Consider the following 111,197-nt stretch of genomic DNA (forward strand, 5'->3'; position numbering starts at 1 on the left):
CACGGTGCCGCTGTGCAACGTGGTGGCGGTATGGGCCCTGGCTCGCCACGGCGAGGCGCGCGTGTGGCGCGAACTGGTGCGCAACCCGCTGATCCTGGCCACCGCGGGCGGCCTGCTGACCAACCTGCTCGGGCTGCACCCGCCCGAAGTGCTGGCCATGACGCTGAACCGGCTTGGCTCGGCCTCGACCGCGCTGGGCCTGATGACGGTCGGCGCCGGCCTGCAGATGAGCGGCGCCACCGGCGCGGCCGGCCCGATGGCGTGGTGGAGCGGGGTCAAGCTGGTGGCGATGCCGTGTTTTGCATGGATGCTGGGGCGGCTGCTGCCACTGACCGAGCTGCAGGCGCAGATCGTGGTGCTGTACGCCTCGCTGCCGACCGCCTCGAGCACTTACATCCTGGCCGTGCGCATGGGCGGCAACGGGCCGATGGTGGCGGCCACCATCTCGATCATGACCGTGGCGGCCATCGTCACCACGCCGTTCTGGCTGGCGCTGGTCAGCTAGCCGGTCTAACCGGGCTAGCCGGCCTAGTCGGCCACGCAGGCCGGCGCGTCCGCGCCCACGCCCTGCGCCAGCGCCCAGTCGATATGCTCGCGCACCAGCGGGCTGGCCGCGGCCTGGCGCGCGCCGAGCGCGGCGCGGATGCGCGCGGCCAGCGCCGCGTCGCCGCGCTCGCAGGCGGCGCGCAGGCCGTTGCCGAGCCCCACCGCCAGGTTGCGCAGCCAGCGTTCGTGGCCGATGCGGCGGATCGGGCTGCCTTCGAGGCGCTGGTTGAATTCCGCCTCCGTCCAGCCGAACAGCGCGGCCATGTCGGGCGCGTCGAAGCCGTTGCGCACGTCGAAGTCGGGCAAGGCCGCGCGGTGCGCGAACTTGTTCCACGGGCAGGCCAGCTGGCAGTCGTCGCAGCCGTACACGCGGTTGCCCATGGGCGCGCGCAGCGGCTCGGGGATGGCGCCCTTGTGCTCGATGGTCAGGTAGGAAATGCAGCGGCGCGCGTCGAGCCGGTAGGGCTCCAGGATGGCCTGCGTGGGGCAGATGTCGATGCAGCGGCGGCAGTTGCCGCAATGGGCGTGCGCGGGCGGGTCGGCCGGGAAGGGCACGTCGACCAGGATCTCGCCGAGGAAGAACATCGAGCCGCCGTCGCGGTCGAGCAGCAGCGTATGCTTGCCGCGCCAGCCCAGGCCGCCCTGCGTGGCCAGCGCGACCTCCATCACCGGCGCCGAATCGGTGAACACGCGGTAGCCGAACGGGCCGATGGCGGCCTCGATGCGGCTGGCGAGCTGCTGCAGGCGGCTGCGCAATACCTTGTGATAGTCCCGCCCGCGCGCATAGAGCGAGACCACGGCGGTGGCGGGATCGTCGAGCCGGGCCAGCTCATGGGCGCGCCAGTCGCCGGGGCCGGCGGCCGGCAGGTAGGGCATGCGCGCCACGATCGCGCGCACGGTGCCGGGCACGAGTTCGGCGGGACGGGCGCGCCGCAGGCCGTGGTTCGCCATATAATCCATGTCGCCGTGGTAGCCCTGCGCCAGCCACGCCATCAACCCCGCTTCCGCCCGGCTCAGGTCCACTTCGGCGATGCTGACCGCGTCGAAGCCCAGTTCCGCGCCCCACGCCCGCACCGCGGGCACGAGCGCGGCCAGGCCGGCCGCGGCCGCGGCGGCTGGGGGGGGCAGGGCGGGCGGCGCGCCGGTGGCTCGGTCGATCATTCCCGAATTGTACGCAATGCCCCTGCTCGAAGAACGCACCCTGATCCTGCCCGACGAAGCCGCCACCGCGCGGCTGGGCGCGGCGCTGGCCGGCGCCGTGCGCGTGCTGCCCGCGCAGACCGTGCACGTGCAGCTCTCGGGCGATCTCGGCGCGGGCAAGACCACGCTGTCGCGCGCCATCCTGCGCGCGCTCGGCCACCCCGGCAAGGTGCGCAGCCCCACCTACACGCTGTGCGAGCCGTACCAGGTCGCGCGCGCCGACGGCTCGCCGCTGACCGTTTACCACTTCGACCTGTACCGCTTCGCCGATCCGGAAGAATGGGCCGACGCCGGTTTCCGCGACTGTTTTGCCGAACCCGCTTTCAACCTGGTCGAATGGCCCGAGAAAGCGGGCCGCCTGCTCGGGGAACCGGACCTTCACCTGTTGCTCCAATCGGACACGGGCGACGCCGACGATGCGCCCGAGCGCCGTACGGTCACGCTTCGTGCCTATACTCAGACTGGACTTACCCTGCTTTGCGCATGCTGATCAAGCGACTCGCCACCGACCGTCCCGATGAATTGCTGCTGGCCCGCCGCAAATGGCTGGCACAGTGCCTCAAGGCCGGCGCCGGCACCGTGGTGCTGACGCTGGCGGGACCGCAGATCGCCTTCGGCGCCGGCATCGTCGCCGTGCGGGTCTGGCCCGCCGAGGAATACACCCGCGTCACCATCGAGTCCGACGCGCCGCTGGCCGCGGTCCACCAGATGGTGCACGGCCCCGACCGCCTGGTGGTGGACATCGACGGCCTGGACCTGTCGCCCACGCTGCGCGAGCTGGTGGCCAAGATCACCTCCAACGACCCTTACATCCAGACCGTGCGCGTGGGCCAGAACCGGCCGCGCGTGGTGCGGCTGGTGTTCGACCTGAAGGAAGACGTCTCGCCGCAGGTGTTCACGCTGGCGCCGATCGGCAGCTACCGCAACCGCCTGGTGTTCGACCTCTACCCGGTCAACCCGCCCGACCCGCTGTGGAAACTGGTGCGCGACACCGAGGACAAGCAGCGCCGCTTTGCCGCGACGCAGCCGCCGGCCGGCGCCGACGGGGCCGACAGCATTGCCGGCGCGCCCGCCACCGGCGAGGAGGACGCGATCGGCGCGCTGGTGCGCAAGTTCGAGGACAAGGGCGCCAACCCGGTGCCGGCGCTGCCGCCGATGGCCGCGGTCCGGCCCCGGCCTTCCGCACCCCCGTCCGCGCCTGCCGCGCCGTCCGCGCCCGCGGTGCCGCCGCTGGCGCAGAACAATGCGCCGCCCGCGCTGCCCGCCAACAACCCGCCGGCCGACCGCCCCTTCAAGATGCGCCGCCTGCTGACGGTGGCCATCGATCCGGGCCACGGCGGCGAGGACCCGGGCGCCACCGGCGCGGCCGGCTCGCGCGAGAAGGACGTGGTGCTGCAGATCGCCCACCGCCTGCGCGCCAAGATCGATGCCCAGCCCAATATGCGCGCCATGATGACGCGCGACGCGGATTTCTTCGTGCCGCTCAACGTGCGCGTGCAGAAGGCGCGCCGCGTGCAGGCCGACCTGTTCGTGTCGATCCACGCCGATGCCTTCCTCTCGCCGGAAGCCAAGGGCGCCTCGGTGTTCGCGCTGTCCGAGCGCGGCGCGTCGAGCAGCGCCGCGCGCTGGATGGCCAACAAGGAAAACGCCTCCGACCTGATCGGCGGCGCCAACATGGGCAACAAGGACGCCCAGGTCGCGCGCGTGCTGCTGGACCTGTCCACCACCGCGCAGATCAACGACAGCCTGCAGGTGGGCAAGGCCGTGCTGGCGGAGATCGGCGGCGTCAACCGGCTGCACAAGGGCAGCGTGGAGCAGGCCGGCTTTGCCGTGCTGAAGGCGCCGGACATTCCCTCGATCCTGGTCGAGACCGCCTTCATCAGCAATCCCGAGGAAGAGCGCAAGCTCAACGACGATGCCCACCAGGAGCAGCTCGCCAACGCCATCCTGCGCGGCATCCGCAACTACTTCGCGCGCAATCCGCCGCTGTCGAAGAACCCGTCGGTGTAAGGCGGCGCCGCCGGAAAGCAGAACGGCCGGCAAGTGCCGGCCGTTCTGCATCGGGCGCGGCGCTTACGCGTGCGCGGTGGCCGTGCCGGGCAGCGCGTCGCGGTTGGCGTAGCGCGAGGCGAGCACCGAGCAGACGATCAGCTGCAACTGGTGGTAGACCATCAGCGGCAGCACCAGCAGGCCCAGCGCCGGGTGGCCGGCGAACAGGATCTTGGCCATCGGGATGCCGTTGGCCAGGCTCTTCTTTGAGCCGCAGAACACCGCGGTGATCTCGTCCTCCACCGAGAAGCCCAGGCGGCGCGCGGTGAAGGTGGTGGTGGCCAGGATCACCAGCAGCAGCACGGCGGCCAGCGCCATCACCGCGCCGATGGTCTCCCAGCTGTACTTGTGCCAGAGGCCGGCGGCGGTGGCGTCGCAGAACGAGGAATAGACGATCAGCACGATCACGCCGCGGTCGATCTTGTTGGTGACCTGCTTCTTCTTGGCCAGCCAGTTGCCGATCAGCGGGCGGGCCGCCTGGCCCAGCGCGAACGGCAGCAGCAGTTGCAGCGCCACGCCCATCAGCGCCTTGCCCAGCGGCATGGAGGCGCCGCTGGCGCTGATCACCAGGCCCATCAGCAGCGGCGTGGCGGCCATGCCGATCAGGCCGGAAATGGTGGCATTGAAGATGGCGCCGGGCACGTTGCCGCGCGCCATCGAGGTCATGGCCACCGACGACGACACCGTGGACGGCAGCGCGCACAGGTAGAACACACCCAGCAGCAGCTCGGCCGGCAGCACGTTGCGCAGGCCGAACATCAGCGCCAGGCCCACCACCGGGAACACGATATAGGTGAAGCTCTGCACGAAGGTGTGCAGGCGCCAGTGGCGCGCGCCGGCCACCAGCTTGTCGCGCGACAGCGCCGCGCCGTGCAGGAAGAACACCAGCGCCACGCCCAGGTTGGTGACGATGCCGAGGTGCAGCGGACCGTCGCCGGTGCCGAGCTGGGGCGCCAGCAGCGCGATGCCGATGGCGGAGAGCATGATCAGGACGAAGCCGTCGATCAAGTCGTAGATTTTCTTGAACGGTGAGAGGATGGCGGACATGACAGCGGTTGGATTAGGGTTTCGCCTAGTATTGGACGCTACACAAGCCTAGAATGCAAATTCATTTATCGCATTCATTCATCTTATAGACGCATGAATTACACCTTGCGCCAGTTGCGTGTCTTTCTCGCCGTGGTCGGGCACGGCAGCTTCAGCCGCGCCGCGGACGCCGTGGGGCTGACCCAGCCCGCCGTCAGCCGCGGCGTGGCGGAGCTGGAAGAGGCACTTGGCGTGCGCCTGCTCGACCGCACCACGCGCGAGGTGGTGGTCACCGAGGCGGGTCAGGCGCTGGCGCCGGCCATCGAGCGGCTGCTCGGCCAGCTCGACGACACGCTGGAGGAAACGCGCCAGCTGGGCGAGCGCTATCGCGGCCGCGTTGTGATTGCCAGTGCACCTACGATTTCGGCGCGGCTGATGCCGCTCTATGTCTCGGCCTGCGCGCGCCAGTACCCCGATATCCGCCTGAGCGTGCGCGACAACGTGCAGGCCGACGGGCTGGAGCAGATCCGCGCCGGGGCGGTGGATTTCGGCGTGCTGATCGATCCGCTGGCGCGCGAAGGGCTGACCATCGCGCCGCTGGCCACCGACCCGTTCTGCTTCGTGTGCCGGCGCGACCATCCTCTGGCCGGCGCGGAGTCGGTGCCGTGGAGCGCGCTGGACGGCATGCCGCTGGTGCTGCTGGATTTCGCCTCGGGCAGCCGGCCGCTGATCGACCGCATCTTCGCCAGCCACGGCGTGACGCCGAGCGTGGTGCAGGAGCTCGGACATTCGGCCAGCGTGTTCGGCATGGTCGAGGCCGGCATCGGCGCCTCGGTGCTGCCGTCGTTCTCGCTGCCGCTGCCGGCCGCCTCGCCGCTGGTGTGGCGCCCGCTCACGCCGCGCGAGGAGCGGCGCATCGTCATGGTGTGCCGCGAGGACCGCTCGCTGTCGCCGTCGGCGGCTGCGGTCTGGCAGATGGTGCAGAGCTTGCCGCTGCCGGCCGAGCCGGCCATGCCGTAGGCCCGGCGGACCACCGCGCGACCGGACCTTCAGGCGCGCGTCGCCGTCACCATCACCGCCTCCAGCGCGAAGCTGCCGTCGGCCTGCACCAGATAGTGGTCACGGACTTCCGCCGGCGCCAGTTGCCACAGGTGGCGGATGGCGGCCACCGCCACTTCCGGCGTGCGCATGCGCTGCACCCAGGTGGCGAACTCCAGCTCGATGCGCCAGACCGGCGACACGCGTGCCGCGAAGCCGGCCGCCGCCAGCATCGCCAGCCACGCGCGGCCGGTGTAGTCGCGGATATGGGACGGATCGCGCAGCAACTCCACCGACTGCAGCCAGGTGTCGAGCAGCGGGTCCTCGGCGCCCGCGATATCGATCAGCACCACCTTGCCGCCGGGCTTGAGCACGCGGTGCATTTCCGCCAGCGCGGCCGGCACGTTGCGCCAGTGGTGGGCGCTCATGCGCGAGATCACGGCGTCGAAGCCGGCATCCCCGAACGGCAGCACTTCCGCGGCGCCCTGGCGCGTGACGATATTGCCGAGGCCCTTGTCGCGCGCGGCGGCGTCCACCACCGCCAGCATCTCGGCCGACAGATCGTAAGCCGTCACTTCGGCCGCGACCCTGGCCGCGGCGAAGCTGGCGTGGCCGGCGCCGCAGCCCAGGTCGAGCACGCGCGCCGACGGGATGCCGGACAGTTCCCGGGCGAGCTGCTCGAGGTCGGCGCCCTGGGCGTGGACCGCGCTGGTGAGGTAGGCGCTGGCCGTCGCGCCGAACTGGGCGGCGACGAGTTCTTGTTGTTGCATGTGGCTCTCCTGGCGGCGCTGGCCGCCGGTGGGTTCTGGTGATGGGGATCGCTCCGGCGGGGGACTTGCCCGCCCGCTGGCTTCGACGTACTGTAGCAGCCTGTTTTCCCGGTACAAGTCACCGTTTTATCCTGGTATAAAACGCACCAGTTTTCGCCACGGAACCGGCCGGGAGCCATCGCCTGATTGCCCGCAGCCACATGACCGACACCGCCACGCTCGCCGAACCCGCCACCCCCGACGACATTCTCCATGACGCCCCCAGTGAGCGCGGGCTAACCCGGGAAGCCGTGCTCGGCCGTTTCCTGCGCGCGCACCGCGAACGGCTCGCGCCGGCCGAGGTCGGCCTTGCGCCGGGCCGCCGGCGGCGCACGCCGGGGCTGCGCCGCGAGGAGCTGGCGCAACTGGCGGGTCTGAGCGCGACCTGGGTGACATGGCTGGAGCAGGGCCGTCCGGTGGCGCTGTCCGCGCGCGCGCTGGCCGGACTGGCGGGCGCCTTGCGGCTGTCGCGCGCCGAGCGCGCCTACCTGTTCGAGCTGGCGGGCCGGCGCGACCCGATGCAGGCGCAGGACACCCATGTGCCGGCCACCGTGATGGCGAGCGTGGAGGCCATCGCCGGGCCGGCCTACCTGCTGGACCGGCAATGGAACGCGCTGGCGTGGAATGCCGCCGCGGCCGACCTGTTCGTGGGATGGCTGGACGGCGCCAGCGGCGAGCGCAACCTGCTGCGCAGCATGTTCCTGTCGCCCGGCCTGCAGGCGCTGGTGGAAGACTGGCCGCACCGGGCGGCGCGGCTGGTGGCGGAGTTCCGCGCCCACAGCATCCGCCATGCCGAGGACCCGCCCACGCGCGCGCTGGTGGAGGGTTTGCTGGCCGAGAGCCCGGCCTTCCGCGCCGACTGGCTGTCGCAGGACGTGGAGGAGCGCCAGGGCGGCCGGCGCGGCTTTCGCCATCCGCGGCGCGGGCTGCTGCATTTCGAGCAGCTCACGCTGGTGCCGGCGGCCGCGCCGGGGCTGACGCTGGTGATGCTGATGCCGGCGCAAGCCGCGGCGCAGCGCGCCGGCTGACCCGGGCTTACTTGGGCTGCATGCGGATGGCGCCGTCGAGCCGGATCACCTCGCCGTTGAGCATGGTGTTGCCGATGATGGCGGCGACCATCTTGGCGTATTCGGCCGGGCGCCCCAGGCGCGGCGGGAACGGCACCATCCTGCCGAGCGCGTCCTGCACTTCCTGCGGCATGCCCAGCAGCATCGGCGTCTCGAAGATGCCCGGCGCGATGGTCATGCAGCGCACGCCGTCGCGCGACAGGTCGCGCGCGATGGCCAGGGTCATGGCCACCACGCCGCCCTTGGAGGCGGCGTAGGCGGCCTGGCCGATCTGGCCGTCGAAGGCCGCCACCGAGGCGGTGTTGACGATCACGCCGCGCTCGCCTTCGGCGTCGGGCGTGTTCTGCACCATGGCCGCGGCGGCCAGCCGGATCATGTTGAAGGTGCCGATCAGGTTGACGCGGATGGTCTTGTCGAAGGCGTCGAGCGGGTGCGGGCCGTTCTTGCCGACCGTCTTGCCGGCGGTGGCGATGCCGGCGCAGTTGACCAGCCCGGCCAGGCGGCCGAGCGCGGTGGCCGCGGCCACCACGGCCTGGCCGTCGGTCTCGCTGGCGACGTCGCAGCGCACGAAGCGCCCGCCCAGCTCGGCGGCCAGCGCCGCGCCGGCGGTCTCGTTGAGGTCGGCGATCACCACCTTGCCGCCGGCGGCGGCCAGCATGCGGGCACTGCCTTCGCCCAGGCCCGACGCGCCGCCGGTAACGATGAATACGTTGTCGCGGATTTCCATCTTTGTCTCTCTCCTTTGATTTTCGGGGTGCTTGTTTCGGGATGCTCGTTGCGGAATGCGGGGATGCCGGAGCGGCGATGCCGTTGGATCGGCATGTTGGCATAACGTTTACGTAAACGTCAATCAGCGTCAATCAGCGCCAATCAACGTCAATCGGTGCCGGCGGCTCCGCCCCGGCGCCAGAACGAAAAAAAGCGGCCCGAAGGCCGCCTCTTTGCGCGCACCGCGCGGCGTTGCCGCCGCCGCTGCTTATTTCAGCGCGCCGAACACGCGTGCCGTGATGTCTTCCACGCTGCCCACGCCCGCGATCTTGCGGTACTGGGGCGGCGCGACCTTGGCGGCGGCGTCGCCCTCGGCGGCCCACTTCGAGTAGTAGTCCACCAGCGGGCGGGTCTGCTGGGAGTAGACGTCCAGGCGCTTCTTGACGGTCTCTTCCTTGTCGTCCTCGCGCTGGATCAGCGGCTCGCCGGTGACGTCGTCGAGGCCTTCGGTCTTGGGCGGGTTGTACTTGACGTGGTAGGTGCGGCCCGACGCCACGTGCACGCGGCGCCCGCTCATGCGCTCGATGATGGCGTCGAACGGCACGTCGATTTCCAGCACGAAATCGATCGCCACGCCCGCTTCCTTCATGGCCTCGGCCTGCGGGATGGTGCGCGGGAAGCCGTCGAACAGGTAGCCGCCCTTGCAGTCGGCCGCCTGCAGGCGATCCTTGACCAGGCCGATGATGATGTCGTCCGACACCAGGCCGCCTGCGTCCATCACCTTCTTGGCCTCCACGCCGAGCGGCGTGCCCGCCTTCACCGCGGCGCGCAGCATGTCGCCGGTGGAGATTTGCGGGATGCCGAACTTCTCGCAGATGAACTGGGCTTGCGTGCCTTTGCCGGCGCCGGGCGCGCCCAACAGGATCAAACGCATTTACGGGTCCTCAGAGTTTTGAATCTGGTAAGGCGGGGGATGGAAGGAGGGTAACGCCGAAACTTGACGCGAGGCTTACCGCGCCGCGGGGGCGGCGCGCCTCGGATCGGAGTCTGGTCTGTTGACGGCCGGTACGCTGCGGATCGCTGCGGATGGCAGCGGCTCGGATACCGGACGGGCTCACTCTTTTCATCTCCCCACCGAGCCTTGGCCGGGTGCCTGGGCGCCCGGCGGCTCTGTATCGTCAAGCATTATGCCATGAGGCGGCGTGAAATCGGCTTGCCGGCGCGGTGACAACTGTCATGACAGTTGTGCTCGCGATGTGCCTGCGGCCGCGCCGGCTGCCGCGCGCGCGCCGGAAAACGGGCGCCCGCGGGACGCCCGCGAGGACGCCTGCGTGGCGTCAGCGTCAGGGGCCTTCCTGCGCCATGCCCTGCGCCCACAGCGCGCGCACGCGTTCCAGGTCGGCCTGCGTATCGACGCCCGGCGCGGGCGCGGCGGCGGTCTGCAGCACGCCGATGCGCTCGCCGTGCCACATCGCGCGCAGTTGCTCGAGCGCCTCGGCCTGTTCCAGCGGCGCCGCCGCCAGCGTGGGGAAGCGCCGCAGGAACGCGGCGCGGTAGGCGTACAGGCCGATATGGCGCAGCACCGGCATGTCCGGCAGCGCGGCCTGCGCGGTGGCCGCGGGCCGGGCGGGCACGCCGGCCCAGGCGTCGCGCGCCCACGGGATCGGCGCGCGCGAGAAATACAGCGCGCGGCCGGCCGCGTCGCACACCACCTTCACCACGTTGGGATTGAAGACTTCGCCGATCTCGCCGATCGGGTGGGCGGCGGTGGCGATGGCGCAGTCGGCGTGGCGCGCCAGGTGCAGCGCCACTTCGTCGATCAGGCCCGGCTCGATCAGCGGCTCGTCGCCTTGCACGTTGACCACGATGGCGTCGTCCGCCAGGCCCAGCAGCGCGGCCACTTCGGCCAGGCGGTCGGTGCCGGAAGGGTGGTCGGCGCGCGTGAGCACCGCTTCGATGCCGTGCGCGGCGCACGCCGCGGCCACTTCGGGCGCGTCGGTGGCCACCACGGTGCGCTGCGCCGAACTGGCGCGGGCGCGCTCGGCCACGCGCACGATCATGGGCTTGCCGCCGATATCGGCCAGCGGCTTGTTGGGCAGCCGGGTCGAGGCCAGGCGCGCCGGGATGACGACAGTGAAGGCGGGCAGGGACATGGGCGGGCTCGGTATGTTCGGTGTGCGCTGGTTCGCTCAGTCCGGCGAGACCAGGCGGCCCGGCACGGTCTGGCGGGCCTCGTCGGCCAGCATCACGGGGATGCCGTCGCGGATCGGGTAGGCCAGCTTGTCGACGTGGCAGATCAGTTCCTGGGCGGCGCGGTCATGTTCCAGCTTGCTCTTGCACAGCGGGCAGACCAGGATTTCAAGCAGCCGGTTGTCCATCTCGGGTTTCCTTGGTGTGGCCGGCGGCAGCCGCGGCACCCGCCGCGCCGGGCGCGGACAGGGCATGCGCGGCGACGGCGCGGCGAATCTTGTCGATCAGGCCCGCGTCGATCACGGGCAGGGTGGGAACGACCCAGATCCGCGGATCGAGCGGGTCGCTCAGGCGCTCGCATTTTACGGCATCCTTCTCGGTGATCAGGATGGCGTCGGCGGCGCGCGCGACGGGATCGTCGGCGAACGGGTCTTCGGCGAAGTCGTAGTGGTCCGGCAGCGGCATGGTGTCGGGCTGCAGGCCGGCGCCGCGCAGGCTGGCGAAGAAGCGCTCGGGGTTGCCGATGCCGGCCGCGGCCAGCACGCGCTGGCCGGCGAACGCGGACAGCGGCCTGGCCATGGTCGGGTCGGCCAGTTGCCAGGCGTCCTGCAGTTCCAGGCGCATGCCGTAGACATCCGGCTGCGCGGGGCTGGCGCTGAAGCCCGGATCGTTGATGAGGGTGGCGTCGCGGCGGCGCGAAAGCGGCTCGCGCAGCGGGCCGGCGGGCAGCAGGAAGCCGTTGCCGCCCATGCGCGCGTCGAACATCACGATCTCGAAATCGCGCTGGAGCTTGTAGTGCTGCAGGCCATCGTCGAGCAGCAGCACGTTGACGCCGGGGTGCGACACCAGCATGGTCTGCGCGCACAGCGCGCGGTCGGGGTAGACCCACACCGGCACGTCGGCGGCACGCGCGATCAGCAGCGGCTCGTCGCCCACGTCGCAGGCCTCGGAGGTCGGCTTGACCCGGCGCGGATGCCTGAGCTTGACGCCGTAGCCGCGCGAGACCACGCCCGGGCGCAGGCCGGCCTCGGCCAGCGCATGGGCCAGCGCGATCACGGCCGGGGTCTTGCCGGTGCCGCCCACGGTCACGTTGCCCACCACCACCACCGGCATCGGCAGGCGGGTGGATTTGTACCAGCCGCGCCGGTAGGCCAGGCGGCGCCAGCCGCTGACCAGGCCGAAGATCCACGACAGCGGCAGCATCAGCCAGGCAAACCAGCCGCGGCGCTGCCACTGGGCGGTCACGAAGTCGGCGAGGGCGTGGCGGGGAGCGGGCATGGGCGTCGGGAGAGGAGTCTGGGGAGGCGTCGGAGATGCGTCGGCAATGCGTCGGAAGTGCGTCGGAAGTGCGTCGGGAAAGAGGCGGACGGTGGCGAAGGATACGGGACCGCGCCAGGGACGGCGCGCGGCGTGCGGGACGGCGAGGGCGGCCGGCCGGTGCGGGCCGGGGCGCGCCGCGCCTCATCCGGGCATTATGGGCACCTTCCGGCGCCCGCGGCAAGCCGGGGTCGACCGGAGTGCGAGCGCGGCCGCCGAGCTGGCTCAGCGCGCCTGCGAACTTTGCGTGGCGAAGGTCAGGCGCGGCAGGCCGGCCACGCGCGCGGCTTCCATCACGTTGATCACCGACTGGTGGCTGGCTTGCGCGTCGGCGTTGACGATCAGCACCGGCGGCTGGCCTTCGCCGTTGCCGGCCACCTCGCGCAGGCGCGCGGCCAGGCTGGCCACGTCCTGCTGCTCCATGACCTGCTTGTTGATGGCGTAGACGCCCTTGGCCGAGACCGACACCACGATCTCGCCGGGGCGCTGCCGGGCTTTCTCGGCGTCCGCGGTGGGCAGCTGGATCTGCAGTTCGGTGTAGCGCGAATACGTGGTCGTGATCATCAGGAAGATCAGGATCACGAGCAGGACATCGATCAGCGGGATCAGGTTGATCTCCGGCTCTTCGCGCCGCTGGCGGGAACGGAAGCGCATGGCGGGTCAGGCGCGGCGCTGCGGCAGGATGGCGTCCAGGAACGCCGTGGCGCGGAATTCCAGCTCGGCCACGTAGTCGTCCACGCGGCGGCGGAAATAGCGCCAGAAGATCAGTGCCGGAATCGCGATGATCAGGCCGAAGGCGGTGTTGTAGAGCGCCACCGAGATGCCGTGCGCGAGCTGCTCGGGGCTGGCGCCGGCGCCGCCCTGGCTGCCGAAGATCTCGATCATGCCGATCACGGTGCCCAGCAGGCCCATCAGCGGCGCCACCGAGGCGATGGTGCCCAGCGCATTGAGATAGCGTTCCAGCTCGTGCGCCACCACGCGGCCCGCTTCTTCCACCACTTCCTTGGCGGCGTCGCGCGAGGTATGGGGCTGCAGCACGACATGGCGCAGGCCGGCCGCCAGCACGCGGCCCAGCGGGGAATTCTGCTCCAGGGTGCTCACCACCTCGGGCGTGGCGCGGCGCTGGTGCGCCACCGTCAGCGCTTCCTCGTACAGCTTGGGCGGCAGCACTTTGCTGCGCTTGAGGCTGAGGAACCGTTCGACGATCAGTGCCAGGGCGATGACCGAGGCGATCAGCAAGGGCCAGATCGGCCAGCCGGCCGCTTGAATGATGGAAAACACGTGGAACCCCGAAATTCGACGGCTTGTCTGCCGGCCAGCCGCCGCAGCCGTACGCGCGCTGGCTCTGTGTGAAAAATCAGGCGCCACTCTAACCCGCGGCACGGCGGCGCGGCAAGACGCCATGGCCCGGTGTGTCGGCGGCGCATCGCCGCGCGGCGGGGGATGTCCACACCGGACAGGGACAGCACTGTGGATGGATTGTGGACAGCTATCTGACAAGCCGGTCAACTTATTGATTCGAAAGGAAAAATAATAGGCAGCCTAAAAAACGGGCAGCGCGGTTGTGACGCGGGCTCCGCCCCGGCCGCCGGAAATTGCCGGCCGCCGGGTTTCGGGCTGTCCACATAAAGGCAGGACAGTATTGTGGAGCGGTTGTGGACAGTTGCCTGACAACAAGGCTAAGTCGTTGATTCGACAACGGCTTTCCGGTGCTGCTCAAAAAGTGTGCAACGAGAGCCCGGGCGCACTTGGGCCGCTCCCGAATGGGAGGAATCGGAAAAAATTCCTCTATGTCGACCGCTTTCCACATTCGTCCGGGACAGTCTTGTGGACGGGTTGTGGACAACCATCTGAGAAACGCGCCAAGTCATTGATTGCAAAGACCTCATCCTGGGGTGCGTAAAAAATGGGCAGCCTGCCGGCGAGCCGGTTTTCGCCGGTGGACGCGGGCGGGGCGGGCGTTGTGATGCCACGAGCGCTTTTAGTGACTCTTTCATCTCTTTTAACGTTTACCCACAGCAGGCCGGCGGCGGGCCGCCAAACTATCCACAGGCAGCGGCCTTCCAGCGAGGTTGTCCAGAGTTCCTGTGGATAACTTTGTGAACAAGCCGGGGGCGCAGCCGGTAAGTCGTTGACGCATAAGGGGTTTGCTTACATTGCTTAAAAAATAAGACGGCAGAAACCACATAAGAATCAAAGGCTTGTGTCAAGTCATGCGGCTTTGCGGGTCGACGGGCCTCCCCACGCCAAGAGGCTTGACAGAGCGGTTATGCTGTGGACATGTCAATTCCACGCCGCATGCCCGGCTGTGCCCATGCCCGAATCGCTGAACTTTTCGCGTGAATCCCAGCCTATGGCGCCCGCGGGCGGCCGCGAAGCCATTCCTGTCGGCGAGCTCAACCACGCCATTTCCCAGGTGCTCGAACGCAATTTCCCGCTGACCTGGGTAAGGGGAGAAATCTCCAATTTCACCCGCGCCGCCAGCGGCCACTGGTACTTTTCGCTCAAGGACGCGCGCGCGCAGATCCGCTGCGTGATGTTCCGCGGGCGCAACCAGCATGTCGGCTTCGTGCCGCGCGAGGGCGAGGCGGTGGAGGTGCGCGCGCTGGTGTCGATGTACGAGGCGCGCGGCGAGCTGCAGCTTGGCGTGGAAGCCATGCGCCGCGCGGGCCTGGGCAATCTCTACGAAGCCTTCCTGCGCCTGAAGGAAAAACTCGCCCAGGCCGGCCTGTTCGCGCCCGAGCGCAAGCGCCCGGTGCCGGCCCATCCGCGCGCCATCGGCGTGGTGACGTCGCTGCAGGCCGCCGCGCTGCGCGACGTGCTCAGCACGCTGCGCCGGCGCGCGCCGCACGTGCCGGTGGTGGTCTATCCGGTGCCGGTGCAGGGCGCGGGCGCCGCCGAGAAGATCGCCGCGATGATCGATACGGCCAGCGCGCGCAACGAATGCGACGTGCTGATCCTGTGCCGCGGCGGCGGCAGCATCGAAGACCTGTGGTCGTTCAACGAGGAATGCGTGGCGCAGGCCATCGCGCGCTGCGCGGTGCCGCTGGTGTCCGGCGTGGGCCACGAAACCGATTTCACCATCGCCGATTTCGTCGCCGACGTGCGCGCGCCCACGCCCACCGGCGCCGCCGAGCTGGTCAGCCCGGACCGCGCCCACATGCTGGCGCAGGCCCTGCGCGCGCGCACCGCGCTCGCCCAGTGCATGCAGCGCCAGCTCGACCGCCGCGCCCAGGGCCTGGACTGGCTGGCGCGCCGCCTGCGCAGCCCGCAGGCGCAATTGCAGGAGCGCCGCCTGCAGGTCGACAACCTGATGCGGCACCTGCGCAGCGCCCTGCGCGACACCGTGGCGGCGCGCCGCCACCGCCAGCAGGTGCTGGCCATGCGCTGGGCCGCCGGCCGCCCCGACCTGGCCGCAGCCCAGGCCGAGCTGCGGCGCGCGGCGCTGCGCCTGGGCGACGCCGCGCGCCGCCAGCACGAGCGCGCCGGGCAGCGCTGGCAGCGCGCCGCCGGCGCGCTCGAACTGCTGGCGCCGCAGCGCACGCTGGAACGCGGCTATGCCGTGCTGCTCGACCAGCGCGGCCACGCGCTGCGCTCGCCGGCCGAGCTGCGCGCCGGCAGCACCATCGAGGTCCACCTGGCCGAAGGCGTGGCCGACGCCGGCATCGCCAGCGTCCAGCCGCGGCTGGCCGAACTGTAGGCTCGGGCGGGCCGCCGGGGCACGCTGCCGAAGCGTCGGCGGTCCACCGACAGCGAACGCATATCGATGAACCTAATATGTTCGAGGGGGCTTTGTTTCCCGCGTTTGCGCGGGTCTGGCAAGTCCCCTACAATCGACATCTCCCGTCCTTCAACCCCACAGAGACAAAACAATGGAACATACTCTCCCCCCGCTGCCCTACGCGCATGATGCGCTCGCTCCGCACATCTCCAAGGAGACCCTGGAGTTCCATCACGACAAGCATCACCAGACCTACGTCACCAACCTGAACAACCTGATCAAGGGCACCGAGTTCGAGAACTCGACCCTCGAGGAAATCGTCAAGAAGTCCTCCGGCGGCATCTTCAACAACGCCGCCCAGGTGTGGAACCACACCTTCTACTGGGACTCGCTCAAGCCCAACGGCGGCGGCCAGCCGACCGGCGCGCTGGCAGATGCCATCAACGCCAAGTGGGGCTCGTTCGACAAGTTCAAGGAAGAATTCACCAAGACCGCGGTCGGCACCTTCGGTTCGGGCTGGGCCTGGCTGGTCAAGAAGGCCGACGGCTCGCTGGACCTGGTCTCCACCTCCAACGCCGCCACCCCGCTGACCACCGACGCCAAGCCGCTGCTGACCTGCGACGTGTGGGAGCACGCCTATTACATCGACTACCGCAATGCCCGTCCGAAGTATGTCGAGGCATTCTGGAACGTCGTGAACTGGGACTTCGCCGGCAAGAATTTCGCAGGCTGAGCGTTGCGGCGCGACAGTCCGGTCCGGCAACATCCGGGCCGGCGCAAGCGCCCCGAAGTTTGCAGAAGAGCCCTCCGTCGCGAGGGCTTTTTCATTCCGGCCGACCCGCGCCGCGCGATGGACGGCGCGGGGCCGGCCGGGCCCCGGTCTTCGCCGCGGGCGCCTTGCCCGCCGCGCGCGGCCGCACCGAGGTGCCGGGCAGCCCCATCAGCGAATCCTCCCGGCCGCGGCTCGTCTCCAGCACGAAGTCGATGAAGCGCCGCACCCGCACCGGAATATGCGTGCGGCGGGGGTAATACATGTACAAGCCGACGTTGTTGCTGCCGTAGCCGGGAAGAATGGCGACGAGCCGCCCGGCATCGAGGTCGTCCTGCACCATGTAGGCTGTCAGTTGCCCGATGCCGATGCCGGCCCGCACGGCCTGGATCTCGGTCTCCACGTCGGTGAACGTGGCCACCGCAGGCACTTCCATGTAGACGAGGTCGCCGTCGATGGTCAGTTCCCATGGCACCAGGCGGCCCGTGGCCGGACGCCGGAAGCCGGTGCACTGGTGCCGCAGCAATGCGTCGGGCGTGTCCGGCGCTCCATGCCGCGCGAGGTAGTCGGGCGAGGCACAGACGATCAGTGGCAGGTCGCACAGCCGGCGCGCCACCAGGTTTGGCCCCGGGCTTGTGCCGGCCCGGAAGCCGACGTCGATCTTCGCCTCGACGAGGTCGGTAAACATGTCGCTCAGCACCACGTCGAAGGTAATGCCGGGGTATTGCTCGCGGAACCCGCGGATCAGCGGCACCACCACGCGGGAGCCGACCGAGTGCGGCGCCGTCACGCGCACGACGCCGTCGTTGTCGCTGCGGCTGCTGCGCACTTGTTCCAGGGCCTCATCCAGTTGCCGCATGCCGGGGTCCGCCAGCTCGAACAGCCGGGCGCCTTCGGTGGTCAGGCTCAGCTTGCGCGTGGTGCGGTGGAACAGCCGCACGCCCAGGTGCTCCTCCAGCGTGCGCACCGCCTTGCTGACCGCCTGCGGCGTGACCTCCGCCTCCACCGCCGCCCGCGCGAAACTCTTTGCGCGCACCACCCCGAGGAACAGCGTCAGCACCCTGGCCTTGTCCATGCTCTGCCAACCCTCGGTTGCGAATGAAGCAGGAATGGTACGCCTGGTCCGGCGCTTCAGGTGCCTGCCGCCGCGCTCGATCCCTGTTTGCTTGCGGACCTGACGCCATGAACTAGCGAAGCAGGAAGGCAGGCGGCGAGTGCGGGCGAAGCGCGGCGGCGTCAGGCGGCGGCAAAGTCCGTGGAGGCCGAGAGCGCGCGCCAGGTCTCCGTTTCGCGCGTCACGAACTCGTGCTTCTGGGCAATGGCGCGCAGCGTGTCGGTGCCCAGCGGCAGGCGCAGCGGCGGCGTTTGCGCGCGCGCCAGTTCCACCATCGCCTGCGCCAGCTTTTCCGGGTCTCCCGGCTGCTGGCGATTCAAGGTGGCCGCAACGGCGCGCACCGCGCCGGACGTCGGCGCATAGTCGCCGATGACGTTGGGAGACACGGCCAGCGACGACTGGTCGAGGAAATCGGTGCGGAAGTAGCCTGGCTCGACCACCGTGACATGGATGCCCAGCGGCGCGAGTTCGCCGTGCAGCGCTTCGGTCAGGCCCTCGACGGCGAACTTGGTCGAGGAATAGACGCCAAAGCCCACCGCCGAGCGGTAGCCGCCGATCGACGAGATGTTGATGACATGGCCGGCGCGGCGCGCGCGCATGGAGGGCAGCACGGCCCGGGTCACGTTAAGCACGCCGAAGACGTTGGTCTCGTACAGCCGGCGGGTCTCGGCGAGCGTGGCTTCCTCGACCGCGCCCAGCAGGCCGAAACCCGCGTTGTTGACGAGCACGTCGATGCGGCCGAAGCGCGCCAGCGCGGCCTGCACCGCGGCCGCCGCTTCCTCTTCGCTGGTCACGTCGAGGCGCACTGGGAACAGCGCCGGTCCTTCGCCCAGGGCTGCGGCGATGGCGTCGACGTTGCGGCCGGCGGCCACCACGGCGTCGCCTTCGGCCAGCGCTGCCTTGGCGATCAGCGCGCCGATGCCGCGCGAGGCGCCGGTAATCAGCCATACGCGCTTGAAATCCTGGGTCGGGGTGAGGGGGGAAGTCATGGTCTGCTCCTTGAACACGGGTCGGTGAGAGGCTTGCGTGGCGGCTTTGCCGGATCTGCCGTGCGTCGCCGTCGGGACCAATGTAGAAGCCGCGCCCTCTGCGCACTAGGGTGATGAATGGCGTTTCAATGGAAACCCATGGTTGATAATTCACGCGGTGCCGCGGTCGCGCCGCGCACGGTCGGCCGGGGCGTGAGTTCGACGATGACCGGCGCGGCATCGGGCCGGTCGATCTTCTCCACCGGTAGCCGCGCGGCCTGTTCGCCCACCTAGCGGACGTCGATCTTGGCGGCCAGATTCTTCAGCGCGAGGCGCCTGCGTTCGGGCCGGGCCCTCACGGCGTGAGCACCACCCGTTCGGCGGCGCCTTGCAGCACGGCGCGGTAGGCATCCTTCGCGCGCGCGAGCGCATAGGTGTGCGCGGGCAGCACCGGGAACGGCCTGAGCGCGCCCGTTTCGAACAGCGGCGCGAGCTTGTCGAGGATGCGCGCGCAGGCTTCGCTGTCCAGCGCCAGCGTATCGACGCCGACGAAGGTGTGCTGCCCGCGGTAGAAGGCGAAGATATCGAACGGCACCGGCTTCTCGACGGTGGAGATGAAGATCTGCGCCGCCCCGATCGCCATGGCCCGGTTGGCCTGCTCGAAATACGGGCTGCCCACGGTGTTGTAGACCACGTCGGCGCCGTGGCCGGCGGTTTCCTCGCGCACCACGGCGGCGATGTCCTCGCCGCTGGCATCGATCACGCGCACCGCGCCGCTGGCGTGTCCCCGGTAAGCGCTGCCGCGGCGCTCCGCGGCAAAGACGCGCGCGCCCAGCGCGGTGGCGATCTGGATGGCGGCCTGGCCGACCTTGCCGTTGCCGCCGCATACCAGCACCACGCTGCCCGCCTGCGGCAGGCCGGCGCGGCGCAGTCCTTCGTACGCGGTGATGAACGGCACGCCGAGCGCGCCGGCTTCGAGCAAGGTGATGCCGGCGGGTTTCTCGCGCACGGCCGCGGCGGGCAGGCTGAGATACCTGCCATGCGTGCCGTCGCGCCGGATGCCGAGCTCGCCGCCGCTGCCCCAGACCTGCTTGCCGACGAGGGCGGCCGGGCCCTCCACCACGGTGCCGGCATAGTCGCGGCCCGGCGTGCGCGGCCAGACCGCATGCGGCATGAGGCCGAGCGCGGCTTTCACGTCGCTGGGGTTGACCGCCGCGCTCGCGACCTCGACGACGCAGCCGCCGGCCGCCGCCGCGGGGCGCGGGACTTCCGCCAGCTCCAGCTCGAGCGAGTCGATGTCGGCGCCCTTCGCGTTGACTCGGATGGCGTTCACCTGGACCTCCGTCGATGATGGCGCGCGCGCCGGGCTCAGCCGAGCAGCCGGCCGCCGTCGACCACGAAGGTGGTGCCGGTGGCGAAGCGCAGCGAAGTCGCGCAGGCGGCGATCGCATCCGCCACGTCCTGCGCCTGGCCCACGCGCCGCAGCGGCGTGGTCCTGGCCGCGCGCTCGTTGAAGGCGGCGTCGCGCCCGGGCACGAAGCCGGTATCCACCACGCCCGGCGAGACGTTGAGCACGCGGATCTGCGGCGCCAGCGCGCGCCCGAGCGACATGGCCATGGCGTCGAGGCCGGCCTTGGCCGCGCAGTACGCCACGTTGCTGCCCTGGCCGTTGCGGCCCGCGATGGATCCCACGTTGACCACCAGGCCGTCGCCGTTGGCCCGCAGCAGCGGCGCGAACGCGCGGATCGCGGCGAACTGGCCGCGCCAGTTGACGGCGAACAGTTCGTCGATCAGGTCGTCGTCCAGCGCATCGAGGTCGGCATGGGGAATCGCCCGCGTGAAACCGGCGCTGTTGACCAGGATGTCGGCGCGGCCGTAGTGCCGGCCGACCTGATCCGCCAGCGCGCGCAGCGAGGCGCTGTCGCCCACCTGCGCGGCGGCGGCAAGATGGTTGCCGGCGGGCAGCGCGGCCACGGCGCCGGCCGCGGTATCCGCATTGCGCCCGGCCAGGACCACGCTCGCGCCGAACTGCGCGAGGGTATTGCCGGCGGCGCGGCCGATGCCGCCGGTGCCGCCGAGGATCACGGCGACCTTGCCGGAAAGGGAAGAGGGATTCGGGTTCATCGCATCGAGGGATCGGGGCCGCGGCCTGGGAGAGGACGGCCTTGCGAAGGATGGCGTTGCCGCAAAGCCGCTATTTGCAAACGTTTGCATCATTATGGACGGCGGCGTGCGGTGGTCAAGGAGGAAGTCGGGGCCGCGGACGCATCTGCCCTTAAACCGTATATACTGTTTATATCGTTACAGTTTCAAGAAAGAAGAATCCGGATGCATTCCCCCATCATCAAGGCGCCGACCGACTCAACCTTCTACTTCCCCATGAGCATGGATACTCCCAGCAAGCAGGCAGTCACGTCCTCCCGCAAGGCACGCAAATCCTCCGCCAAGGCGGCGCCGGCCAAGACCGCCGAGACCGCGGCCAACGTGGTGAAGGCGGCAAAGACGGATAAGGCGACGAAGGCGACCAAGGTGGACAAGGCGGCGAAGCCGGCCAAGGCGGCAAAGACCCCGAAGGCTCCCAAGGCCGGCAGCCCGGCACGCGCGGAAAAAGCCCCCAAGGCCGCGGTGCCCGAGGCCGCCAGGCCCGAAGAAAAGGCCAGGCGCCCGAAGAAGGAAAAAGTGGTCCGCGACAGCTTCACCATGCCGAAGTCGGACTACGAGCAGATCGACGCGCTCAAGCAGCGCTGCCTCGGCGCCGGCGTCGCCGCGAAGAAAAGCGAGCTGCTGCGCGCGGGCCTGATCCTGCTGTCCGGCCTGGACGACCAGCACCTGCTGGCGGCGGTTGCGAGCCTGGAAGCGGTCAAGACCGGGCGCCCCGCCAAGTCCTGACCGGGCGGGGCCGGCCTACCTGACCAGCGCCAGCACCTCGCGAAAGCGGGCGTGCCGGCTGCTGCGCATCCATTCGAAGGCCGCCATTTCCACCGTCACCACCGTCGCGCCGGCCTGCCGCAGGCGCTCGACCGCGGCGGCGTGGCTCGCCGGCTGGCGCGAGCCGGTGGCGTCGGCCACCAGGCTGACGCCGAAGCCGCGCCGCAGCAGGCCCATCGCGGTCTGCAGCACGCACACATGGGCTTCGCAGCCCGCGATCGCCACCGTCTTGCGTCCGGCGGGCAGGGCTTCGGCCAGGCCGTCCTCGCAGCCATCGAAATGATCCTTCGCCAGGGTCAGCCCGCACAGCTTCCTGACATCGGCGAGATTCTCGCCCAGGCTCGCCGGGCTTTGCTCGGTGCCGATCACCGGCACGCCGAGGAGCGCCGCGATGCTGGCAAGCCGCACGCTTTCACGCACCACGCGCTCGCCTTCATGGATGGCCGGCATCAGCCGCGCCTGCAGGTCCACCAGGACCAGCACGGAATCTTCGGCATTCAGTAGCACGTTCGTCTCCACGGTTCGCAAGGTTGGGTTCCGGCCTGAGCGGTCAGCCGTCATTGTCGCCGTTCTCGCCATTTCCGCGCTTCGGGAGCGCGGGCAGGTCCACCATGACCGGCGTGCCCGGCACCGTGCACCCCTGCGAGCAGCACTTGCCCGGCTGCGTGTTGCGGGTGACCGGCCGTGTGGCCGCGCGCCCGGGCGCCTCGGCCAGGCCGCGCCCCAGCAGGCGCTCGACCAGCTGCACCTTCGAGCCCACCGGATAGTGCCGGTAGATCTCGCGCTTCATCGCCTCGGGCGAGCCGCCGCCGTGCAGGCTGATGACGGAGTACCAGCCGCCCTGGTAGGAGGCGGTCAGGTCTTCGATAAAGCGCGCGGTCTCGATGCGCTTGTCGTAGGGCACCTCGGGGCTGGCGCGCAGCACGTCCTGCAGCGTGGCGGCGGTGTGCGGGTTGTGGTCCTCGTCGGGGCCGGGCAGGGCGACGATCAGGCCGCCCGAGACATAGTGGGCGATGCGCTGCATGTCGTAGATCTGCGTGGCCAGCAGCAGCTTGCCGATATTGGCGAAGACCGGGTCGGGCATGAAGTTCCGCGCCGCGGTGTCCTGCGTGGCATACACCGAGGCGGCCACGCCGCAGGCGTAGAAGCCCTCGGTGATCTTGATCAGCTCGACCATCTGGTCGCGCAGGTGCGGCTCCTCGCCGGGGTCGAAGCCGTTGGCCTCGCACATCAGCGCGCCCGCGCCGATCAGCAGATCGCCGAAGCCGGCGCGCGCGCCGATGCAGCTATGCCGGTGATGGGTGGCGTAGCTGTACGTCATGAAACCGCTGTGTTCCCATTCGCCCGCGTAGAACACGCGCTCCCACGGCACGAACACGTCGTCGAAGACCACCACGCCGGTCGACTGGCCGTACCTGCCGGAGAACAGCGCCGCCTTCTCGCCGGGCCGCCCGGCCGGACGCGCGATGATGGTGACGCCCTGCGCGTCCACGGGCACGGCGCAGCAGACGGCGAAGTCCGCGTCTTCCCGGCCCATGTTGCGGCACGGCATGACGAGGAACTCGTGCATGTACGGCGCCCCCGTGACGATGGCCTTGGTGCCCGAGATGCGGATGCCGGCGCCGTCCCGGCGCGTCACGTGCACATAGGCGTTGGCGTTGCCTTGCTGGTGCGGCCGCTTGCTGCGGTCGCCCTTGGCGTCGGTCATGGCGATGCCGAGCGCAAGGTCGCGCTCCTGCGCGGCATGCAGGTAGTGCATGAACCGCTCGCGGTGCTCGGTGGTGCCGCGTGCGTCGTCGATGCGCGCCGACACCTGGAGAATCGCATTGAGCGCGTCGTGCGCGAGGTAGCGCTGCGCGCAGCCGGTTTCCTGGCACACCAGGCGCACTGCCTCGAGCTTGTCGAGCAGGTCGCCGCTGCTGGCGTCGATGTGCAGCATGCGGTTGACCAGCCTGCCGCTGCTGTCCTGCGTGGCGGTCATCAGCCGGGCGGACTCGGGCCGCAGCGCATAGTCGTAGGTCAGGCCCAGGGCGTTGATGCCGGGGCGCAGCGCAGGCTCGTTGGCCACGCTTTCGACCGCGCGCCCGTCGACGAACACCTTCGGGCGATATTGCCGCAGCGACTCTTCATAGTGACGCGAGGACATCAGCATGGGAGGTCTCCTTGTGCCGCGGGCGGCCTGGTCGCCGCTTGCCGGTGCATCGCTTCCCAATTTAAACGCTGCGCCGGCCGCTTACAAGCGCGCGCGCGCCGCACCGCCCTGCAGCCGCCGCGGCTTTCCGCTACGATGCCGTTTCCCGGAGCGGGTAGCCCGCTTCTTGCCCGATGGCCTGTCCGATCGTTCCTTTTGTCGTTCCGTCCCTTTCCCCTCTTTGTCTCTCTGTCGCCAGGATTTCCTGTCATGCGTCTTTCGCGCCAATTTCTGCTTCCCTTGCTGACCACCGCTGCCATTGCCGCGGCCCCGCCCGTGCTGGCCGCCGACGACGGCCCGGCCTACGGCCCCGAGCTGCAGGGCTTCGACTATCCCGCACCGGTCCAGCAATACAACTTCACCTCGCAGGGCGAGGCCATGCACATGGCCTACATGGACATCAGGCCGGAGCGGCCCAACGGGCGCACCGCGGTGCTGCTGCACGGCAAGAATTTCTGCGCGGCGACCTGGGAAGGCAGCATCAAGGCGCTGAGCGCCGCGGGCTACCGCGTGGTCGCGCCGGACCAGATCGGCTTCTGCAAGTCCAGCAAGCCGGCGCGCTACCAGTACACATTCCAGCAGCTCGCGCGCAACACGCACGCGCTGCTGGAGTCGATCGGCGTGAAGGAGGCGGTGGTGATCGGCCATTCCACCGGCGGCATGCTGGCGATGCGCTATGCGCTGATGTATCCGCAGCAGACCGTGCAACTCGCGCTGGTCAACCCGATCGGCCTGGAAGACTGGAAGGCCAAGGGCGTGCCCTCGCTGTCGGTCGACCAGTGGTACGCGCGCGAACTGGCCACCAGCGCCGACAAGATCCGCAGCTACGAGCAGGCCACCTACTACTCGGGCACCTGGCGCCAGGACTACGAGCCCTGGGTGCAGATGCTGGCCGGCCTGAACCGCGGGCCGGGCAAGCAGCAGGTGGCGTGGAACTCCGCGCTGATCTACGACATGATCTTCACCCAGCCGGTGGTCTACGAGCTGGGCGCGCTGAAGACGCCGACGCTGCTGCTGATCGGCGACAAGGACACCACCGCCATCGCCAAGGATGCCGCGCCGCCCGAAGTGCGCGCCAAGGTCGGCAACTATCCCGAGCTGGCCCGGCAGACGCTCGCCGCGCTGCCCGACGCGAAGCTGGTGGAATTCCCCGAACTGGGCCATGCGCCGCAGATGCAGGACCCGCAGGCTTTCCACAAGGCGCTGCTCGACGGCCTGGCGGCGCTGCCGGCGGGCCGCTGAGGCTGTCCGGGCCGCCTCAGGCGGCGCGCTTGCGCGGCGCTGCCCTGGCGGCGGCCTTGCGGCCGGCGGACGACTTGGCGGTCTTGCTGGCCTTCGCCGCCCGGGCCGCGGGTTCCGCCGCTTTCGTTGCCGCCTTCGCCGCCGCTTTGGTCGCCGCCTTTTTTGCCACCTTCCTTGCCACCTTCCTTGCCGTCTTGCCCGCCGGCTTATCCGTCCGCTTATCCGCCCCCTCATCCGCCCCCTCATCCGCCGCGCGGGCTTCCTCCGGCCCCTTGCCGCGCTGCGCGATGCTCTGCCTGAGCAACGCCATCATGTCGATCACCTTGGCGCCCTGGCGCGGCTCGGCGGCGCCCTCGTCGGCCGGCGTCAGCTCGTGCGTCCTGCCCGCGGCGACCTTCTCGTCGATGCGCGCCATCAGGTCGTCGCGATAGGTGTCCTTGTATTGCCCGGGCGCCCATTCCTCGCTCATGTCCTCGATCAGCCTGGCGGCCATGTCGATCTCGCGCGGGCCCACGCCGGTGCCCTTGGCGCCGGGCTTGGGCAGGCGCAGGTCCGACAGAGGCGCCACCTCGTCGGCGAAACGCATGGTGTTGAGCACCAGCGCGTTCTCCACCACCAGCAGCGCGGCCAGGTGCTGGCGGTTGCGGATCACCACGCGCGCCAGCGCCGCGCGGCCGGTGCTGCGCATGGTCTCGCGCAGCAGCACGTAGCCCTTGTCGCCGCGCTTGTCCGGCTCCAGGTAGTACGGCGTCTCGAAGTAGTAGGGCGGGATGCGGCCGGCCTCGACGAAGCTGACGATGTCCACGGTCTGCGTGGCCTCGACGTTGGCGCGCCGGAAGTCCTCGTCGGACAGCAGCACGTACTCGCCTTTCTCGTATTCGTAGCCCTTGACGATGTCGTCCTTGCCGACCACCTTGCCGGTGCGCTTGTTGACGCGCTGGTAGCCGATCCGCGCCATGTCGCGGCGGTCCAGCATGTCGAGGTCGAGGCTGCCTTCGCGGGCCGCCGGCTTGAGGGCCACCGGGATGTTGACCAGCCCGAACGAAATGGCGCCTTTCCATAGAACGCGGGACATGGTGTTTCTCCTGTCGTGAATCGGTGGCGCGCGGCGTTGATGTCGCCACCACGGCGCCACCCCAGCGCCACCCCAGCGCCATCATGCCGCCAGCAGCTTGATGGCCCGGGCGAGCGTCTGGCGTACCTTGGCGTAGCCGTCCCACGGGTCCGCGCGCTGCGCGCCGATGCGCTCGTGCAGATTCGTGATGTTCCACTGCGCGCCCGACGTGATGCCGTCGAGCTCGTCCCACGCCAGCGGCACCGACACGCCCAGCCCGGGCCGCGCCCGCGCCGAGTACGCCGCCACCGTGGTGGCGCCGAAGCCGTTGCGCAGGTAGTCGATGAAGATCTTGCCGACGCGGTTGCGCGGCCCGCTCTTGGCGACGAAGCGCTGCGGCACGGTCTGCGCCATGTGCAGCACGAGCTGGTGCGAGAAGTCCTTCACCGCCTCCCACTCCAGCCGCGCCGCGAGCGGCAGCACCACGTGCAGGCCCTTGCCGCCGCTGGTCTTGAGAAAGCCGCGCAGGCCCAGTTCGTCGAGCACCGCCTTCATCATGGCCGCGCCTTCGCGCACGCGCTCGAACGGCACGCCTTCGCCGGGGTCGAGGTCGAACACCACGCGGTCCGGCTTGCCGATCGCGCGCTTGCCGGCGTTCCAGGTGTGGAACTCGATCACGTTGAACTGCGCCGCGGCGACGATGCCCGCTTCGGTGGCGATCTCCAGCAGCGGCGGGTGCTCGGGCCAGAGCGCGGGATCGAGCGCGTTGATGCCGGGCATGCGCAGCGTGTCGCCGTGCTTCTGGAAGAACAGCTCGCCGCCGACGCCGGCCGGCCCGCGCACCAGCGCCACCGGACGGCCGCGCAGGTGCGGCAGCAGCAGCGGGGCGATGGCCTCGTAATAGGCCACCAGATGGCCCTTGGTCAGGCCGGTGGAAGGATCGATGACGCGCTCGGCGTGGCTGACGCGCACGCCACTGCCTGCGCCGGCGGCCTGGGCCGCGCGTTTCTGCTTGCCCTTGGCGCCGGTGGTTTCCGTGGCTGCCCTGGCGGCCTTGGCGGGAGCGGTCTTGCGTGCCGGCCTTCCCGCCTTCGCGGTATCCGCCGCCTTCACCGTCTCCACTGCTTCCACCGCTTCCACTGCCTTCTCCACCGAGATCGCCGCGGCCGGCTTGTCGCTGCGCAGCCCGTGGAACACCGCGTGCCGCACGCGGCCTTCCTGCGTCCAGCTGCCGAACGAGACTTCGGCCACCAGCTTCGGCCTGACCCAGTGCGCGCGCATGCGGCCCACCGGCCGGGCCTGCTTGTCGTCGAGCGGGGAGTCGTCCTGCCGCAGCGGCGCCAGCTTGCGTTCCAGCGCCGCGAGCGTCTGCGTGTCGAAACCGGTGCCGACCTTGCCGGCGTAGCGCAGCTTGCCGCGCTCGTCGTGCACGCCGAGCAGCAGCGCGCCGATGCCCTGGCGAGAGCCGGCCGGATCGGTGTAGCCCACCACCACGAATTCCTGCCGCTGGGTGCACTTGAGCTTGATCCACGTGCGCGAGCGCGCGGACACATAGGGCGCGCTGGCCAGCTTGCCGATCACGCCTTCGAGCTGCAGCTTGCAGGCCGCCGGCAGCAGCTCGGCGGGACCGGCCTCGAAGCTCTCGCTGAAGCGCAGGCGGCTGGCGGCGTTGCCTTCCATCACGCGCCGCAACAGGTCGCGGCGCGCCGCCAGCGGCACCTCGCGCAGGTCGAAGCCGTTGCAGTAGGGCAGGTCGAAGACGTAGAACTGCACAGCCTCCACCTGCTCGCTCTCGAAGGCGTTCTGCAGGGCCTGGAAATCCGTCCTGCCCTGCTTGTCGGCGATCACGATCTCGCCGTCCAGCCAGCCCGAGCGCAGGCCCAGCGCCGCCACCGCAGCGGCCAGGCTGCGCAGGCGCGAGGTCCAGTCGTTGCCGTTGCGCGTGAACAGGCGCACCTCGTCGCCGTCGACGCGCGCCAGCACGCGGTAGCCGTCGAACTTGACCTCGTAGCGCCAGTCCTCGTCCTGTGCCGGCGCATGCTCGACCAGCGTGGCGAGCTGGGGCGCGAGCATCAGCGGCAGCCGCGCGGCCCTGGCGCCGGGCGGCATGCCGTCCTTGCCGGGACCCGCCGCCTTGCCGGGCGCCCGGGCGCGGCTGCCGGCGCGTTTCGGGGCGGTTTTCGAAGCGGTCTTCGCGGGGGCCTTGGGCGCGGCGGTCGACGCCGCCTTCGCAGTCGTTTCCGCGCCGCCCGCGGTGCCGGACAACACGCTGTCCGGCATGGCTTCCACCACGTCGAAGGCCGCGGCGGCGCGCGCTGCTTCGTCGCGCTCCTTGATCAGCAGCCAGGCCGGCTTGGCGGGGTCCTGGTTGCGGCCGTGCATGCGTACCAGGGTCCAGTGCCCGTGCAGTTTCTCGCCTTCCAGCGCGAACTTGAGCTTGCCGTCGCGGTAGCCGGCGCGCGGGTCGCCGTCCGGCACCCAGGTGCCGCGGTCCCACACGATGACGGTGCCGGCGCCGTACTGGCCCGGCGGGATGACGCCCTCGAAGGTGCCGTAGTCGAGCGGGTGGTCTTCCACCTGCACGGCCATGCGCTTGTCGGCGGGGTCCAGGCTGGGCCCCTTGGGCACGGCCCAGCTCTTCAGGGTGCCGTCCAGTTCCAGGCGGAAGTCGTAGTGCAGGCGCCGCGCCGCATGTTTCTGGATCACGAAGGAGAGCGTGGCGGCGCGCTTGCCCACGCGTCCCTCGGGCTCGCCGGTGACGGTGAAATCGCGCTTGCGGCGGTACTTGTCCAGTTGGCTCGGCATCTTGCTACCCCGCTGCGGAAGTCAGAAAAGTGATCCAGGGACGGCACAAGGAGGCAGCGGCATGGCATGCCTGCCTGAAGTGATGGCAGAAACCGTGCCCGCCGCCGCGGCCGGGCGCAGGGAACGATTCCTGCATTGGCTGCATTGGCCCCATCCTACGCCCGCGCTCCCGACCTGTGCGGGCCTGCCAGCCGCGGCGCCGGGCGCCGGTGGCGCAGGGCGGAAGGGCGGAGTCCTCTGGCCCGTGTATCTTTTTCGAACCATGCAGCGCAAGCCTTGTAAAAAATTCAACCGACTCGCCGCCGCATTGTCAAAGCGTGTACGGCCTGCCGCGCTCGCAGCGCGCGGGGCCGTGCTCGGTCTCGTGCTGGGCCTCGGCGCGGGTGCCGCCTGGGCCGAGCCGGCCAGTCCGGCCGCCGCCGAGGCGGCCAACTGCGGCGACCTGCTCGCCATCGTGCGCGACAGCCTCGACAAGGAGGCCGAGGTATCGTGCGCACGCGGCAGCGCGGCGGCGTCCTGCGGCGAGCGCAAGCGCCCCCTGCAGGCCGTCACTTCCTATATCCGCCAGCGCGCCGCCAACGGCGGCGACGATTGCGACACCCTGCTCGAGGTCAACCGGCGGCTGCGCGCGCTGGCGCCCAGGCCCGAACCCGGCGAGGCCCGCTGAGACCGCCGGGGCCGCGCGCGGTGCTACCATGCGCGCTGCCCGCCGGCCCGGGCAAGGCGTCCGGGCGGCCAGACCTATTTCTTACCGCAGGGGAATCTGGATGGATCCGACCGTAGTGATCAGCACCTTCGAGCGCATTGCCACCGACGAGACCGTCGAACTCTCGGTCGACGACGCCGTGGCGGGCCTGGCCGCGCTGCTGGCCAGCGAATCGTTCTCGGACGCGGCGCGCGCGCTGCTTGAGAAGGTGGGCGCCACGCTGTACCGGGTCGGGCTGGACGGCTACGAAGACTGAGCGCACGGGGCCGGACACACGGCGCGGGCCCCGCCGGCCGGGTTTTTGCGCTTTCCGGCGTACTTTTTTTGCTGCTTCGTTGACACCGACCCCCCGGGCCTGTATAAACGCTGATGCAGGTCTTTCAAGCGGTTACTCCGATGTTATGGGTCGTCCCCTCCAAGCGGCGATTCAATTGCTCCATGTTCCTTCCTTGATCGTCGTGCCTGGTGAGCATCAGGCTCATTCAGAACTTTTAAGGTTTAAAGGATATCCAGCATGGAAACCGGTACCGTCAAGTGGTTCAATGATTCCAAGGGCTTCGGCTTCATCACGCCGGACGCAGGCGGCAACGACCTGTTCGCGCACTTCTCCGAAATCCAGGGCAGCGGCTTCAAGTCCCTGCAGGAAGGCCAGAAGGTGCGTTACGTAGCCGGCGTTGGCCAGAAGGGCCCGGCAGCGACCAAGATCGAACCGATCTGATCGCAGCAAGCCTCACCGCTAGAAAAACCCCGCTCTGCGGGGTTTTTTTATGGCCGGAACCGGCCGCAATCCGCCGGCGTCGCCGCAAATAAATGGCGAGCGGCGACGGCGATAGGAGTAGAGTGAGGAGCATCGAACTGCGGAGCGGATCATGGATGCCAACCCGATTGCAAGCTATAAAGGGTACGACCTTTACCCGCTCGTATACAAGCATGCGGTGGTGCGCAACTGGCCCGAGCGCAAGCCGGACCGCACCTTCGACGCCGCCGTGGTGATCTGCCGCGAAGGCGGCGAACCGAGCGGCGGCCACGCCCGCACGTTCCGCCTCGACAGCACCCAGTGGGACAACGTCGGCGCCGCGCGCCGCGGCGTGCTGCGCTATGCCGAGGACATCATCAACGGCGCGGTTCCCGGCCAGTCCGTGGTATCTCTCTGACCTCCGGCCCGGGGGGCGCCGCACGGGCCGCGGCCATCCCCGGCAACATGGCGGACCGCCGCAGCGCGGACCGGTCCGCGTCGGTGGCCTGCCTGCCTGTCAAATCCAGCCGCGCACGCCGCGGCCTCGCGAGCGAACACACCATGAGCAAGGTTGCCGCACCGTCGAATTTCCTGTGTACCCTGCCCGGCGAAGGCAAGGGCATTGCCTATCACGTTGCCGTCAGTTTCGTCGACGCCAGCCGTCCGAACGGCGTGCGCTTCACCAGCTTCGTCGGCGATGGCCGGCGCTCGTTCGGTGTGCAGGCGAGCGAGGACGCGGCGCTGGCCGGCGACGTCGCCGGCAGCTCCGAAGCGCTGTGCCGCCTCGCCATCGGCCAGGCGATCCGCGACAACCTCTATGACAAGAGCGGCGAGGGCGACTACGTGCTCGACCTGCAGGCCCAGCCGTGGGACGGCGAACTGCGTCCGGTCGGCTCGCGCGCGGCCGCCGGCGTGCCGCGCATGCGCTTTCCCAGCTAGCCGGCGCGCCGCTTTCCCGGCGGCCTGCCGCACCTGCTGCCGGACTCGCTGCCGGACCGGCAGCCGATGCTACTTGCCCTCGTCCGGCACGTTGTAGTTCTGCTGCAGGGAAACGGTGAAGGGCCGGATCTTCTCGAGACAGGCCTTGCTGTTCTCGCCTTCCATGGTGGAGACGGTCCAGTTGCAGCCATCCGCGCCGGGCGCGTGCCAGACCACGTCGCCGAAGCAGGTGCCGGTGCATTCGGCATACTTCTGCTGCTCGGCGCGGATCATCGCGCGCAGTTCCGCCTTGTGCTTGATCTGTCTGCTCATCGTTGTCTCCCGTGATGCCGGCGTTTTCTGGGCAGCATACGCCGTTTGCCCGAGGGTGTGCGATTTGTTTTGCGCGCGGCAGACGCCGTCGCGGGCCGCGCAAAATCCCGGCGTGGACCCGCGTGTTAGCGCCTATGCTGGCAGCAAGGGCGGAAGCGCCGGCGCACTGCCGGCGCGCGCCAGACAAGTCGAGGGGACGAAATGCGGCGGGACATGTCTTTCGCGGACCGCGTTCTGACAGCACTGCGGGCCGACAGCCAGGCCATGCTGAGCGACCTCCAGCTGGCCAAGGCGCTCGGCAATGTCGAGGCCTCCAAGCTCAGCCACCACTTGCTGCTGCTCCAGGATGCCGGCCTGGTGGCGAAGACCGCCACCTCCGGCTGGCGCCTGACTTGGGCCGGCCACGACCGCGCGGAGGCGCGCGGCGCGACCTAGCCGCGCACCGCGCGCCGGCCGCGCGTCATTCTTCCTGGAAGGCCTCTTCGCGCTTGGCCTTGATCGACGGCAGCGCCACGATGCAGACCAGCAGCGCCGCCGCGATCAGCAGCCCCATCGACAGCGGGCGCGTCACGAACACGCTGAACGCACCGCGCGACAGCAGCAGCGCGCGGCGGAAGTTCTCTTCCATCATCGGTCCCAGCACGAAGCCCAGCAGCAGCGGCGCCGGCTCGCACTTGAGCTTGATGAACAGGTAGCCGATCACGCCGAAGGCCGCCGCGGTGAAGACGTCGAAGGTCTGGTTGTTGACCGAGTACACGCCGATGCAGCAGAAGGTCAGGATGGCCGGGTACAGGTAGCGGTAGGGCACCTGCAGCAGCTTGACCCAGATGCCGATCAGCGGCAGGTTCAGGATGATCAGCATGAAGTTGCCGATCCACATCGAGGCGATCAGGCCCCAGAACAGCGCGGGGTTGCTGGTCATGACCTGCGGGCCCGGCTGGATGTTGTGGATGGTCATCGCGCCGACCATCAGCGCCATCACGGCGTTGGGCGGGATGCCCAGCGTCAGCAGCGGGATGAAGGAGGTCTGCGCGGCCGCGTTGTTGGCCGATTCCGGACCGGCCACGCCCTCGATGGCGCCCTTGCCGAACTCATGCGAGTACTTGGAGGTCTTCTTTTCCAGCGAATAGGCCGCGAACGAGGCCAGCGCCGCGCCGCCGCCCGGCAGGATGCCCAGCACCGAGCCCAGCGCGGTGCCGCGCAGCACCGCCGGGATCATGCGGCGGAAGTCGGCCTTGCTCGGCCACAGGTTGGTGACGTGGTCGGTGAAGGTCTCGCGGTTTTCCTTCTGCTCCAGGTTGGCGATGATTTCCGCGAAGCCGAACATGCCCATGGCCAGCGCGACGAAGTCCACGCCGTCGGTGAGCTCGGGCACGTCGAACGAGAAGCGCGCGGCGCCCGAGTTCACGTCGGTGCCGACCAGGCCCAGCAGCAGCCCCAGCACGATCATGGACACCGCCTTGGGCAGCGAGCCCGAGGCCAGCACCACGGCGCCGATCAGGCCCAGCACCATCAGCGAGAAATATTCGGCCGGGCCGAACTTGAAGGCCAGCTCCGACAGCGGCGTGGCGAACGCCGCCAGGATCAGCGTCGATACGCAGCCGGCGAAGAACGAGCCGAGGCCGGCGGTGGCCAGCGCCACCCCCGCCCGCCCTCGCCGCGCCATCTGGTAGCCGTCGATGGTGGTCACCACCGACGACGACTCGCCGGGCAGGTTGACCAGGATGGCGGTGGTGGAGCCGCCGTACTGCGCGCCGTAGTAAATACCGGCCAGCATGATCAGCGCGGCCACCGGGGGCAGGGTGTAGGTCACCGGCAGCAGCATGGCGATGGTGGCCAGCGGGCCGATGCCAGGCAGCACGCCGATCAGGGTGCCCAGCACGCAGCCAAGGAAACAGTAGCCCACGTTCTGCAGCGTCAGGGCCGTGGAAAATCCCAGGCCCAGATGTTCGATCAAATCCATGACGCCGTCTCCCGGCCTGCATTGTGGTGCCACGAGATCGTCCTCGACAGCAGGCGTGCGCAGGTTGCGCGCCTCGGTGGCTCACCAATCACACTAGGCGCATGTGCTTTCATCCGCCTTTCAGCGGGGCCGCTCGCGGGTATTCACCGATACGGCGGAGGCGCGGATCACCGCGGGCCAAGGACGATCGGCGCGGCCCTTCCACACAGCGCCGGCGCGCCGGCCGCAGCCCGCTACAATGCCGGATTGCCGGCCGCGCGCCGCTCCCACTCCGCCACAGGACGCCCCCATGCCGCTGAGCGCCGAGCAGTTGACCGAATACATGGATTTCGCCGCCAGCCTCGCGCAGGCCGCCGGCGCCGCCAGCCTGCCGTATTTCCGCAGCGCCCCGGCGGTGCAGGACAAGGGAGGCCGGCATTTCGACCCGGTCACCGAGGCCGACAAGGCCGCCGAGCACGCCATGCGCGCGCTGATCCGCGCGCGCTATCCGCAGCACGGCATCCTCGGCGAGGAAGAGGAACGCGTGGCCGGCAGCTCGCCGCTGACCTGGGTGCTCGATCCCATCGACGGCACGCGCGCCTTCATCACCGGCCTGCCGCTGTGGGGCACGCTGATCGCCCTCAACGACGGCCAGCGCCCCGTGCTGGGCGTGATGGACCAGCCGTACACGCGCGAGCGCTTCAGCGGCGACGGCCGCGGCGCGTGGCTCAACGGCCAGCCGCTGCGCACGCGCGCATGCGCGGAGCTGGCGCAGGCCAAGGTGATGTGCACCACGCCGGAGATGTTCGACGACGCGGCCCAGTTCGCGGCGTTCCGCCGCGTTGCCGACGCCGCCCGCATGCAACGCTACGGCGGCGACTGCTATGCCTATTGCATGGTCGCCGCCGGCCACGTCGATGCGGTGGTCGAGGCCGGCCTCAAGCCGTACGACGTGCAGGCGCTGATTCCCATCGTGCAGGGCGCCGGCGGCGTGATGACGAGCTGGAGCGGCGGCGACGCGCAGCACGGCGGCACGGTGGTCGCCTGTGGCGACGCGCGCCTGCACGCGCAGATACTGGCGCTGCTCGACGCGCCAGCCTGAGCGCACCGGCCTGAGCGCCCGCCGCGCCCGCGTCATGAAACGATCACGGGCCGGCGGGAGAGTATGATGCTGACCTCTTTTTTTGCTGTACGGAAGAAACCAGAAACATGACGTCCAACGCATGCGGCCTCGATTTCGGCACCTCCAATTCCACGGTGGGCTGGGTCCGTCCGGGCCAGGCCACGCTGTTGCCGCTCGAAGACGGCAAGCTGACGCTGCCGTCGGTGATCTTTTTCCATGCGGAAGACCCGCTGGTCAGCTACGGCCGCGCCGCGCTCGGCGACTACCTGGCCGGCTACGAGGGCCGGCTGATGCGCTCGCTCAAGAGCCTGCTGGGTACCTCGATGATGGAGGACAGCACCGAGGTGATGGGGCAGGCCATGCCGTTCCGCAAGCTGCTCGCGCATTTCATCGGCGAGCTCAAGCAGCGGGCCGAGGGCGCCGCGGGCGCGCGCTTCGAGCAGGTCGTGCTGGGCCGCCCGGTGTTCTTCATCGACGAAGACGAGCAGGCCGACCGGCTTGCCGAGCAGACCCTGCGCGAGATCGCCGCCGACGCCGGCTTCAAGGACATCGAGTTCCAGTTCGAGCCGATCGCCGCGGCGTTCGACTACGAAGCCACGATCGGGCGCGAGGAGCTGGTGCTGGTGGCCGACATCGGCGGCGGCACCTCCGACTTCTCGCTGGTGCGCCTGTCGCCCGAGCGCGCCGGCAAGACCGACCGGCGCGGCGACATCCTGGCCAACGGCGGCGTGCACATCGGCGGCACCGACTTCGACAAGAGCCTGAGCCTGGCCAGCGTGATGCCCTTCCTCGGCCTGGGCAGCGAACTGCGCAACGGCAAGGCGATGCCGTCGGGACAGTACTTCGACCTGGCCAGCTGGCACACCATCAACCAGGTGTACACGCGCAAGGCGTGGTCGCATGTGATGGACAACTACCGCGACGCCGCCGACACCGTCAAGCTCGATCGCCTGATCAGCCTCATCAAGCAGCGCGCGGGCCACTGGCTGGCGATCCAGGTGGAAGCGGCCAAGATCGCGCTGTCCGCCGACCCGCACACCGAGCTCGACCTGGGCCGCATTGCGCCGGGCGAGACCATGGCCATCAGCCGCGCCGACTTCGACCGCGCCATCGGCAAGCTGGTCGGCAAGACCGAGCAGACCGTGCAGGCGCTGCTGCGCGACGCCGGCGTGCAGGCCGACGCCATCGACACGGTGTTGTTTACCGGCGGATCGAGCAGCGTGCCGCTGCTGCGCGAGCGGCTTTCCGACCTGATTCCCGGCGCGCAGCGCATCGAGGGCGACCTGTTCGGCGGCATCGGCTCGGGACTGGCGCTGGACGCGCGCCGCAAGTTCGGCTGAGCGCGGGGCGGGGGAGGGCGCGAGCGGCCTCTCCCCGCCGCCATGCCGTCATGCTAATGTGCCGTTTTCGCGCAATCGAAGAGGCAACACATGCAAGCGGCAATCGTCGAAGCCGGCTACGGCTCCGATCCGGTCGGCCTGGTCAGCGGCTTCCGCTTCCCGCCGGGCGAGCCGGGCCAGTCCATCGACTCGGCCAGCGCATCCGCCTGGCTCAAGGCGCCGCCGCCCGGCGACGAATTCATCTGGCTGCACTTCAACCTCTCGCACAGTGCCTGCGAGCGCTGGCTCAAGGCGCAGATGGACCTTCCGGAAGGGTTCTTCGAGGCGCTGCGCGAAGGCTCGCGCTCCACGCGCATCGAGCGGCTCGACACGGCGCTGCTGGCCGTGGTCAACGACGTCATCTATAACTTCGGCGTCACTTCCACCGACATCTCCACGCTGTGGGCCTGCGCCGACCGCCGCCTGCTGGTGACGGCGCGCCTCAAGCCGCTGCGCTCGGTCGACCAGCTGCGCGCCTCGGTCAAGCACGGCGAGGTGTTCGCCTCGCCGCTGTCGCTGCTGGTGCACCTGCTGCGCGACCAGGCCGACGTGCTGGTGCGCATCGTGCGCGAGACCACCGCCAACGTGGACCAGATCGAAGATCGCCTGCTGTCCCAGCGGCTGCAGGGCAATCGCGTGGAGCTGGGCTCGATGCGGCGCGGACTGGTGCGCCTGCAGCGCCTGCTGGCGCCCGAGCCCGGCGCGCTGTTCCGCCTGCTCAACCGGCCGCCGCCCTGGCTGCGCGAGGAAGACAGCCTGGACCTGCGCGCTTCCACCGAGGAATTCTCGCTGGTGCTCAACGACCTCACGGCGCTGGTCGAGCGCATCAAGCTGCTGCAGGAAGAAATCGCCGCCAAGCTCAACGAGCAGACCAACCGCACGCTGTTCACGCTGACCCTGGTGACGGTGCTGGCACTGCCGATCAACATCGTGGCGGGCTTCTTCGGCATGAACGTGGGCGGCATCCCGCTGGCGGACCATCCGCACGGTTTCTGGGTGCTGGTGGTGCTGGTGGCCAGCTTCACCGTGCTGGCCGGGCGCTGGGCGTTCCGCAAGCAGGAGAATTACTGAGCGGCTCCGCCCGCGGCTGCACCGCGGCGGTGCGCCGGCCGGGCGGCGCGGCCGTTCACGCCGGCGTCATATGGCGGTGCTAGCGTGGCGCGTTGTTTGTGCGAACAGGAGCATGCGATGAGACCAGAAGAGAGCGAGCTGATCCGGCGTATCCACCGCGAGGTGGCCGATCACTATGACGAAGAACTCGAACTGGAACTGGAGGACCATCACGTCGATTCGCTGTTCGGCGAGGGCGGCGGCGGCCTCGACGAAGCGGAGCGCGCGGCGCGCCGCAACTATTTCCGCGAGCTGTTCCGCCTGCAGGGCGAACTGGTCAAGCTGCAGAGCTGGGTGGTGGAAACCGGCCACAAGGTCGTGATCCTGTTCGAAGGGCGCGACGCCGCCGGCAAGGGCGGCGTGATCAAGCGCATCACGCAGCGCCTCAATCCGCGCGTGGCCCGCGTGGCCGCGCTGCCCGCGCCCAACGACCGCGAGCGCACGCAGTGGTATTTCCAGCGCTACGTCTCGCACCTGCCCGCGGCCGGCGAGATCGTCCTGTTCGACCGCAGCTGGTACAACCGCGCCGGAGTCGAGCACGTGATGGGTTTCTGCACCGACGACCAGTACGAGGAGTTCTTCCGCTCGGTGCCGGAGTTCGAGCGCATGCTGGTGCGCTCGGGCATCCAGGTCATCAAGTACTGGTTCTCGATCTCCGACGAAGAGCAGCACCTGCGCTTCCTCTCGCGCATCCACGATCCGCTCAAGCAGTGGAAGCTCAGTCCGATGGACCTGGAGTCGCGCCGCCGCTGGGAAGACTACACGCGCGCCAAGGAAGTCATGATCGACCGCACCCACATCGCCGAAGCGCCGTGGTGGGTGGTGCAGGCGGTGGACAAGAAGAAGGCGCGCCTGAACTGCATCCATCACCTGCTGCAGCAGATGCCCTACGTCGAGCGCGTGCAGCCGCCGGTGGTGCTGCCGCAGCGCGAGCGGCACGAGGACTACTCGCGCCAGCCGGTGCCGCAGGAAATGATCGTTCCCGAAGTCTACTGACCCCGGGCGGCAGCGCCGGCGGGTCCGCGCGGCCGGCCGGCGCCGCTCATCTGGTGCGCTCATCTCGCGCACTCATGCCGCGCTTTCCTTCTTCCTGGCGCCGCGCAGTTCCGCCTCGCGCTGCGCGCGCGCGGCGATGATCTTGCGCCGTTTCTTGTTCTTCATTTCCTTCCACGCCTTGCATTCCTTGCGCGTGCGCAGGCATCCCCTGCAGTAGCCGGTGGCGTCGTCGAACTTGCAGATCTTGATGCAGGGCGAGGGCACGCTCATGCCCGGCTCCCGCGCGCCGGGCAGCACACGGCACACGCCTTGCTTCGGGTCAGGGCAGCGGGTGCGCGCGGGAGGGAGCGTGGCAGCGCGGGCCGCAGTGCAGGCAGCGGCACAGGAAAGCGGATTCGGAACATGGCAGCCTTGGCGTGGTGGCAAGCGGCGGTAATTTTTTCAAACGCCGCCAGGCATTCTTGCATGCCCGGCGCCACGCCGTGCGCGGCCGCCCGCGCGCGGCCAATCCTTCAGGAGGTATTCGCTTGTTCGGCACCTGGGCATGGGTCATCGGCGCGCTGCTGGTCGCCATGGGGCTGGTCAGCTCGGTGGTCAAGCGGCTGCCGGTGTCGGCATCGGCGCTGTACCTGGCGTTCGGCATCGCGCTCGGCCCTTCGGGCATGGGCCTGATCCGCCTCGACCTGGCCGACCGCGGCCACGCCGGCATGCTGGAGGTGATCACCGAGATCGCGCTGCTGGTGTCGCTGTTCGCGGTGGGGCTGCGGCTGCGCGTGCATCCGCGCGAGCGGGTCTGGCGCATTCCGCTGCGGCTGGCCACGCTCGGCATGCTGCTGACCGTCGCCCTGCTGTACGCGCTCGGCGCCTGGGTCCTGGACCTGCCGCCCGGCATGGCGCTGCTGCTGGCCGCCATCCTGGCGCCGACCGATCCGGTGCTGGCGTCCGACGTGCAGGTGACCGACCCGCAGGACCGCGACCGCATGCGCTTCAGCCTGAGCGGGGAGGGCGGCCTCAACGATGGCGCGGCATTTCCGTTCGTCCTGCTCGCGCTCGGCCTGGCCGGCGCGCAGGCTGCGGGTGGTGCCTGGCAGCGCTGGCTGTGGCTCGACCTGCTGTGGGCCACGCTGGCCGGGCTGGCGCTCGGCTGGGGCATGGGCTGGCTGTGCAGCCGCACGGTGCTGGCGCTGCGCAAGCGGCGCGGCGGCGCGCTCGGCATGGAGAGTTTCTTCACCATCGGCCTGATCGGGCTCGCCTATGGCACGGCGCTGGCCGCGCACGGCAACGGCTTCCTCGCCGTGTTCGCCGCCGGCCTGGCGATGCGGCACGTGGAGCACGCCGAGAACGAAGACGCCGAAGCCAGCGAGGTGCTCGGCTCGACGGCGCTGGTCGGGCAGGAGCGCGCCGCCGTCCAGGATGACAAGGCCGCCGCCTACCTGGCCCATGCCGTCGGCGAGTTCGCGCTGGATCTCGAGCGCCTGGCCGAACTGAGCGTGATGGTGGTGGTGGGCGCGCTGCTGTCGGTGCGGCTGCTGCGCTGGGATTGCATCGGCCTGGGGCTGGCGCTGATCCTGCTGGTGCGCCCCCTGGCGGTGTACCTGAGCACGGCCGGCGCGGCGCTGCAGCCCGCCCAGCGCCGCCTGGTGGCCTGGTTCGGCGTGCGCGGCATCGGCTCGGTCTACTACCTGTCCTACGCGCTCGCGCACGGCGCCGGTCCCGCCCACGCGAGCCTGCTGGCCGACGCCACCTTGTGCACCGTGGTGCTCTCGGTGGCGCTGCACGGTTCCTCCGCCACGCCGCTGATGGCGATGTACCAGCGCTGGCGTGCCCGCGCCGGCGGCTGACGGGCGCTAAAGCTCCCGGCCCCGGCTGCCGATATTTGTATTGATTTGTATTGGTCACTGCGCCGGCGGACACCGGCGCCGCTTATCCCAGAACGGAGCAAGAAGAATATGTCGGACAGCAGAATCCGCCCGCGCGCCAGCGTCGTCGCATCCATCCTGGCCGCCGCCGTGCTGGCCGCCTGCGGCGGCGGAGGCGGCGACGCCCCGGTCACCCAGACGACCGCCGGCCCGGCCGCGCCGGTCGTTCCCCCGCCCGCCGAGCCGGCTCCCGCGCTGGCGCCGGCGTGCACCGGCTGCGGCGCGGCCGACGGCAGCAACTACACCGGCAGCGGCACGGGGGTCTGGGCCGCGTCCAACACCAGCGGCACGCCGGTCGACGTGCCGGTCGCCATCGGCGGCGTGAACGGCAAGCCGGTCACGCTGCTCTACACCAACGGCGCCACGGCCCAGGCCATGCCGGCGCTGTCGCTGTCGGTGATCCAGCCGGTGGTGGGCAGCCTGGCGCTGCAGTCCGTGCAGGCCGCGCCGTCGGCGCGCGACGAGCAGACCATGCGCGACATCGGCGAGTTCAACCGCACCGGCTGGGCCGCGCTGGCCGGCGCCAAGCATCCCGCCAGCCAGTCTGAGATGGCCGCGCCGCCGCCGCATGCTGCGGTGGTCAACGACGTCAAGAACTGGTACCACACCGACGGCACTTCGCGCTCGGCCACGCTCGAGCGGCAGGTCCTCGCGCCCGACGGCACCACCGTCAACTTCTGGGTGGAAACCGCCGAGTGGACGCAGTCCGGCAGCAAGGTCAGCGACACCATTCTCGACGCGCTCGCCGCCGGCTTTGCCGGCCCCGGCGGCATCTACGCCATGCTCACCTCGGTGGGCGGCCCGCTGTGGGGCCCCCACAGCTACAGCAACCTGATCGCGGGCACCGGCCAGCCGGTCGACATCGTCATCCTGAACTTCGACAACAACGCCACGCCGTTCGGCACGGTCGGGTATTTCTGGGGCGTGCACAACCTGCTGAAGACGTCGGATCCGCGCAGCAATGAATCGCTGTCGCTCTATCTCGATTCGGAGACGCTCTACCTGGGCGGCACCGAGGGCATGAAGTCGATGAAGATGACGATGGCGCACGAAGGCATGCACATGCAGAACTTCTACCGCCGCGGCGTCAAGGCCGGCTCGCAATACGCGTTCCAGACCTGGCTCGAGGAAATGTCGGCGATGATGATGGAAGACTTCGCCAGCCATACCATCGATCCCAGCTACAACGCCATCCGCGACGTGCGCTTCCGCGACTACGTGGGCTACGGCAACGGCAACTTCAATTGCAACATCCTGAACTTCACCGGCTTCGGCCCCACCTGCGAAAGCTATTCGGTATCGGGCAGCTTCGGCGGCTTCCTGGACCGCCAGCTCGGGCTGGCCTTCTACAAGGACCTGCTCACGCGCACCAGCAGCAGCGACTCGCAGACCGTGCTCGACCAGGCCATCAAGGCCGCGCGCGCCGACTCCGGCTTCCAGCAGGAACTGCTGCGCTGGAGCGTGACCAGCAATTCGCTGATGCCGGCGGCCTCCTCGCCCGCGCGCTACGGCTATCCGGAGCGCGTCGACGGCGGCTTCACGCTGCCGGTGATCGATCCGTCGCTGTACAGTGCGATCCGCAGGCTGCCGGCCTCGGTGGCCGCCACGCTGCAGCCGTACGGCAGCTTCCCGGTGGTGCGCACCGGCACCGGCGCCACCTTCAGCGAGACCGTGCGCGTGCCGGCCGGCTCGACCCTGTCGGTGGTGGTGTACTGAACGGGCAGGGCGCGCCATGCACCGGATCCTGCTCCTGATCGCCTCGCTGTGCGTGGTGCTGGCGGCCTGCGTGCACACGGTGCCCGCCGGGCAGACGCTCACGCTCACGGGCAAGGTGGTGGTCAACGGCAGCGCCTTGTTCCAGCAGCCGGTGCTGCTCACCGCCGGCGGCGAAGCCTGGCAGCTCGAGGCGCTGCCGGCGGAGCAGGCGCGCGCGCTGGACGGCCGCGCGGTGACGGTCACCGGCGTGGTGCTGCGCGCCAGCCAGCCGGGCACCTGGGCGCCGGCCTTGCGCGTCGAGCGTGTCGAGCGCGTGGAAGACGCAGCGCCGGCCCGGCCGTAGCCACGCCGGCGCGCCGGCGCGCGTCAGCGGCCCGCGGCGCCTTCCGGAAACGCTTCCTCCAGCGTCAGCACCGTGCCCGTGAGGCTGCCGTCGTAGCCGGGCAGGGCATCCACCACCCGGCGGAAGCTGCCGCTGCGCAGCGCCGCCACGGCGCCGGCCAGCGCCGGGCTTTGCAGCCGCGCCCGCTCGATGGCGAAGAAATAGCGCTCCTTGAGCACCGGCACGAAATCCAGGCCGAAGCGCCGCGCCGCCGTCTCCACACCGAACCCCGCATCCGCCATGCCGCTGCCGATATAGGCCGCCACCGCCGCATGGGTGAATTCGCCGTTGCTGTAGCCCTCGATGCGGCTGCTGTCGATGCCCTCGGCCTCCAGCATCAGGTCCAGCAGCAGCCGCGTGCCGGAACCGGTCTGGCGGTTGACGAAGCGCACCTCGGGGCGGCACAGGTCGCGCAGGCTGGTGACGCCGCGCGGGTTGCCCGGCCGCACGAAGATGCCCTGCGAGCGCACCGCCAGGTGGATCAGCAGGTGCGTATCGGGCCGGATCCAGGCGGCGAAGCGCGCCAGCGTGCGCTGCTCGAACTCGCCGATCGGCACGTGGAAGCCGGCGATGTCGCAGCCGCCCTGGGCCAGCGCCGCCACCGCCTCCAGGCTGCCGCAGTATTTCAGGTCGTGGCGTACCTGGTGCGTGTCGAGGAAGTCGTGCAGCGCCGCCACCGCGAAGCCGTGGCTGGCGTGCAGGCGCAGCGCGGGCTCGGCGCGGTTCACCAGTTTCTTGAGCTCGATCTCCAGTTCCGACGCCAGGCTTTCCAGCGTGGGCGACAGCCGCGCGGCAATGCGCTTGCTGGCCCACACCAGTTGCTGCGCCAGCGGCGACAGCGCGCTGCCGCGCCCGCGGGTCTTGGCGATCAGCGCGCCGCCGAACAGGGTTTCCGCGTCGCGCAGGATGCCCCAGGCATAGCGGTAGGACAGGCCGCTGGCCTGCGCCGACTGACTGATGCTGCCGGTGCTTTCGATCAGGCTCAGCAGGCTGACCAGGCGCGACACGTCGAGCGCCGCTCCGGTGCCGGGGCCGTCGTCGCGGACTTGCAGGTGGGGTTCGATGGAGATGCGCAGCATATGCGAAAAATAGCATATTGCCCGAATGCATCCAACTGCCTATAGTCCGCTCAAAGAGGCGCGGAAAGCGTGCGAGGCGTGTCTGGCGTCGCAGTGCAACATCGCTGTACCTGACCGCAGGCCTCGAGATATGAAAAAAATAGCATATAAAGCGGTGGCCATACGAGGGCCGTCCGCGCCCCGCAGCAGTTCCTGGCAAGACGCGCAAGCCAATGCGCCGCATCGTCTGCCGCCGGCCGCAGGCGCCGGCCAGTGCTGCTTCACCAGGAGATCCGATGTCCCCATCCGCCGCTGACGCCTTGCGCGAACCGGCCCGCGCGCAGATCGCCGCCATCATCGCGGCGCGCCGCGACATGCCGGGCGCGTTGCTGCCCATTCTCCACGACATCCAGGACGCGGTGGGCTACGTGCCCGCCGAGGTCCTGCCCGAGATCGCGCGCGCGCTCAACCTGTCGCGCGCCGAGGTCCATGGCGTGGTCAGCTTCTACCACGACTTCCGCGAGCGCAAGGCGGGCCGCCACGTGGTGCGCGTATGCCGCGCCGAGGCCTGCCAATCGGTCGGCGGCGAAGCGCTGGCCGCGCATGCCGAGCAGGCGGTGGGCTGCGCCTTCCACGAAACCACCGCCGACGGCGAATTCACGCTCGAAGCGGTCTACTGCCTGGGCCAGTGCGCCTGCGGCCCGGCCGTGACGATCGACGGCAAGCTGGCCGGCCGCGTCACGCCGCAGCGCTTCGATGCGCTGCTGGCCGCCTGCGGGCGCGGCGCGGAGGTGGCGGCATGAGCACCGCCGCGGCCATCACCGTATTCGTTCCCCGCGACTCGAGCGCGCTGGCCCTGGGCGCCGACGAAGTCGCGCAAGCCATCGAACGCGAGGCCGCCGCGCGCGGGGCCGCCGTAACGCTGGTGCGCAACGGCTCGCGCGGCATGTTCTGGCTGGAGCCGCTGGTCGAGGTGCGGACCGGGGCCGGCCGCGTGGCCTACGGCCCGGTCGCGCCGGAAGACGTGCCGGGCCTGTTCGACGCCGGCTTCCTCGCCGGCGGCGCGCACGCGCTGGCGCTCGGCCCGACCGGCGAGATTCCTTTCCTCAAGAAGCAGGAGCGCCTGACCTTCGCCCGCGTCGGCATCACCGATCCGCTCTCGCTGGCCGACTACACCGCGCACGAGGGCTTTGCCGGTCTGAGCCGCGCGCTGGCGCTGGACGGCGCGCAGATCGTGCGCGAAGTCACCGACTCCGGCCTGCGCGGCCGCGGCGGCGCGGCGTTTCCCACCGGCATCAAGTGGCAGACCGTGCTGAACGCGCGGTCGCCGGTCAAGTACGTGGTCTGCAATGCCGACGAAGGCGACTCGGGCACCTTTTCCGACCGCATGGTGATGGAAGGCGACCCGTTCATGCTGATCGAGGGCATGACCATCGCCGGGCTGGCGGTGGGCGCCGAGCAGGGCTACATCTACGTGCGCTCCGAATATCCGCACGCGATCGCCGCGCTGGAGGCCGCCATCGACGTGGCGCAGGCCGCCGGCTGGCTCGGCGACGACATCCGCGGCAGCGGCCGGCGCTTCCGCCTGGCGGTGCGCAAGGGCGCCGGCGCCTACGTGTGCGGCGAGGAAACCGCGCTGCTGGAGAGCATCGAGGGCAAGCGCGGCGTGGTGCGCGCCAAGCCGCCGCTGCCGGCGCTCGAAGGCCTGTTCGGCAAGCCCACCATCATCAACAACGTGATCTCGCTGGCCACCGTGCCGCTGATCCTGGCGCGCGGCGCGCAGTTCTACCGCGACTACGGCATGGGCCGCTCGCGCGGCACGCTGCCGTTCCAGCTGGCCGGCAATATCCGCCAGGGCGGCCTGGTGGAGAAGGCGTTCGGCCTGACCCTGCGCGAGCTGCTGGAAGACTTCGGCCAGGGCACGCGCAGCGGCCGCGCCATCCGCGCGGTGCAGGTGGGCGGCCCGCTCGGCGCCTACCTGCCGGTTTCGCGCCTGGACACGCCGATGGACTACGAGGCGTTCGCCGCGTTCGGCGCGGTGCTGGGCCACGGCGGCATCGTGGTGTTCGACGACACCGTGGACATGGCGCGGCAGGCCCGCTACGCGATGGAATTCTGCGCCATCGAATCGTGCGGCAAGTGCACGCCGTGCCGGATCGGCTCCACGCGCGGCGTCGAGGTGATCGACAAGATCATCGCCGGCGACCAGCCCGTGAAGCACGTGAAGCTGGTGCGCGACCTGTGCGACACCATGCTGGGCGGCTCGCTGTGCGCGATGGGCGGCATGACGCCGTACCCCGTGCTGTCGGCGCTGGACGCCTTCCCGGAAGACTTCGGCGTGGCCGTGCCCGCCAAGGCCGCCTGATCCCCACCGACGCCCGCGGGCGACGCCAAGAACAACGCCAGCCAACGCCAGCCAACGCCAGCATCAAGCCGGAGACCGCCTTGAACACACGCAACGAAATCGATTTCGGCACCCCCGCCAGCGACGCCCGGGAGCAGGTCACGCTGCAGATCGACGGCATCGACATCACCGTGCCGGCCGGCACCTCGCTGATGCGCGCGGCCGTGCAGGCCGGCGTCAACGTGCCCAAGCTGTGTGCCACCGACAGCCTCAAGTCGTTCGGCTCGTGCCGCCTGTGCCTGGTCGAGATCGAAGGCCGGCGCGGCTACCCGGCCTCGTGCACCACGCCGGCCGAGGCCGGCATGAAGGTGCGCACGCAGAGCGACAAGCTGGCCGACCTGCGCCGCGGCGTGATGGAGCTGTACATCTCCGACCACCCGCTCGACTGCCTGACCTGTCCCACCAACGGCAACTGCGAGCTGCAGGACATGGCCGGCGTGGTCGGCCTGCGCGAGGTGCGCTACGGCTACGACGGCGCCAACCACCGCGCCGAGGCCAAGGACGAATCCAACCCGTACTTCACCTACGATCCGTCCAAGTGCATCGTGTGCAACCGCTGCGTGCGCGCCTGCGAGGAAACCCAGGGCACCTTCGCGCTCACCATCGGCGGGCGCGGCTTCGATTCGCGCGTGACGGCGGGGCAGGGCGGCAGCTTCATGGAGTCCGACTGCGTGTCGTGCGGCGCCTGCGTGCAGGCCTGCCCCACCGCCACGCTGGCCGAGACCTCCATCATCCGCATGGGCCAGCCCGAGCACAGCGTGGTCACCACCTGCGCGTACTGCGGCGTGGGCTGCGCGTTCAAGGCCGAGATGAAGGGCAATGAAGTGGTGCGCATGGTGCCGTACAAGGACGGCCAGGCCAACGAAGGCCACTCGTGCGTGAAGGGGCGTTTCGCGTGGGGCTACGCCACCCACAAGGACCGCATCCTCAACCCGATGATCCGCGCCAGGATCACCGACCCGTGGCGCGAAGTGTCGTGGGAAGAAGCCATCGCCTACGCCGCCGCGCAGTTCAAGCGCATCCAGGCCGAGCATGGCCGCGATTCCATCGGCGGCATCGTTTCCTCGCGCTGTACCAACGAGGAAGGCTACCTGGTGCAGAAGCTGGTGCGCGCCGCGTTCGGCAACAACAATGTCGACACCTGCGCCCGCGTGTGCCATTCGCCCACCGGCTACGGCCTCAAGCAGACGCTGGGCGAATCGGCCGGCACGCAGACCTTCCGCTCGGTCGAGAAGGCCGACGTCATCATGGTGATGGGCGCCAACCCGACCGACGGCCACCCGGTGTTCGCCTCGCGCATGAAGAAGCGCCTGCGCGCCGGCGCCAGGCTGATCGTGATCGATCCGCGCCGCATCGACCTGGCCGACTCGCCGCACGTGCGCGCCGACTATCACCTGCAGCTGCGCCCCGGCACCAACGTCGCCGTGGTCACCGCGCTGGCGCACGTGATCGTCGCCGAAGGGCTGATGAACGAGGCCTTCATCGCCGAGCGCTGCGAGGACCGCGCGTTCCAGCAATGGCGCGACTTCGTCAGCCTGCCGGAGAACTCGCCCGAGGCCATGGCCGAGGTCACCGGCGTTCCCGCCGACCAGCTGCGCGGCGCCGCGCGCCTGTACGCCACCGGCGGCAACGCGGCGATCTACTACGGCCTGGGCGTGACCGAGCACGCGCAGGGCTCCACCACCGTGATGGGCATCGCCAACCTCGCCATGTGCACCGGCAACATCGGCCGCGAGGGCGTGGGCGTGAATCCGCTGCGCGGGCAGAACAACGTGCAGGGCTCGTGCGATATCGGCTCGTTCCCGCACGAGTTGCCGGGCTACCGCCACGTGTCGGACTCGACCACGCGCGGCCAGTTCGAGGCCGCCTGGAACGTGGAGATCAACCCCGAGCCGGGCCTGCGCATCCCCAACATGTTCGAGGCCGCGCTGTCGGGCAGCTTCAAGGGCCTGTACTGCCAGGGCGAGGACATCGTGCAGTCCGACCCCAACACGCAGCACGTGGCCGCGGCGCTGTCGGCGATGGAGTGTATCGTGGTGCAGGACATCTTCCTCAACGAGACCGCCAAGTACGCGCACGTGTTCCTGCCCGGCTCGTCGTTCCTGGAAAAGGACGGCACCTTCACCAACGCCGAGCGCCGCATCTCGCGCGTGCGCAAGGTGATGCCGCCCAAGGCGCGCTACGCCGACTGGGAAGCCACCGTGCTGCTGTCCAACGCGCTGGGCTACCCGATGGCGTACACGCATCCGTCGCAGATCATGGACGAGATCGCGCGCCTCACGCCGACCTTCCGCGGCGTGAGCTACGCGCGCCTCGAAGAGCTCGGCAGCATCCAGTGGCCGTGCAACGACGACGCGCCGGAAGGCACGCCCACCATGCACATCGGCAGCTTCGTGCGCGGCAAGGGCAAGTTCATCATCACGCGCTACGTGCCCACCGCCGAGCGTGTCAACCGCGCCTTCCCGCTGATCCTCACCACCGGGCGCATTCTCTCGCAGTACAACGTGGGCGCGCAGACGCGCCGCACCGAGAACGTGATGTGGCACGACGAGGACCGCCTCGAGATCCATCCGCACGACGCCGAGGAGCGCGGCATCAAGGACGGCGACTGGGTCGGCGTGCAGAGCCGCGCCGGCGAGACCGTGCTGCGCGCCATCGTCAGCGAGCGCATGCAGCCGGGCGTGGTCTACACCACTTTCCACTTCCCGGAATCGGGCGCCAACGTGATCACCACCGACAACTCGGACTGGGCCACCAACTGCCCCGAGTACAAGGTCACCGCGGTGCAGGTCACGCCGGTGGCGCAGCCGTCCGAGTGGCAGCGCCAGTACCGCGACTTCAATGCGCAGCAGCTGCGCCTGCTGCAGGCCGCCAGCGCGGAGGCACGCCCGGCATGAGCGCGATCCGCACCGGCGCGGGGTGGCCGGCGGGCGACGCCGGGCCGCCCACCCACAGCACCTTCGAGGTCGGGCGCAGCCGCCACGGCCAGGTGGCGCTGGAGGCCGACGAACTGGCCGAGGAAGTGCCGGTCGCGCTGGAGTACAACGGCATCTCGCATGCCGTGATGCTGGCGTCGCCGGCCGACCTGGAAGACTTCGCGCTCGGCTTCAGCCTGAGCGAGGGCCTGGTGGCGGGCCCGCGCGACGTCTACGAGATCGACACCGAGGCAGGCTGCGACGGCATCACGGTGCGCCTGCGCATCGCCGCCGAAGCGTTCGCGCTGTTCAAGGAACGGCGCCGCGCCATGACGGGCCGCACCGGCTGCGGCCTGTGCGGCACCGAATCGCTGCAGGAAGTCATGCGCGTGCCGGCGCCGGTGGCCAGCAGCGCCAGCTTCGGCGGCGCCGCGCTGTACGCGGCTTTCGCGCAATTGCAGACGCGCCAGGAACTGCTGCGCCACACCGGCTCGACCCACGCCGCGGCCTGGCTGCGCGCCGACGGCCAGGTCGGCCTGGTGCGCGAGGACGTGGGCCGCCACAACGCGCTCGACAAGCTGATCGGCGCGCTGGCGCGCGGCGGCGAGGACCGCGCGCGCGGCGCCGTGCTGGTGACCAGCCGCGCCAGCTATGAAATGGTGCTCAAGACCGCCAGCGCGGGCGTCGGCCTGCTGGCCGCCGTATCCGGCCCCACCGCGCTCGCGGTGCGGCTGGCGCAGCAGACCGGCGTGACGCTGGCCGGCTTCGTGCGCGCTGGCCGCCACGTGGTCTACACCCACCCCCAACGCCTGCAGGACAGGACGGAACAGGCATGAACACGGACAACCTCGTCAAGATGGCGAACCAGATCGGCACCTTCTTCTCGGCCATGCCGGACCGCGAAGAAGCGCTCACGGACATCGCCTCGCACATCAAGCGCTTCTGGGAGCCGCGCATGCGGCGCGCGCTGCTTGAACAGATCGACAGCGGCGCGGACACCGGGCTGGACGACATCGTGCGCCAGGCCGTGATGCGCCACCGCGGCCTGCTTGCCGTGACGCTGCGCCAGTCGGAACAGCAGCCCGAGCACCAGTGACCCGGTGACCCGGCGGCCGCTACGGCGGCCGCCTAGCCGCGCTTCCAGCGCTGCAGGATTTCCAGGATCGCCAGCGTGAACAAGGTGGCGATCACGGCCGTGGCATCGCGCCCCAGCCCCGCCGCCACCCCGATGGCGGCCACCATCCAGATGCTGGCCGCCGTGGTCAGCCCCTTGATGCTGCCCTCCTCGTTGAGCTTGATGATGGCGCCCGCGCCCAGGAAGCCGATGCCCGAGGCCAGCCCCTGCAGCACGCGGCTCATGTCCGCCAGCGGCACGCCCGCCTGCAGCGGTACCAGCACGAACAGCGCCGAGCCCAGCGACACCAGCATATGGGTGCGCAGGCCCGCCGCCTTGCCGGAAGTTTCCCGCTCGTAGCCGATCAGGCCCCCGAGGACCACCGCCACCGAGAGCCGGATCAGGATCCGCGTGGCCTCCTTGATGTCGGGCACGTCGGCGAATTCCGCGCGGAAGGTGCTGTAGATGTCGGTCCAGAGAGATTCCATTTTCTGCTGCCTGGCGGGCCGGGAGTCATTCCAGCCTAGCAGGCGCCGCGGGCGGGCGGGATCGGGGTTTGACTGACATCGCGGCTCGGCGGCGGCGGGTGCCGCAGCGCAAGCACCGACTTGCGCAATGGATCCGGGGGCCCGTGTGGCGCGCGCCATCACGACGACTGCCTGCCCGCGCGGATCTCCCGGCCTTTGCGGTCGACAAAGACGATGCCCCTGCCCATGCCGGCATAGCGGTAGTAGACCTCGGTGCGCGACCTGACCGGCGTGGTGTCGTAGCCGGACAGGTCGGCACCGGGCGCGCAGAGGCACTCGACCTCCTCGGGCCACTGGAACTGGCGGGCCTCCCGGGCCAGCCAGCGGTCGACCAGCGGGCCGGCGGCGAACCAGTACGCCCAGCGGCTCGGGGAGAGCCATTTGGGCAGCAGCCTCGTGCGCTCGGGCGGGAAGCCGCTGGGCTTGCGCGCGAGCCCCGACGCGACGGCTTCGGGATGCGGCTGGACGGCACCGAAACCATGCTCCATGTAGCGGCGGATGAATTCCAGGCGCTCTATGCAACTGCCGAAGGTGGCTGAGTCGGAGTCATCGAAATGGCCGCCGATCATGTAGGGGCGTTTCAGGAACAAGCGCTTGAAGGTGATCGGTTCCCTATGGGCCAGCTGGCCATAGGGGACGGGGAAGGTCAGTTGCAGTCCGTAGCCGGTGCCGAATTCGATGTAAGGCCGCACCTCGCGCCAAGGCAGATGCACGACGCGATTGTCATAAGTCGATGCGTGAACCAGTTGGGCCTGGCGATTGAATCGCACTCTTGAACCAGGTCCGCTGCCCATCCACAGGAAGAACCAGGTAAACAAACCGACGGGGATGCAGCCCAGGAATGCGAAAAATGCATCCAGGCCGCTCTTTATTTCTCCCGAAAGTGGAAGCACTATCAGTACCGTGAACAGAACAAAGTTGAATATGCCCGTCGCCAGGTACATGTAAAAATTGACTTCGCCCCGCATGTCGGGCTCCAGATAGCGCTCGTTGAACAAGGCGCTATCGGACAGATCATCGTTGGACCAGAGATCGCCGGGGTACATGGCGTAGCGGATATCCGGTAGCCGGCCGAAATCGCCGCGCTCGTCGAGCAGGGTGCATTGCCGCTCGAAATCCGCCTTGGGATCGGCAGGGGGAAAGGTGAGTTCCGGCGTTTCGTCGTTCTTCATAGCCAGTTGCTTTCCGTCAGGATGAAGTCGGGATCGGTAAAGCCGTTCGGCCGGTATTCCACTGCCGTCTTTCCAAGCACGGTGTCAGAGGTGATGGTCAGGTAGCCCACGCCGTCGACCAGCTTGATTTGTCCCGGGTCTTCGTGCGTGACCATGCGGCCGGCGGGATGCTTCAAGTCGGCAGCGTGCTGCTGCGTGGCCTTGTAATGGCTGATCTGCGGGCGCCAGCCCGGCAGGGCGACGGTGATGGTGCGTGCATCGGCGGGCAGCCCGGGGCCGTGGATGATCTGTCCCATGGGCGTGGTGGCGCCGAGCACCTTGAGCACGGCGATGTCGGTTTCGATATGTGGCTGCAGGAACAGGCGGTAGTACTCGCGTAGCTCTTCCACGTCGTCGGCGAAGGCCGGAACAGGCCTGGTGCTGAAATACGCGTTGTTCTTGCGGTTGCCCCAGCTACCGCGGGCGATCCACGTGGTGAGCCTGGCTTCGTCAGCCACGCGATCGTGCCAGGAGCGGCCGACCATGTAGATGGCTTCGGCTGCGAGCAGGAACCAGCCGATGGGGCCACTTCCGGCGCGAGCAACGGCGGCGGCGCCGCGCAGCGCAGCAAAGGGAGATGCCTGGATGTGTGCAAGCCTCTCTGCCATTGGCTTCAGCTTTCCTAGCAGTTGCAAGCCACCGACACCGGCGATAACAGCCTGCAGAGTTCCTGTTGCCGCACTAATTGCGGCGGTGTCCCCTTGTTCGGTCACAATTGCACCAACGATCCCATCCTTGATAACCATCACCGCCGCCGCCCCTGCCGCAATTCCGATCGCCCACCGCTCGAAACTCCTGGCGGTGACATCCAGCGCTTCGGCCACCTTGGTATCTCCACGCAGCCGCGCCTGATCGCGCAGCTTTTCGTAAGACGCGCGGCTCAGGCCAGCCTGCCCGGCGCCGATGCCCAGCAGCTTTCCGCCGGCATCGAGCGCATGGGCAAAAGTGAGGCCGTCTTCCTTGCCCAAGGCCTTGAATGCGGCGCCGGCGCTATAGGCGGAAGCGAACAGCGCCACGCCGCTCAGCCCGATCCTGGCGTTGTGCCAGAAGCGCAGGCGGCCGCCCAGTTTGCCGATGGCTCGCTGCTCGGCCGCCACGCCCTGGGTGTCATAGACGTCGATGAGCGTATGGGCGGCCTGCGCCGCCGTCTGGGGCCGGAAGCCGTTGATGCCGCGCTGTCCGGTCTGCTTGCGCAACCATTCTCCGACGCCGTCCAGCGGCATTTCGTTGAGCCGGGCTATTTCGCCATCGAGCACTTCCATGATGGGGCGGTAGACGCTGGTCCAGTAGGCATGCGGGGATTTCAACCTGCCCGCCGAGACGAGCGCGCCGATCATCAGGCTGAGTTGCTGGGAGGCGCCATCGGGCGGCAGCCTGCCCAGCAGTTCCTGCAAGGGCTTGAGCATCGGGTCGACGGCAAGGCGGCGCGCCTGTCCCGCCGCCTTGCCCACGTACTTGGCCATTTCAGGATGGCCCATGATGGCGTACCTGAGCAGGCCAGCGGGGCCGTCCGGTGTGACTTGCGCGGCGAGATGGTCATTGCCGGGCTTGCACTGGATCAGGCCGGGCAGCGTTTGCCCGACCAGGCAGCGCAGGTCCAGCGCGGCAGTGTCGTCGCTCGCATCGTGCGTTGCCACGATCAGGTCGAAGCGCGCCTTCTGCGCCTGGTACACCGACCACAGGTCCGTTGCGGCAACCGTGACCTGCCCGACGAACCGGTCGCGCTGCGCGGGGTGGTCCCTTTCGAAACGCAGGCGCTCGTCTTCCCTGGCAAATGCGAGTCGTCTGGCCCTGGCGGCCAGGCCGGCCTTGTAGGCGCGGTCGCGCGCGGCGTTGGCCGCGCCGCCGCCGACGCCGGGCGGCATGGCGCTGCCGACGGGATCGTCCTGCATTGTCTTCAGTTCGGCGTGGCGGGAGGCCTGCGCGCCAAGCTGATCGACCAGCCTGGACACACGCAGCTTGCGCCCGGCCTCGGCCGAGTAGCTGTTGAGTTCGTCCAGCCGCGCGTTGACGAGGAAGTTCAGTTCGCTGAGCATGCCGGCGAGGTCGTGCACGACCACGGCCAGCGGCACGATGTCCGTGCGCGGCATGCGTGCCACATACATGGCGTCGAGGATGGACTGGCATTCGCCGGCATCGGGCCGGGTCTCGCTCCAGGCGAAGACGCTGGGCTTGCCCTGCTCGCGGGGTTTCAACTCGTGCACCTGGGTCAGCCAGGCGGCATCGAACGCATGCCGCTGGCCCGCGCCCTGCGCGGCCTTGATGCAGGTGGCCAGCATCGAGCGCAGCCCGCCCTCGTCCTTCTCGATCTGCCACAGGGCGGCATGGGTGAGGATGGTATCGCTGACCAGCACGAAGACCGTGCAGTCCCTGGCGTCGTGCGGCGCCAGCAGGTAGCGCACGGCGCGAGATTCATCGACCCGCGCGGCGCGGCCGGGGGCATCGCCGTCGTAGTCGGCCTGGGTCCACCAGATGTGAGCGAACCGGATGTCGTCGGTGACCTGGTAGTGCCGGGTCCACATGCGCCCGTCCCGGAAGAAGCACAGGTAGACGTAGCAGCGCGGACGCAGGACCCGCAGGCCATAGCCTTTGCCGCCGGCCAGCGCGGGATAGTCGGCCAGGCTGAGCGAGGCGAGGCCTTCTCCGATGAACGGGGTTTCCTTCCCGGCCGCATCGAGAACCTTGCCGGCCACGCCGTAACGCAGCGGGTAGAGCGGGATACCGTGCTCGCACGGCGGCGGCGAGATAGCCTTGCCTACTCGCTTGGCGTTGGGGTGGGGAGGCTGCAATGCCCTGCGGCATCGCGCGGTGGCGGCGGTCATGTCGATGGTCCTTTTTCCGCGATGGGTGAGATCCGGTGCAGGCGCTCTTCCAGGGCATACAGGCGCTGCAGGCCGGCCATGTGTCGCTGCGTCAGGCCGGCGCGCAGTTCGGCGTCGGTCTCGAAGGGCGCTTGCGGATAGGCCAGGCGCAGCGCCATGTAGTGGCGCACGTCGCGCTCCAGGGTCAGCGCGAGTTTTTCCGCTTCATTGGCGAACGCCGTGAGCTGGCGACACAATTCCTGTTGGTTTGCGGGGTCGGCGAAGGCGTCGCGGAGCCGGGTGAAATGGCGGACGTTGTCGCGCATGAACCAGGCGTGGCTGGCACGGTCGAGCGCGGCCTCGTCTTCGTGCGTCAGGGCAACGTGGTGGCGAGGCGGCAGGGCTGGGGCGTGCGCGTCGGGGTTGTCGGCGCACAGCCATTGGCCGCCTTGTTCCTCTGGCGTGCGCCACACGAGGGTCAGGATCGGGCCCAGTGTCTCGGCCAGGCACGAGGCCGGCAGGCCCTCGCAGAGTTCTTCCAGCGTGCGCAGGGCGCCGAGGCTGTAGAAAAGAGGCAGCCCATCGGCCGCGATCAGCTGATGCAGTTGCCGCAGGTGGCCGAGCAAGCCGGCGTCATCGTCCCGGCTGAATAGCAGCAAGCCTGCCTGCCGGGGTGCCCAGTGCGCCAGAAAGTGTTTCAGCAGAGGCTCGTCCAGCGGCGCCAGCAGGGGCCCGTGGCGATAGCCGGGTGGCTGGTATTCGCGTTCCGTCTCGCGCCATATCCATTGATGATCGAAGCGCCCGGTGATGGCGCGGACTTCGGTTTCCAGGTCCGCATTTTCCGCGCCGTCGAGCCATAGCCAGCGGCGCGGCGTGTCCGGCATGTCGTGCCAGGCGGGTTCCTGCACGCCCCGCACTCGCCGGCGCGGCCAGCCGGCCAGCGTCTGGCTGCCGGTGCTCACGCCCGCTCCTCGTTCCGTGGCCGGGTGTCGCCGCGATCGCGCCCCCGGCGGTGCCGCATGCGGCAGGGCAGGCTGCGAGGCGCGGGTGCGGCGAATGGGAAGTCAGCATCGCCGCGGGCAGCGATGGCGAAGCGGGGATCGGATTGAAGTGGCATGGGAGACCTCCGTGCAATGCGGCGACATTGCATGTTGGTGGAGATCTCTTTACCTGGGTGTCGGAAGAATCCGCTTATCGATGGGGATGTTTCCCGGTGCCGAGGCGACATGCCGCAAGGCAACGCTTGCCTCGGTGCGCAGGCCGCGGCGCCGGTGGTCCTACTTCAGCCGCAGCGGCTCCAGCAGCGCCGCGTCGTACTGCCCGCGATCGATGCGGCCGAGCTCGAACATCCGCAGCAGGATATAAGCCTGCCGCTGGCGCGCGCGGCGCGGGTTGACCACCGGGTTGTTGGCCGACGGCGCCTTGGGCAGGCCGGCCAGCATCGCGCATTCGGCCAGCGTGAGCTCGCCCACGGGCTTGCCGAAGTAGGTCTCGGCGGCCTCGGCGAAGCCGTAGGCGCCCTGGCCGAGGTAGATCTTGTTCATGTACAGCTCGAGGATCTCGTCCTTGCTCAGCGCGTGCTCGATGCGGTAGGACAGCAGCACCTCGTACAGCTTGCGCGTATAGGTCTTCTGGCGCGACAGGAAGAAGTTGCGCGCCACCTGCATGGTGATGGTGGAGGCGCCCTGCGACAGTTCGTCCGACAGGTTGGCCACGCCGGCGCGGATCACGCCGACGTAGTCGATGCCGTCGTGCAGGTAGAAGCGCTCGTCCTCGATGGCGACCACCGCCTGCGTCAGCGCGGGCGGCAGCTGGCCGATGGGCACGTAGCCGGGCGACTGGCGGAACGCCGTGAGCGCGTCGAGCGAGGGGAGCTGGCGCTGGGCCACCAGCACGGCCAGCGTGCCCAGCAGGGCCGCGCCGAGCACCAGCAGCAGCGCCAGCCTGACGAAGTTTGACCAGAGACGTTTCATGGGCCGTATTGTGCCAGCACGCGGCGGCATTGCCGCCGCGTGCGCGGCCGGGCCCGCGCTTCATCCGGCCGGCATGGCCACGCCGAGCGCCGCCGCCAGCGTTTCGAGGTTGCGCCAGATGGCGGGGTTGACGTCGAGGTGGGTGGTGGCGAGCGCGCGGTTGGCGGCCTCGAACTCGCCGGGGTAGTGCACGCCGTCGAAGCCCGGTGCCGGCGGCGTGGCGTGCAGGTAGGACAGGAAGGCTTCGACCTCGTTGCTCTGCCAGCTCAGGCCCAGGTCCAGCTCGGGGTTGACCAGCACCGCGAACATATTGTTGGTGGCCACGCCGCCGCGCGGGTTCTCGGGCTGGATGGTGCCGCCGCCGGACAGCACGCCCGCCAGCAGCTCGGCCACCACGCCGAGCGCGTAGCCCTTGTGGCCGCCGAACGGCAGCAGCGCGCCGGGGTGCTCGCCGAACATGGCCGAGGCGTCGGTGGTGGGGTTGCCGGCGGCGTCGATGATGCTGTTCTCGGGCGCGGGCTCGCCTTTCTCGGCCAGCACGCGCGCCTTGTTGATGGCGATGGCGCTGGTGGCGATGTCCACCACCAGCGGGGGGCGGCCGTTGGGCATGGGCCCGGCGAAGCACAGCGGATTGGTGGTCAGGCGCGCCACGCGCCCGCCGTAGGGCGCCACCACCGGCGCGCGGTTGATCACGTTGGTGAAGCTCAGCAGCACGTAGCGCTCGGCCGCCACCATTTCGCCGTAGTGGCCCATGCGGCCCAGGTGGTGGGAGTTGCGCAGCGTGACGATGCAATGGCCGTGGCGGCGCACGCGCCCGATGGCGTCGGCGATCACGGTCTTGCCCACGTGCTGGCCGAAGCCGCCGTGGCCGTCGAACACCAGCAGGCTGTCGCGGTCGAGCACGCACTCGGCGCGGCCTTCCGGGTTGACGTTGCCGCCGGCCAGCGAGCGCTGGTAGTTGGGCAGGATCGAGATGCCGTGGCTGGCGTAGCCGCAGCGGTCGGCCTCGACCAGGTGCTCGGCCACGTCGGCGGCGATGTCGGCGGGCACGCCTTGCGCGGCCAGCAGGTCGCGCGCCAGGCCGGTGGCGGCTTGCAGTGTGATCTTCATCGGGGGCGTCCTCTTGTGCGGATGCTTTCGTGCCGTTCGTGTCTGTCGCGGGTGTGCGTGCGCGCGGCTAGATCCAGCCCAGCCAGCGCCAGTAGGTGGCGGCGAACAGCAGCATCATGGCGTAGCCGATCACGGTGACGGGGATGCCGATGCGGGCGAACTGCCGCCCGTTGAAGGTGTCGGTGCCCAGGCACACCATGTTCTGCGGCGCGTTGATCGGCAGGATGAAGCCGAAGCTCACGGTGTAGCCGAGCAGCATGGTCAGGCCGATCTTGTTGATGTCGCCGGGCAGCGTCTGCAGCACCGAGATCAGGATCGGCAGCAGCGCCGCGGTCAGCGCGGTGGCGCTGGCAAAGCCCAGGTGGATCAGGATCAGGAAGGCCGCCAGGATGGCGAACACCAAGATCGGCCCCTCGGTGGCCAGGCCCGAATGGGTGACCACGAACTTGCCCAGCCACTGGCCGGCCTGCGTGGTGAGCAGCGCGGTGCCCAGGCTGATGCCCACGCCGAACACGATCAGCGTGCCCCACGGCGTGCGCTGCTGCATGGTCTTCCAGTCCATCACGCCGATGCGCGGCATCATCAGGATCACCAGCCCGACGAAGGTGACGGTGGCGGTGTCGAACTGATGCAGCTTGCCTTCGGTGGCCCAGAATAGCAGCAGGCCGACGGAAACCGCGGCCAGGCGCTTCTGCGGCCCGCTCATCGGGCCGAGGCCGGCCAGCTCGCGCTGCACGGCTTCCTTGCCGCCGGGAATGGCCTCGCTCTCGGCGGGCAGCAGGAAGCGCACCAGGAAATACAGCACCGCCGACATCGCGACGGCCCACGGCGCGCCGGCGATCAGCCACTGCAGCCAGGTAATGCGCTCGCCGAGCAGCTTGTCCATGAAGCCGATGGTCAGCAGGTTCTGCGCGGCGGCGGTCTGGATGCCGACGTTCCAGATGCTGGTGGCCTGCGCCACCGTGATCATGATGCCGGCGGCGATGTTCGACTTCCTGTCGACGCCGAAGGCCGCGATGACGCCCATCATGATCGGCACCACGCAGGCGCTGCGCGCGGTGGCGCTGGGCACCACCAGGCTCAGCGCGATGGTCACCGCGATGCTGCCGATCAGGATGCGCCGCGTGCTGGTGCCGATGGCCGACAGCGTGACCAGCGCGATGCGCCGGTCCAGCCCGGTGACGGTCATCGCCGCCGAGATGAACAGCGCGGCGGCGACCAGCGCCAGCGCGGTGTTGGAGAAGCCCGCCAGCGCCATGCCGAGCGCGCGCGAGGTGCCGTACTGCGTGGCCGGGTCCGCCACCGTGGGCGCGAAGCCAATCAGCGCGGCCATCAGCGAGGTGATCATGATGGCGCTGGTTTCGTACGACACCGCTTCGGTGATCCACACCACGATGGCGAAGGCGAGGATGGCCAGCATGCGGTGGCCGGCCACCGGCAGGTCCTCGGGCAACGGCAGCGCGAGGATGGCGATCAGCACCACCGCGGCTGCGTAGAGGCCCCACGGCGGCGGCTTTTTCGGCGCGGCCTGCGACGTGGTGGCGGCGGCGGCCGGTGGCGCGGCGGAGGAGGCCGCGGCGGATGTGGCGGCTGTGGCGGGTGTGGCAGACGCGGCGGCGGAAGACGCAGCGGCTGCGGCGGCAGCCGGGGCGGGCTGGGCCGGATTGCGCGGATCGGTCATCGCTTTCCCTTTCCTTGTCCAGTTGACGGCGGGTACGCACGGAAAGGGCGGGCGTCGCGCCCGGCGGGGACCGCCGCGTGCCGACGGGCATGGGTGCGGCGTCATGAGGGCGGCGTCGCCGCATCGGCCTTCCGTGAAGACCTGGCGGAGCGCGGCAGGGCTGTTGGCCCCGGCGCGGCGTTCAGCGTGGGAATTATCCTGCCGCGCCGCGGTGCCTGTCGAGGCCGCTCCGCAGCGACCATGACGCCGGTCAAGGCGTCTGCGCACGCGGGGATTTTCCGCGCGCGGCGCGCTGTCACACTGACTGACCGTGGCCCGGCAAGGGTTCGCGGGCGTTGCGCGTATGGCACCTCGGCGCGCCGCGCGCGTGGCCGCTGCCGCATGCGGTGATCTGAAAATATTGGAGCGCATGATGAAGATTTTAGTGAGGGGCCTGCGCGCGGGAGTCGACGCGGGCCATCTGCGTGAGGCCCTGGCCGCCTATGTGCGCGTCAGGGATGTCGAACTGATCCTCGATGGCGACGGCGCCCGTCCCTGGGCCTGGGTCGACCTGGATCTCGACGACGCCGATCCCATGAGCGTGTGGAAACTGGTGGCGCGGCTCGATCACCGTTATATTGCTGGCTGCCATACGCGCTGGCATGTGCCGGCGCACCGCGCGCGCTGAGGCGCGCGCATCAACCGGGACAGGAATCGATGCGGGAAACGGGTGCCGGCGAAACCGGCCAGGAGGAAGTGTCAGCAACGCCGCCAGCAACGCCGCAGGGCGCGGCACTGGCGCTCGACAACGTGGTCAACCTGCGCGACCTCGGCGGCCTTGCCACGCGCGACGGCCGCCGCGTGCGCGCCGGCAAGCTGTTCCGCAGCGGCAACCCGGCCTTTGCCAGCGTGGCCGACCTGGCGCGGCTGCGCGCGCTGCGGCTCGACATGGTGATCGACTTCCGCTCCTCGGGCGAGAAGTCGCCGCGGGAGCGCGCGTTCGGCGAAGCCTTCCGCTGGATCGCCACGCCGGTGCTGGAAGGCAGCATGTCGATGGCCGAGCTGATGCCGCGCATGCGCGGCGGCAGCCCCGCGCAGATGGAGGCCTTCATGCTGGAGGTCTACGGCGACTTCCCGCGCAAGTACCAGGCCGCCTTCGGCGGCTTCCTCAAGGCCGCGGAGGCGGGCGGCAACCTGCTGTACCACTGCACCGCGGGCAAGGACCGCACCGGCTTCGCCACGCTGTTGCTGCTGGCCGGGCTCGGCGTCGGCGAGCACGCCATCATGGCCAACTACCTGGAGTCCAACCACTGGAACCGGGACTTCAACGCGCAGATGAGCGCGCGCGCCGCCGAGGGCGGCGTCGATCCCGAGGTGATGCGGCCGCTGCTGGAGGTCAAGGCTGCCTACCTGGAGGCGTCGCTGCACGCCATCGGGCGCGACCATGGCGGCATGGAAGCGTATCTCGGCGGCGTGCTCGGGGTCGACGTGCAGCGCCTGCGCCAGGCTTATCTGGCGGCCTGAGCGCTGCCGCCGCGCGGGCTATGCGGCCTGGCCGCTGCGCCGCTCGCCGGCCGGTTCGCCGGCTTGTTCGCCGGCCTGCTCCTTGCGGGCGTTCTGCTGCTCCAGCATGATGCGCGCGGTATTCAGCGCGATCATCCCTTCCTCGTCGGTGGGCAGCACCAGCACCGGCACGCGGCTGTCGTCGCGGCTGATGCGCTGGCGGTTCTCGCCGTTGGCGCCGGCGTCCAGGCTGATGCCGAACAGCTCCGCCAGGCGCGCGCAGATGCGCTCGCGCACCGGCGGCGAATTGGCGCCGATGCCGGCGGTGAACACCAGCGCGTCGAGCCCGCCCAGCGTGGTGGCCAGCTTGCCGATTTCCTGCGCGGCGCGGTAGGCGTAGAAATCGATGGCCAGGCGCGCGCGCGGCGCATCGCTGGCCAGCAGCGCGCGCATGTCGCTGCTCACGCCGGACAGGCCCTTGAGCCCCGATTCCTGGTACAGCATGGCCTCGATGTCCGGCGTGGCCATGCCTTGCTGCGACAGCCACAGGACCGCGCCGGCGTCGATGGCGCCGCAGCGCGTGCCCATCGGCAGGCCGTCGAGCGCGGTCAGGCCCATGGTGGACTCGATGCTGCGGCCCGCGCGCATGGCGCACAGGCTGGCGCCGTTGCCGAGGTGGGCCACGATCACGCGGCCGGCGGCGAGGTCGGGCGCCACCTGCTGCAGCCGGCGCGCGATGTACTCGTAGGACAGGCCGTGGAAGCCGTAGCGGCGGATGCCCCGCTCGAAGTATTCGTAAGGCAGCGCCAGCAGCTGGGCCATCTGGTCGTGCCCGGCGTGGAACGCGGTGTCGAAGCAGGCCACCTGCAGCAGCGCGGGCGCCGCCTCGCGCACCGCGCGGATCGCGGTGAGGTTGTGCGGCTGGTGCAGCGGCGCCAGCGGCACCAGCGCCTCGAGCTTGGCGATCACCTCGTCGTCGATCTTCACCGCCGCGGCGTAGTCGGCGCCGCCGTGCACCACGCGGTGGCCGATCGCCACCGGCGGCGCGTCGCGCAGGCCGATGCTCAGCACCAGGCGGATCAGGCGGAAGGCGGCATCGTGGTCGGCCACCTGCGCGACCGGGAAGCGTTCGTCGGCGACCGCGCGGCCGTCGGCCATGCTGGCGGTCAGGCGCGGCGCGACGCCGATGCCCTCGATCTGGCCGTGCGCGCTGAGCACCGGGTTGATGTCGGTGTTGGCGTGCGCGGCCTCGGGCACGGTGTAGACCGAGACCTTGACGCTGGACGAGCCGGCATTGACGACGAGGATGGTGGGATGGATGGCGCTCACGCTGGCATGCCTCCTTGCGGCGACGGCGATGTGGGAATGGATGGCTTCAGACCGCGGCGGGCGCCTGCGCGACGCGGCGCGCATGCGCCACCAGCACGGCGATGGCGCAGCTGCCGATGCGCGCGCGCACGCTGTCGGCGCGGCTGGTGAGGATGATGGGCACGCGCGCGCCCAGCACGATGCCGGCGGCTTCGGCGCCGGCCAGGAAGGTGAGCTGCTTGGCCAGCATGTTGCCCGATTCCAGGTCCGGCACCAGCAGGATGTCGGGGTCGCCCGCCACCTCGGACACGATGCCCTTGGTGATGGCGGCCTCGCGGCTGATGGCGTTGTCGAAGGCCAGCGGGCCGTCGAGGATGCCGCCTTCGATCTGGCCGCGCCGGCTCATCATGCACAGCGCGGCGGCGTCGATGGTGGAGGGGATCTTGTCGGTCACCGTCTCCACCGCCGAGAGGATCGCCACCTTGGGGTTGTCGATGCCGAGCACGCGCAGCAGGTCGATCGCATTGCGGCAGATGTCGGCCTTGTCGTTGAGCGTGGGGAAGATGTTGACCGCGGCGTCGGTGATGAACAGCGGCTTGTGGTAGCTCGGCACGTCCATCGCGAACACGTGCGAGAGGCGGCGCGCGGTGCGCAGGCCGGTGGCCGAGGCGGTGACCTCGTGCATCAGTTCGTCGGTGTGCAGGCTGCCCTTCATCAGCAGCTCGGCCTCGCCGGCGCGCACGGCCTGCACCGCGCGCGCGGCGGCGGCGTGGCTGTGCGGCACGTCGATCAGCACGGCGTCGCCCAGCTCCAGCGCATTGGCCTGCGCCACCTGGCGGATGCGCGCCGCCGGCCCGATCAGCAGCGGCACGATCAGGCCGAGCTGCGCGGCCTGCAGCGCGCCGCCCAGCGAGGAGGCATCGCAGGGATGCGCCACCGCGGTGGGGATGGCGGCAAGGTCGCTGCAGCGGGCCAGCAGGACGGAGTACTTGTCGAGGGCGTGGTTCATCGGCGGCTCCAATCTCCAGTGCGTCGGGTCCGGACGGGGCGGCCCTGGTGTGTCCGGGGGCCGTCCGGGGTGTCCGGAGTGTCGATTCGGTGCGTCGGCCGGGGGCGCCGTCGCGCGGGAACATGCTGCGTCGCGCAAAAAGCAAGGCTCAGTATAGGGCATGTTTCCGGCGCAAAGATGACATGGCGCAACCTCCCGCAAGTGGCCCGGGGCGCCCCGGAATCTCTCCGCGAGTCTTTCGCGGGCGCGCTTGTCAAGGTCATGCGGCGCTGGTAGATTGGCCGTGCTGCAGGGCAGCAATCCGACGCGGGCGCAGGCCGGGAGACGGCCTGCGCGGGCCTGCGCGCGGCTGCCGCTGCCTCCAACGCCACACCGCAGGAGGACGCCGAGTGAACGCACGTGTACCCGTCACCCCGACCGCCGGAGCATCCGGGAATACCGAGGCCGGCATGTTGGCGCCGCCCCCCGCGTGGTCCTACGCGGTCGATGCCTGGCAGCGCGCCATTCTGCTGCTCGATATCCTGCGCGAGCGCGGCAACCAGACCTTCGAGCACGAGCGCGAGGGCATGCCGCCGGTGCTGGTGTTCGACCACGAGATCGTGGTCGACGGCCGCACGCTCGCGCAGCCCGCCAACTACGCGCTGCTGCGCGTGCTGCCGCCGCCGGTGGGATGCGTGCCCACCGACGAGACCAAGCGGCCTTTCGTGGTGATCGACCCGCGCGCCGGGCACGGCCCCGGCATCGGCGGCTTCAAGATCGACAGCGAGATCGGCATCGCGCTGCGGCGCGGCCATCCGTGCTACTTCGTCACCTTCTTCCCGGTGCCGTGCCCGGGCCAGACCATCGAGAGCGTGGCGCGCGCCGAGGCCGTGTTCCTGCAGACCGTGATCGAGCGCCACCCGCACGCGCAGGGCAAGCCCTTCGTGATCGGCAATTGCCAGGGCGGCTGGGCGCTGATGCTGCTGGCCGCCGCCGCGCCCGACCTGCCCGGCCCGCTGCTGCTGGCGGGCTCGCCGCTGTCGTACTGGGCCGGCGTGCGCGGGCGCAACCCGATGCGCTACAGCGGCGGGCTGCTGGGCGGCTCGTGGCTGGCCTCGCTGTTCGCCGACCTCGGCAACGGCCGCTTCGACGGCGCCTGGCTGGTGGAGAACTTCGAGCAGCTCAACCCGGCCAACACGCTGTGGAAGAAGCTCTACGACGTGTACGCCAGGGTCGACACCGAGCGCGAGCGCTTCCTCGAGTTCGAGCTGTGGTGGGGCGGCCACTTCCTGCTCAACCGCGCCGAGATCGACTGGATCGTGCAGAACCTGTTCGTCGGCAACCACCTCACCGCCGGCGAAGTGCGCAGCGCCGACGGCAACCTCGCGGTGGACCTGCGCAACGTGCGCTCGCCGATCGTGGTGTTCGCCTCCTGGGGCGACAACATCACGCCGCCGCAGCAGGCGCTGGACTGGATCCCCGATCTCTACGCCAGCGTCGACGAGATCGTCGCCAACGAGCAGGTCATCGTCTACTGCCTGCACGAGAAGGTCGGGCACCTCGGCATCTTCGTCTCGGCCGGCGTGGCCAACCGCGAGCACACCGAGCTGATTTCCGCGCTGGACCTGATCGACGTGCTGCCGCCCGGCCTGTACGAGGCGCGCATCGAGGACATCGCGCCGGGCACCTCGCACCTGGACCTGATCGACGGGCGCTACCTGATGCGCTTCGAGCGCCGCACCATCGACGATATCCTCGCGCTCGACGACGGCCGCGACGACGAGCACCCGTTCGAGGTGGTGCGGCGCGTGGCCGAGATCAACCAGCGCCTCTACGACACCTTCGCCTCGCCGCTGGTGCAGGCCATGTCCAACGAGCTGAGCGCGTATGCCATGCGGCAGCTCCATCCGGCCCGGCTCGAGCGCTCGCTGGCGTCCGACGCGAACCCGTGGATGGCGTGGATCGCCGCGCTCGCGCCGGCCGTGCGCGCGGCCCGCCGGCCGGTGGCGCAGGACAACCCGTTCCTCACGCTCGAGCGCGCCGCGTCCGACTACATCGTGCGCACGCTCGATGCGTGGCGCGACCAGCGCGACGCCTGCTACGAGCAGGTGTTCGAGGCGCTGTACCAATCGCCGTGGCTGTCGGCGCTGGTCGGCTTCGATCCCGGCGCGCACCGGCGCGGGCCGCCGCCGCAGAGCGCGGCGCTGCGCAGCGAGCTGGCCGCGCGGCGCATCCACGACGCCGAGCGCCAGATCGCGCAGGGCACGCCGCTCGACGCCTTCATGCGCATCGTGGCCTACGTCGCCGACGAGAATGCGTCCATCGAGGAGCGGCCCTTCAACCTGATGCGCAAGATGGCGCAGGAGCACCTCGCGCAGCAGCCCGACATCGCCGCCATCAAGGCCGCCGTCAAGCGCCAGAGCTTCATCGTCGCGCTCGATCCCGCGCGCGCCGTGGCCGCGCTGCCGCAGTTGCTGCCGGACGCCGCGCAGCGCCACGGCATCATGGTGGCCATGCACCGCATCCTCACCGTGGCCGGCCCGCTCGAAGGCGGGCGCCTGGCCCGCTACCGCGAGGTAGCGCGCATCCTGGGCACGGACCATACCGCGCGGCTGGAGGCGCCGCCTGCCGGCGCGGCGCCGGCCGCCGTGCCCGCGGTGCCCGAGGTGTCTGCCGTGCCCGAGTCGCCCGAGTCGCCCGATCGGGCGGCACCCGCCAAGCCAGGGGAGTGACAGCATGGTCCAGGTACCCAATCCCCCCTTGCTGGGCGCGCGCGTGCTGGTGGTCGGCGTGGCCAACGCGGAGTCCATCGCCTGGGGCTGCGCGCGCGCGTTCCGCGAGCTCGGCGCGGAGCTGGCGCTGACCTATCTCAACGACAAGGCCTATCCGCACGTGGCCCCGCTGGCCGAGGCGGTGGGCGCCACCATCGTGATGCCGCTCGACGTGGAAGACGGCGCGCAGGAGCAGGCCCTGTTCGAGCGCATCGCGCAGCAGTGGGGCAAGCTCGACGCGGTGGTGCACTCGGTGGCGTTCGCGCCCAGGGACGACCTGCAGGGCGGGCTGCTGAACTCTTCCGCGGCCGGCTTCGCGCGGGCCATGGACATCTCGTGCCATTCCTTCGTGCGCCTCGCGCGGCGCGCGGTGCCGCTGATGCCCGATGGCGGCAGCCTGTTCGCCATGAGCTACGAAGGCGCGGTCAGGGTGGTGCCGAACTACGACCTGATGGGCCCGGTCAAGGCCGCGCTCGAAGCTTCCTGCCGCTACCTGGCGCACGAGCTGGGCCCGCGCGGGATCCGCGTGCACGCGATCTCGCCGGGGCCGCTCAAGACCCGCGCCGCCTCCGGCCTGAAGGATTTCGACCGCCTGCTGGCGGACGCGGCCGGGCGCGCGCCGCTGGGCGAGCTGGTGGACATCATGGACGTCGGCTTCGCCACCGCCTACCTCGCCACGCCCTACGCGCGCCGCATTTCCGGCAATACGGTGTACGTGGACGGCGGCGTGCACATCATGGGCTAGGGTGCCGGCGCGCGCGCCGCGCGGCCGTTGCGGCGGCCTACAATGGTGGAAACAACGAAGGCCGCAGCCGCGCCGCGGGGCGTGCTCGGTCTCTACTCGGGAGCCACACATGAAGGTACTCATCCGGGGCTTGCACCGTGATGTGACCGAACCGATGCTGCGCGAAAAACTCGCGCCCTACGCGCCGGTGACCGCGGTGGAGATGGTGCGCGACGGCGACCCCGACCACCCGTGGGCCTGGGTGGACCTCGACGTCGATCCCTTCACCGCGTGGCGCCTGCTGCGCCAGCTCGACCGCCAGTACTTCGCCGGCAGCATGATGCGCTGGTATATCCCCGCCCACCAGGGCTAGGCCGCGCCGCGCGCGGATTGGCGCTAACATAGCCGGCTTGTGCCACTTTGCGGCGCCGCCACGCGGCGGCGCCTCTCCACTCATGCTGGAACTCGACGGCGCGATCTGGTTCCGCTCCGGCGGCCGCGACTGGGGCGGCCGCGAGCGCATCGCCCTGCTCGCGGCGATCGGCGAGCACGGCTCCATCACGGCCGCGGCCAAGGCCGTGGGCCTGAGCTACAAGGCCGCCTGGGACGCCATCGACGCGATGAACAACAGCGCCGGCGAGCCGCTGGTGGTGCGCGCCACCGGCGGCAAGGGCGGCGGCGGCACCGTGCTGACCGCGCGCGGCGAGCGCCTGATCCGCACCTACCGCGCGCTCGAACAGGAGCACCAGCGCTTCCTCGCCCACCTGGGCCGGCTGAGTGACCTTGCCGGGCCGGCGCAGCAAGACCTCGACCTGATCCGCCGCTTCATGGTCCGCACCAGCGCGCGCAACAGGCTGTTCGGCACCGTGGCCGCCATCCGCGCCGGCGCCGTCAACGACGAAGTCGCGCTGGCGCTGCCGGGCGGGCAGCAGGTGATCGCCAGCATCACCCATGAGAGCGTGGAGACGCTCGGGCTGGCGCCCGGCGTGGAGGCGTTCGCGCTGGTCAAGGCCTCGTCGGTGCTGCTCGGCGTGCCGGGTTCTGCTCCGGATTCCGCTCCGGATTCCGCTCTCGATGCCGGCGCCGGCCTGCGGCTGTCGGCGCGCAACCAGTTGCCCGGCAGCGTGGCGCGCGTGCTGCCCGGCGCGGTCAACACCGAGGTGGCGCTGGTGCTCGACGGCGGCGCCACCGTGGTGGCCGTCGTCACCCATGACAGCGTGGCGGCGCTGGGCCTGGCCGAAGGCAGCCGCGCGCTGGCCGTGTTCAAGGCATCGAGCGTGATCCTCGGCGCGCTGTAAGGCGCGCATGGGGCTGCGCCCGGCTGCGCTAGAATCCGGCCTTCGCGCCGGCGGCGTGGCGCGCGGCGCAAGCACAGGAAGATACGACATGCCCACCAACGTGGAAATCAAGGCCCGCATCGCCAGCGTCGAGGCGCTGGTCCCGCTGGTGGCCCCATTGGCCGATCATGGCCCGGAACGGATCGAGCAGGACGACACCTTCTTCGCCTGCGCCAACGGCCGCCTCAAGCTGCGCGCGTTTCCGTCCGGCGAAGGCCAGCTCATCTTCTACGCCCGCGCCGACCAGGCCGGGCCGAAGGAGAGCCACTACATCATCTCGCCCACCGCCGCGCCGGACTCCTTGCGCGCCGCGCTGGCCGCGGCGTGGGGCGAGGGCGGGCGCGTGCGCAAGACGCGCGTGCTCTACCTGGTGGGCCGCACGCGCGTGCACCTGGACCGGGTGGAAGGGCTGGGGGATTTCCTGGAGCTGGAAGTGGTGCTGGCCGACGGCGAAGCGCCCGGGGCGGGCGTGGCCGAGGCGCACGACCTGCTCGCCAGGCTCGGCGTGGCGCGCGGGCAACTGGTGGAAACCGCCTACGTGGACCTGCTGCGCGGATAGCCTAGATGCGCGCCGGGGCCGGCGCGTACACCTGCGGATGCCCCTTGACCGGCCCGCCGCCATGGATGCGGCCGTCGCGCACCTCCAGCACGTGGTCGCCCAGCGCCTCGACGTCCTCGGGGTCGTGCGAGATCACCAGCATCGGCACCTCCAGGCTGGCCTGCAGCGCCCGCAGCTCGTTGCGCATGCGCACGCGCAGCGCGGGGTCCAGCGCGGAGAACGGCTCGTCGAGCAGCACGATGTCGGGCTGCGCCACCAGCGCGCGCGCCAGCGCCGTGCGCTGCTTCTGCCCGCCCGAGATCTCGCCGGGATAGTTGCCGGTGATCGCGCCCAGGCCGAACGCGTCGATCCAGCGCTGCGCCTCCGGGTGCCGGGCCTTGCGGCCCGGGTTGCGCCAGCCGCGCGCGAGGCCGAAGGCGATGTTCTGCGCCACCGTCAGGTGAGGGAACAGCGCGTAGTCCTGGAACAGGTAGGCTACGCGGCGCTCCTGCGGGCGCACGTCGACGCCGCCCGCGCTGTCGAACAGCGTGCGCCCGTTGAGCACGATGCGGCCGCTGTCGGGCCGCAGCAGCCCGGCGATGGCGCGCAGCGTGAGGCTCTTGCCCGCGCCGGACGGCCCGAACAGGGCGATGCGCCGGCTCTCCGACTCGAAGCTGATGTCCAGCGCGAAGCGGCGGTCGTCGGTGCCGAGGTCCTTGCGGACCGTGACGTGCATGCTCATGGCCGCCTCATCCCAGGGTCTTGCGCGCTGCCGGCACCAGCCGGCCCGCCGCCACCAGCAGCACCACGCAGGTGACCGAGGTCACCAGCACCAGCAGGTTGGCAGTATTGTCGTCGCCGGCCTGCACCGCTTCGTAGATGGCCACCGACAGCGTCTGCGTGCGGCCCGGCAGGTTGCCGGCCACCATCAGCGTGGCGCCGAACTCGCCCAGCGCGCGCGCAAACGCCAGCAGCACGCCGGCGACGATGCCGCGCGCGGCCAGCGGCAGGGTGACGCGGAAGAAGATGCCGGCCTCCGGCGTGCCGAGCACGCGCGCGGCGTCCTCGTACTGGCTGTTCACGCCTTCGAAGGCGGCGCGCGCGGACTTGAGCACCAGCGGGAAGGCCACGATGGTGGAGGCCAGCACCGCGCCCTGCCAGGTGAAGACCAGCTCGATGCCGAGCTTGCCGAGCCATTCGCCGAGCACGCCGCGCCGGCCCACCAGCACCAGCAGGTAATAGCCCATCACGGTGGGCGGCAGCACCAGCGGCAGCGTGAGGATGGCGTCGACCAGGTCGCGCGCGCCGGAGCGCCATCGCGACAGCGCATAGGCCGCGGCCACGCCGAGCACGGCATTGATCAGCGTGGCCCAGCCCGCCACCTTGAGCGACAGCGCCAGCGGGACCCAGACGGATTGCAGGGAATTCATAAGGATGGCCGGCGCGCGCGAAGCGCCGGCGGCGGGAGGCGCCGGGTCCGCTTGCGCGGCCCGGCGGCCGCGGGATCAGGGCTTGAGGAAACCGTACTTGGCCAGCACGGCCTGGCCTTCGTCCGAGAGCACATAACCGACGAAGGCGGCGGCCTCGGCCGGCTGCCTGGCGATGGCGGTGACGGCGATGGGGTAGGTGACCGGCTGGCGCGTCGGCACGCGCAGCGCGACCTTGACCTTGTCCGGCATGATGGCCGCGTCGGTGGCGAACACGAAGCCGGCCTCGACCTCGCCGCGCGCCACGTAGTCCAGGCTCTGGCGCACGTTCTGCGCCATCACGCCCTTGGCCGACACCGCATCCCACACGCCGGCGGCTTCCAGCGCGCCCTTGGTGTAGCGGCCCACCGGCACCGAGGCCGGGTTGCCGAAGGCGATGCGCTTGAACTCGGGCCTGGTCAGGTCCTGCAGCTTGCTCACTTCCTGCTTGCTGTCGGCCGGCAGGATCAGCGCGAGCTGGTTGGCGGCGAAGTCGCGGCGCGTGGCGGGGTTGACCACGCGCGCGGCCTCGGCCTTGTTCATCGCGTCCTGGTCGGCCGAGGCGAACACGTCGGCCGGGGCGCCGTTGACGATCTGCTGCATCAGCACGTCCGAGGCGCCGAAGTTCAGGATCACCTTGGTCTGCGGGTGGGAGCGCTCGTAGGACTCGGCCAGTGCCTTGAAGGCGTTGGTCAGGCTGGCCGCGGCGGAGACCACCAGGTCGGCGCCGAAGGCGGCCGGCGCCGACAGCGCCAGCGTGGCGGACAGCAACAGGCCTGCCGCGAGCGAGGCGGTCCGGCGGACACCGCGCGATTGACGGGGCAGGGCGGGCGGGCAAGCGGAGATCGGTTGCATGGGCATGGGCTGGGCGAAGGTTGGGAAAGCGGGCGCCGGCAGGCCGGAAGGGGCGGGCCGCGCGGGCGTCGTCGCGGGCGTCGTGAATGCGCGATGAATGCGCAATATATGACGGTATATAACGCGGCGTCAATGGCACATCCGGCGGCGCCGGCGTCCCCGCGCGGGCGCCGGCGTCACGGGCGTGTCACCGCCGCGTCACCTTGCTGCCATCTGCGTTCATGACAATGGCCGCGACCTCAATGGCTGATGCGGATGGCGATGACGACGACGGCAGCGACGGCGGGAACGGCGGCAACGATGGCGGGCAGGGCGGCAGGCAGGACGGCGCGGCCGCTCCCCGCGGGCAGGGCTGGCGCCGCGCGCGTGGCCGCCCGCCACGACCAGCGCCGGCTGCTCGCCGCCGTGCTGGTGGCCGTGGCGGTGGCCGCCGGCTGCGTCGGCGGCGCCTCGGTGTGGCGCGAGCACGCGGCCGCGCGCCGCCTGCAACTGGCGCACTGGCAGGCGCTGGCGGGCGCGGACCGGCAGGCGCTGGCCGCGCTGCGCGGAGCCGCCCGCGAGGGCGAGGCGGCGGCCCAGGCCGCGCTGGGCGAGGCGCTGCTGGCCGGCAGCGACGACACGCTGCACGCCGAAGGCAGCCGCTGGCTGCGCCAGGCCGCCGAAGCCGGCGACGCGCGCGCGCATTTCCTGCTGGGCAAGGCCGCATTCTCAGGCAATGGCGACGGCAGCGGCGACGGCAGCGAGGCGGGCCACGGCGCCGCGCCCGATGCCGCCGCGGCCTGGCATCACTTCGAGCTCGCCGCGGCCTCCGGCGACAGCGGCGCCGCCTATTACCTCGGCCTGCTGTACCGCGGCGGCTACGGCCGCGCGCCCGATGCGGCTATCGCCGCGCGCTGGTTCGAGGTGGCCGCCGATGCCGGCATCGCCCCGGCCATGTTCATGCTGGCCAACGCCTACCGCGACGGCGCCGGCGTGGCGCGCAACGAGCGCCGCGCACTGGCCTGGTACGAGGAGGCGGCCCGGCGCGGGCATGCCGCCGCGGTCCGGGCGCTGGCCCGCCGCTAGGGCCCGGCCGCGCGGACGGCCCCAAAAAGATGCCGGCATGTGCCGGCATCGTGCCTTGCGCCGCGCGGTCCGCGCTCAGGCCGGCGGCGCGCCGTCCTTGAATGCGCTCTTGAGCATCTGGCGCAGTTCCGGCCCGTCCTCGTGCTGATGGACCTGCACCGCATGCTGCACGGCGACCTGGAGCAGCTCTTCCTCGCTGTCGGCGCTCAGGGCGACCGTGCACTTGGACTCGCTGGGGAATTCGCGGCAATCGATGTATTTGCGTCCCATGGGTGACTCCTGACGCGATGAGGGGTTGAATCGGCGGAGCTTGGCTGGTGCCCCGGTCGCGGCGCGCCGGCCGGTGCCGGCGGGAGCGTGCGAGTCCAGTATAGGGCGGGCCGTGCGAAAGCCCACCCCGGCGCGGGATACGCTATCCTCAAGCGCCTGTCCCACCGCATGCCGGCCGCGCGCCGCGCTGCCCAATCCGACACGCCAAGATGAAATCCATCTACCTAGCCGGTTTCGACGTCTTCCGCCCCGACGCCATCGCCCACGGCGAACATCTCAAGGCACTGTGCGCCCGGCATGGCTTCCTCGGGCTCTATCCGCTCGACAAGGCGGCGCCCGCCGGCCTGCCGGGCCCCGACACCGCCCGCTGGATCTACGAGGCCAATATCAACCTGCTGCGCCGCGCCGACCTGGTGATGGCCAATCTCGACGATTTCCGCGGGCCCGGCGAGCCGGATTCGGGGACGGTGTTCGAGGCGGGCTTCGCGGTGGCGCTGCAGAAACCGGTATGGGGCTACAGCGCCGACGCCGGCACCTTGCTCGAGCGGGTCGCCGTGGCCCGGGGCGAAGACGGCGCCATGCTGGATGCGCGCGGTTTCGTGGTGGAGGATTTCGGCCTGGGCAAGAACCTGATGCTGGCCTGCTCGGTGAAGCTGGTGGCCGGCGGCCCGGCCGAGTGCCTGGCGGCGATGGCGGAAGCCGAGCGGCGCCGCAGCTGCCGCGGCAACGGCGCGCAGTCCGAGGACTGAGCCGCGCCATGGCCCGGCCGCGCGCTCAGCGGCGCAGGGTGTCCATGCCGGCGGCGATGTCGTCCGCGGTGGCGGCCACGATCTGGCGGTAGGCCGCCACCACGCCGTCCACCGCGCCCGGCGCCGGCAGTTCGGCCTGGGTGCGCCCGGCGCTGACCTTGCCGTCGGGCAGGCGGCGCACGGTCCAGTTGATGGTGGCGCTGGCGCGCTCGCCCACGCTGGCCTCCAGGCGCACCACCTCGGTGGTGACGCGGTACACCGGCTCCACGCCGGACAGGCCCTGCTGGTAGGTGTCCACCGCGCCGAGCCGGGCCTGCAACTGCTGCGAGAGCGCATCGCGCAGCTCGTCGGGCAGCGGGGCGGACCAGCGCGCCAGGTCGAGCAGCCGCAGCTCGCCGTCCTGGCCGTTGCGCACCACCAGTTGCGCGCGGTTCAGGCGCTCGGGCACGCGCACCGGCGCCACTTCGATCCACAGCGGCTGCGGGCTGGCCGGCGGGGCCGCGGCGCCGGCGCCGTTGGCGGCGTTCGCCGTGCCCGCGGCGGCGCCGGCGAGCGTGTAATAGCGCGGGTCGGGCGAGGCGCAGCCGGCCAGCAGCGCGGCCGCGAGCGGCAGCGCCAGCAGGGCGGGCGTGATCAACTTGCGGGTCATCATGGGGTCTCCGGCTTGCCGCGCACCAGCGCTTCGGGGTGGCGTTCCAGGTAATCGGTCAGCGCGCGCAGGGACACCGCGGTGCGCGTGAGCTCCTGCAGCATGCGGCGCGTGTCCTGCTGCAGCGGCGCGTCGGACGCGAGCGTGCCGTTGGCGGCGTTGAGCGTCTTGCGCGCGTCCTGCAGCGCGGCCAGCACCTGCGGCGCCACGTCGCCGTTGAGCTGGCCGACCAGCTTGTCGGCGCTGGCGAGCATGGTGTTCAGGGAGGCCATCGAGGTGCGCAGGTCCTGGCCGATCTGGTCGAACGGCACCTTGCCGATCTTGTTGACGATGTCGCCCAGCTTGGCCTGCAGCTCGTCGAAGGTGCCGGGCGTGGTGGGCAGCTCGGGCATCGCGCCGTTGTATTCCACGTCGACGGGCGGCGCCTTGGGGAAGAAGTCGAGCGCCACGTAGAGCTGGCCGGTCAGCAGGTTGCCGGTGCGCAGCTGCGCGCGCATGCCGCGCTTGACCAGGGCCTGGACGATGGTGCGGGCGCGGTTGACGTCTTCCACGTCGCGCGGGCGGAAGCCCATGCGCGAGGGATAGAGCTCCACCACCACCGGCAGGCGGAAGGCCTTCTTGTCGCCCACGTATTCGATGCCGATCGAGCGCACCTGGCCCACCACCACGCCGCGGAAGTCCACCGGCGCGCCGGGCGAGAGCCCGCGCACCGACTGGTCGAAGTTGAGCACGGCCAGCGAGGGCACCAGTTCCTCGGGCTCCTTCATGGCCTCGGTCTGGTCGCTGGAGAGCAGGAACTGGGTGTTTTCCCCGGCTTGCGCCGTGACCTTGGAGTCGTCCGGCGCCTGGAAGGCCACGCCGCCCAGCAGCACCGTCACCAGCGATTGCGTGTTGAGCTTGAAGCCGCCGGCGTCGAGCTTGATGTCCACGCCGCTGGCGTGCCAGAAGCGGGTGTCGGGGGTGACCAGCTTGTCATACGGCTTGTTGACGAACACGCGCAGGGAGAGGTCGCGCCCGTTGGGCTCGAGCTGGTAGGCCACCACCTGGCCCACCTGCACGCGGCGGTAGTAGACCGGCGAGCCGATGTCGAGCGAGCCCAGGTCGGCCGCGCGCAGCACGAACTGCTTGCCGGAGGCATCGGTGGTGACCGCGGGCGGCACTTCCAGTCCGGTGAAGTCGCGTATGCGTTCCTCGGACTTGCCGGCGTCCACGCCGATGTAGGCGCCGGACAGCAGCGTCTCCAGCCCCGAGATGCCGCTCACCGCGAAGCGCGGGCGCACCACCCAGAAGCGCGTGTCCTTGGCGGAGAAGCTGACCGCGTCCTGGGTCAGGTCGATCTTCGCGATCACGTGCGAGCGGTCGGGCGCCAGGCGCACCGACTTGACCAGGCCGATGTCCACGTCCTTGTAGCGCACCGGCGTCTTGCCCGGCGTGAGCCCTTCGGCGGTGCGGAAGGTGACGGTGATCTCCGGGCCGCGCTCGGCGATGGTGTGGATCAGCAGCGACAGCCCGACCACGGCGGCGACGATGGGGATCAGCCATACCAGCGAAGGCAGCCAGCGCGCGCGCCGGCGGCGTGCCGGCGCGGGCGGTTGCTGCGGCGGGGAGGGGGGGGTGTCGTCAAGGTCGGGCATCGTTTGCATCCAGCGAATCCCACAGCAGGCGCGGGTCGAAACTGAGTGAGGCCAGCATGGTAAGCACCACCACGGAGCCGAAGGCCAGGGCCCCGGCCCCCGGGATGATGGTGGCGAGCGCGCCGGCGCGCACCAGCGAGGCCAGCAGCGCCACCACGAAGATATCGAGCATCGACCAGCGGCCGATCACCTCGACCAGGCCGTACAGCCTGGTCTGCTGGCGGATGCGCCAGCGCGAGCGGAAGTGCACGGACAGCAGCAGCAGGGTAAGGATGAACATCTTCAGCAGCGGCACCACGATGCTGGCGATCAGCACCACGATGGCCAGCAGGTTCGACCCGGACAGCCACAGGTAGACCACGCCGGAGAAGATCGTGTCGCGCTGCGTGCCGAGGATGGACTGCGTCACCATCACCGGCAGCAGGTTGGCGGGAATATAGAGGATGTAGGCCGCCAGCAGGAAGGCCCAGGTGCGCGCCAGGCTGTGCGGCTTGCGGTGATGCAGCGTGGCGCCGCAGCGCGGGCAGGGCTCGCCCTCCAGCGCGCGCGGGCTGAGCGCGTCGCAGGCGTGGCAGGACACCAGCCCCATCGAGGTGGCGGTGGGCACCTGCGGCAGCGGCTTGTCTTCGTCGTCGGCCAGCTCCGCCATCATGCCGGCGGCCATGCGGCGCGAGCGCGCCAGGGCGCTCTTGCCGTTGCCGCCGTTGCCGCCATTGTTGCCGTTGTTGGCGTTGTTGCCGCGGGGCGCGGGAGCGGGGTTCGGCGCGGCGCTCATCGCGGCTCCTCCTCCAGGTAATCCCACAGGTTGCGCGGATCGAACGACAGCATCGCCGCCAGCACCACCACCAGCGCGCCGAACGACCACAGCGCCACGCCCGGCAGCACCTGGGCCATGGTGGAGAGCTTCACCAGCGTGACCAGCACGCCGATCATGAACACCTCGATCATGCCCCACGGGCGCGTCTGCCGGATGCCGCGCACGATGCGCTCGAAGCCCGCCGGCATGCGGCGGCGCGCCATCGGCACCAGCAGGTACAGCATCATCAGCATCTCGGTGAGCGGGAACAGGATGGTGGTGGCGAACACCAGCATCGCCACCGGTTCCATGCGGTCGGCATAGAGCGCCTGCACCGCGCCCCACAGCGTGGTCTCGGTGCGCACGCCCTTGAGGTCCATCTCGACGATGGGATAGGCGTTGGAGACCGCGAACAGGATCAGCGCGGCCAGCACCAGCGGCAGCAGCCGCGCGTAGGCGCGCGTGCTTTCGCGGTAGAGCTGCCCGCCGCAGCGCAGGCACTGCGCGCGCTCGCCGGCGGCCAGGGGCTCGCGCCGGTAGACCGCGTCGCAGTATTCGCAGGCCACCAGCCCGGTCAGCGCGGCGGGGGCGGCGGGGGCGGGTTCGCCCGGGCGGGCGGCGTCGCGGCTCGCTTCGCTCATGCCTTGCCGGAGCCGGCCACGTCCTCGGCCGTGGCGATGGGTTTGCCCTGCGCCAGCGCGCGCGGCGGATCGGCCAGCTGCTGCGAGCCGATGGTCCAGTCGCGCAGCAGCGCGTAGGCCACCGCCAGCAGCGTCGGGCCGATGAACACGCCGAGGAAGCCGAAGGCCAGCGCGCCGCCGAACACGCCCAGCATGACCCAGATCAGCGGCATGTCGGTGCCCTTGCTGATCAGCAGCGGCTTGATGATGTTGTCCGCCATGCTGACCACGCCCACGCCCCACACCACCATGAAGATGGCCCAGCCCAGCGAGCCCGTGTGGTACAGCCACAGCGCCGCGGGAATCCACACCAGCGGCGGCCCCACCGGGATCACCGACAGGAAGAAGGTCACGAAGCCGAGGATGGCCGCGCCCGGCACGCCCGCGATCCAGAAGCCGATGCCGGCCAGCAGCGCCTGCACGAAGGCCGTGCCCAGCACGCCGTAGACCACGCCCTTGATGGTATTGCCGGCCAGCGCGAGCAGGTGGTCGGCGCGTTCGCCGGCGATGCGGCGCATGCCCGCGCGCAGCCAGGCCACGGCGAACTCGCCGCCGGTATAGAAGAAGAACGCCAGCACGATGGACAGCGCCAGCTGCCCGAGCCCGGCGCCGATCGACAGGCCCGCGCCCAGCACCGCGTGGCCGACCGGCGCGATCAGCTTGCGCAGGTTCGCCACCATGTCGGAGTCGGCGTGGATCACCTTGTCCCAGCTGGTCTGCAGGTAGTTGCCGACATACGGCAGGCCGGTCAGCCAGTCCGGCAGCGCCGGCAGGCCGTTGTCCACGAAACGGTCGACCAGGCCGGACAGCTGGTCGATGTGGGCCGAGAAGCTGGCGCCCGCGTAGACGAACGGCCCCAGCACGATCACGGCGGCCAGCAGCACGCAGATCATGGCCGCCAGGCTGCGCCGGTTGCCCAGCCAGCGCGACAGCACCGAATACGGGTACCAGGAACTGAAGGCGAGGATGGCGGCCCACAGCAGCGCCGTGGTGAACGGCGCCAGCACCAGCAGCGAGCCGCCGATCAGGACGACCAGCGCCAGGACGGCGGCAATTTTTTCGATCAGTTGGCTGGAGCTCATCGGGCGCATCTCCGGACATGCCGGCGTGACGGGAACGCCGACAATATATAGGAAAACATAGACCTTTCCGGACGATAGCGGGTGCGCCGGCGCGCGCGCGGGCAAAAAATGCTGCAGTGCGGGTGCCGCACCGCGGGGCCGGGCATGCCGCGCGGACCGGCGCCGGGCCGTCTCCCGCGGCGCTAGGCCTGCGCCGGCGGGCCCTGTTCCAGCAGCGCCGCGATCAGGTCGGACTGCGTGACGATGCCCACCAGCCGGCGCTGCGCGTCCACCACCGGCATTTCGTGCAGGCCGCCGTCGGAGAACGCGCGCGCCAGTTCCACCATCGGCTGGTCCGGCCGGGCGGTGGCCATGCCGGTGTGCATCAGGTCGCCCGCGCTGCCCGCGCGCGGCTGGCCGGCGGCGCCGGCGCGCGCGGCCAGCAGGTCGGCCAGGCCGAGCATGCCGACCAGGCGCTGCGCCTCGTCCACCACCGGCAGCGTGCGCAGGCCGTGGCGGTTGAGCAGCGCGCGCGCCTGCACGCCGCTGTGGCCCGGCTGCACCGTGACCACGTCGCGCGACATGATGTGCTCGCAGCGCACGTCGCCGAAGCGGCGCCGGTAGGCGCGCATCTGCGCGGCCACCAGGATGTCCTCCAGGTCGTCCTCCTCGATGTCGAGGAATTCGCCGCGCGCCTGCAGCACGGCGTCCAGGTCGGCGCGGTTGAAGCCCACGCGCGCGCTCGGCAGCGGATCGGCGGTGCGGTGCGGGTTGGCGTGCTCGGCCGGCCGGTGCGGATAGCGCCGGCGCAGCGCGTTGTTGAACAGCAGCGCCACCAGTAGCAGCAGCATCGAATTGAGCGCCACCGGGAATGCCGCGAAACCGAAGCCGAGCTTGGCCACGGCCGGCCCGCCGAACACCGCGGTGATCGCCACCGCGCCGCTGGGCGGATGCACGCAGTGCAGCTGGAACATGGCCACGATGGCCAGCGCCACCGCCACCGCGGCGGCCAGCCCGGGGTCGGGAATCCAGCGCGCGCAGGCCACCCCGATCAGCGCCGCCGCCAGGTTGCCGCCGATGATGGACCACGGCTGCGCCAGCGGGCTGGCCGGCACCGCGAACAGCAGCACCGCCGAGGCGCCCATCGGCGCGACGAACCACGGATTGACGCCACCCAGCATGCGGCGGCTGATCCACTCCGTGACCAGCAGGCCGAGCAGGGCGCCCAGGCAGCCCTTCAGGCGTTCGCGCCTGGCGCCGGCGATGGGCGCGGGCACGAACGCGCGCAGCCAGGCGCGCGCCCGCGCGGCAGTGGTTTCGTCAAGGCGTGAAGCCTGGGATGGGGGCATGGGGTTGGCCTGGTTCTGCGGTGTCAGGGGAGCGGGTGCGAGGCCGGGCAAACAGCGGGGCGGATGAAGGCGCCGCAGGCGCAGCATCGTCATCCTGGCCGCGCTGCTGCAACCTGCCGCTGCAAACCGGCCTGCAAATATATCATGACGTGATACATTTCGTTCTCGCGGCGCCGCCAGTTCATCTCCGTTATTCGCCGTTCTTCACCGTTGTCCTCATCATTCCGCCACTTCTGCCGCGCTCCGCGCGAGCCTTGACATGCACTTCGAAAAACGCGACTACACCGTCAACCGGCGCCTGCTGCTGCTCGCCGCGCTGGCGCCGGCGATCGGCGCGGTCAGCACCGCCGCGGCCGTGCTGCTGCTGAACCTGATCCGCCTGTTCACCAACCTGTTCTTCTACCAGAGCTTCTCGCTCGCGGAACGCTCGCCGGCGCAGCATGCGCCGGGCGCGTGGGCGATCCTGGTGCCGGTGGCGGGCGGCCTGCTGGTCGGGCTGATGGCGCGCTACGGCAGCGACAAGATCCGCGGCCACGGCATTCCCGAGGCCATCGAGGCGGTGCTGTTCGGCAAGAGCCGGATGTCGCCGCGCGTGGCGGTGCTCAAGCCCTTGTCCTCCGGCATCGTGATCGGCAGCGGCGGCCCGTTCGGCGCCGAGGGGCCGATCATCATGACCGGCGGCTCGATCGCTTCGCTGCTCGCGCAGTACCTGCGCCTGACCGCCGCCGAGCGCAAGACGCTGCTGGTGGCGGGCGCCTGCGCCGGCATGACGGCGATCTTCGGCACGCCGGTGGCGGCGGTGCTGCTGGCGGTGGAGCTGCTGCTGTTCGAGCTGCGCCCGCGCAGCCTGCTGCCGGTGGCGCTGGCCTGCGCCACGGCCGGTTTCCTGCGCCCGCTGGCATTCGGGCCCGGCCCGCTGTTTGCCCTGCAGACGCCGCCGCCGTCCGTTGCCGCGCTGGGCTCGTGCGTGCTCGCGGGCTTGCTGTGCGGCGCGCTCGGCGCCGTGCTGACGCTGGCCCTGTACCGCACCGAGGACCAGTTCTCCCGGCTCAAGCTGCACTGGATGTGGTGGCCGGCCATCGGCGGGCTGGTGGTGGGCATCGGCGGGTATTTCGAGCCGCGCGCGCTCGGCGTGGGCTACGACGTGATCGCCGACCTGCTGCACGACCGCCTGGCGCTCGACGCCGCGCTGGCGCTGCTGGCGGTCAAGGCCGTGATCTGGGTCGCCGCGCTCGGCTCGGGCACCTCCGGCGGGGTGCTGGCGCCGCTGCTGATGCTGGGCGCCGGGCTCGGCGCCGCGCTCGGCCCGGTCCTGCCCGGCGCTTCGCCCGAGCTGTGGGCGCTGGTGTGCATGGCGGGCGTGCTGGGCAGCGTGCTCGGCGCGCCGCTGACGGCCATCGTGTTCGCCTTCGGCCTGACCCACGACAGCGGCGCGCTGCTGCCGCTGCTGCTGACCACGGCCGTGGCGCACGGCTTCACCGTGCTGACCATGAAGCGCTCGATCATGACCGAGAAGATCGCGCGCCGCGGGCTGCATATCTATCGCGAATACGGTGTCGACCCGCTCGAGCGCCAGCACGTGGCGGACCTCATGACCACCGCTGTGGTGAGCGTGGACGGCGAGCAGGCCGTCGGCGCGCTGTGGCCGCGCTACTTCGGCGAGGACGCGCCGCACCGTGCCTATCCGGTGGTGTGCGGCGGACGCGTGGCCGGCATGCTGGAGCGCAATGCGCTGCGCGGGCGGGAAGGCGCGCCGGCGCGCGCGCGTGAACTGATGGCGCCGCTGCGCCCGGACCAGGTATTGCTGCCGGCGCAGACCGCGCGGGTGGCCGCCGGGCGCATGGCCGAGATGGGCGTGGGGCGCCTGCCGGTGGTGGCGGACGCAGCATCGATGCGCCTGGTCGGCGTGTTGTCGCTGCGCGACCTGCTGCGGCCGAGCGGACAGGTGCTGCACGAAGAGACGCAGCGCGAGCGGCTGCGCGGCGGCCGGCGCCGGCCGCCGGCCGTTACTTCCTAGCGATCCTGTCGGTCATGCTGTTGGCTGCCGCTCGTTGCGGCGGCCGATCCCGGCTTTCCCGGCTTTCCCGGCCTTCGCGGCCGGGGCTGCGGGCAATACGCGATGGTGTTTGCGGAGGCGCGGACTTCGTTGCTGGCCAACGGGGATCGGCGGCTCAGATCTCCGACCATTCGCGCAGCAGGTTGTGATAGTGATTGGTCAGCGTGAGGAGCTCTTCCGATTCCCCGCAACGGGCACGCAACGACTGGATGGCCTGGTCCAGCTCGAACAGCATGGTCCGCTTGCCGTCGTTGCGGATCATGCTCTGCATCCAGAGGAAGGAACACAGGCGGCTGCCGCGGGTCACCGGGGTGACGCAGTGCACGCTGGTGGACGGATACAGCACCATGTCGCCGGCCGGCAGCTTGACTTCGTGCACGCCGTACGTGTCGCGCACGGTCAGGTCGCCGCCGTCGTATTCCTCGGGCTCGCACAGGAACAGCGTGGCCGAGAGGTCGGTGCGCAGCCAGCCCGGACTCTGGTCGTGGGCGCGGACCGCGCCGTCGACGTGGAAGCCGTAGTGCTCGAGATTCTCGGCGTCATACCGGTTGAACAACGGCTGGGCGATCCGCAAAGGCAATGCCGCGGAAAAGAACAGGGCGTTCCTCTTCAGCGCCGCGGTGACGATGCCCGCCATTTCGATCGACGCCGGGGCATTCGCCGGCGCCTGGCGGTTGTTCTTCACCTTGGCGCCAGCCGTTCCGACCGTTGCGCGGCCGTCTACCCATTCGCTCGATTCCAGCCTGTCCCGCAGGCTCCGGACCTCTTCGGCATTCAGGACGCCGGGTATGTGGAGAAGCATGATGTCAACGCGTTGTATTGTTGCCCCGCCGGATGCGTGCCGCAACCGGCGGGGCGGCGGAGCTTTCCGGCCGGTCAGAAGCTGATATTAGCCGTCAGCAGCGCAGTGCGCGATGCGCCGGGGAAATATCGATAGCCGCTCTTGTTGATGGACGCGACGTAGTCTTTGTCGAAGATGTTGTACACGTTCACCTGGAAGCTCAGGTTGCGCGACACGCGGTAGCTGGCCATCGCGTCGAACACCCAGTACGGGTCGGTGTGGTCCGGCGTGCCGACCGCGCCGTCCGTGCCGCGCTTGAGCCCGCTCAGGTAGCGCGCGCCGCCGCCGATGGTGAAGCCCAGCGGCAGCTTGTACGTGGTCCACAGGGAGAGAGCGTGCTTGGGCGTGTAGGAGAGCAGGTTGGAGCCGTCCTGCGAGACCGCGCTGCCCGCCGCGACGGTGGCGTTCTGCAGCGTGTAGCCGCCGATCACCGACCAGTTCGGCGTGATCTGCCCGGTGGCGCCCAGCTCGATGCCCTGCACGCGCTTCTTGCCGATCTGGCCGTAGGTGCCGTCGTCGAGCAACTGCACTTCGTTGGTGATGTCGGTGCGGAACAGCGCGGCCGAGGTGAGCAGCTTCTTGTCGAACAGTTCCCACTTGGTGCCGATCTCGGCCGTCCGCGCGCGCTGCGGCGAGAAGTCGATCCGGTTGGCGCTGTTGCCGCTGCCGCCCGCGGCCAGGGCGAAGTTCGCGCCGCCGGGCGGCTGCTGCGAAACCGCGTAGTTGGCGTAGACGTTGCCGCTGGGCGTCACGCGGTACAGCGCGCCCAGCTTCCAGTCGATCAGGTTGCCCGAGGTCTTGGCGTTGACCGTGGTCACGGGCGTGCCGGCGGCGACGCCGGCCGGGCAGGCCACCACGGTGCGGCCGGTGCCGCCGCAGGCGGTCGCGCTCGAATAGTGGGTGTTGTAGTGGTCCCAGCGCAGCCCGCCGTTGACCTGGATGCGGTCGGTCAGCTCGACCGTGTCGAACAGGTAGGCGGCAACGGTGTTGGTCGAGCCGCTGGAGTCGGCGCCGTTCCTGCCGTAGTTCGTGGCGAACAGGTCGCTGTTCGGGCTGTAGATGTTGACGTTGGGCAGCGTCGGCGAAGTGTGGCCGTACAGGGTCTGCTCTTCGTGCGTGAACTCGACGCCGGCGCTCAGGTCGTGCTTGAGGCCGCCGGTGGCGAACTTGCTGGTGATGTTGGTCTGGTTGGTCAGGATCTGGTTGATGCTGTCGCGCAGGTTGGGCGTGCGCGTCATGGTCCAGGTCGAGGGATCGGCGGGGTTGGGCGTCACGATGTTGGTCGCGGCGGCCATGAACGAGGTCAGCAGGTAATCCTGCTTGGTCTGCGCCCAGCGCGTGGTGTTGTGCAGCGTGGTGGTGTCGCTGAGGCGGTGGTCCACGCGGATCGTCGCCATGTCGGTGGTCGAGTCGTCGTGGTCGGACGCCGTGCCGTAGAAGTTGTGCGTGTCGACCTTGCCGCTCGTGTTCAGCAGCGACAGCGCGGCGCTGGGCGCCTGGTAGCCGGGCAGGCCGATGGTCGAGACGCCGCCGTCCGGAATGTTGTTCTGCTTGACGTGCATGTAGTCGATATACACCGTGGTCGGCGTATTCAGGCCGAAGGCCAGCGAAGGCGCGATGCCCCAGCGCTGGTTCTCGACTTCATTGCGGCCCGCGGAATCGGCCTTGTGTCCCATCAGGTTCAGGCGGAAGGCGGAGGTCTCGCCGATCGCGCGGTTCCAGTCGATGGTCGAGCGCGCGTAGCTGGACGTGCCCGCGCTGAGGCTGGCGTCGAAGCTGTTCTCCAGCGTGGGCTGCTTGGAGATCAGGTTGATCGAGCCGCTCGGCGCGCTGCGCCCGTAGTCCGATCCCGACGGTCCCTTGATGACCTCGACCTGCTGCGTGTTGAACATGTCGCGAAACGTCGTGTTGGTATCGCGAATGCCGTCGACGTAGATGCTGTTCGACGTGTCGATGCCGCGCATGTAGATCGCATCGCCCGTGCTGGTGCTACCGTTTTCCCCGGCGAAGAAGGTGCCCGCGCCAGGCACGTTGCGCAGCGCCTCGGTCAGGGTGGTCGCCTGCTGCTCCCTGATGACTTCCTGGTTGATGATGGTGACCGTCTGCGTCGTGTCCTTCAGCGGCTCGGTGAATTTCGGGGAGGCGAGGTTGTCGGTCTTGTAGGTGCCCGCAGTGGCGCTGACCCGCACCGGCGGCAAGGTGGCTTCCGCCGGTGCCGCGGATTGCGCGCTGGCGGCCAGGGGGTAACCCAGGGTCAGCCCGGTGGCGATGGTGGCGGCGGCGCCGGCGAGCGACGGATAGGCCAGCCTGGACTCGGAGGGCGAGGATTTTCGACTGCGGATGTAAGACATTGATTTTGTTGTGGATGGTCCATACCGAGGCAGGTATGGAGCGTCATAGGGGTCACCCGTTCCAGCACACGCGCGCAGGCGTGCTCTGCTGTGCTCATATGGCCCGGCCGCGGTGTGCCAATTCGCCGCGTGCTGCAGTTGCCGGCGCCATGTGATGACGGGAATGGTTGGACTTGGCGGATGGTTTCGGCGGCACCTCCCTTGCTGTAAGGATCCATTCGCGACCGGCTTCCGATCTCCCTGGGTGGCGAATGACGCTCTTAGTAAATGATAACCGTTATCATTTTAATCTCCGTGATGTCGCTTTTGCAATACAGACTTAAATAAATTGAACTTTGGCGCGGAAGGGGACTACATCGGGAGATATGAAAGAGGCCGTGCGGAAGCAGGCCAACGACCTGCGCGGCCATGCGGCGCGCAGGTCAGGAGAGGGGCGGCGCCTGAAGTTCGAGGCGCGCACGGGGCAAGCGGCGATGCCGTCCTTCGCCGTTGGGTGTGGAGACCAGGGGGTGCCGGCATCAGACCGCGCGGCGAGCCGGCTTGGATTCCCCGTTCAGAGCTTGTAGCTCGACAGCAGGATGCTGGTCTCGGTGGCGCCGATGCCGTCGATCAGGCGGATGCGGTCGAGCGTGCGGTCGAACGCCTCGAGCGTATCCGCGCGCAGTTCGGCGATGATGTCCCAGCGCCCGTTGGTGGTGTGCAGCGTCTGCACGTTGGGCTCGCCGCGCAGGGCCTGCAGCACCTGGCGGCCCTTGTTGCCTTCCACCGCGATGGTCATCCACGCGCGGATGCGGTGGGCTTCGGCTTCGGGCTTGAGGCGGACCGTGTAGCCCACGATCAGTCCCTCTTTTTCCAGCTTGTCGATGCGGTTCTGCACGGTCGCGCGCGACACGCGCAGGGCCTTGGCCAGCGCGGTAGCGGGCAGGCGCGCGTTGTCGCGCAGCAGGGCCAGAAGCTGGCGGTCGGTGTCGTCCATGGTGTTCCGGGGTGGCCTGGGGCGTACTTGGCTGGCACTGGCGATGCGCCAGCGGAAACTGTCGATATGCGAAGGATAGCAGGCGGTTTGCGCAATCTGCTGGCTTTTAGTTAGCGCTGCACTGCACCAGAATTCAGCCAGCGGATTTGCATTCAAACCCCCCGCAGCAACCACCGGAAAGGAGCCAGCGTGACCAACCAGCCCACCATCCTGCTTGTCGACCCGACCCACTACGACGTGTCCTACAGCATCAACCCGTGGATGGACCCGGGCCTCTGGGCGCGCGATCCGCGCGGCATGCACCGGCACGCGGTGCGCTCGTTCGAGGCGCTCCATGCCGCCTTGCGGGCGTCGGGCTTCGCGGTGGAGACCGCGCCCGGCGCGGCGGGCCTGCCCGACATGGTGTTCCCGGCCAACGCGGCGGTGGTGCTGGACGGCCACGCGGTACTGGCGCGCTTCCGCCATCCCGAGCGCGCCGGCGAGGAAGCGCCGTTCGCGCGCATCTTCGAGGGCCTGCGCGAGCGCGGGCTGATCGACTCGGTCAGCCTGCTGCCCGAGGGCTGCTTCCAGGAAGGCGCCGGCGACTGCATCTGGGACGCGCTGCGCGGGCATTTCTGGGCCGGCTTCGGCCCGCGCTCGACACGCGCCGCGGCCGACGCGATGGCGAGCCGCTTCGGCCGCGAGGTGGTGGCGCTGGAGCTGGCCACCGAGCAGAGCTATCACCTCGACGTGTGCTTCTGCCCGCTGTCGGGCGGCGAGATCCTGTACTACCCGCCGGCCTTCACGCAGGAAGCGCTGCGCACGCTGCGCGAGCGCGTGCCGGCCAGCCAGCGCATCGAGGCGAGCGAGGACGACCTGCGCCACTTCAGCGTCAACGCGGTCAACCTGCACGACCAGATCGTGATGACCCGGACCACGCCGCACCTGCGCGCCGAGCTGGGCCAGCGCGGCTACCACCTGCGCGAGGTGGACCTGTCGCCGTTCATGCTGTCGGGCGGCGGCGCGTACTGCATGACGCTGCGGCTGGACCGCACCAGCGCGGCGGCGCAGGCCGCAGGCGCCGGGGCCGCGGCGCCGGCCGCCGCGGCCGCGTGAGCGCGGGCCGGGCGCGCACGCAACATAACGGGGAGAACACCATGAAAGAGATCGCCATGACCCGCTTCCTGGATGCCGGCGACGTGGCCGCGCTGGTGCGCGAGACCGGCGTCGCCAGCGCCATCGCGCAGATCGCCCATCACGTCCGCCAGGATTTCCTGCGCTGGGACGCGTTCGAGAAATCGGCGCGGCTGGCCTCGCATTCGCCCGGCGGCGTGATCGAGCTGATGCCGGCCAGCGACGGCGTGCACTACGCGTTCAAGTACGTCAACGGCCATCCGCGCAACGCGCTGGCGGCCATGCCGACGGTGATGGCTTTCGGCGTGCTGGCCGAGGTGGCGAGCGGCTTTCCGCTGCTGCTGGCCGACCTGACGCTGGCCACCGCGCTGCGCACCGCGGCCACCTCCGCGCTGGCCGCGCAGGCGATGGCGCGGCCCGGCGCCACGGTCATGGCGCTGATCGGCAACGGCGCGCAGGCGGAGTTCCAGGCGCTGGCCTTCCACGCCATGCTGGGCATCCGCGAGATCCGCGCCTACGACATCGACCCGGCCGCGACCGCGCGGCTCGCGCGCAACCTTGCCGCGGTGCCCGGGCTGCAGGTGGTGCCGGCGGAATCGGCGCGGGCCGCGCTGGACGGGGCCGGCATCGTCAGCACCGTGACCGCCGACAAGACGCGCGCGACCATCCTCACGCCGGAAATGGTGGCGCCGGGCGTGCACATCAACGCGGTGGGCGGCGACTGCCCGGGCAAGACCGAGCTGCACGCGGACATCCTGCGCGCGGCGCGCATCGTGGTGGAGTACGCGCCGCAGACGCGCGTCGAGGGCGAGATCCAGCAGTTGCCGGCGGACTGGCCGGTCACGGAGCTGTGGGAAGTGCTGGCCGGCCGCGCGCCGGGGCGCGGCGGCGCCGACGAGGTGACGGTGTTCGATTCGGTCGGCTTCGCGCTGGAGGACTACGCGGCGCTGCGCTGGCTCCATGCCGCGGCCCACGCGCGGCATCGCGGCAGCCACGTGGAGCTGGTGGCCACGCCGCCCGACCCGCGCGATCTCTATGGCTGGATGATGGCGGCGGCCGCGCCGCCGCAGCCGGCGCGGGCAATGGAGGCGGAACCGGCCTGAGCCGGCCCGCGCGGCGCGGCCAGAACGGCTGGCTCAGCCGGCCGCGCCGCGCGTCATCATCAGCTGGGCGCGCAGGAAGCCCTTGACCTCTTCGAGCGACGGCGTCTTGAGGAACACCATGATGCCCCAGTGCTGCAGCGCGTCCGCCACGCCGTCATAGGCCTGGCGGTTGGTGATCACGGCGAAGATGACGTTCTGGCGGGCGAAGAAGTTCTGCAGCTTCTCGATGGTGGCCGATTCGGCGTCGCTGAGCTCTTCCACGTAGTACAGCACCACGCGCGGGTGCGAGCTGACCGAGGTGATGATGGTATCCACCACGTCCTCCACCACCACGCTTTTCAGAGGCAGGCCCCACTTGCCCAGTTGCGCGTGGATGCGCTGGGCTTCCTGATGGTTGGGGTGGAACACCACGAGGTCGAGCTCGTGCACCGACGGCAGATCCTGGCCGACGCGCGTGGCCAGCAGCCGGTGCACCGTCTCCTTGTGTATGCGGCGATGCCCCCCGTTGGTCTTCCAGGCCCCGAGTTCGCCGCGCTCCACCATCTTCTGTACGGTGCCCAGCGAGACGTTGAGCAGTTTGGCGGCGGTACGCGTGCTGTAGTAAGGCTTTTCAGCCAGTTCTGAATCCAGTTTCATCCGTTCACCCGTTAACTAGAAAACTTCGCACTGCGGTCCGACTGGGGACAGGCAGTGACAGCGCGTGCCTCCCGCGCTGGTTTGGATCCCGGCCGCGCAAAAAAGCGCGCAACGACGCAATGGCGTGCTGGCATCGCCGAGCCTCTTGCATGGCCTGCCCGATACCCTGGGCGCCGGAAGCGGAGGTGCTTCGCAGCCATGCAAGGGCGTGATCTTTGTCACGGATGCCTTCTTCTTCCAACGGAAGAATGCCGGTCTCCAATCATATGCGTTATCGAACATACATTGCCACCGGGGGGCGGCAAATATTTCGAAAACGCCTCGAACGCTCCCACTTCTGTCTTTAAACGCATATTGCCGCGTTTTGGCAGACACGCGACCCCGGGAATTTATCGCAAACAATGCAGACATCTGAAGCCGGGGCAACCCTGCGTCGCGCATGCCCTGCCATGGTGCGCAAGGCGGCGCCGGCCGCGCGCGCAGGATACCGCGCGCGCCGCGCGTGCGTTGCGCCTGCCCGCGCCGGCCTGGCCGGCCGCGGCAGGAATGAGAGGGTGGCGGCGCCGGCGGCTAGGCCTGCCCGGAGCCGGCGGTCTCGAGAACGGGCATCGAGGCCGGCATGGAGGCGGGCGTCGCGGTTGGCGTGGCGGCGGCCGGCAGCTTGGCAAGGTCGGCCCCGAGGCCGGACTCGCTGCCCGGAACGAGGTCTTGCGCGGCGGCGCCATCGGCGCTCGCGGCCGCGGCGGCGAGCGCCGTGAGTTCGTGGGTCTTGATGACGATGAAATATTCGTAGACCGACTGCAGGATGGCGTAGGTCAGCCCGGCGCGGCCGTCCAGGAAGCCGCGCTTGCCCAGGTAGAGCAGCAGGAACTTGGCCAGCGGGCGCATCGGGATGCGGTAGAACAGTTCTTTCTGGTGCGCGTGGCGGCGGTGGAAATCGCGCGCGAACAGGGCCTCGCGCAGGCTGAATTCCGCGTTGCCGCGCCGGTTGTCGATGGTCTGCTGGGCTTCCAGGGTGCTGTAGCTGTTATGGCGCGCGATCCACTGGCTCAGGCCCTTGCTGAACGGGAAGTGGTCGAGGTAGCCGGACAGGTCGCCGGCCGGGCCGTCGGGAATCGAGATGGGATTGACCAGCCGTTCGTAGCGCATGCGCTCGGGCCGGAACAGGCGCAGGTAGAACGGCGCGGTCTGCACATGGCGCAGCCAGGTGCCGAGGAAGAAGTCGCGCCGCTCCACGCGGAAGGCCACTTCCTCGCGCGCGCTGCGCGCGGCCGCCCGCACCTGCTCGGCCAGGGCCGGCGTCATGCGTTCGTCGGCGTCGATATAGAACACCCAGGGATGGCGGAAGGCGATGTTGCGCAGGCCCCAGTTCTGGTGGCTGGCCCAGTTGTCGAACGGCCGCTGGGTGACATGGGCGCCGAAGCGCCTGGCGATCTCCACCGTGGCATCGGTGCTCATGGAGTCGTAGACATGGATGTCGTCCGACCACGCCACGCTCTGCAGGCAGCCCGGCAGGTCCTGCTCCTCGTTGCGGGTGAGGATCAGCACCGAGACGCCGGGCGCGGCGCGCCCCTGCGTCAGGCCGGCGGGGCTGGTCGGGCTAGTCTGGGGCTGTGCCATGTCTTGTCCTCGTGCTGATGGGCCGGGCCGGAATGCCGGCGTAGACGGTCCAGGGGGTGCGCAGGCTCCGGGTCACCACGGAGCGCGGCGCGACCACCGCGCCCTCGGCCAGGGACACGCCCGGCGAGACGAAGGCTTCGGCGCAGATCCACACGTGCGAGGCCAGCACGATGGGATGCGCCACCAACTGGAAATTGGCGCTGTTGTAGTCGTGGCTGCCGGTGCACAGGTGCGCGCCCTGCGAGACCACGCAATACGCGCCGATCTCGATCGGCGCCATGTTGTAGAGGGTGACGCCGTCGGCCACGCCTGAGTGGCCGCCCACGCTGAGCTGCCACGGCGCCCAGATCTTCACGCCGGGGTAGATATGCACATGCGGCCCGAGGCGCGCGCCGAACAACCGCAGCAGCGCCGCGCGCCACGCGTGCAGCGGGCGCGGGCTGGGCCGGAACAGGCACAGCCAGACGCACTGCCAGAGCTGGCGCTGGAGCCGGTTGCCCAGGGTGAACGAGGCACCGGTGGTCGGGTCGTTGCCTTGCAGGATCATCGTCGTGGCGCCCGGTGCGATCGCGGCCCGCGCAGCTTGCCCGGCGGCGGCGAGGCTGCGCTGTCAATGGTTGGCGGCCGCGGTACGGGCCTGTACCGCGGTCGCCGGCCCCGGCCGACGGCCCGGGCTTTGTCCCGCACCGGCCGCGCCTGGCGCCGGGAGGACGCAAGGCGCGCGGGAAGGGGTGGAACCATGGTGGCGCGGCATGCGGCGCGCTTCGGTGCGGCACCTCACACAGCCTGCGCGGCGGCACGGCGTGGCGCACGCGGGGCGGGCCGATGCCGGGCCGGGCGCAAGCGCGGCAAAGGGAAAGTCCGGCGCGGGGAAAGAACGGCGCAGGCGACGACGTCGGCGCGGCGCAGGGGAAGGGCGCGCGCGGCGGCGCGCCGCGCGCTCAGAGCTTGTACTTCTTCACCTTGTCGAACAAGGTGGTCTTGGCAATGCCGAGCGCCTCGCTGGCGCGGCTCAGGTTGCCTTCGTGGCGGCGCAGGGCATCGGCCACCAGCGCGCGCTCGAACTGCTCCACGGCCTGCGCCAGCGGCAGCGCGGCCGGCGCGGCGGTGCCCTGGCCCGGGTTGCAGCCCAGCCCGAGCACGTGGCGCTCGGCCAGGTTGCGCAGCTCGCGCACGTTGCCGGGCCACTCGTAGGCCATCAGCGCGGCCATCTCGGCGCGGCTTGCCGGCAGCGCCTCGCGCTCGAAGCGCAGCGCGGCCTGCGCCACGAAGTGTTCGAACAGCGGCGGCACGTCGTCGCGCCGCTCGCGCAGCGGCGGCAGCTCCAGCGTGACCACGTTGAGCCGGTAGTAGAGGTCGGCGCGGAACTGGCCGGCTTCCGACAGTGCCTTGAGGTCGGCCTTGGTGGCCGCCACCACGCGCGTGTTGACCGGCACCGGGGTGTTGGAGCCGAGCCGTTCCACCACGCGTTCCTGCAGCACGCGCAGCAGCTTGATCTGCATCTGCATCGGCATGCTCTCGATCTCGTCGAGGAACAGCGTGCCGCCTTCGGCGTGCTCGATCTTGCCGATGCGCCGGCGCGCCGCGCCGGTGAAGGAGCCGGCCTCGTGGCCGAAGATCTCGCTCTCGAACAGCTGCTCGGGCAGCCCGCCGCAGTTGATCGGCACGAAATGCCGCGCGCGGCGCGCGCTGGCTTCGTGCAGGCAGCGCGCCACCAGTTCCTTGCCGGTGCCGGTCTCGCCGTGGATCAGCACGTTGGCGGCGGTGTCGGCCAGGTCGGCGATCAGGCGGCGCAGCCGCCCGATGGCGGGCGAGTGGCCGATCAGCCGGGCCTCGAGCTGGTCGCGCCCGGCCAGCTTGCGGCGCAGCTCCGCCACTTCCAGCACCAGGCTGCGCTGCTCCAGCGCGCGCCGCGCCACCTCCACCAGTTGCTCGGGCGAGAATGGCTTCTCGAGGAAGTCGTAGGCGCCGGCCTTCATGGCCTGGACCGCCAGCGCGACGTCGCCGTGCCCGGTCACCATCACCACCGGCAGCGCGCCGTCGCGCGCGCGGAGCTCGCGCAGCAGCGCCATGCCGTCCATGCCGGGCAGGCGGATGTCGCTGACCACCACGCCGGCGAAGTCCTCTCCGGCCTCGCGCAGCGCCGCCTCGGCGCTGCCGACCGCGCGCGTGGCGATGCCTTCGAGCCGCAGCGCCTGCTCGCAGCCCAGGCGCACGTCCGGGTCGTCCTCGACGATCAGTACGGTGAGCGGGCTAGTCGTCATGGCGGGTGTCCTTGCTGGCTTGCCCGCCGGCGTCCCGGCAGGCACCGAGGCCCGCCAGCGGCAGCACCAGCGTGAAGCAGGCGCCGCCGTCGGGGTGGTTGCTGGCGTCGATGCTGCCGCCGAACTCGTCCAGGATGCCGGCCGACAGCGTCAGGCCCAGCCCCAGGCCCTGGCCGGCCGGCTTGGTGGTGAAGAAGGGTTCGAACAGGCGCGCGAAGGCTTCCTCGGACAAGCCCGGGCCGTTGTCGCGGATAGTCAGGCGCAGCTTGTCGCCGGCCAGGTTGCCGCGGATCTCCAGCACCGGCGCCGCCGTGCCGGCCATCGCGTCGAGCGCGTTGCCGATCAGGTTGACCAGCACCTGCTCCAGGCGGTTGGGGTCGCACGCCAGCACCAGGCCGGGCTCGAGCAGGCGGCGCAGTGCCGGGCGCGTGGCCTGCAGGCGCGTGTCGAGCAGGAACAGCGCGTTGTCGAGCGCCTCGTCCAGCCGCGCGGTGCGTCCGCCCTGGCCGGGCTTGCGCGCGAACGACTTGAGCGCGCCGGTGATGCGGCCCATGCGCTCGACCAGGCCGATGATGGTGCCGAGGTTGGCCTGCGCGGTGGCGGTGTCGCCGCGCTCGAGGAATTTCTGCGCGTTGCCCGAGAGCGTGCGCAGCGCCGCCAGCGGCTGGTTCAGCTCGTGGGCGATGCCGGTGGACATCTGCCCCACGGCGGCCAGCTTGCCGGCCTGCAGCAGGCCGTCCTGGGCCTGGCGCAGGGTGGCCTCGGCGCGGATGCGCTCGGCCACCTCGGCATGCAGGTGCTGGTTGGCGGCCGACAGGTCGGCGGTGCGCTCGGCCACCTTGCGCTCCAGTTCGCTGTTGGCGGCTTCGAGCGCGGCGCGCGCGGCCAGCCGCTCGCCGGCAATGCGCCGGCGCACGTTCCAGGCCGCCGCCAGCAACAGCACGAAGGCCGTCAGCACGCCCGCCAGCGCGGCGGTGTTGAGCGCGGCCAGGCGCGCCTGCGATGTGTTGGTCAGCAGCGTGAGCCGCCAGTCGGTGCCGACCAGCTCGGCGTTCTGCGCCAGCATCGGCGGGCCGCGCCGCAGGCGCACCAGCGCATCGCTGTCGGACAGCTTGCGCACCGGCGCGAGCTCGAGCGGCGGCAGCGCGGCGCGGTTGTATTGCAGGTTTTGCTGCAGCCGCTCGCGCTGTTCCGGCGCCAGCGGCGCGAGCGCGGTGAGCTTGAGCGAGGGGTCCGAGGCCAGGATCACCACGCCGTTCTCGTCGGTCAGCAGCATCTGCGCGTCGGCGCCCTGCCAGCGGTTCTCGAGCGGCTCCAGGCCCACCTTGACCACCGCCACGCCGCCCGGCTTGTGGCGGTCGCCGAGCGGGGCGGAGAGGTAATAGCCGGGCTCGCTGCGCGTGGTGCCGACGCCGTAGAAGCGGCCCAGCTGGCCGTCGATGGCGTCGCGGAAGTAGGGGCGGAAGCTGAGGTCCTCGCCCATGTAGCTGTCGGGGCGCTGGTAGTTGCTGGCCGCGCGCACGCGGCCGCGCGCGTCGAGCACGAACACCGCGCGCGTGCCGGCGCGGGCGTTGAGCGCGGCCAGGTACTGGTTGGCCGCCTCGACCCGGGCCGGGTCGTCCGGGTGGGCCAGCAGCGCGGCGATCTTGTCGTCCAGCGACAGCAGGCTGGGCACGTAGTCGTAGCGGGCCAGCTCGCTCGACAGCGCCTGGCTGTACAGGCGCAGCTGCACCTGGCCGCGCTCGCCCTGGCGCGCCAGGGCGGCGTCGTAGCTGTAGCGGTAGCCCATCGCCCCGGCCAGCCCCACCAGCACCGCCAGCGCCAGCATGGCGAGCAGCGGCACCCACCGGCGCAGGCTGGCGGCGCGGCCGTGGCGGGGAGGGGCATCCTGCGTGGCGTCGTGCAGGTTGCCGGGCGGAGTGGCATGCGAGCGGAACGGGCCGGTCATGGAGCGGAAGCGGGCAAGGAAGGCTGGAGGCTGCGGGTGGCTGATGGGGTGCCGGGGTGGCGTCGTCGGGAAAAAATGTGCCGCCGGCCTGGCATCGCGAGGGCGCCGCCCGCGGCAACCCCGTCTTTTACCACAACGCGCGCAGGCGCCCGCAAAACGAAAAGGGCCCGGCTGCCTGATCGGCAGCCGGGCCCTGGCGCGCTGGCGGTATTACTTGCCGGCCAGGACCTGAACGGGTGTCAGGCCGCGGTTGCCGTCGTCGGCGGGGTCGTCCGCTTCTTCGGGCACCGGCGCGCCGATGGCGTCCTCGCTTTTGGCGACGACGGTGGTGGCAATGGCGTTGCCAAGCACGTTGGTGACGGTGCGGCCCATGTCGAGCACATGGTCGATGCCCAGCACCAGCAGGATGCCCGCCTCGGGCAGGCCGAACATCGGCAGCACGGCGGCCACCACCACCAGCGAGGCGCGCGGCACGCCGGCGATGCCCTTGCTGGTGACCAGCAGCACCAGCAGCATGGTGACCTGCTGCGCGAGCGAGAGGTGGATGCCATACACCTGCGCCACGAACAGCGCCGCGAACGAGGTGTACATGATGGAGCCGTCGAGGTTGAACGAATAGCCCAGCGGCAGCACGAAGCCGGTGATGCGCTCCTTGACGCCGAAGCGGCCGAGCTGCTCGATCACCTTGGGGTAGGCCGACTCGCTGCTGGCGGTGGCGAAGCCGATCATCAGCGGCGCGCGCACCAGCTTGAGCAGGCGGAACACGTCGCGGCCCAGGAAGAAGTAGCCCCCGGCGATCAGCGCCACCCACAGCAGCGCCAGCGACAGGTAGACGCTGCCCAGCAGCTTGGCGTAGACCACCAGCACGCCCAGGCCCTCGGCGGTGATGACCGCGGCGATGGCGCCGAACACGCCCACCGGCGCGAATGCCATCACATAGTTGGTGACCTTGAGCATCACGTGGCCGAGGCCGTCGATGGCCGCCAGCACCGGCTTGCCCACGCCGTCCTTGACCGTGCCCAGCGCAAAGCCGAAGAACAGCGAGAACACCACGATCTGCAGGATCTCGTTGGTGGCCATGGCCTCGACGAAGCTCCTGGGGAACATGTGCGCGATGAAGTCGCGCAGGTTCAGCGCCCCGGTCTTCAGGTTGGAGGCGGCGTCCGCCGGCGGCAGCGCCAGGTTCATGCCCTGGCCCGGCTGCAGCAGGTTGGCCATCAGCAGGCCCAGCAGCAGCGAGGTGATCGAGGCGGCAATGAACCACGCCATCGCCTTCAGGCCGATGCGGCCCACGGCGCGGCCATCGCCCATGCCGGCAATGCCGCTGACCAGCGTGGCGAACACCAGCGGCCCGATGATCATCTTGATCATGCGCAGGAACACGTCGGTGAGGATGGACAGGTGGTCGGCGATGGACTTGGCGGCGGCAGCGTCCGGCGCCATGTTGTGGGCTGCCATGCCGGCCAGCACGCCGAGCAGCATCGCAATGAAAATCAGGGTGGGCAGTCGGTTCAGTTTCATCAGAGTCAGGCCGTGCGCCCGGCGGCTCTCGCCGGGCGGCTGTTTATGCGGGGACTGGCAGGCTTCGGCACGGCGCGCTGATCCCGGAGGCAGCGTCGCGCGGCCGGAGCCGGGAACGTCAGCGAAGCAGGGATGGCAAGGCGGGGTCTGTCATTGTTTCCTCCGTTGTTTTGTCGGTGCCGGTGGCATTCGGGGGGCCATCCGGTCACCTTGTGGCGCCGCCAGGGCGCGGGCCTATATCGCAGGAGGTATGCCAGGGAGAAAGAAGCGGGATATTTTTCTAAGTACTTGAAAAATAACGAAAAATCGATGTGCTTATTTAGGCAGGGTTCGGATTTCCGTGTGGGCGCAGGAATTTGATGTTCGGAAATCCGAACGTTTTTCTTGCCGGACGGCATACGAACGACGGCCCGATGACCCGGTCCACCACGCCCACCACGAAACCAAGAGGGTGCTACGTCGTGGTGGTCCGAGCCGGTAACGGCAGATGGCAGAACAAGCAGTGCGCCCGCCATCATAGGTCCGACCCCGAGACCAACACCGCCAGCAAGACCGTGGCGAGTCGAACCGGTAACGGCAGGATGCCAGCAGAACCACAGTCCCCACCACGAAACCACCAACAATCAGAAACCCGACGTTTCTGCCCCTGCCGGCCAGGCAGTCCGCTTTCTTTGCCTACTTTCTTTTCGGAAAAAAGAAAGTAGGTCGCTCCGGAGGAGCGAAAGCCTTTGACTTTGAAGTTGACTTGAAGCCGTTTGAAGCCGAACCGACCAAGCCCATCCCTCACTCCACCCTCTGCGTCCCGCACCGCTCCAGAAAATCCTCCAGCGGCACCGGCCGCCCGATCACATAACCCTGCGCGTAGTCCACGCCGATCGCGCGCAGCGTGTGCAGGGTCTGTTCGTCTTCCACCGATTCCGCCACCGTGCGGATGCCGAGCCGGTGCCCGATGTCGTTGATCGAGCTGACGATCTCGCGGTCGACCGCGCTGGCGGCCAGATGGCGGATGAAGCTGCCGTCGATCTTGAGGTAGTCCACCGGGAACTGCTTGAGGTACGAGAACGACGACAGGCCCGCGCCGAAGTCGTCCAGCGCCACGGTGCAGCCGGCGCTGCGCATTTCGGCGACGAGGCGGTTGGCCGCGGCCATGTTGTTGATCAGCGCGGTCTCGGTGATCTCCAGCCGGATGCGGCTGGCCGGCAGCACCGACTCGTGCAGCTCGGCATGCAGGAAGGGCAGCAGGAAGGGCTCGCCCAGCGAGTTGGCCGACAGGTTGATGGCCACCGAGAGCCCCGGCACCGCGGCCAGGCGCGCGCCGAATTCGCGCAGCACGTGATGGATCACCCAGCGGTCCACGTGGCCCATCAGGTCGTAGCGCTCGGCGGCCGGGATGAAGGCGCCGGGCATGATCAGCTTGCCCTGCTCGTCCACCATGCGCACCAGGATCTCGATATGGAGGTCGGCCTCGCCGCCCGGCTGCAGCGCGCGGATCTCCTGCGCGAACAGGCGGAAGCGGTTGGCGTCCAGCGCCGAGTGGATGCCGGCGGCCACCTGCAGTTCCTGGTGGTGGCGCTGCGCGTCGCTTTCGTCGCGGCGGTACACGGAGACGCGGCTGCGGCCCGCCGCCTTGGCGGCGTAGCACGCCACGTCGGCGCGGCTCATCAGCTCGCCCACGGGCGGCGTCTCGCTGTCGATGGCGGTGATGCCGATGCTGGCGCCGACGTCGTAGACGCGCCCTTCCCACGGGAAGCGCTGGCCGCGGATGGCGTCGATGATCTTCTGGCAGACATGCTCGGCCTGGTCCACCGAGCAGTCCTTGAGCAGCAGCGCGAACTCGTCGCCGCCCAGGCGCGCCAGCACGTCGTCGGGGCGCACGTGGTGGCGGATCACGTGGCCGAGTTCGCGCAGCAGCACGTCGCCGGCGGCGTGGCCGGCGGTGTCGTTGACGATCTTGAAGCGGTCCAGGTCGATGAAGCACAGCGCGTGGTGCTGGTGCTGCAGGCGCGCCGCCTCGCAGGCTTCGCGCAGGCGCTTCTCGAACCAGATGCGGTTGGGCAGCCCGGTCAGCGCGTCGTGCGAGGCCGAGTGCGCCAGTTCGCGCTGCAGCGCGCGCGCGCTGGTGATGTCCTGGAACACCAGCACCGCGCCGATCACTTCGCCCGCGGCCGTGCGCACCGGCGCGGCCGAGTCCTGCACGTCGTGGCGGTCGCCGGTCAGGCTCTGCAGCACCGCGCCATCCTGCAGGTAGACCGGGCGCAAGGTCTGCAGGCACTGTTCCACCGGGCTGTGGATGGGTTCGTTGCTGTGTTCGTCGACGATGCGGAAGACGGTATCGAGCGGCTGGCCGGCGGCGGCCTGGATGGTCCAGCCGGTGAGCTGCTCGGCGATCGGATTCATGAAGGTCACCGCCATCGCCGCGTCGGTGCAGATCACCGCGTCGCCGATCGAGCGCAGCGTGATGCGCAGGCGCTCCTTCTCCTCGAACAGCGCTTCGGTCAGGCGGTGCTGCTCGGTGATGTCCCAGTTGGTGCCGATCATGCTCAGCGCGGTGCCGTCGTCGCGGCGCAGCACCATCGCCATGGCGCGGATGCGGCGCACTTCGCCGCCCGCGTGCTGGATGCGGTATTGGGTATCGAAGGCGCTCACGCCGCGCACCGCGGCGCGCATCTCGGCGCGCGCGCGCTCGACGTCGTCGGGATGCAGCATGCCGGTCCAGCGCTGGATGTCGGGGGCGCCGGCGGCCGGGTCGGTGCCGTGCAGCGCGTGCATGCGCGCATCCCAGGCGATCGCGCCGCTGGCGATGTCCCATTCCCAGATTCCCACGCCGCCCGCCTCCACCGCGAGCTGGATGCGGCGCGACAGCGCCTCGAGCTTCTCCTGCGCGGTCTTGCGCTCGTCGATGTTCTCCACCTGCGAGATGAAGTGCAGCGGCGCGCCGCTGTTTTCGTCGCGCACCAGCGAGACCGCCAGCAGCGCCCAGCGGTAGTGGCCGTCCTTGTGGCGGAAGCGCTTTTCGATGCGGTAGGCGTCGATCTCGCCGGCCAGCAGGCGCTCGACCTGCTGCATGTCGGGGCCCAGGTCGTCCGGGTGCGTGATGAGCGGGAAGGGCAGGTCGAACAGTTCGCTGGCCTCGTAGCCGAACAGTTCGCAGATGGCGCGGTTGACCTGCAGCCAGCGCCCGTCCAGGCCGACCAGCGCCATGCCGATGGCCGAGTGCTCCATGGCCTGGCGGAAGCGCCGCTCGCTGCCGCGCAGCTCGCTGCGGTCGCGCCGGTTCTGCTCCAGCAGGAACGCGATGCAGACCGGAAACAGCATGATGAGCGCGGTCGACAGTTGTATCGACTGCAGCGGGAACGGCTCGCCCGCGCCCTGGCCGAAGGCGGCCGCGGCCAGCCCCGCCAGGGTGGTGGCGCAGATCGCCAGCAGCGTGAGCAGCGCGGTGGCGAAGGGGTTGGTCAGCAGTGCCGCCAGCACCAGTGGCAGCGCCATCACCACGAACGGCTCGTTGCTCTTGTACAGCGCGGCCGTGCCCACCACCAGGCACAGCAACAGCAGCGCCGCGAAACGGCGGCGGCCGCCGGGGCCGAAGGTGTCGGCGGCGCGCTCGCGCGTGATCGACACCATCAGCGGCAGCAGCATCACCACGCCCATCGAGTCCGCCGTCCACCAGGTCCACCAGACCGCGCCGAAGCTGCTCTTGTAGGCGGCGGAGATGGTAGCCGCGCCGATGGTGGCGCCCACGGTGGGCCCCAGCGTGCTGGCCGCCCCGAGCGTCAGCCCGAAGCGCGCCAGCGGCCCGGGGCGGGTCAGCGTGGCGCCGGTGGTCATGGTGCGCACCAGCCAGCCGGAGAAGGCCATTTCCGCCACGTTGCCCACCGCCAGCGCCAGCGCGATGGCGAGGTGGTCGCCCATCGCCGCGTTGGCCGCCGCGCCCGCGGCCAGCATGCCGCCCAGCAGCGCCGGCGCGTCGCGGCGGGGCTGGTGCAGCAGCACGCCGAGGCCGAATGCGTTGGCCAGCCAGAGCATGGCCACATTGCCCGGAAAGCGCGACACCGCGAGGCCGGCCACGGCAAGCAGGAAGAAGCCGAGCGCGGCCAGCGCCACGCGCTGCCAGCGCGGCCAGGGGGTGGGCAATGAACGGACTTCCGGTTGTGGCGTCATGTCGCGTCAGCCTGCGGCTGCGATCTGGAATAGGGCAAAGGCAAGGCAATGGCCGCCGGGCTGACGCAGGTTGTACGCGCGGCCCAGCATAGTCGCCCAATATAACGGCCATATGGCGGCAGCACGAGACGAGAAAAATACATCCGCTGTTGCTGTTCGCACTAGCGCGCGCGGCCGATTTCATGTAGGCGCCCCTGGCCAGGGGCCCGCTTTCCGGCGCCGGGCGAGGCTTGCCGGGCCGCGCCGGCGCGCCCGTGCGGGCGCCGGGTGTCGTCCGATTCCTACAGTCGTTTCAGGCAATCCCCCGCTGAGGTGGGGTTTCCGGACAGATATCGTAAAGACGTTGGCCAGCGGGGCCGGTAGCCGGCCCGCGCGGGCCGGATGGCCGGCAGCGCCGCCCGTCCCTTCGACATCCGATCGACGATATGACTGATATGACTGGAAGGAGATCACCATGAAACGAGTCCTGATCCAAGGTGCCCTGGTGTTGAGCGCCGCCGCCTTCGGCCTGCCGGCCGTGGCGCAGCAAGCCCCGATCAACCAGGCCAATCCGAGCTCGCCGCCGGCGACCGAAGGGCAGAACCAGCCGGGCCACAACATGTCCAGCGGCCAGGGCGCCCGTCCCAAGAGCAGCAGCAACAGCAGCATGTCCCGCTCCGCCACGGACCCCAACAAGGGCCAGGAGCGCGCCCTGAAGCCGCGCCAGCAGGGCACCCCGCGCGCGCCGACCGCCGATGCGCCGTCCGGCCCGAAGGGCGACACGCCGGACCCGATCCCCAAGCAATAAGGCAATAAGGAATCCCCCGGCAATGCGGCCGCGGCGCCGGCCACATCGCCGGGCCAGGCCGTCCCGGCGGCCAGGCCGATGCGGGTCAATGCGGGGGTCGATGAAACGGGAGCCCGCGTCCGGCGCGCCGGCTGCGAGCGCAGGGAGGACCGCCGATCATGCTTGAACGCCCGGCGCCTGCCGCCACCGTTTCTGCCTCTGTCCCATCCTCTGCCGCCGAGAGCGGCGCCACGCCCGGCGCCGGACTTGCCGCCGCGGCCGCCCTGCATTATGTCGACGACCGCGCGCCGGGACTGACGCGCCGGCCATTGCGCAGCGGCTTCGCCTATTTCACCTGCGCCGGCGCCCGCGTGCGCGATGCGGCCACGCTGGCGCGCATCGCCGCGCTGGCGATCCCGCCCGCCTGGCGCGAGGTCTGGATCTGCGCCGACCCCGACGGCCACCTGCAGGCGACCGGCTTCGACGCGCGCGGCCGCAAGCAATACCGCTATCACCCCGGCTGGGAAGCCGTACGCGACACCGACAAGTACGCCCGCATGGCGGCCTTCGGCGCGGCCTTGCCGCGGCTGCGCGCGCGCATCGCGCGCGACCTGTGCCGCCACGGCATGCCGCGCGAGAAAGTGCTGGCGGCGGTGGTGCGCCTGCTCGACGCCACCCTGGTGCGCGTGGGCAACCGCCGCTACGCGCGCCAGAACCGCACCTTCGGCCTGACCACGCTGCGGCGCCGCCATGCGCAGGTCAGGGGCGCCCGCCTGCGCCTGCGCTTCACCGGCAAGAGCGGCATCGAGCACGACGTGTCGCTGGCGGACGCGCGCGTGGCGCGCATCGTGCGCGGCTGCGCCGACCTGCCGGGCCAGCACCTGTTCAAGTACCGCGACGCGGACGGCGAGGTGCGCGAAGTCGGCTCGGCCGACGTCAATGCCTACCTGCAGGAGATTCTCGGCGCGGAGTTCACCGCCAAGGACTTCCGCACCTGGGCCGGCAGCGTGCATGCGCTGGCCGCGCTGCGCAAGGCGCAGGCCGCGGGCGGCAACGAGAGCGAGAGCGCGCGCAAGAAGGCCGTGGCCGCCACCATCAGGGCCGTGGCGCAGCGCCTGCGCAATACCGTGGCGGTCTGCCGCAAATGCTACGTGCATCCCGCCGTGCTGGACGCCTTCATGGCCGAGCGGCTGGCGCCATGCACCGCCTGCCGCACCGCCGTCGCCCGCCTGCGCATGGACGAGGTGCGACTGCTGGCGCTGTTGCGCGCGCAGGATCGCGCGCAGGACTCGCCTGAGCCATGACGGCAGCCCCGCTCAGACCTTGTGGTTGACCTGCCCCGCCGGGCGCTCTATCGGCACGCCCAGGCGCGCATCTTCCACCTGCGGCGCCGGCTCCGGCGGCGCGGGCCGGCGCGCGCGCAGCCGGTTCTGCACGCCCAGCAGGCCCGGCGTGGCCGACGCGGCCATCTCGATGCGCTGCACGGTTTGCGCGTCTTCCACCTCGCCCTCCAATTCGACGCGGCGGTCCGCCACCCGCATCGTCACGCCCTGCGGAAACGCATCGCCGCAGGCGCGCGCGATTTCCGCATGCACCTGGCTGGCCAGCGCTGCGTCCTCTGCTGTCTCGGGCGGGCGGGCCTGCTCGCCTGCTTGCGGCGCGGCTTGCGCGCGGTCATCTCGGTCGGTCGGCATGTCGTGGCTCCGGTGGGCGCAGGGAACGACGCGCATAGGGCAGGCAACGCACGCAACTTCCGTTCCAAAGCCGGCCGGGCGCGGATGCGTTGTTTTGCCTGAGGCGCGGCAGTCCGCGGGCTCTTCCTTTACACGGTGTTGTAAAAAGCGCTGCGCCCGGCCGGCCTGCGCGCCCGCGCGGCCTGGCCGGGGCGGCTGGCACGCATGGTGCTGCTCGTTCTCATTGCCGCGAGACAATCACCGGAGCACGCCATGACGCACACCACGCAGCACCGGCCGGATCCGGCCACGCCGCGCCCGCACGATTCCCACCCGTCCCATCCCGGGCGCGAGCAGGGCAGCGAGCACGACCCGCGCGATCGTCCGGACAAGCCCGGCCGCGACCTGCCCGACGAAAACGGCGAGCCGCCCTCGGCCAGGCGCCCCGGCGATCCGGAGGCCAGCGAGCCGCCGGTGGAAGATTTCTGAGCACGCCTCGCGCGCCTGCCCGCGCGCGCCCCCGTCTGCCCCGTCCGCCCAGCGAGGGCCCGGGAACACACCAGGAACATCCATGAGCAAGCACAAGGGGCGCAGCCCGCGCCCGCGCACCGACAACACCGACATGGAGCGCAGCGAGGAGGCGCAGGCCGGGATCGAGTCGATCCCGAGCACGCTCGACCCGCGCCTCGATGCCGAGGCCGCCGATATCGAGAACGAACTGGACGAGAGCGCGCGCCAGTCGCACGAGCCGCCGCCGGACGAAGTGCCGGAGGAAGACATGGGCGAAGTGGAGCGCGCGGCCGAGAGCCTGCCGGCCGATACGCCGGTGGACCGCGCCGACCAGACCGACCAGCGCGAGGAACATCCCCCTAGCCGCCCCTGAGGTTTGCTGGCGCGTCAAATCGCGCGTCAGATCTCGCCCCGCATCTCGCCCCGGACCGCGAGCCAATCTGCCCCGCCAGCCGGGGCTTCGGCCGTTTGACCGCCCCGATCCCCGGGGCCTGCGTCAGGCGGAGCGCCGCCGGGAATCTCCCCGGCCATCCCGGCCATCCCGGCAAGCGGCCGCCGTCCGGAGGCTGAGCGCCGGCCGCCGGCAAAATCCGCCGCCCGGTGCGGCGTACGGCACGCCGGCGGCTTTTGCACTATTCTCAGAGGGCTTTGCGGCACACGCCCACCGGGCGGTGGCCGGTGCCGCCGGCCGGCCGCGCATCGCGCGGACCAGGGCAAACAGACCCAAGGAGTTTCCCCCCATGACCACCCTAGACATCAATGGCAAGCCATTGCAAGTCGACGTCGACCCGTCCACGCCGCTGCTGTGGGCGCTGCGGGACAATCTCGGCATGACCGGCACCAAGTTCGGCTGCGGCATCGCCTCGTGCGGCGCGTGCACGGTGCACGTGAACGGCCAGCCCACGCGCAGTTGCGTCACGCCGGTTTCCGCGGCGCAGGGCGTGCGCATCACCACCATCGAGGGCGTGGCCGGCGACAAGGTCGGCCGCGCGGTGCTCGATGCCTGGATCAGGCATGACGTGGCGCAATGCGGCTACTGCCAGAACGGCCAGGTGATGAGCGCGGCCGGACTGCTGCGCAACAAGAAGCATCCGACCGACGCCGACATCGACCAGGCCATGGCGGGCAACCTGTGCCGCTGCGGCACCTACCAGCGCATCCGCGCCGCCATCAAGGATGCGGCGCGCGCGCTGGCATAGGGAGACGATCGTGCGAATCCAGAATCTCGAAGCGCTGGCCGGCAACGGCTGGCGCACGGACGCCGCCGGCACCGTCGACGCCGCCGCTGAATCCCCGGCCACGCTCGGCCGCCGCAGTTTCCTCAAGCTCGCCGGGTTTGCCGGCGGCGGCCTGGCGCTGGGCGTGCTGCCGCTGCCCGCCGCGCTGGCGCAGGAGGGCGGCGCGCCCAAGGCGCCGCCCTCGCCGCCGCAGGCCTTCGTGCTGATCGCGCCGGACAACACGGTGACGGTGGCCGTGAACCGGCTCGAGTTCGGCCAGGGCGTGCACACCGCGCTGCCGATGGCGCTGGCCGAGGAACTCGACGTGGACTGGCGCAACGTGCGCGCCACGCTGGCGCCCGCCGGCGACGCCTACAAGGACCCCGCCTTCGGCATGCAGATGACGGGCGGCTCCTCCGCGCTCAACCATTCCTTCCAGCAATACCGCGAACTGGGCGCGCGCGCCCGCGCCATGCTGGTGGCCGCGGCGGCGCAGCAATGGCAGGTCGATCCCGCCAGTTGCCAGGTGGCGCTGGGCGTGGTCACATCCGGCAGCCACCGCGCCACCTACGGCGAGCTGGCGCAGGCGGCCATGGCGCTGCCGGTGCCGCAGCAGGTGGCGCTGAAGGATCCCGCGCAGTTCAGGATCATCGGCAAGCCCACGCCGCGCCTGGACGCGCGCGGCAAGCTCGAATCCACCACCGCGTTCGGCATCGACACCCGCCTCGAGGGCATGAAGGTGGCGCTGGTGGCGCGCCCGCCGCGCTTCGGCGGCAAGGTGAAATCGTTCAACGCCGACAAGGCGCGCGCGGTGAAGGGCGTGGCCAGCGTCATGCCGGTGCCGGTGGACCGCGGCGGCACCGGCGTGGCGGTGGTGGCCGACGGCTACTGGCCCGCCAGGCAGGCGCGCGACGCGCTCGAGATCGTGTGGGAGGACGCCGGCTCGAACGTCACCGCCAAGTCCTTGTTCGCCGACTACCGCAAGCTCGCCGCGCAGCCCGGCGCGGTGGCGGTGCCGGGCGACGTCGGCGCGCTGGCGGGCGCCGCGCGCACCATCGACGCGTACTACGAGTTTCCCTACCTCGCGCATGCGCCGATGGAGCCGCTGAACTGCACCATGCAGGCCGAGCTGTCCGGCAACGCGGTGCGCTCGGTCAAGGTCTGGGTCGGCTCGCAGTTCCAGACCGTGGACCAGGCCGCCGTGGCGCGCACGCTGGGGCTCAAGCCCGAGCAGGTCACGCTCAACACCATGATGGCCGGCGGCGGTTTCGGCCGGCGCGCGGTGCCCACCTCCGACTACCTGGTCGAGGCGGCCGGCGTGCTGCTGGCCTGGACCAAGAGCGGCCATGCCGAGCCGCTCAAGGTGATGTGGAGCCGCGAGGACGATATCCGCGGCGGCTACTACCGCCCGCTGCACCTGCATCATGCGCGCATCGGCACCGATGCCCGCGGACAAGTGCTGGCGTGGGACCACACCATCGTCGGCCAGTCTATCCTCAAGGGCACGCCGTTCGAGGCCTTCGCGGTCAAGGGCGGCGTCGACGGCACCATGGTCGAAGGCATTGCCGAGAACGACTACGGCTTTCCGCTGCGCCTGACCGCCCATCATCCGCAGGTGGACGTGCCGGTGCTGTGGTGGCGCTCGGTGGGCAACACGCACACCGCCTTCGTCAAGGAAACGCTGGTCGACGAGATCGCGGCGGGCGCGCGCCAGGACCCGGTGGCGTTCCGGCTCGCGCGCCTGGACGAGTCCAAACACGCGCGCCATCGCGCGGCGCTGCAGCTGGCGGTGCAGAAGTCCGGCTACGGCAAGCGGCGCCTGCCCAAGGGCCAGGCCTGGGGCGTGGCCGTGCACGAGTCGTTCGGCACCGTGGTGGCCTACGTGGCGGAGGTGTCGCTGGTGAAGAACGAACCGCGCGTGCACCGCGTCACGGCCGGCGTGCATGCCAACCGCGTGGTCAACCCGCTGTCGGCCGAGGCGCAGGTGCAGGGCGCGTGCATCTTCGGGCTGGCCGCGCTGCGGCCGGGCTTTGCCATCGAGATCGAGAACGGCGCGGTGAAGAACAGCAATTTCCCCGACTATCCGCCCGTGCGCATGCCCGATGCGCCGCCGGTGGACGTGTTCTTCGTGCCTTCGGAAGATCCGCCCACGGGCCTGGGCGAACCGGGCGTGCCGCCGATCGCCCCGGCGGTGGCCAACGCGCTGTTTACGCTCACCGGCAAGCGCCAGCGCCAGCTGCCGTTCGTGCTGGCGTGAGCGGCGCGCGCGGCCCGCTCAGCGCGCGCGGCCGTCGGCGGCCGCGCGCCAGGCCCGGGTGAAGCGCAGCAGATCGTCGGCGGAGGCATCGGTGACGGCGGCGTAGCGCATGCCGTCCGCCTCCCAGCGGGCCAGCTGATAGCCCTGGTGCGTTTCGACGGCGGGCGGCAGGGCGGCAGGGCCCGCCCTGGCCGCCTTTTCTTCGTCGGCCAGCGGCAGCACGAAAACATCGATGGGATGCTGGCTGTCGCGGTACACCAGCACCGCCACCGCGCGCCCATGCACGTAGTCGAGCCGCCCGCCGGCCAGCGGGAAACCTTGCGCGGCGAGGTCGCGCACCGGCGGCGCGTAATCCAGCCTGCCGTTGAACCACGGCTTGACGGTGTGGCGGTCCGACGAAGCCACGTCGATGGCATGGCCGGAGAGCAGCGCTCGCACATGGCTGCTGACCATCTCGCGCTCCACGGTCGGCCCGGCGGCATCGCGCAGCGCGTACTGCGCGATGCCGATGCCGAGCGCGGCCACGGTCACCGCGGCCATGGCGGCATTGGCCGCGGGGCCCCAGGCGAAATAGCGGCGCAGCGGCTGCCACCAGCCGGCGCCGTCCCGCGTGCCGCGCGGCGGCGCCGCTGCGTTGCCGCCTGCCGGCGCCGCTTCCAGCGCGGCCAGCAGCCGCAGGCGCAGTGCCGGCCCGGCACGGTGATAAGGCGCGTGCGCGCGCAGCGCGGCGCGCATGGCGCGCAGCTGCGCCAGTTGCGCGCTGCAGGCGGGGCACTGCGCCAGGTGGCGCTCCACGCCGAGCGTATCGCCCGCGCCGAGCTCGCCGTCCGCGCAGGCTTGCAGCAGCAGCCGGATCTCATCGCAGTCCATGGCCTGTCTCCCCGGCAGCAAGCGGCGGTGCCGCGCTCCTGCCTGTTGCGGCCGCCGGCCCCTGGCCGCCCGCCGCGCGCGCGCCCGGGATTTCCTGCGAGCGCAGCGCCAGCACCGCCGCCGCCAGCAGCTTGCGCGCACGCGCCAGGCGCGACATCACGGTGCCCAGCGGAATCTCGGCAATCGTGGCGATGTCGCGGTAAGGCAGGTCTTCCAGTTCGCGCAGCACCAGCACCTCGCGAAAGGCCAGCGGCAATCGTTCCAGCGCCAGGTGCAGCAGGCGGACATCCTCGGCGCGCAGCAGCCATTGCTCGGGGCTGTCGCCGTGGCCATCCTGCCAGCCGGGCAGGGCGGCGCCGTCGAAATGCGCGTCGTCGTAGCCGCCGCCGTCGCCGTGGCCCGGCTGCTGGCGCTTGCGCCACGCGGTAAACCAGGTATTGCGCACGATCGCCAGCAGCCACGCGCGCGGCTGGTCGCCGCGGAAGCTGTCGAAGAAGCACAGCGCGCGCAGGCAGGCCTCCTGCACCACGTCGTCGGCCTCCGTGGCGCTGCCGGAGAGCCAGCGCGCCAGGTTGTAGGCGGCGTCGAGATGCGGCAGCACGAGTTCGTCGAATCGGCGGCGCCGGTCGGCAGCGTCCACGTCACTCCTTTGGCTGGGCGCGCGGCCGGCAAAGCCCGCCCGCGCGATTCCGTATACCGGAGATGCATCGAGTTTATTCCCGCTTTCCGGCCCGGGCGCGAAAAATAAAGCTGCCTGGCGGCCGGAATAAACGGGGCGCGGCATCGGTATGACAGGCATCCCCACATCACGTCTTTCACGGAGGGTGCCCGAATGCAGCAACGATCATGGAAGCGGCGCGACTTTCTCGGCCTGGCCGCCTGCGCCGGCGGCGCGGTATTCGCGCAGGCGCTGCCCGGCTGGGCCGCCGGGCGCGACGAGCCGTTCTACTTCGTGCAGTTGTCGGACGCGCACTGGGGCTTCCAGGGCCCGCCCAACCCGGACGCGCGCGGCACGCTGCCCAAGGCGGTGGCCGCCGTCAACGCGCTGCCGCAGCCGCCGGATTTCCTGATGTTTACCGGCGACCTCACCCACACCACCGACGATCCCGCCGAGCGGCGCCGGCGCCTGCGCGAGTTCCAGTCCATCGTCGCCGGGCTCAAGGTGCCGGTGGTGCGCCTGATGCCGGGCGAGCACGACGCCAGCCTCGACCAGGGCGCCGCCTACCAGGAACTGTTCGGCCCCACGCACTACGTGTTCGACCACAAGGGCATGCACTTCATCGTGCTCGACAACGTCTCCGATCCCGCCGGCCGCGTCGGCGACGCGCAGCTCGGCTGGCTCGCCGGCGACCTGGCCCGCCAGCCGCGCGACGCACGCATCGTGGTGTTCACGCACCGGCCACTGTTCGACCTCTATCCCCAGTGGGACTGGGCCACGCGCGACGGCGCGCAGGTGATCGAGCGCCTCATGCCCTATGCCAACGTCACGGTGTTCTACGGCCACATCCACCAGGAGCACCACCACATGACCGGCCATATCGCCCACCACGCGGCGCGCTCGCTGATGTTCCCGCTGCCCGCGGCCGGCTCCCAGCCGCAACGCCAGCCGGTGCCGTGGGACCCGGCCCGGCCCTACCAGGGCCTGGGCTGGCGCGAAGTGCGGGCCGGCCTGCCCGACGGAGATTTCGGCATCGAAGAAAGACCGGTGGCGGGCTGACTGTTCCAACCGCCGCAACGCATGGACGCGAGGAGCCATCTCATGCAGGAAGACAAAGAGAAGTCCGGCCGCAGGCGCGCCCTGTGCTGCCTGCTGGCACTGGCGGCGGGCACGCCGCTATTGCGCAGCACCGCCGCCGCGCCGCGCGTGATCAAGGTGCACGCGCGCAAGTTCGCCTTCACGCCCGACCGCATCGCACTGCGCGCGGGCGAGCCGGTGGTGTTCGAGCTCACCGCGCAGGACGTGGTGATGGGGTTCAGCGTGCCAGAACTGGGCATTCGCGCCGACCTGCCGCCAGGCAAGGTGGTGAGAGTGCCGGCCTTGCCCGCCAAGGCGGGGACGTTTGGGTTTTTATGCGATATTTTTTGCGGGTCGGGGCATGAGGGTATGAGTGGGGTGATTGAGGTGGGGTAGGGGGGGATTGGTTGGTTTATTTGGGCGTATTTGGAGTCTGCTTGCCGCTGCGGGCCTAGCGGCTTGGGCTTGGTAGCCCATTCGCACACATGTAAGTGTCACTTTTCTTTTCTCGAAAAGAAAAGTAACCAAAAGAAAGCGATTCTTGCAGAAGGCTGGGCGCTCAGACTCTAAATTTGATTGTGGTTTCGTGGTGGTCGCGACGGCTTCGGCTGGACTGCTGACGCTACCGGCGCTGACCATAGCGACATCCCGGGTGGTGTCCGATTCGTGGTGGCGCTGCATGATGGCGGTAGCCCAGGTGGTCCAAGCTGCTGCCGCAACCGGAGCGGGCCGACACGTTATAGGGCCGGCACTGGTTTCGTGGTGGGCGCGGTGACCCCGGCTTGATACGAGCCCGGCACACCCGCGCCCCGGTCCACCACGTCCACCACGAAACCATGGGGGTGCTATGTCGTGGCCGCCCAAGCCGGTAACGGCAGATGACCGGACAAGCAGTGCGCTCGCCATCATAGGTCCGACCCCGAAACCAACACCGCCAGCAAGATCGTGGTGAGTGGAACCGGTAACGGCAGGATGCCAGCAGAACCGCAGGCCCCACCACGAAACCACCAACAATCAGAAACCCAACGTTTCTGCCCCTGCCGGCCAGGCAGTCCGCTTTCTTTGCCTACTTTCTTTTCGGAAAAAAGAAAGTAGGTCGCTCCGGGGGAGCGAAAGCCTTTGACTTTGAAGTTGAATTTGAATTTAATTATTAAATTAATAAGTAATTAAAAAATATATAACGATGTATTAATTTAAAAGTAGGGTTGGTGAATAATTAAAAAGGAGCCGAAAAAAATAAAATAAAGAAAATACCATAATCTTAATCCCCCTCCCCCCCAGCCAACACCCTCTGACTAGCCCCCTCAGCTTCAACATGAGAAACCTGCGGCGCATCCCCCTTGCGCCGCGCATTGCGCTCCTTGCGCTTCGCATACCAGTAATGCACCCGATCCAGGTACAGATAAACCACCGGCGTGGTGAACAGCGTCAGCGCCTGCGACAACACCAGTCCCCCTACCATCGCGTAACCGAGCGGGCGCCGCAGCTCGGACCCCGCGCCATGTCCCATCATCAGCGGCAGCCCGGCCAGCAGCGCGCACATGGTGGTCATCATGATCGGCCGGAAGCGCAGCAGGCAGGCCTGATAGATGGCCTGCTCGGGCGACATGCCCTGCTCGCGCTCGGCGGTGAGCGCGAAGTCCACCATCATGATGCCGTTCTTCTTGACGATGCCGATCAGCAGGATGATGCCGATCAGCGCGATGACGCTGAGGTCGTAGCCGCCGGCCAGCAGGATCAGCAGCGCGCCGACGCCGGCCGAGGGCAGGGTGGAGAGAATGGTGAGCGGATGGATATAGCTCTCGTACAGCAGGCCCAGCACGATATACACCGCGACCAGCGCGGCGGCGATCAGGTAGGGCTGCGATGCCAGCGAGGCCCCGAAGGCCTGGGCGGTGCCCTGGAAGGAGCCGCTCAGCGTGCGCGGGTGGTCCATGCTGGCCAGGGTGCTGTCGATGGCCTTGACCGCGTCGCCCAGCGCCACGCCCTTGGCCAGGTTGAACGAGATGGTGACGGCGGGGAACTGGCCCTGGTGGCTGATCGACAGGTAGGAGGTGCCGTTGGTGTCGACCTTGACGAAGGCGGACAACGGTACCTGCTGGCCCGTCAGCGGCGAGGTCACGTAGAGCTTGGAGAACAGGCTGGGGTCGTCCTGCAGCGCCGGCGTGGCTTCCAGGATCACGTGGTAGCTGTTGATCTGCGTGAAGTACTGGGCCACCTGGCGCTGGCCGATGGCGTCGTACAGCGTGGAGTCGATCAGGGCCGGCGTGATGCCGAAGCTGGAGGCGCGCGCGCGGTCGATGGTCAGGCGCGCGGCGGCCGCGGCGTTCTGCTGGTCGGAAGCCACGTCGGTCAGCTGGTGCAGGGCGCGCAGGCTCGCCAGGATGCGAGGGGCCCAGGTATTGAGCTCGTCCAGGTTGGAGTCCACCAGCGTGTACTGGTACTGCGTGCGCGACAGCCGCCCGCCCACGTTGATGTCCTGGCTTGCCTGCAGGAACAGGTTGGCGCCCCGTACCTGCGCCAGCTTGGGCCGCAGCCGGGCGATCACCTCGTCGGCGGTGGCGGTGCGGCCCTGGTCCTTGGGACGCAGGTTGATGAAGAAGTTGCCGGTGTTGACGGTGTTCTGGCCGGCGGTCATGCCCAATGACGCCACGTCCGGGTCGGCGCGCACGATATCGGCCAGCTGCACCATGCGCGCGTTCATCGACTTGAAGGACGCGTCCTGCGCGGATTCGGCGAAGCCGAATATGAAGCCGGTGTCCTGCTGCGGGAAGAAGCCCTTGGGAATGTAGACGAACAGGGCCACGGTGGTGGCCAGCGTGGCGACGAACACGCACAGGGTGAAGAACTGATGGCGCATCACGACGTCCAGGCCGCGCTTGTAGGCGCCGAGCATGTGGTCGAAGCCGCGCTCGAACAACTGGTACAGGCGCCCGTGCTCATGCCCCTGCTCGCGCGGCGGCTTGAGATAGCGCGAGCACAGCATGGGCGTGAGCGTGAGCGAGACGACCACCGACACCGCGATGGTGAGCGTCACCGTGACCGCGAACTCGCGGAACAG

102 protein-coding genes (2 of these 102 only partly in view) are annotated in these 111,197 nt (G+C 70.1%); 47 read left to right on the forward strand and 55 right to left on the reverse strand.

Annotation, left to right across the window (positions count from 1 at the left end; all coding sequences use genetic code 11):
* Positions 1-505 carry the 3' portion of an AEC family transporter gene (locus ACKI2N_RS04720; RefSeq protein ID WP_420998424.1) on the forward strand. The gene continues 389 nt to the left of window position 1, outside the view, so 505 of the gene's 894 nt are visible here — the last part of the coding sequence; its start codon lies off the left edge, out of view; its stop codon occupies positions 503-505.
* 23 nt (positions 506-528) lie between these two features.
* Here the strand turns inward: ACKI2N_RS04720 and queG are convergent, their stop codons facing one another.
* On the reverse strand, positions 529-1,707 hold the full coding sequence (gene queG / locus ACKI2N_RS04725; RefSeq protein ID WP_420998423.1) for a tRNA epoxyqueuosine(34) reductase QueG: 1,179 nt from the start codon (positions 1,705-1,707) through the stop codon (positions 529-531).
* Positions 1,708-1,723: 16 nt separating this feature from the next.
* On the opposite strand from queG, the gene tsaE reads away from it, so the two are divergent.
* Both tsaE and ACKI2N_RS04735 read left to right on the forward strand, forming a co-directional pair.
* Positions 1,724-2,236: a tRNA (adenosine(37)-N6)-threonylcarbamoyltransferase complex ATPase subunit type 1 TsaE gene (gene tsaE, locus ACKI2N_RS04730; RefSeq protein WP_420998422.1), complete on the forward strand. Its 513-nt coding sequence runs from the start codon at positions 1,724-1,726 to the stop codon at positions 2,234-2,236.
* On the forward strand, positions 2,230-3,756 hold the full coding sequence (locus ACKI2N_RS04735) for an N-acetylmuramoyl-L-alanine amidase (RefSeq protein WP_420998421.1): 1,527 nt from the start codon (positions 2,230-2,232) through the stop codon (positions 3,754-3,756). Before tsaE ends, ACKI2N_RS04735 begins: the two co-directional genes overlap by 7 nt.
* A 63-nt stretch (positions 3,757-3,819) precedes the next feature.
* Here the strand turns inward: ACKI2N_RS04735 and ACKI2N_RS04740 are convergent, their stop codons facing one another.
* Entirely contained in the window at positions 3,820-4,842 is a 1,023-nt protein-coding gene (locus ACKI2N_RS04740; RefSeq protein ID WP_420998420.1) for a bile acid:sodium symporter family protein, read from the reverse strand.
* Between the two features lie 93 nt (positions 4,843-4,935).
* On the opposite strand from ACKI2N_RS04740, the gene ACKI2N_RS04745 reads away from it, so the two are divergent.
* Positions 4,936-5,841, forward strand: a complete 906-nt coding sequence (locus tag ACKI2N_RS04745) for a LysR family transcriptional regulator (protein WP_420998419.1) — start codon at positions 4,936-4,938, stop codon at positions 5,839-5,841.
* Between the two features lie 29 nt (positions 5,842-5,870).
* Here ACKI2N_RS04745 and ACKI2N_RS04750 read toward each other — a convergent pair whose 3' ends face one another.
* Entirely contained in the window at positions 5,871-6,629 is a 759-nt protein-coding gene (locus tag ACKI2N_RS04750) for a class I SAM-dependent methyltransferase (RefSeq protein ID WP_420998418.1), read from the reverse strand.
* 200 nt (positions 6,630-6,829) lie between these two features.
* On the opposite strand from ACKI2N_RS04750, the gene ACKI2N_RS04755 reads away from it, so the two are divergent.
* Positions 6,830-7,696 carry a helix-turn-helix domain-containing protein gene (locus tag ACKI2N_RS04755; RefSeq protein WP_420998417.1) on the forward strand — a complete coding sequence of 289 codons (867 nt, stop codon included), beginning with the start codon at positions 6,830-6,832 and terminating at the stop codon, positions 7,694-7,696.
* A gap of 7 nt (positions 7,697-7,703) precedes the next feature.
* Here the strand turns inward: ACKI2N_RS04755 and ACKI2N_RS04760 are convergent, their stop codons facing one another.
* From ACKI2N_RS04760 to ACKI2N_RS04790, 7 genes are all read right to left on the reverse strand, one after another.
* Positions 7,704-8,462, reverse strand: coding sequence for a 3-hydroxyacyl-CoA dehydrogenase (locus ACKI2N_RS04760; RefSeq protein WP_420998416.1), 759 nt, complete (start codon positions 8,460-8,462; stop codon positions 7,704-7,706).
* Positions 8,463-8,711: 249 nt separating this feature from the next.
* Complete coding sequence (gene adk / locus ACKI2N_RS04765; RefSeq protein WP_420998415.1) at positions 8,712-9,377, reverse strand: adenylate kinase; 666 nt, start codon at positions 9,375-9,377, stop codon at positions 8,712-8,714.
* A gap of 409 nt (positions 9,378-9,786) precedes the next feature.
* Positions 9,787-10,596 (reverse strand): 3-deoxy-manno-octulosonate cytidylyltransferase, encoded by an 810-nt coding sequence (gene kdsB, locus ACKI2N_RS04770; protein WP_420998414.1) that lies wholly within the window; start codon positions 10,594-10,596, stop codon positions 9,787-9,789.
* A 36-nt stretch (positions 10,597-10,632) separates the two neighbouring features.
* A complete protein-coding gene (locus ACKI2N_RS04775; RefSeq protein WP_420998413.1) occupies positions 10,633-10,821 on the reverse strand; it encodes a Trm112 family protein in 189 nt (62 codons plus the stop codon).
* Positions 10,802-11,911, reverse strand: coding sequence for a tetraacyldisaccharide 4'-kinase (lpxK, locus tag ACKI2N_RS04780; protein WP_420998412.1), 1,110 nt, complete (start codon positions 11,909-11,911; stop codon positions 10,802-10,804). Before lpxK ends, ACKI2N_RS04775 begins: the two co-directional genes overlap by 20 nt.
* Before the next feature lie 264 nt (positions 11,912-12,175).
* Positions 12,176-12,604, reverse strand: coding sequence for an ExbD/TolR family protein (locus ACKI2N_RS04785; RefSeq protein WP_420998411.1), 429 nt, complete (start codon positions 12,602-12,604; stop codon positions 12,176-12,178).
* Between the two features lie 6 nt (positions 12,605-12,610).
* Positions 12,611-13,231, reverse strand: a complete 621-nt coding sequence (locus ACKI2N_RS04790) for a MotA/TolQ/ExbB proton channel family protein (RefSeq protein ID WP_420998410.1) — start codon at positions 13,229-13,231, stop codon at positions 12,611-12,613.
* Between the two features lie 1,033 nt (positions 13,232-14,264).
* On the opposite strand from ACKI2N_RS04790, the gene xseA reads away from it, so the two are divergent.
* The gene (xseA, locus tag ACKI2N_RS04795) at positions 14,265-15,650 is read left to right on the forward strand and encodes an exodeoxyribonuclease VII large subunit (protein WP_426990501.1); all 1,386 of its coding nucleotides are present in this window, start codon (positions 14,265-14,267) and stop codon (positions 15,648-15,650) included.
* A 172-nt stretch (positions 15,651-15,822) separates the two neighbouring features.
* On the forward strand, positions 15,823-16,404 hold the full coding sequence (gene sodB / locus ACKI2N_RS04800) for a superoxide dismutase [Fe] (RefSeq protein WP_420995417.1): 582 nt from the start codon (positions 15,823-15,825) through the stop codon (positions 16,402-16,404).
* 91 nt (positions 16,405-16,495) lie between these two features.
* Here sodB and ACKI2N_RS04805 read toward each other — a convergent pair whose 3' ends face one another.
* The 4 genes from ACKI2N_RS04805 to ACKI2N_RS04820 form a co-directional block, all read right to left on the reverse strand.
* Entirely contained in the window at positions 16,496-17,515 is a 1,020-nt protein-coding gene (locus ACKI2N_RS04805) for a LysR family transcriptional regulator (protein WP_420995418.1), read from the reverse strand.
* A gap of 161 nt (positions 17,516-17,676) precedes the next feature.
* Entirely contained in the window at positions 17,677-18,543 is an 867-nt protein-coding gene (locus tag ACKI2N_RS04810; protein ID WP_420995419.1) for an oxidoreductase, read from the reverse strand.
* A 334-nt stretch (positions 18,544-18,877) separates the two neighbouring features.
* Entirely contained in the window at positions 18,878-19,855 is a 978-nt protein-coding gene (locus ACKI2N_RS04815; RefSeq protein WP_420995420.1) for a quinone oxidoreductase family protein, read from the reverse strand.
* 35 nt (positions 19,856-19,890) lie between these two features.
* A complete protein-coding gene (locus ACKI2N_RS04820) occupies positions 19,891-20,646 on the reverse strand; it encodes an SDR family NAD(P)-dependent oxidoreductase (RefSeq protein ID WP_420995421.1) in 756 nt (251 codons plus the stop codon).
* 204 nt (positions 20,647-20,850) lie between these two features.
* Between ACKI2N_RS04820 and ACKI2N_RS04825 the strand changes: the two genes are divergently transcribed.
* The gene (locus ACKI2N_RS04825) at positions 20,851-21,411 is read left to right on the forward strand and encodes a hypothetical protein (RefSeq protein ID WP_426990505.1); all 561 of its coding nucleotides are present in this window, start codon (positions 20,851-20,853) and stop codon (positions 21,409-21,411) included.
* A gap of 15 nt (positions 21,412-21,426) precedes the next feature.
* On the opposite strand, the gene ACKI2N_RS04830 is transcribed toward ACKI2N_RS04825, so the two are convergent.
* Together ACKI2N_RS04830 and ACKI2N_RS04835 are read right to left on the reverse strand one after the other, a co-directional pair.
* Positions 21,427-21,957 (reverse strand): isochorismatase family protein, encoded by a 531-nt coding sequence (locus ACKI2N_RS04830; RefSeq protein WP_420995423.1) that lies wholly within the window; start codon positions 21,955-21,957, stop codon positions 21,427-21,429.
* A gap of 43 nt (positions 21,958-22,000) precedes the next feature.
* Positions 22,001-23,602: a 4-hydroxyphenylacetate 3-hydroxylase family protein gene (locus ACKI2N_RS04835; protein ID WP_420995424.1), complete on the reverse strand. Its 1,602-nt coding sequence runs from the start codon at positions 23,600-23,602 to the stop codon at positions 22,001-22,003.
* Between the two features lie 249 nt (positions 23,603-23,851).
* On the opposite strand from ACKI2N_RS04835, the gene ACKI2N_RS04840 reads away from it, so the two are divergent.
* Positions 23,852-24,883 (forward strand): alpha/beta fold hydrolase, encoded by a 1,032-nt coding sequence (locus tag ACKI2N_RS04840; RefSeq protein ID WP_420995425.1) that lies wholly within the window; start codon positions 23,852-23,854, stop codon positions 24,881-24,883.
* A gap of 16 nt (positions 24,884-24,899) precedes the next feature.
* Here ACKI2N_RS04840 and ACKI2N_RS04845 read toward each other — a convergent pair whose 3' ends face one another.
* Both ACKI2N_RS04845 and ligD read right to left on the reverse strand, forming a co-directional pair.
* Positions 24,900-25,958, reverse strand: coding sequence for a Ku protein (locus ACKI2N_RS04845; protein WP_420995426.1), 1,059 nt, complete (start codon positions 25,956-25,958; stop codon positions 24,900-24,902).
* An 81-nt stretch (positions 25,959-26,039) separates the two neighbouring features.
* Positions 26,040-28,742, reverse strand: a complete 2,703-nt coding sequence (gene ligD / locus ACKI2N_RS04850; protein WP_420995427.1) for a DNA ligase D — start codon at positions 28,740-28,742, stop codon at positions 26,040-26,042.
* A gap of 352 nt (positions 28,743-29,094) precedes the next feature.
* Between ligD and ACKI2N_RS04855 the strand changes: the two genes are divergently transcribed.
* From ACKI2N_RS04855 to ACKI2N_RS04875, 5 genes are all read left to right on the forward strand, one after another.
* Positions 29,095-29,409: a hypothetical protein gene (locus tag ACKI2N_RS04855; RefSeq protein ID WP_420995428.1), complete on the forward strand. Its 315-nt coding sequence runs from the start codon at positions 29,095-29,097 to the stop codon at positions 29,407-29,409.
* Positions 29,410-29,509: 100 nt separating this feature from the next.
* Positions 29,510-29,704 carry a hypothetical protein gene (locus tag ACKI2N_RS04860; RefSeq protein WP_420995429.1) on the forward strand — a complete coding sequence of 65 codons (195 nt, stop codon included), beginning with the start codon at positions 29,510-29,512 and terminating at the stop codon, positions 29,702-29,704.
* Between the two features lie 258 nt (positions 29,705-29,962).
* Positions 29,963-30,166: a cold-shock protein gene (locus ACKI2N_RS04865; RefSeq protein WP_020202065.1), complete on the forward strand. Its 204-nt coding sequence runs from the start codon at positions 29,963-29,965 to the stop codon at positions 30,164-30,166.
* Positions 30,167-30,317: 151 nt separating this feature from the next.
* Positions 30,318-30,602: a hypothetical protein gene (locus ACKI2N_RS04870; RefSeq protein ID WP_420995430.1), complete on the forward strand. Its 285-nt coding sequence runs from the start codon at positions 30,318-30,320 to the stop codon at positions 30,600-30,602.
* Positions 30,603-30,745: 143 nt separating this feature from the next.
* Entirely contained in the window at positions 30,746-31,123 is a 378-nt protein-coding gene (locus ACKI2N_RS04875; protein WP_420995431.1) for a hypothetical protein, read from the forward strand.
* Positions 31,124-31,192: 69 nt separating this feature from the next.
* Here the strand turns inward: ACKI2N_RS04875 and ACKI2N_RS04880 are convergent, their stop codons facing one another.
* Positions 31,193-31,435, reverse strand: a complete 243-nt coding sequence (locus ACKI2N_RS04880; RefSeq protein WP_420995432.1) for a hypothetical protein — start codon at positions 31,433-31,435, stop codon at positions 31,193-31,195.
* Positions 31,436-31,699: 264 nt separating this feature from the next.
* On the opposite strand from ACKI2N_RS04880, the gene ACKI2N_RS04885 reads away from it, so the two are divergent.
* Positions 31,700-31,870: a hypothetical protein gene (locus ACKI2N_RS04885; RefSeq protein WP_420995433.1), complete on the forward strand. Its 171-nt coding sequence runs from the start codon at positions 31,700-31,702 to the stop codon at positions 31,868-31,870.
* Positions 31,871-31,895: 25 nt separating this feature from the next.
* On the opposite strand, the gene ACKI2N_RS04890 is transcribed toward ACKI2N_RS04885, so the two are convergent.
* Positions 31,896-33,398: a tripartite tricarboxylate transporter permease gene (locus tag ACKI2N_RS04890; RefSeq protein ID WP_420995434.1), complete on the reverse strand. Its 1,503-nt coding sequence runs from the start codon at positions 33,396-33,398 to the stop codon at positions 31,896-31,898.
* A 289-nt stretch (positions 33,399-33,687) separates the two neighbouring features.
* Between ACKI2N_RS04890 and hisN the strand changes: the two genes are divergently transcribed.
* The 4 genes from hisN (at position 33,688) to ppk2 (ending at position 37,985) form a co-directional block, all read left to right on the forward strand.
* Entirely contained in the window at positions 33,688-34,479 is a 792-nt protein-coding gene (hisN, locus tag ACKI2N_RS04895) for a histidinol-phosphatase (RefSeq protein WP_420995435.1), read from the forward strand.
* 107 nt (positions 34,480-34,586) lie between these two features.
* Positions 34,587-35,840 (forward strand): Hsp70 family protein, encoded by a 1,254-nt coding sequence (locus ACKI2N_RS04900; RefSeq protein WP_420995436.1) that lies wholly within the window; start codon positions 34,587-34,589, stop codon positions 35,838-35,840.
* A 90-nt stretch (positions 35,841-35,930) separates the two neighbouring features.
* A complete protein-coding gene (locus tag ACKI2N_RS04905; protein ID WP_420995437.1) occupies positions 35,931-36,950 on the forward strand; it encodes a transporter in 1,020 nt (339 codons plus the stop codon).
* Positions 36,951-37,067: 117 nt separating this feature from the next.
* Positions 37,068-37,985, forward strand: coding sequence for a polyphosphate kinase 2 (gene ppk2, locus ACKI2N_RS04910; RefSeq protein ID WP_420995438.1), 918 nt, complete (start codon positions 37,068-37,070; stop codon positions 37,983-37,985).
* A gap of 72 nt (positions 37,986-38,057) precedes the next feature.
* Here the strand turns inward: ppk2 and ACKI2N_RS04915 are convergent, their stop codons facing one another.
* Complete coding sequence (locus tag ACKI2N_RS04915) at positions 38,058-38,255, reverse strand: DUF1289 domain-containing protein (RefSeq protein ID WP_420995439.1); 198 nt, start codon at positions 38,253-38,255, stop codon at positions 38,058-38,060.
* A gap of 257 nt (positions 38,256-38,512) precedes the next feature.
* Here ACKI2N_RS04915 and ACKI2N_RS04920 point away from each other — a divergent pair, with 257 nt between their 5' ends.
* The 3 genes from ACKI2N_RS04920 to ACKI2N_RS04930 all read left to right on the forward strand — a co-directional run bounded on the left by ACKI2N_RS04920 (position 38,513) and on the right by ACKI2N_RS04930 (position 41,963).
* Positions 38,513-39,826, forward strand: a complete 1,314-nt coding sequence (locus ACKI2N_RS04920; RefSeq protein WP_420995440.1) for a cation:proton antiporter — start codon at positions 38,513-38,515, stop codon at positions 39,824-39,826.
* Positions 39,827-39,934: 108 nt separating this feature from the next.
* Complete coding sequence (locus tag ACKI2N_RS04925; protein ID WP_420995441.1) at positions 39,935-41,620, forward strand: M30 family zinc metallopeptidase; 1,686 nt, start codon at positions 39,935-39,937, stop codon at positions 41,618-41,620.
* 16 nt (positions 41,621-41,636) lie between these two features.
* Complete coding sequence (locus ACKI2N_RS04930) at positions 41,637-41,963, forward strand: DUF5818 domain-containing protein (protein ID WP_420995442.1); 327 nt, start codon at positions 41,637-41,639, stop codon at positions 41,961-41,963.
* A 23-nt stretch (positions 41,964-41,986) separates the two neighbouring features.
* Here ACKI2N_RS04930 and ACKI2N_RS04935 read toward each other — a convergent pair whose 3' ends face one another.
* Positions 41,987-43,081 (reverse strand): substrate-binding domain-containing protein, encoded by a 1,095-nt coding sequence (locus ACKI2N_RS04935; RefSeq protein WP_420995443.1) that lies wholly within the window; start codon positions 43,079-43,081, stop codon positions 41,987-41,989.
* Between the two features lie 275 nt (positions 43,082-43,356).
* On the opposite strand from ACKI2N_RS04935, the gene ACKI2N_RS04940 reads away from it, so the two are divergent.
* The 5 genes from ACKI2N_RS04940 to ACKI2N_RS04960 all read left to right on the forward strand — a co-directional run bounded on the left by ACKI2N_RS04940 (position 43,357) and on the right by ACKI2N_RS04960 (position 49,475).
* Complete coding sequence (locus ACKI2N_RS04940; protein ID WP_420995444.1) at positions 43,357-43,863, forward strand: formate dehydrogenase subunit gamma; 507 nt, start codon at positions 43,357-43,359, stop codon at positions 43,861-43,863.
* Positions 43,860-45,425, forward strand: coding sequence for a formate dehydrogenase beta subunit (locus ACKI2N_RS04945; protein ID WP_420995445.1), 1,566 nt, complete (start codon positions 43,860-43,862; stop codon positions 45,423-45,425). Before ACKI2N_RS04940 ends, ACKI2N_RS04945 begins: the two co-directional genes overlap by 4 nt.
* An 80-nt stretch (positions 45,426-45,505) precedes the next feature.
* Entirely contained in the window at positions 45,506-48,361 is a 2,856-nt protein-coding gene (gene fdhF / locus ACKI2N_RS04950) for a formate dehydrogenase subunit alpha (protein ID WP_420995446.1), read from the forward strand.
* On the forward strand, positions 48,358-49,215 hold the full coding sequence (fdhD, locus tag ACKI2N_RS04955) for a formate dehydrogenase accessory sulfurtransferase FdhD (protein WP_420995447.1): 858 nt from the start codon (positions 48,358-48,360) through the stop codon (positions 49,213-49,215). The genes fdhF and fdhD overlap by 4 nt, the downstream gene beginning before the upstream one ends.
* Positions 49,212-49,475 carry a formate dehydrogenase subunit delta gene (locus tag ACKI2N_RS04960; RefSeq protein WP_420995448.1) on the forward strand — a complete coding sequence of 88 codons (264 nt, stop codon included), beginning with the start codon at positions 49,212-49,214 and terminating at the stop codon, positions 49,473-49,475. Before fdhD ends, ACKI2N_RS04960 begins: the two co-directional genes overlap by 4 nt.
* 32 nt (positions 49,476-49,507) lie before the next feature.
* Here ACKI2N_RS04960 and ACKI2N_RS04965 read toward each other — a convergent pair whose 3' ends face one another.
* From ACKI2N_RS04965 to ACKI2N_RS04995, 7 genes are all read right to left on the reverse strand, one after another.
* The gene (locus ACKI2N_RS04965; protein WP_420995449.1) at positions 49,508-49,981 is read right to left on the reverse strand and encodes an MgtC/SapB family protein; all 474 of its coding nucleotides are present in this window, start codon (positions 49,979-49,981) and stop codon (positions 49,508-49,510) included.
* Positions 49,982-50,139: 158 nt separating this feature from the next.
* Positions 50,140-51,192 carry a hypothetical protein gene (locus ACKI2N_RS04970; RefSeq protein WP_420995450.1) on the reverse strand — a complete coding sequence of 351 codons (1,053 nt, stop codon included), beginning with the start codon at positions 51,190-51,192 and terminating at the stop codon, positions 50,140-50,142.
* Positions 51,189-54,053 carry a toxin VasX gene (locus tag ACKI2N_RS04975; RefSeq protein ID WP_420995451.1) on the reverse strand — a complete coding sequence of 955 codons (2,865 nt, stop codon included), beginning with the start codon at positions 54,051-54,053 and terminating at the stop codon, positions 51,189-51,191. The genes ACKI2N_RS04970 and ACKI2N_RS04975 overlap by 4 nt, the downstream gene beginning before the upstream one ends.
* Positions 54,050-54,994 carry a hypothetical protein gene (locus ACKI2N_RS04980; RefSeq protein ID WP_420995452.1) on the reverse strand — a complete coding sequence of 315 codons (945 nt, stop codon included), beginning with the start codon at positions 54,992-54,994 and terminating at the stop codon, positions 54,050-54,052. Before ACKI2N_RS04980 ends, ACKI2N_RS04975 begins: the two co-directional genes overlap by 4 nt.
* Before the next feature lie 315 nt (positions 54,995-55,309).
* The gene (locus ACKI2N_RS04985; protein ID WP_420995453.1) at positions 55,310-56,005 is read right to left on the reverse strand and encodes a transglycosylase domain-containing protein; all 696 of its coding nucleotides are present in this window, start codon (positions 56,003-56,005) and stop codon (positions 55,310-55,312) included.
* A gap of 60 nt (positions 56,006-56,065) precedes the next feature.
* Positions 56,066-57,115, reverse strand: coding sequence for an Ldh family oxidoreductase (locus ACKI2N_RS04990; protein WP_420995454.1), 1,050 nt, complete (start codon positions 57,113-57,115; stop codon positions 56,066-56,068).
* A gap of 67 nt (positions 57,116-57,182) precedes the next feature.
* Entirely contained in the window at positions 57,183-58,796 is a 1,614-nt protein-coding gene (locus tag ACKI2N_RS04995) for a DASS family sodium-coupled anion symporter (protein ID WP_420995455.1), read from the reverse strand.
* A 412-nt stretch (positions 58,797-59,208) separates the two neighbouring features.
* On the opposite strand from ACKI2N_RS04995, the gene ACKI2N_RS05000 reads away from it, so the two are divergent.
* Together ACKI2N_RS05000 and ACKI2N_RS05005 are read left to right on the forward strand one after the other, a co-directional pair.
* A complete protein-coding gene (locus ACKI2N_RS05000) occupies positions 59,209-59,463 on the forward strand; it encodes an RNA-binding protein (RefSeq protein WP_420995546.1) in 255 nt (84 codons plus the stop codon).
* Between the two features lie 29 nt (positions 59,464-59,492).
* Positions 59,493-60,299, forward strand: coding sequence for a tyrosine-protein phosphatase (locus ACKI2N_RS05005; RefSeq protein WP_420995456.1), 807 nt, complete (start codon positions 59,493-59,495; stop codon positions 60,297-60,299).
* 18 nt (positions 60,300-60,317) lie between these two features.
* Here ACKI2N_RS05005 and ACKI2N_RS05010 read toward each other — a convergent pair whose 3' ends face one another.
* Together ACKI2N_RS05010 and ACKI2N_RS05015 are read right to left on the reverse strand one after the other, a co-directional pair.
* Complete coding sequence (locus tag ACKI2N_RS05010) at positions 60,318-61,607, reverse strand: acetate/propionate family kinase (protein WP_420995457.1); 1,290 nt, start codon at positions 61,605-61,607, stop codon at positions 60,318-60,320.
* A 46-nt stretch (positions 61,608-61,653) separates the two neighbouring features.
* Positions 61,654-62,595, reverse strand: a complete 942-nt coding sequence (locus ACKI2N_RS05015; protein WP_420995458.1) for a phosphate acetyltransferase — start codon at positions 62,593-62,595, stop codon at positions 61,654-61,656.
* Positions 62,596-63,044: 449 nt separating this feature from the next.
* Here ACKI2N_RS05015 and ACKI2N_RS05020 point away from each other — a divergent pair, with 449 nt between their 5' ends.
* The 5 genes from ACKI2N_RS05020 to ACKI2N_RS05040 all read left to right on the forward strand — a co-directional run bounded on the left by ACKI2N_RS05020 (position 63,045) and on the right by ACKI2N_RS05040 (position 67,965).
* Positions 63,045-65,306, forward strand: a complete 2,262-nt coding sequence (locus tag ACKI2N_RS05020; protein WP_420995459.1) for a DUF3141 domain-containing protein — start codon at positions 63,045-63,047, stop codon at positions 65,304-65,306.
* A 4-nt stretch (positions 65,307-65,310) separates the two neighbouring features.
* On the forward strand, positions 65,311-66,090 hold the full coding sequence (fabI, locus tag ACKI2N_RS05025) for an enoyl-ACP reductase FabI (protein ID WP_420995460.1): 780 nt from the start codon (positions 65,311-65,313) through the stop codon (positions 66,088-66,090).
* Positions 66,091-66,199: 109 nt separating this feature from the next.
* On the forward strand, positions 66,200-66,442 hold the full coding sequence (locus ACKI2N_RS05030) for an RNA recognition motif domain-containing protein (RefSeq protein WP_420995461.1): 243 nt from the start codon (positions 66,200-66,202) through the stop codon (positions 66,440-66,442).
* 82 nt (positions 66,443-66,524) lie between these two features.
* Entirely contained in the window at positions 66,525-67,367 is an 843-nt protein-coding gene (locus tag ACKI2N_RS05035) for a TOBE domain-containing protein (RefSeq protein ID WP_420995462.1), read from the forward strand.
* 88 nt (positions 67,368-67,455) lie between these two features.
* A complete protein-coding gene (locus ACKI2N_RS05040) occupies positions 67,456-67,965 on the forward strand; it encodes a class IV adenylate cyclase (RefSeq protein ID WP_420995463.1) in 510 nt (169 codons plus the stop codon).
* Between the two features lies 1 nt (position 67,966).
* Here the strand turns inward: ACKI2N_RS05040 and ACKI2N_RS05045 are convergent, their stop codons facing one another.
* The 3 genes from ACKI2N_RS05045 to modA all read right to left on the reverse strand — a co-directional run bounded on the left by ACKI2N_RS05045 (position 67,967) and on the right by modA (position 70,265).
* Positions 67,967-68,686, reverse strand: coding sequence for an ATP-binding cassette domain-containing protein (locus ACKI2N_RS05045; protein WP_420995464.1), 720 nt, complete (start codon positions 68,684-68,686; stop codon positions 67,967-67,969).
* Positions 68,687-68,693: 7 nt separating this feature from the next.
* Entirely contained in the window at positions 68,694-69,365 is a 672-nt protein-coding gene (modB, locus tag ACKI2N_RS05050) for a molybdate ABC transporter permease subunit (RefSeq protein ID WP_420995547.1), read from the reverse strand.
* Positions 69,366-69,449: 84 nt separating this feature from the next.
* Positions 69,450-70,265 (reverse strand): molybdate ABC transporter substrate-binding protein, encoded by an 816-nt coding sequence (modA, locus tag ACKI2N_RS05055; protein WP_420995465.1) that lies wholly within the window; start codon positions 70,263-70,265, stop codon positions 69,450-69,452.
* A 366-nt stretch (positions 70,266-70,631) separates the two neighbouring features.
* Here modA and ACKI2N_RS05060 point away from each other — a divergent pair, with 366 nt between their 5' ends.
* Complete coding sequence (locus ACKI2N_RS05060; RefSeq protein WP_420995466.1) at positions 70,632-71,330, forward strand: tetratricopeptide repeat protein; 699 nt, start codon at positions 70,632-70,634, stop codon at positions 71,328-71,330.
* A 75-nt stretch (positions 71,331-71,405) separates the two neighbouring features.
* On the opposite strand, the gene ACKI2N_RS05065 is transcribed toward ACKI2N_RS05060, so the two are convergent.
* A complete protein-coding gene (locus ACKI2N_RS05065) occupies positions 71,406-71,600 on the reverse strand; it encodes a DUF1059 domain-containing protein (RefSeq protein WP_420995467.1) in 195 nt (64 codons plus the stop codon).
* 209 nt (positions 71,601-71,809) lie between these two features.
* Here ACKI2N_RS05065 and ACKI2N_RS05070 point away from each other — a divergent pair, with 209 nt between their 5' ends.
* Positions 71,810-72,349 carry a nucleoside 2-deoxyribosyltransferase gene (locus ACKI2N_RS05070; RefSeq protein WP_420995468.1) on the forward strand — a complete coding sequence of 180 codons (540 nt, stop codon included), beginning with the start codon at positions 71,810-71,812 and terminating at the stop codon, positions 72,347-72,349.
* Positions 72,350-72,374: 25 nt separating this feature from the next.
* Here ACKI2N_RS05070 and ACKI2N_RS05075 read toward each other — a convergent pair whose 3' ends face one another.
* The 6 genes from ACKI2N_RS05075 to ACKI2N_RS05100 all read right to left on the reverse strand — a co-directional run bounded on the left by ACKI2N_RS05075 (position 72,375) and on the right by ACKI2N_RS05100 (position 78,518).
* Positions 72,375-73,001 (reverse strand): PqiC family protein, encoded by a 627-nt coding sequence (locus ACKI2N_RS05075; protein WP_420995469.1) that lies wholly within the window; start codon positions 72,999-73,001, stop codon positions 72,375-72,377.
* On the reverse strand, positions 72,998-74,632 hold the full coding sequence (locus ACKI2N_RS05080) for an intermembrane transport protein PqiB (RefSeq protein ID WP_420995470.1): 1,635 nt from the start codon (positions 74,630-74,632) through the stop codon (positions 72,998-73,000). The genes ACKI2N_RS05075 and ACKI2N_RS05080 overlap by 4 nt, the downstream gene beginning before the upstream one ends.
* Positions 74,619-75,296 carry a paraquat-inducible protein A gene (locus ACKI2N_RS05085; RefSeq protein ID WP_420995548.1) on the reverse strand — a complete coding sequence of 226 codons (678 nt, stop codon included), beginning with the start codon at positions 75,294-75,296 and terminating at the stop codon, positions 74,619-74,621. Before ACKI2N_RS05085 ends, ACKI2N_RS05080 begins: the two co-directional genes overlap by 14 nt.
* A gap of 107 nt (positions 75,297-75,403) precedes the next feature.
* Positions 75,404-76,069, reverse strand: coding sequence for a paraquat-inducible protein A (locus ACKI2N_RS05090; RefSeq protein WP_420995471.1), 666 nt, complete (start codon positions 76,067-76,069; stop codon positions 75,404-75,406).
* The gene (locus ACKI2N_RS05095; RefSeq protein ID WP_420995472.1) at positions 76,066-77,190 is read right to left on the reverse strand and encodes an AI-2E family transporter; all 1,125 of its coding nucleotides are present in this window, start codon (positions 77,188-77,190) and stop codon (positions 76,066-76,068) included. Before ACKI2N_RS05095 ends, ACKI2N_RS05090 begins: the two co-directional genes overlap by 4 nt.
* A 182-nt stretch (positions 77,191-77,372) precedes the next feature.
* Complete coding sequence (locus tag ACKI2N_RS05100) at positions 77,373-78,518, reverse strand: HPP family protein (RefSeq protein ID WP_420995473.1); 1,146 nt, start codon at positions 78,516-78,518, stop codon at positions 77,373-77,375.
* Between the two features lie 259 nt (positions 78,519-78,777).
* On the opposite strand from ACKI2N_RS05100, the gene ACKI2N_RS05105 reads away from it, so the two are divergent.
* Positions 78,778-80,535 carry a chloride channel protein gene (locus tag ACKI2N_RS05105; RefSeq protein WP_420995474.1) on the forward strand — a complete coding sequence of 586 codons (1,758 nt, stop codon included), beginning with the start codon at positions 78,778-78,780 and terminating at the stop codon, positions 80,533-80,535.
* A 154-nt stretch (positions 80,536-80,689) separates the two neighbouring features.
* Here ACKI2N_RS05105 and ACKI2N_RS05110 read toward each other — a convergent pair whose 3' ends face one another.
* The 3 genes from ACKI2N_RS05110 to ACKI2N_RS05120 all read right to left on the reverse strand — a co-directional run bounded on the left by ACKI2N_RS05110 (position 80,690) and on the right by ACKI2N_RS05120 (position 84,742).
* On the reverse strand, positions 80,690-81,376 hold the full coding sequence (locus ACKI2N_RS05110; protein WP_420995475.1) for a Fe2+-dependent dioxygenase: 687 nt from the start codon (positions 81,374-81,376) through the stop codon (positions 80,690-80,692).
* Between the two features lie 74 nt (positions 81,377-81,450).
* Complete coding sequence (locus tag ACKI2N_RS05115) at positions 81,451-83,766, reverse strand: catecholate siderophore receptor Fiu (RefSeq protein WP_420995476.1); 2,316 nt, start codon at positions 83,764-83,766, stop codon at positions 81,451-81,453.
* Between the two features lie 553 nt (positions 83,767-84,319).
* Entirely contained in the window at positions 84,320-84,742 is a 423-nt protein-coding gene (locus ACKI2N_RS05120) for an Lrp/AsnC family transcriptional regulator (RefSeq protein ID WP_420995477.1), read from the reverse strand.
* A 189-nt stretch (positions 84,743-84,931) separates the two neighbouring features.
* Here ACKI2N_RS05120 and ACKI2N_RS05125 point away from each other — a divergent pair, with 189 nt between their 5' ends.
* Positions 84,932-85,837 carry a dimethylarginine dimethylaminohydrolase family protein gene (locus ACKI2N_RS05125; RefSeq protein WP_420995478.1) on the forward strand — a complete coding sequence of 302 codons (906 nt, stop codon included), beginning with the start codon at positions 84,932-84,934 and terminating at the stop codon, positions 85,835-85,837.
* A gap of 41 nt (positions 85,838-85,878) precedes the next feature.
* On the forward strand, positions 85,879-86,958 hold the full coding sequence (locus ACKI2N_RS05130; RefSeq protein WP_420995479.1) for an ornithine cyclodeaminase: 1,080 nt from the start codon (positions 85,879-85,881) through the stop codon (positions 86,956-86,958).
* 33 nt (positions 86,959-86,991) lie between these two features.
* On the opposite strand, the gene ACKI2N_RS05135 is transcribed toward ACKI2N_RS05130, so the two are convergent.
* From ACKI2N_RS05135 to ACKI2N_RS05165, 7 genes are all read right to left on the reverse strand, one after another.
* Positions 86,992-87,594, reverse strand: a complete 603-nt coding sequence (locus ACKI2N_RS05135) for a helix-turn-helix domain-containing protein (RefSeq protein ID WP_020205646.1) — start codon at positions 87,592-87,594, stop codon at positions 86,992-86,994.
* Between the two features lie 570 nt (positions 87,595-88,164).
* On the reverse strand, positions 88,165-89,214 hold the full coding sequence (locus ACKI2N_RS05140; RefSeq protein WP_420995480.1) for a glycosyltransferase family 2 protein: 1,050 nt from the start codon (positions 89,212-89,214) through the stop codon (positions 88,165-88,167).
* Positions 89,195-89,761 (reverse strand): putative colanic acid biosynthesis acetyltransferase, encoded by a 567-nt coding sequence (locus ACKI2N_RS05145; protein ID WP_420995481.1) that lies wholly within the window; start codon positions 89,759-89,761, stop codon positions 89,195-89,197. Before ACKI2N_RS05145 ends, ACKI2N_RS05140 begins: the two co-directional genes overlap by 20 nt.
* Positions 89,762-90,155: 394 nt before the next feature.
* Positions 90,156-91,478 (reverse strand): sigma-54-dependent transcriptional regulator, encoded by a 1,323-nt coding sequence (locus tag ACKI2N_RS05150; protein ID WP_420995482.1) that lies wholly within the window; start codon positions 91,476-91,478, stop codon positions 90,156-90,158.
* On the reverse strand, positions 91,468-93,426 hold the full coding sequence (locus ACKI2N_RS05155; protein WP_420995483.1) for a sensor histidine kinase: 1,959 nt from the start codon (positions 93,424-93,426) through the stop codon (positions 91,468-91,470). Before ACKI2N_RS05155 ends, ACKI2N_RS05150 begins: the two co-directional genes overlap by 11 nt.
* 210 nt (positions 93,427-93,636) lie before the next feature.
* The gene (locus tag ACKI2N_RS05160) at positions 93,637-94,947 is read right to left on the reverse strand and encodes a dicarboxylate/amino acid:cation symporter (RefSeq protein ID WP_420995484.1); all 1,311 of its coding nucleotides are present in this window, start codon (positions 94,945-94,947) and stop codon (positions 93,637-93,639) included.
* 783 nt (positions 94,948-95,730) lie between these two features.
* Positions 95,731-99,108, reverse strand: a complete 3,378-nt coding sequence (locus tag ACKI2N_RS05165; RefSeq protein ID WP_420995485.1) for a diguanylate cyclase — start codon at positions 99,106-99,108, stop codon at positions 95,731-95,733.
* A gap of 454 nt (positions 99,109-99,562) precedes the next feature.
* Here ACKI2N_RS05165 and ACKI2N_RS05170 point away from each other — a divergent pair, with 454 nt between their 5' ends.
* Together ACKI2N_RS05170 and ACKI2N_RS05175 are read left to right on the forward strand one after the other, a co-directional pair.
* The gene (locus tag ACKI2N_RS05170) at positions 99,563-99,895 is read left to right on the forward strand and encodes a hypothetical protein (RefSeq protein WP_420995486.1); all 333 of its coding nucleotides are present in this window, start codon (positions 99,563-99,565) and stop codon (positions 99,893-99,895) included.
* A 158-nt stretch (positions 99,896-100,053) separates the two neighbouring features.
* Entirely contained in the window at positions 100,054-101,178 is a 1,125-nt protein-coding gene (locus ACKI2N_RS05175) for a DNA topoisomerase IB (RefSeq protein WP_420995487.1), read from the forward strand.
* 12 nt (positions 101,179-101,190) lie between these two features.
* On the opposite strand, the gene ACKI2N_RS05180 is transcribed toward ACKI2N_RS05175, so the two are convergent.
* A complete protein-coding gene (locus ACKI2N_RS05180) occupies positions 101,191-101,568 on the reverse strand; it encodes a BON domain-containing protein (protein ID WP_420995488.1) in 378 nt (125 codons plus the stop codon).
* A 252-nt stretch (positions 101,569-101,820) separates the two neighbouring features.
* Between ACKI2N_RS05180 and ACKI2N_RS05185 the strand changes: the two genes are divergently transcribed.
* The 4 genes from ACKI2N_RS05185 (at position 101,821) to ACKI2N_RS05200 (ending at position 105,531) form a co-directional block, all read left to right on the forward strand.
* The gene (locus ACKI2N_RS05185) at positions 101,821-102,036 is read left to right on the forward strand and encodes a hypothetical protein (RefSeq protein WP_420995489.1); all 216 of its coding nucleotides are present in this window, start codon (positions 101,821-101,823) and stop codon (positions 102,034-102,036) included.
* Between the two features lie 82 nt (positions 102,037-102,118).
* A complete protein-coding gene (locus ACKI2N_RS05190; protein ID WP_420995490.1) occupies positions 102,119-102,430 on the forward strand; it encodes a hypothetical protein in 312 nt (103 codons plus the stop codon).
* A 367-nt stretch (positions 102,431-102,797) separates the two neighbouring features.
* Complete coding sequence (locus ACKI2N_RS05195) at positions 102,798-103,256, forward strand: (2Fe-2S)-binding protein (protein WP_420995491.1); 459 nt, start codon at positions 102,798-102,800, stop codon at positions 103,254-103,256.
* Between the two features lie 10 nt (positions 103,257-103,266).
* Positions 103,267-105,531 (forward strand): molybdopterin cofactor-binding domain-containing protein, encoded by a 2,265-nt coding sequence (locus tag ACKI2N_RS05200; protein ID WP_420995492.1) that lies wholly within the window; start codon positions 103,267-103,269, stop codon positions 105,529-105,531.
* A gap of 18 nt (positions 105,532-105,549) precedes the next feature.
* Here the strand turns inward: ACKI2N_RS05200 and ACKI2N_RS05205 are convergent, their stop codons facing one another.
* Both ACKI2N_RS05205 and ACKI2N_RS05210 read right to left on the reverse strand, forming a co-directional pair.
* A complete protein-coding gene (locus ACKI2N_RS05205; RefSeq protein WP_420995493.1) occupies positions 105,550-106,401 on the reverse strand; it encodes an anti-sigma factor family protein in 852 nt (283 codons plus the stop codon).
* Positions 106,388-107,041, reverse strand: coding sequence for an RNA polymerase sigma factor (locus tag ACKI2N_RS05210; RefSeq protein ID WP_420995494.1), 654 nt, complete (start codon positions 107,039-107,041; stop codon positions 106,388-106,390). The genes ACKI2N_RS05205 and ACKI2N_RS05210 overlap by 14 nt, the downstream gene beginning before the upstream one ends.
* Before the next feature lie 192 nt (positions 107,042-107,233).
* Between ACKI2N_RS05210 and ACKI2N_RS05215 the strand changes: the two genes are divergently transcribed.
* Both ACKI2N_RS05215 and ACKI2N_RS05220 read left to right on the forward strand, forming a co-directional pair.
* The gene (locus ACKI2N_RS05215; protein WP_420995495.1) at positions 107,234-108,118 is read left to right on the forward strand and encodes a metallophosphoesterase family protein; all 885 of its coding nucleotides are present in this window, start codon (positions 107,234-107,236) and stop codon (positions 108,116-108,118) included.
* Positions 108,119-108,160: 42 nt separating this feature from the next.
* Complete coding sequence (locus ACKI2N_RS05220) at positions 108,161-108,532, forward strand: cupredoxin domain-containing protein (protein WP_420995496.1); 372 nt, start codon at positions 108,161-108,163, stop codon at positions 108,530-108,532.
* A gap of 865 nt (positions 108,533-109,397) precedes the next feature.
* Here ACKI2N_RS05220 and ACKI2N_RS05225 read toward each other — a convergent pair.
* On the reverse strand, positions 109,398-111,197 hold the 3' portion of the coding sequence (locus ACKI2N_RS05225; protein WP_420995497.1) for an efflux RND transporter permease subunit. Its footprint extends 1,410 nt past the window's final position; the window shows 1,800 of its 3,210 coding nt (coding positions 1,411-3,210); its start codon lies off the right edge, out of view — the gene reads right to left on this strand; the stop codon is at positions 109,398-109,400.

Origin of the sequence: Cupriavidus sp. 30B13, from assembly GCF_049059565.2 — a bacterium.
In the GTDB taxonomy this organism is placed as follows: Bacteria; Pseudomonadota; Gammaproteobacteria; order Burkholderiales; family Burkholderiaceae; genus Cupriavidus.

Excerpts from the sequence above, each read along its gene's own strand:
- queG (WP_420998423.1), bottom strand. The coding sequence starts at position 1,707 with ATGATCGACCGAGCCACCGGCGCGCCGCCCGCCCTGCCCCCCCCAGCC.
- tsaE (WP_420998422.1), top strand. The coding sequence starts at position 1,724 with ATGCCCCTGCTCGAAGAACGCACCCTGATCCTGCCCGACGAAGCCGCC.
- ACKI2N_RS04735 (WP_420998421.1), top strand. The coding sequence starts at position 2,230 with ATGCTGATCAAGCGACTCGCCACCGACCGTCCCGATGAATTGCTGCTG.
- ACKI2N_RS04740 (WP_420998420.1), bottom strand. The coding sequence starts at position 4,842 with ATGTCCGCCATCCTCTCACCGTTCAAGAAAATCTACGACTTGATCGAC.
- ACKI2N_RS04745 (WP_420998419.1), top strand. The coding sequence starts at position 4,936 with ATGAATTACACCTTGCGCCAGTTGCGTGTCTTTCTCGCCGTGGTCGGG.
- ACKI2N_RS04750 (WP_420998418.1), bottom strand. The coding sequence starts at position 6,629 with ATGCAACAACAAGAACTCGTCGCCGCCCAGTTCGGCGCGACGGCCAGC.
- ACKI2N_RS04755 (WP_420998417.1), top strand. The coding sequence starts at position 6,830 with ATGACCGACACCGCCACGCTCGCCGAACCCGCCACCCCCGACGACATT.
- ACKI2N_RS04760 (WP_420998416.1), bottom strand. The coding sequence starts at position 8,462 with ATGGAAATCCGCGACAACGTATTCATCGTTACCGGCGGCGCGTCGGGC.
- adk (WP_420998415.1), bottom strand. The coding sequence starts at position 9,377 with ATGCGTTTGATCCTGTTGGGCGCGCCCGGCGCCGGCAAAGGCACGCAA.
- kdsB (WP_420998414.1), bottom strand. The coding sequence starts at position 10,596 with ATGTCCCTGCCCGCCTTCACTGTCGTCATCCCGGCGCGCCTGGCCTCG.
- ACKI2N_RS04775 (WP_420998413.1), bottom strand. The coding sequence starts at position 10,821 with ATGGACAACCGGCTGCTTGAAATCCTGGTCTGCCCGCTGTGCAAGAGC.
- lpxK (WP_420998412.1), bottom strand. The coding sequence starts at position 11,911 with ATGCCCGCTCCCCGCCACGCCCTCGCCGACTTCGTGACCGCCCAGTGG.
- ACKI2N_RS04785 (WP_420998411.1), bottom strand. The coding sequence starts at position 12,604 with ATGCGCTTCCGTTCCCGCCAGCGGCGCGAAGAGCCGGAGATCAACCTG.
- xseA (WP_426990501.1), top strand. The coding sequence starts at position 14,265 with ATGCCCGAATCGCTGAACTTTTCGCGTGAATCCCAGCCTATGGCGCCC.
- sodB (WP_420995417.1), top strand. The coding sequence starts at position 15,823 with ATGGAACATACTCTCCCCCCGCTGCCCTACGCGCATGATGCGCTCGCT.
- ACKI2N_RS04805 (WP_420995418.1), bottom strand. The coding sequence starts at position 17,515 with ATGGACAAGGCCAGGGTGCTGACGCTGTTCCTCGGGGTGGTGCGCGCA.
- ACKI2N_RS04810 (WP_420995419.1), bottom strand. The coding sequence starts at position 18,543 with ATGACTTCCCCCCTCACCCCGACCCAGGATTTCAAGCGCGTATGGCTG.
- ACKI2N_RS04820 (WP_420995421.1), bottom strand. The coding sequence starts at position 20,646 with ATGAACCCGAATCCCTCTTCCCTTTCCGGCAAGGTCGCCGTGATCCTC.
- ACKI2N_RS04825 (WP_426990505.1), top strand. The coding sequence starts at position 20,851 with ATGCATTCCCCCATCATCAAGGCGCCGACCGACTCAACCTTCTACTTC.
- ACKI2N_RS04835 (WP_420995424.1), bottom strand. The coding sequence starts at position 23,602 with ATGCTGATGTCCTCGCGTCACTATGAAGAGTCGCTGCGGCAATATCGC.
- ACKI2N_RS04840 (WP_420995425.1), top strand. The coding sequence starts at position 23,852 with ATGCGTCTTTCGCGCCAATTTCTGCTTCCCTTGCTGACCACCGCTGCC.
- ACKI2N_RS04845 (WP_420995426.1), bottom strand. The coding sequence starts at position 25,958 with ATGTCCCGCGTTCTATGGAAAGGCGCCATTTCGTTCGGGCTGGTCAAC.
- ligD (WP_420995427.1), bottom strand. The coding sequence starts at position 28,742 with ATGCCGAGCCAACTGGACAAGTACCGCCGCAAGCGCGATTTCACCGTC.
- ACKI2N_RS04860 (WP_420995429.1), top strand. The coding sequence starts at position 29,510 with ATGGATCCGACCGTAGTGATCAGCACCTTCGAGCGCATTGCCACCGAC.
- ACKI2N_RS04865 (WP_020202065.1), top strand. The coding sequence starts at position 29,963 with ATGGAAACCGGTACCGTCAAGTGGTTCAATGATTCCAAGGGCTTCGGC.
- ACKI2N_RS04870 (WP_420995430.1), top strand. The coding sequence starts at position 30,318 with ATGGATGCCAACCCGATTGCAAGCTATAAAGGGTACGACCTTTACCCG.
- ACKI2N_RS04875 (WP_420995431.1), top strand. The coding sequence starts at position 30,746 with ATGAGCAAGGTTGCCGCACCGTCGAATTTCCTGTGTACCCTGCCCGGC.
- ACKI2N_RS04880 (WP_420995432.1), bottom strand. The coding sequence starts at position 31,435 with ATGAGCAGACAGATCAAGCACAAGGCGGAACTGCGCGCGATGATCCGC.
- ACKI2N_RS04885 (WP_420995433.1), top strand. The coding sequence starts at position 31,700 with ATGCTGAGCGACCTCCAGCTGGCCAAGGCGCTCGGCAATGTCGAGGCC.
- ACKI2N_RS04890 (WP_420995434.1), bottom strand. The coding sequence starts at position 33,398 with ATGGATTTGATCGAACATCTGGGCCTGGGATTTTCCACGGCCCTGACG.
- hisN (WP_420995435.1), top strand. The coding sequence starts at position 33,688 with ATGCCGCTGAGCGCCGAGCAGTTGACCGAATACATGGATTTCGCCGCC.
- ACKI2N_RS04900 (WP_420995436.1), top strand. The coding sequence starts at position 34,587 with ATGACGTCCAACGCATGCGGCCTCGATTTCGGCACCTCCAATTCCACG.
- ACKI2N_RS04905 (WP_420995437.1), top strand. The coding sequence starts at position 35,931 with ATGCAAGCGGCAATCGTCGAAGCCGGCTACGGCTCCGATCCGGTCGGC.
- ppk2 (WP_420995438.1), top strand. The coding sequence starts at position 37,068 with ATGAGACCAGAAGAGAGCGAGCTGATCCGGCGTATCCACCGCGAGGTG.
- ACKI2N_RS04915 (WP_420995439.1), bottom strand. The coding sequence starts at position 38,255 with ATGAGCGTGCCCTCGCCCTGCATCAAGATCTGCAAGTTCGACGACGCC.
- ACKI2N_RS04925 (WP_420995441.1), top strand. The coding sequence starts at position 39,935 with ATGTCGGACAGCAGAATCCGCCCGCGCGCCAGCGTCGTCGCATCCATC.
- ACKI2N_RS04930 (WP_420995442.1), top strand. The coding sequence starts at position 41,637 with ATGCACCGGATCCTGCTCCTGATCGCCTCGCTGTGCGTGGTGCTGGCG.
- ACKI2N_RS04935 (WP_420995443.1), bottom strand. The coding sequence starts at position 43,081 with ATGCTGCGCATCTCCATCGAACCCCACCTGCAAGTCCGCGACGACGGC.
- ACKI2N_RS04940 (WP_420995444.1), top strand. The coding sequence starts at position 43,357 with ATGTCCCCATCCGCCGCTGACGCCTTGCGCGAACCGGCCCGCGCGCAG.
- ACKI2N_RS04945 (WP_420995445.1), top strand. The coding sequence starts at position 43,860 with ATGAGCACCGCCGCGGCCATCACCGTATTCGTTCCCCGCGACTCGAGC.
- fdhD (WP_420995447.1), top strand. The coding sequence starts at position 48,358 with ATGAGCGCGATCCGCACCGGCGCGGGGTGGCCGGCGGGCGACGCCGGG.
- ACKI2N_RS04960 (WP_420995448.1), top strand. The coding sequence starts at position 49,212 with ATGAACACGGACAACCTCGTCAAGATGGCGAACCAGATCGGCACCTTC.
- ACKI2N_RS04965 (WP_420995449.1), bottom strand. The coding sequence starts at position 49,981 with ATGGAATCTCTCTGGACCGACATCTACAGCACCTTCCGCGCGGAATTC.
- ACKI2N_RS04970 (WP_420995450.1), bottom strand. The coding sequence starts at position 51,192 with ATGAAGAACGACGAAACGCCGGAACTCACCTTTCCCCCTGCCGATCCC.
- ACKI2N_RS04975 (WP_420995451.1), bottom strand. The coding sequence starts at position 54,053 with ATGACCGCCGCCACCGCGCGATGCCGCAGGGCATTGCAGCCTCCCCAC.
- ACKI2N_RS04985 (WP_420995453.1), bottom strand. The coding sequence starts at position 56,005 with ATGAAACGTCTCTGGTCAAACTTCGTCAGGCTGGCGCTGCTGCTGGTG.
- ACKI2N_RS04990 (WP_420995454.1), bottom strand. The coding sequence starts at position 57,115 with ATGAAGATCACACTGCAAGCCGCCACCGGCCTGGCGCGCGACCTGCTG.
- ACKI2N_RS04995 (WP_420995455.1), bottom strand. The coding sequence starts at position 58,796 with ATGACCGATCCGCGCAATCCGGCCCAGCCCGCCCCGGCTGCCGCCGCA.
- ACKI2N_RS05000 (WP_420995546.1), top strand. The coding sequence starts at position 59,209 with ATGAAGATTTTAGTGAGGGGCCTGCGCGCGGGAGTCGACGCGGGCCAT.
- ACKI2N_RS05005 (WP_420995456.1), top strand. The coding sequence starts at position 59,493 with ATGCGGGAAACGGGTGCCGGCGAAACCGGCCAGGAGGAAGTGTCAGCA.
- ACKI2N_RS05015 (WP_420995458.1), bottom strand. The coding sequence starts at position 62,595 with ATGAACCACGCCCTCGACAAGTACTCCGTCCTGCTGGCCCGCTGCAGC.
- ACKI2N_RS05020 (WP_420995459.1), top strand. The coding sequence starts at position 63,045 with ATGTTGGCGCCGCCCCCCGCGTGGTCCTACGCGGTCGATGCCTGGCAG.
- fabI (WP_420995460.1), top strand. The coding sequence starts at position 65,311 with ATGGTCCAGGTACCCAATCCCCCCTTGCTGGGCGCGCGCGTGCTGGTG.
- ACKI2N_RS05030 (WP_420995461.1), top strand. The coding sequence starts at position 66,200 with ATGAAGGTACTCATCCGGGGCTTGCACCGTGATGTGACCGAACCGATG.
- ACKI2N_RS05035 (WP_420995462.1), top strand. The coding sequence starts at position 66,525 with ATGCTGGAACTCGACGGCGCGATCTGGTTCCGCTCCGGCGGCCGCGAC.
- ACKI2N_RS05040 (WP_420995463.1), top strand. The coding sequence starts at position 67,456 with ATGCCCACCAACGTGGAAATCAAGGCCCGCATCGCCAGCGTCGAGGCG.
- ACKI2N_RS05045 (WP_420995464.1), bottom strand. The coding sequence starts at position 68,686 with ATGAGCATGCACGTCACGGTCCGCAAGGACCTCGGCACCGACGACCGC.
- modA (WP_420995465.1), bottom strand. The coding sequence starts at position 70,265 with ATGCAACCGATCTCCGCTTGCCCGCCCGCCCTGCCCCGTCAATCGCGC.
- ACKI2N_RS05065 (WP_420995467.1), bottom strand. The coding sequence starts at position 71,600 with ATGGGACGCAAATACATCGATTGCCGCGAATTCCCCAGCGAGTCCAAG.
- ACKI2N_RS05070 (WP_420995468.1), top strand. The coding sequence starts at position 71,810 with ATGAAATCCATCTACCTAGCCGGTTTCGACGTCTTCCGCCCCGACGCC.
- ACKI2N_RS05075 (WP_420995469.1), bottom strand. The coding sequence starts at position 73,001 with ATGATGACCCGCAAGTTGATCACGCCCGCCCTGCTGGCGCTGCCGCTC.
- ACKI2N_RS05080 (WP_420995470.1), bottom strand. The coding sequence starts at position 74,632 with ATGCCCGACCTTGACGACACCCCCCCCTCCCCGCCGCAGCAACCGCCC.
- ACKI2N_RS05085 (WP_420995548.1), bottom strand. The coding sequence starts at position 75,296 with ATGGCCGCCGGCATGATGGCGGAGCTGGCCGACGACGAAGACAAGCCG.
- ACKI2N_RS05090 (WP_420995471.1), bottom strand. The coding sequence starts at position 76,069 with ATGAGCGAAGCGAGCCGCGACGCCGCCCGCCCGGGCGAACCCGCCCCC.
- ACKI2N_RS05095 (WP_420995472.1), bottom strand. The coding sequence starts at position 77,190 with ATGAGCTCCAGCCAACTGATCGAAAAAATTGCCGCCGTCCTGGCGCTG.
- ACKI2N_RS05100 (WP_420995473.1), bottom strand. The coding sequence starts at position 78,518 with ATGCCCCCATCCCAGGCTTCACGCCTTGACGAAACCACTGCCGCGCGG.
- ACKI2N_RS05105 (WP_420995474.1), top strand. The coding sequence starts at position 78,778 with ATGCACTTCGAAAAACGCGACTACACCGTCAACCGGCGCCTGCTGCTG.
- ACKI2N_RS05110 (WP_420995475.1), bottom strand. The coding sequence starts at position 81,376 with ATGCTTCTCCACATACCCGGCGTCCTGAATGCCGAAGAGGTCCGGAGC.
- ACKI2N_RS05115 (WP_420995476.1), bottom strand. The coding sequence starts at position 83,766 with ATGTCTTACATCCGCAGTCGAAAATCCTCGCCCTCCGAGTCCAGGCTG.
- ACKI2N_RS05120 (WP_420995477.1), bottom strand. The coding sequence starts at position 84,742 with ATGGACGACACCGACCGCCAGCTTCTGGCCCTGCTGCGCGACAACGCG.
- ACKI2N_RS05130 (WP_420995479.1), top strand. The coding sequence starts at position 85,879 with ATGAAAGAGATCGCCATGACCCGCTTCCTGGATGCCGGCGACGTGGCC.
- ACKI2N_RS05135 (WP_020205646.1), bottom strand. The coding sequence starts at position 87,594 with ATGAAACTGGATTCAGAACTGGCTGAAAAGCCTTACTACAGCACGCGT.
- ACKI2N_RS05140 (WP_420995480.1), bottom strand. The coding sequence starts at position 89,214 with ATGGCACAGCCCCAGACTAGCCCGACCAGCCCCGCCGGCCTGACGCAG.
- ACKI2N_RS05145 (WP_420995481.1), bottom strand. The coding sequence starts at position 89,761 with ATGATCCTGCAAGGCAACGACCCGACCACCGGTGCCTCGTTCACCCTG.
- ACKI2N_RS05150 (WP_420995482.1), bottom strand. The coding sequence starts at position 91,478 with ATGACGACTAGCCCGCTCACCGTACTGATCGTCGAGGACGACCCGGAC.
- ACKI2N_RS05155 (WP_420995483.1), bottom strand. The coding sequence starts at position 93,426 with ATGACCGGCCCGTTCCGCTCGCATGCCACTCCGCCCGGCAACCTGCAC.
- ACKI2N_RS05160 (WP_420995484.1), bottom strand. The coding sequence starts at position 94,947 with ATGAAACTGAACCGACTGCCCACCCTGATTTTCATTGCGATGCTGCTC.
- ACKI2N_RS05165 (WP_420995485.1), bottom strand. The coding sequence starts at position 99,108 with ATGACGCCACAACCGGAAGTCCGTTCATTGCCCACCCCCTGGCCGCGC.
- ACKI2N_RS05170 (WP_420995486.1), top strand. The coding sequence starts at position 99,563 with ATGAAACGAGTCCTGATCCAAGGTGCCCTGGTGTTGAGCGCCGCCGCC.
- ACKI2N_RS05175 (WP_420995487.1), top strand. The coding sequence starts at position 100,054 with ATGCTTGAACGCCCGGCGCCTGCCGCCACCGTTTCTGCCTCTGTCCCA.
- ACKI2N_RS05180 (WP_420995488.1), bottom strand. The coding sequence starts at position 101,568 with ATGCCGACCGACCGAGATGACCGCGCGCAAGCCGCGCCGCAAGCAGGC.
- ACKI2N_RS05185 (WP_420995489.1), top strand. The coding sequence starts at position 101,821 with ATGACGCACACCACGCAGCACCGGCCGGATCCGGCCACGCCGCGCCCG.
- ACKI2N_RS05190 (WP_420995490.1), top strand. The coding sequence starts at position 102,119 with ATGAGCAAGCACAAGGGGCGCAGCCCGCGCCCGCGCACCGACAACACC.
- ACKI2N_RS05195 (WP_420995491.1), top strand. The coding sequence starts at position 102,798 with ATGACCACCCTAGACATCAATGGCAAGCCATTGCAAGTCGACGTCGAC.
- ACKI2N_RS05205 (WP_420995493.1), bottom strand. The coding sequence starts at position 106,401 with ATGGACTGCGATGAGATCCGGCTGCTGCTGCAAGCCTGCGCGGACGGC.
- ACKI2N_RS05215 (WP_420995495.1), top strand. The coding sequence starts at position 107,234 with ATGCAGCAACGATCATGGAAGCGGCGCGACTTTCTCGGCCTGGCCGCC.
- ACKI2N_RS05220 (WP_420995496.1), top strand. The coding sequence starts at position 108,161 with ATGCAGGAAGACAAAGAGAAGTCCGGCCGCAGGCGCGCCCTGTGCTGC.